Annotated in this window: 106 protein-coding genes and 1 pseudogene (2 of these 107 running past the window's edge); 60 read left to right on the forward strand and 47 right to left on the reverse strand. The window is 71.2% G+C overall.

Annotation, left to right across the window (positions count from 1 at the left end; all coding sequences use genetic code 11):
* Nucleotides 1-12 carry the 3' portion of an amino acid deaminase gene (locus tag LQ326_RS11045; RefSeq protein ID WP_234535158.1) on the forward strand. The gene continues 1,272 nt to the left of window position 1, outside the view, so 12 of the gene's 1,284 nt are visible here — the last part of the coding sequence; its start codon lies off the left edge, out of view; its stop codon occupies nt 10-12.
* A gap of 8 nt (nt 13-20) precedes the next feature.
* Complete coding sequence (locus LQ326_RS11050; protein WP_234535160.1) at nt 21-1,628, forward strand: N-acyl-D-amino-acid deacylase family protein; 1,608 nt, start codon at nt 21-23, stop codon at nt 1,626-1,628.
* A 13-nt stretch (nt 1,629-1,641) separates the two neighbouring features.
* On the opposite strand, the gene LQ326_RS11055 is transcribed toward LQ326_RS11050, so the two are convergent.
* Nucleotides 1,642-2,475: a trypsin-like peptidase domain-containing protein gene (locus LQ326_RS11055; RefSeq protein WP_234535162.1), complete on the reverse strand. Its 834-nt coding sequence runs from the start codon at nt 2,473-2,475 to the stop codon at nt 1,642-1,644.
* Nucleotides 2,476-2,666: 191 nt separating this feature from the next.
* Here LQ326_RS11055 and LQ326_RS11060 point away from each other — a divergent pair, with 191 nt between their 5' ends.
* A complete protein-coding gene (locus tag LQ326_RS11060; protein ID WP_234535164.1) occupies nt 2,667-3,089 on the forward strand; it encodes a hypothetical protein in 423 nt (140 codons plus the stop codon).
* A gap of 299 nt (nt 3,090-3,388) precedes the next feature.
* Here the strand turns inward: LQ326_RS11060 and LQ326_RS11065 are convergent, their stop codons facing one another.
* Nucleotides 3,389-4,009 (reverse strand): hypothetical protein, encoded by a 621-nt coding sequence (locus tag LQ326_RS11065; protein WP_234535166.1) that lies wholly within the window; start codon nt 4,007-4,009, stop codon nt 3,389-3,391.
* Nucleotides 4,010-4,168: 159 nt separating this feature from the next.
* On the opposite strand from LQ326_RS11065, the gene LQ326_RS11070 reads away from it, so the two are divergent.
* The 3 genes from LQ326_RS11070 (at nt 4,169) to LQ326_RS11080 (ending at nt 7,452) form a co-directional block, all read left to right on the forward strand.
* On the forward strand, nt 4,169-5,380 hold the full coding sequence (locus LQ326_RS11070; RefSeq protein ID WP_234535169.1) for a pyridoxal phosphate-dependent aminotransferase: 1,212 nt from the start codon (nt 4,169-4,171) through the stop codon (nt 5,378-5,380).
* Nucleotides 5,381-5,473: 93 nt separating this feature from the next.
* On the forward strand, nt 5,474-5,884 hold the full coding sequence (locus tag LQ326_RS11075) for an SCO4983 family protein (RefSeq protein ID WP_234535171.1): 411 nt from the start codon (nt 5,474-5,476) through the stop codon (nt 5,882-5,884).
* Between the two features lie 293 nt (nt 5,885-6,177).
* Complete coding sequence (locus LQ326_RS11080) at nt 6,178-7,452, forward strand: glycosyltransferase (protein ID WP_234535172.1); 1,275 nt, start codon at nt 6,178-6,180, stop codon at nt 7,450-7,452.
* Between the two features lie 71 nt (nt 7,453-7,523).
* Here the strand turns inward: LQ326_RS11080 and LQ326_RS11085 are convergent, their stop codons facing one another.
* Together LQ326_RS11085 and LQ326_RS11090 are read right to left on the reverse strand one after the other, a co-directional pair.
* Nucleotides 7,524-7,742, reverse strand: a complete 219-nt coding sequence (locus tag LQ326_RS11085) for a hypothetical protein (protein WP_234535175.1) — start codon at nt 7,740-7,742, stop codon at nt 7,524-7,526.
* Between the two features lie 1,346 nt (nt 7,743-9,088).
* Entirely contained in the window at nt 9,089-9,268 is a 180-nt protein-coding gene (locus LQ326_RS11090) for a hypothetical protein (protein WP_234535177.1), read from the reverse strand.
* Between the two features lie 130 nt (nt 9,269-9,398).
* On the opposite strand from LQ326_RS11090, the gene LQ326_RS11095 reads away from it, so the two are divergent.
* Genes LQ326_RS11095 through LQ326_RS11110 form a run of 4 tightly spaced genes read left to right on the forward strand, consistent with a single transcriptional unit; the run spans nt 9,399 to nt 13,829 of the window.
* On the forward strand, nt 9,399-10,475 hold the full coding sequence (locus tag LQ326_RS11095) for a substrate-binding domain-containing protein (protein WP_234535179.1): 1,077 nt from the start codon (nt 9,399-9,401) through the stop codon (nt 10,473-10,475).
* 30 nt (nt 10,476-10,505) lie between these two features.
* Complete coding sequence (locus tag LQ326_RS11100; RefSeq protein ID WP_234535481.1) at nt 10,506-11,705, forward strand: toxic anion resistance protein; 1,200 nt, start codon at nt 10,506-10,508, stop codon at nt 11,703-11,705.
* On the forward strand, nt 11,702-13,240 hold the full coding sequence (locus tag LQ326_RS11105) for a vWA domain-containing protein (protein WP_234535181.1): 1,539 nt from the start codon (nt 11,702-11,704) through the stop codon (nt 13,238-13,240). Before LQ326_RS11100 ends, LQ326_RS11105 begins: the two co-directional genes overlap by 4 nt.
* On the forward strand, nt 13,227-13,829 hold the full coding sequence (locus tag LQ326_RS11110; protein ID WP_234535183.1) for a hypothetical protein: 603 nt from the start codon (nt 13,227-13,229) through the stop codon (nt 13,827-13,829). Before LQ326_RS11105 ends, LQ326_RS11110 begins: the two co-directional genes overlap by 14 nt.
* Nucleotides 13,830-14,100: 271 nt before the next feature.
* Here LQ326_RS11110 and LQ326_RS11115 read toward each other — a convergent pair whose 3' ends face one another.
* Nucleotides 14,101-15,924, reverse strand: a complete 1,824-nt coding sequence (locus tag LQ326_RS11115) for a phosphoenolpyruvate carboxykinase (GTP) (protein ID WP_234535185.1) — start codon at nt 15,922-15,924, stop codon at nt 14,101-14,103.
* Nucleotides 15,925-16,274: 350 nt separating this feature from the next.
* Here LQ326_RS11115 and trhA point away from each other — a divergent pair, with 350 nt between their 5' ends.
* From trhA to LQ326_RS11135, 4 genes are all read left to right on the forward strand, one after another.
* Nucleotides 16,275-16,991, forward strand: a complete 717-nt coding sequence (gene trhA / locus LQ326_RS11120; RefSeq protein WP_234535187.1) for a PAQR family membrane homeostasis protein TrhA — start codon at nt 16,275-16,277, stop codon at nt 16,989-16,991.
* A gap of 127 nt (nt 16,992-17,118) precedes the next feature.
* Nucleotides 17,119-18,687 (forward strand): MFS transporter, encoded by a 1,569-nt coding sequence (locus LQ326_RS11125; protein WP_234535189.1) that lies wholly within the window; start codon nt 17,119-17,121, stop codon nt 18,685-18,687.
* A complete protein-coding gene (locus tag LQ326_RS11130) occupies nt 18,684-19,325 on the forward strand; it encodes a TetR/AcrR family transcriptional regulator (protein WP_234535190.1) in 642 nt (213 codons plus the stop codon). The genes LQ326_RS11125 and LQ326_RS11130 overlap by 4 nt, the downstream gene beginning before the upstream one ends.
* Before the next feature lie 33 nt (nt 19,326-19,358).
* Nucleotides 19,359-20,081, forward strand: coding sequence for a Mut7-C ubiquitin/RNAse domain-containing protein (locus LQ326_RS11135; RefSeq protein WP_234535191.1), 723 nt, complete (start codon nt 19,359-19,361; stop codon nt 20,079-20,081).
* Nucleotides 20,082-20,135: 54 nt separating this feature from the next.
* Here LQ326_RS11135 and LQ326_RS11140 read toward each other — a convergent pair whose 3' ends face one another.
* The 6 genes from LQ326_RS11140 to LQ326_RS11165 form a co-directional block, all read right to left on the reverse strand.
* Nucleotides 20,136-21,506 (reverse strand): UDP-glucose dehydrogenase family protein, encoded by a 1,371-nt coding sequence (locus LQ326_RS11140; RefSeq protein WP_234535193.1) that lies wholly within the window; start codon nt 21,504-21,506, stop codon nt 20,136-20,138.
* A gap of 129 nt (nt 21,507-21,635) precedes the next feature.
* A complete protein-coding gene (locus LQ326_RS11145) occupies nt 21,636-22,940 on the reverse strand; it encodes a right-handed parallel beta-helix repeat-containing protein (protein WP_234535195.1) in 1,305 nt (434 codons plus the stop codon).
* Nucleotides 22,937-24,904 carry a right-handed parallel beta-helix repeat-containing protein gene (locus LQ326_RS11150; RefSeq protein ID WP_234535197.1) on the reverse strand — a complete coding sequence of 656 codons (1,968 nt, stop codon included), beginning with the start codon at nt 24,902-24,904 and terminating at the stop codon, nt 22,937-22,939. Before LQ326_RS11150 ends, LQ326_RS11145 begins: the two co-directional genes overlap by 4 nt.
* Nucleotides 24,905-24,908: 4 nt before the next feature.
* On the reverse strand, nt 24,909-26,204 hold the full coding sequence (locus LQ326_RS11155; protein ID WP_234535198.1) for a glycosyltransferase family 2 protein: 1,296 nt from the start codon (nt 26,202-26,204) through the stop codon (nt 24,909-24,911).
* Between the two features lie 282 nt (nt 26,205-26,486).
* Nucleotides 26,487-28,523 (reverse strand): thioredoxin domain-containing protein, encoded by a 2,037-nt coding sequence (locus tag LQ326_RS11160; RefSeq protein WP_234535200.1) that lies wholly within the window; start codon nt 28,521-28,523, stop codon nt 26,487-26,489.
* Complete coding sequence (locus tag LQ326_RS11165) at nt 28,504-29,151, reverse strand: ArsR/SmtB family transcription factor (RefSeq protein WP_234535202.1); 648 nt, start codon at nt 29,149-29,151, stop codon at nt 28,504-28,506. The genes LQ326_RS11160 and LQ326_RS11165 overlap by 20 nt, the downstream gene beginning before the upstream one ends.
* A 215-nt stretch (nt 29,152-29,366) precedes the next feature.
* Here LQ326_RS11165 and LQ326_RS11170 point away from each other — a divergent pair, with 215 nt between their 5' ends.
* Entirely contained in the window at nt 29,367-29,771 is a 405-nt protein-coding gene (locus LQ326_RS11170) for a hypothetical protein (RefSeq protein ID WP_234535204.1), read from the forward strand.
* 129 nt (nt 29,772-29,900) lie between these two features.
* Nucleotides 29,901-33,101 (forward strand): tetratricopeptide repeat protein, encoded by a 3,201-nt coding sequence (locus LQ326_RS11175; protein WP_234535206.1) that lies wholly within the window; start codon nt 29,901-29,903, stop codon nt 33,099-33,101.
* Nucleotides 33,102-33,107: 6 nt separating this feature from the next.
* Here LQ326_RS11175 and LQ326_RS11180 read toward each other — a convergent pair whose 3' ends face one another.
* On the reverse strand, nt 33,108-33,341 hold the full coding sequence (locus LQ326_RS11180) for a hypothetical protein (protein ID WP_234535209.1): 234 nt from the start codon (nt 33,339-33,341) through the stop codon (nt 33,108-33,110).
* Nucleotides 33,334-34,215: a mycothiol conjugate amidase Mca gene (gene mca / locus LQ326_RS11185; protein ID WP_234535211.1), complete on the reverse strand. Its 882-nt coding sequence runs from the start codon at nt 34,213-34,215 to the stop codon at nt 33,334-33,336. The genes LQ326_RS11180 and mca overlap by 8 nt, the downstream gene beginning before the upstream one ends.
* 193 nt (nt 34,216-34,408) lie before the next feature.
* On the opposite strand from mca, the gene LQ326_RS11190 reads away from it, so the two are divergent.
* Together LQ326_RS11190 and greA are read left to right on the forward strand one after the other, a co-directional pair.
* The gene (locus LQ326_RS11190) at nt 34,409-34,807 is read left to right on the forward strand and encodes a DUF4307 domain-containing protein (RefSeq protein ID WP_234535213.1); all 399 of its coding nucleotides are present in this window, start codon (nt 34,409-34,411) and stop codon (nt 34,805-34,807) included.
* Nucleotides 34,808-34,975: 168 nt separating this feature from the next.
* Nucleotides 34,976-35,476 (forward strand): transcription elongation factor GreA, encoded by a 501-nt coding sequence (greA, locus tag LQ326_RS11195; protein ID WP_234535214.1) that lies wholly within the window; start codon nt 34,976-34,978, stop codon nt 35,474-35,476.
* A 137-nt stretch (nt 35,477-35,613) separates the two neighbouring features.
* On the opposite strand, the gene LQ326_RS11200 is transcribed toward greA, so the two are convergent.
* The 3 genes from LQ326_RS11200 to ilvA all read right to left on the reverse strand — a co-directional run bounded on the left by LQ326_RS11200 (nt 35,614) and on the right by ilvA (nt 38,876).
* A complete protein-coding gene (locus tag LQ326_RS11200; RefSeq protein ID WP_220213926.1) occupies nt 35,614-36,393 on the reverse strand; it encodes an ABC transporter permease in 780 nt (259 codons plus the stop codon).
* Nucleotides 36,394-36,410: 17 nt separating this feature from the next.
* Nucleotides 36,411-37,427: an ATP-binding cassette domain-containing protein gene (locus tag LQ326_RS11205; RefSeq protein ID WP_234535216.1), complete on the reverse strand. Its 1,017-nt coding sequence runs from the start codon at nt 37,425-37,427 to the stop codon at nt 36,411-36,413.
* Between the two features lie 219 nt (nt 37,428-37,646).
* A complete protein-coding gene (gene ilvA, locus LQ326_RS11210; protein ID WP_234535218.1) occupies nt 37,647-38,876 on the reverse strand; it encodes a threonine ammonia-lyase in 1,230 nt (409 codons plus the stop codon).
* Nucleotides 38,877-39,037: 161 nt separating this feature from the next.
* Between ilvA and LQ326_RS11215 the strand changes: the two genes are divergently transcribed.
* The 3 genes from LQ326_RS11215 (at nt 39,038) to LQ326_RS11225 (ending at nt 40,574) form a co-directional block, all read left to right on the forward strand.
* Nucleotides 39,038-39,535 (forward strand): MarR family winged helix-turn-helix transcriptional regulator, encoded by a 498-nt coding sequence (locus tag LQ326_RS11215; protein WP_234535483.1) that lies wholly within the window; start codon nt 39,038-39,040, stop codon nt 39,533-39,535.
* Nucleotides 39,536-39,822: 287 nt separating this feature from the next.
* Entirely contained in the window at nt 39,823-40,329 is a 507-nt protein-coding gene (locus LQ326_RS11220; protein WP_234535220.1) for a sigma factor-like helix-turn-helix DNA-binding protein, read from the forward strand.
* Complete coding sequence (locus LQ326_RS11225) at nt 40,326-40,574, forward strand: hypothetical protein (protein ID WP_234535222.1); 249 nt, start codon at nt 40,326-40,328, stop codon at nt 40,572-40,574. Before LQ326_RS11220 ends, LQ326_RS11225 begins: the two co-directional genes overlap by 4 nt.
* Before the next feature lie 4 nt (nt 40,575-40,578).
* Here the strand turns inward: LQ326_RS11225 and LQ326_RS11230 are convergent, their stop codons facing one another.
* Nucleotides 40,579-41,733, reverse strand: coding sequence for a cystathionine gamma-synthase (locus LQ326_RS11230; protein ID WP_234535224.1), 1,155 nt, complete (start codon nt 41,731-41,733; stop codon nt 40,579-40,581).
* Nucleotides 41,734-41,852: 119 nt separating this feature from the next.
* Between LQ326_RS11230 and LQ326_RS11235 the strand changes: the two genes are divergently transcribed.
* Both LQ326_RS11235 and LQ326_RS11240 read left to right on the forward strand, forming a co-directional pair.
* Nucleotides 41,853-42,971 (forward strand): hypothetical protein, encoded by a 1,119-nt coding sequence (locus tag LQ326_RS11235; RefSeq protein ID WP_234535226.1) that lies wholly within the window; start codon nt 41,853-41,855, stop codon nt 42,969-42,971.
* Nucleotides 42,972-43,158: 187 nt separating this feature from the next.
* Nucleotides 43,159-44,793, forward strand: coding sequence for a M48 family metalloprotease (locus LQ326_RS11240; RefSeq protein ID WP_234535229.1), 1,635 nt, complete (start codon nt 43,159-43,161; stop codon nt 44,791-44,793).
* A gap of 159 nt (nt 44,794-44,952) precedes the next feature.
* On the opposite strand, the gene LQ326_RS11245 is transcribed toward LQ326_RS11240, so the two are convergent.
* On the reverse strand, nt 44,953-46,467 hold the full coding sequence (locus tag LQ326_RS11245) for a lysyl oxidase family protein (RefSeq protein WP_234535231.1): 1,515 nt from the start codon (nt 46,465-46,467) through the stop codon (nt 44,953-44,955).
* 456 nt (nt 46,468-46,923) lie between these two features.
* Here LQ326_RS11245 and LQ326_RS11250 point away from each other — a divergent pair, with 456 nt between their 5' ends.
* Nucleotides 46,924-48,210, forward strand: a complete 1,287-nt coding sequence (locus LQ326_RS11250; RefSeq protein WP_234535233.1) for an ATP-binding protein — start codon at nt 46,924-46,926, stop codon at nt 48,208-48,210.
* 153 nt (nt 48,211-48,363) lie between these two features.
* Complete coding sequence (locus tag LQ326_RS11255) at nt 48,364-49,362, forward strand: threonine ammonia-lyase (RefSeq protein ID WP_234535234.1); 999 nt, start codon at nt 48,364-48,366, stop codon at nt 49,360-49,362.
* A gap of 31 nt (nt 49,363-49,393) precedes the next feature.
* Here the strand turns inward: LQ326_RS11255 and LQ326_RS11260 are convergent, their stop codons facing one another.
* Both LQ326_RS11260 and msrA read right to left on the reverse strand, forming a co-directional pair.
* On the reverse strand, nt 49,394-49,891 hold the full coding sequence (locus LQ326_RS11260) for a hypothetical protein (RefSeq protein WP_234535237.1): 498 nt from the start codon (nt 49,889-49,891) through the stop codon (nt 49,394-49,396).
* 258 nt (nt 49,892-50,149) lie between these two features.
* A complete protein-coding gene (msrA, locus tag LQ326_RS11265; protein ID WP_234535239.1) occupies nt 50,150-50,662 on the reverse strand; it encodes a peptide-methionine (S)-S-oxide reductase MsrA in 513 nt (170 codons plus the stop codon).
* 473 nt (nt 50,663-51,135) lie between these two features.
* Between msrA and LQ326_RS11270 the strand changes: the two genes are divergently transcribed.
* Nucleotides 51,136-52,242, forward strand: coding sequence for a serine hydrolase domain-containing protein (locus LQ326_RS11270; RefSeq protein WP_234535241.1), 1,107 nt, complete (start codon nt 51,136-51,138; stop codon nt 52,240-52,242).
* 34 nt (nt 52,243-52,276) lie between these two features.
* Nucleotides 52,277-53,077, forward strand: coding sequence for a type 1 glutamine amidotransferase family protein (locus tag LQ326_RS11275; RefSeq protein ID WP_234535243.1), 801 nt, complete (start codon nt 52,277-52,279; stop codon nt 53,075-53,077).
* On the opposite strand, the gene LQ326_RS11280 is transcribed toward LQ326_RS11275, so the two are convergent.
* Nucleotides 53,059-53,442 carry a VOC family protein gene (locus LQ326_RS11280; protein ID WP_234535245.1) on the reverse strand — a complete coding sequence of 128 codons (384 nt, stop codon included), beginning with the start codon at nt 53,440-53,442 and terminating at the stop codon, nt 53,059-53,061. The genes LQ326_RS11275 and LQ326_RS11280 overlap by 19 nt on opposite strands.
* Nucleotides 53,443-53,549: 107 nt before the next feature.
* Nucleotides 53,550-54,593: an NAD(P)-dependent alcohol dehydrogenase gene (locus tag LQ326_RS11285; protein ID WP_234535246.1), complete on the reverse strand. Its 1,044-nt coding sequence runs from the start codon at nt 54,591-54,593 to the stop codon at nt 53,550-53,552.
* Between the two features lie 174 nt (nt 54,594-54,767).
* Between LQ326_RS11285 and LQ326_RS11290 the strand changes: the two genes are divergently transcribed.
* Nucleotides 54,768-55,670, forward strand: a complete 903-nt coding sequence (locus tag LQ326_RS11290) for a helix-turn-helix transcriptional regulator (protein WP_234535248.1) — start codon at nt 54,768-54,770, stop codon at nt 55,668-55,670.
* Between the two features lie 78 nt (nt 55,671-55,748).
* Here the strand turns inward: LQ326_RS11290 and LQ326_RS11295 are convergent, their stop codons facing one another.
* From LQ326_RS11295 to LQ326_RS47815, 5 genes are all read right to left on the reverse strand, one after another.
* Entirely contained in the window at nt 55,749-59,057 is a 3,309-nt protein-coding gene (locus LQ326_RS11295) for a S8 family peptidase (RefSeq protein ID WP_234535251.1), read from the reverse strand.
* A 231-nt stretch (nt 59,058-59,288) separates the two neighbouring features.
* Complete coding sequence (locus tag LQ326_RS11300) at nt 59,289-59,972, reverse strand: ABC transporter ATP-binding protein (protein WP_234535253.1); 684 nt, start codon at nt 59,970-59,972, stop codon at nt 59,289-59,291.
* Between the two features lie 279 nt (nt 59,973-60,251).
* A complete protein-coding gene (locus tag LQ326_RS11305) occupies nt 60,252-61,724 on the reverse strand; it encodes an ABC transporter permease (protein ID WP_234535255.1) in 1,473 nt (490 codons plus the stop codon).
* Between the two features lie 276 nt (nt 61,725-62,000).
* On the reverse strand, nt 62,001-63,479 hold the full coding sequence (locus LQ326_RS11310; RefSeq protein WP_234535257.1) for a dihydrolipoyl dehydrogenase family protein: 1,479 nt from the start codon (nt 63,477-63,479) through the stop codon (nt 62,001-62,003).
* A gap of 111 nt (nt 63,480-63,590) precedes the next feature.
* A complete protein-coding gene (locus LQ326_RS47815; protein WP_308401893.1) occupies nt 63,591-63,827 on the reverse strand; it encodes a carboxymuconolactone decarboxylase family protein in 237 nt (78 codons plus the stop codon).
* A gap of 201 nt (nt 63,828-64,028) precedes the next feature.
* Between LQ326_RS47815 and LQ326_RS11315 the strand changes: the two genes are divergently transcribed.
* The gene (locus tag LQ326_RS11315) at nt 64,029-64,898 is read left to right on the forward strand and encodes an alpha/beta fold hydrolase (protein WP_234535260.1); all 870 of its coding nucleotides are present in this window, start codon (nt 64,029-64,031) and stop codon (nt 64,896-64,898) included.
* A gap of 118 nt (nt 64,899-65,016) precedes the next feature.
* Here LQ326_RS11315 and LQ326_RS11320 read toward each other — a convergent pair whose 3' ends face one another.
* Together LQ326_RS11320 and LQ326_RS11325 are read right to left on the reverse strand one after the other, a co-directional pair.
* Nucleotides 65,017-66,261: a L,D-transpeptidase gene (locus tag LQ326_RS11320; protein ID WP_234535263.1), complete on the reverse strand. Its 1,245-nt coding sequence runs from the start codon at nt 66,259-66,261 to the stop codon at nt 65,017-65,019.
* A gap of 223 nt (nt 66,262-66,484) precedes the next feature.
* Complete coding sequence (locus LQ326_RS11325) at nt 66,485-66,838, reverse strand: hypothetical protein (RefSeq protein WP_234535265.1); 354 nt, start codon at nt 66,836-66,838, stop codon at nt 66,485-66,487.
* Nucleotides 66,839-66,947: 109 nt separating this feature from the next.
* On the opposite strand from LQ326_RS11325, the gene LQ326_RS11330 reads away from it, so the two are divergent.
* Nucleotides 66,948-67,274: a hypothetical protein gene (locus LQ326_RS11330; RefSeq protein ID WP_234535267.1), complete on the forward strand. Its 327-nt coding sequence runs from the start codon at nt 66,948-66,950 to the stop codon at nt 67,272-67,274.
* Nucleotides 67,275-67,457: 183 nt separating this feature from the next.
* Here LQ326_RS11330 and hutH read toward each other — a convergent pair whose 3' ends face one another.
* The 3 genes from hutH to LQ326_RS11345 all read right to left on the reverse strand — a co-directional run bounded on the left by hutH (nt 67,458) and on the right by LQ326_RS11345 (nt 71,305).
* The gene (hutH, locus tag LQ326_RS11335) at nt 67,458-68,996 is read right to left on the reverse strand and encodes a histidine ammonia-lyase (protein ID WP_234535485.1); all 1,539 of its coding nucleotides are present in this window, start codon (nt 68,994-68,996) and stop codon (nt 67,458-67,460) included.
* A 90-nt stretch (nt 68,997-69,086) separates the two neighbouring features.
* Nucleotides 69,087-70,232: a GGDEF domain-containing protein gene (locus tag LQ326_RS11340; protein ID WP_234535269.1), complete on the reverse strand. Its 1,146-nt coding sequence runs from the start codon at nt 70,230-70,232 to the stop codon at nt 69,087-69,089.
* 278 nt (nt 70,233-70,510) lie between these two features.
* On the reverse strand, nt 70,511-71,305 hold the full coding sequence (locus LQ326_RS11345) for an enoyl-CoA hydratase/isomerase family protein (RefSeq protein WP_234535270.1): 795 nt from the start codon (nt 71,303-71,305) through the stop codon (nt 70,511-70,513).
* 221 nt (nt 71,306-71,526) lie between these two features.
* Here LQ326_RS11345 and LQ326_RS11350 point away from each other — a divergent pair, with 221 nt between their 5' ends.
* On the forward strand, nt 71,527-72,081 hold the full coding sequence (locus LQ326_RS11350) for a hypothetical protein (protein WP_234535272.1): 555 nt from the start codon (nt 71,527-71,529) through the stop codon (nt 72,079-72,081).
* On the opposite strand, the gene LQ326_RS11355 is transcribed toward LQ326_RS11350, so the two are convergent.
* Nucleotides 72,056-73,162 (reverse strand): adenylate/guanylate cyclase domain-containing protein, encoded by a 1,107-nt coding sequence (locus LQ326_RS11355; RefSeq protein WP_181802452.1) that lies wholly within the window; start codon nt 73,160-73,162, stop codon nt 72,056-72,058. The two genes, LQ326_RS11350 and LQ326_RS11355, sit on opposite strands and share 26 nt — an antisense overlap.
* A 445-nt stretch (nt 73,163-73,607) precedes the next feature.
* On the reverse strand, nt 73,608-74,483 hold the full coding sequence (locus LQ326_RS11360; RefSeq protein WP_234535274.1) for a biotin--[acetyl-CoA-carboxylase] ligase: 876 nt from the start codon (nt 74,481-74,483) through the stop codon (nt 73,608-73,610).
* A 110-nt stretch (nt 74,484-74,593) separates the two neighbouring features.
* Here LQ326_RS11360 and LQ326_RS11365 point away from each other — a divergent pair, with 110 nt between their 5' ends.
* The 4 genes from LQ326_RS11365 (at nt 74,594) to LQ326_RS11375 (ending at nt 77,306) form a co-directional block, all read left to right on the forward strand.
* Nucleotides 74,594-76,186 carry an acyl-CoA carboxylase subunit beta gene (locus LQ326_RS11365; protein WP_234535276.1) on the forward strand — a complete coding sequence of 531 codons (1,593 nt, stop codon included), beginning with the start codon at nt 74,594-74,596 and terminating at the stop codon, nt 76,184-76,186.
* A gap of 9 nt (nt 76,187-76,195) precedes the next feature.
* Complete coding sequence (locus tag LQ326_RS11370) at nt 76,196-76,405, forward strand: acyl-CoA carboxylase epsilon subunit (protein WP_234535278.1); 210 nt, start codon at nt 76,196-76,198, stop codon at nt 76,403-76,405.
* Nucleotides 76,406-76,537: 132 nt separating this feature from the next.
* On the forward strand, nt 76,538-76,666 hold the full coding sequence (mmpB, locus tag LQ326_RS47820) for a morphogenic membrane protein MmpB (RefSeq protein WP_093499434.1): 129 nt from the start codon (nt 76,538-76,540) through the stop codon (nt 76,664-76,666).
* Nucleotides 76,667-76,703: 37 nt separating this feature from the next.
* Nucleotides 76,704-77,306, forward strand: coding sequence for a Maf family protein (locus LQ326_RS11375; RefSeq protein ID WP_234535280.1), 603 nt, complete (start codon nt 76,704-76,706; stop codon nt 77,304-77,306).
* Here LQ326_RS11375 and LQ326_RS11380 read toward each other — a convergent pair.
* Nucleotides 77,278-77,853, reverse strand: coding sequence for a hypothetical protein (locus tag LQ326_RS11380; protein WP_234535282.1), 576 nt, complete (start codon nt 77,851-77,853; stop codon nt 77,278-77,280). The two genes, LQ326_RS11375 and LQ326_RS11380, sit on opposite strands and share 29 nt — an antisense overlap.
* A 428-nt stretch (nt 77,854-78,281) precedes the next feature.
* Between LQ326_RS11380 and LQ326_RS11385 the strand changes: the two genes are divergently transcribed.
* On the forward strand, nt 78,282-80,054 hold the full coding sequence (locus tag LQ326_RS11385) for an acetyl/propionyl/methylcrotonyl-CoA carboxylase subunit alpha (protein WP_234535284.1): 1,773 nt from the start codon (nt 78,282-78,284) through the stop codon (nt 80,052-80,054).
* Between the two features lie 258 nt (nt 80,055-80,312).
* On the opposite strand, the gene LQ326_RS11390 is transcribed toward LQ326_RS11385, so the two are convergent.
* Together LQ326_RS11390 and LQ326_RS11395 are read right to left on the reverse strand one after the other, a co-directional pair.
* Nucleotides 80,313-81,278: a DeoR/GlpR family DNA-binding transcription regulator gene (locus tag LQ326_RS11390; RefSeq protein ID WP_308401895.1), complete on the reverse strand. Its 966-nt coding sequence runs from the start codon at nt 81,276-81,278 to the stop codon at nt 80,313-80,315.
* A gap of 148 nt (nt 81,279-81,426) precedes the next feature.
* Nucleotides 81,427-82,875 carry an NAD(P)H-quinone dehydrogenase gene (locus tag LQ326_RS11395; RefSeq protein ID WP_234535286.1) on the reverse strand — a complete coding sequence of 483 codons (1,449 nt, stop codon included), beginning with the start codon at nt 82,873-82,875 and terminating at the stop codon, nt 81,427-81,429.
* A gap of 96 nt (nt 82,876-82,971) precedes the next feature.
* Between LQ326_RS11395 and LQ326_RS11400 the strand changes: the two genes are divergently transcribed.
* From LQ326_RS11400 to LQ326_RS11420, 5 genes and pseudogenes are all read left to right on the forward strand, one after another.
* Complete coding sequence (locus LQ326_RS11400) at nt 82,972-83,412, forward strand: gamma-glutamylcyclotransferase family protein (protein WP_181802444.1); 441 nt, start codon at nt 82,972-82,974, stop codon at nt 83,410-83,412.
* Between the two features lie 49 nt (nt 83,413-83,461).
* Nucleotides 83,462-83,740 (forward strand): hypothetical protein, encoded by a 279-nt coding sequence (locus LQ326_RS11405; protein ID WP_234535288.1) that lies wholly within the window; start codon nt 83,462-83,464, stop codon nt 83,738-83,740.
* Nucleotides 83,741-83,887: 147 nt separating this feature from the next.
* On the forward strand, nt 83,888-84,712 hold the full coding sequence (locus LQ326_RS11410; protein ID WP_234535290.1) for a purine-nucleoside phosphorylase: 825 nt from the start codon (nt 83,888-83,890) through the stop codon (nt 84,710-84,712).
* A gap of 323 nt (nt 84,713-85,035) precedes the next feature.
* On the forward strand, nt 85,036-86,667 hold the full coding sequence (locus LQ326_RS11415; RefSeq protein WP_234535292.1) for a phospho-sugar mutase: 1,632 nt from the start codon (nt 85,036-85,038) through the stop codon (nt 86,665-86,667).
* A gap of 242 nt (nt 86,668-86,909) precedes the next feature.
* Nucleotides 86,910-87,596: pseudogene (locus LQ326_RS11420) on the forward strand (DUF4158 domain-containing protein); the annotation flags it as partial.
* Between the two features lie 7 nt (nt 87,597-87,603).
* Here LQ326_RS11420 and LQ326_RS11425 read toward each other — a convergent pair.
* Together LQ326_RS11425 and LQ326_RS11430 are read right to left on the reverse strand one after the other, a co-directional pair.
* On the reverse strand, nt 87,604-88,500 hold the full coding sequence (locus LQ326_RS11425) for an SDR family NAD(P)-dependent oxidoreductase (RefSeq protein ID WP_234535296.1): 897 nt from the start codon (nt 88,498-88,500) through the stop codon (nt 87,604-87,606).
* Between the two features lie 37 nt (nt 88,501-88,537).
* Nucleotides 88,538-89,434, reverse strand: coding sequence for a LysR family transcriptional regulator (locus LQ326_RS11430; RefSeq protein WP_234535298.1), 897 nt, complete (start codon nt 89,432-89,434; stop codon nt 88,538-88,540).
* A 90-nt stretch (nt 89,435-89,524) separates the two neighbouring features.
* Between LQ326_RS11430 and LQ326_RS11435 the strand changes: the two genes are divergently transcribed.
* The 4 genes from LQ326_RS11435 to LQ326_RS11450 all read left to right on the forward strand — a co-directional run bounded on the left by LQ326_RS11435 (nt 89,525) and on the right by LQ326_RS11450 (nt 92,504).
* On the forward strand, nt 89,525-90,283 hold the full coding sequence (locus LQ326_RS11435) for an alpha/beta fold hydrolase (protein WP_234535300.1): 759 nt from the start codon (nt 89,525-89,527) through the stop codon (nt 90,281-90,283).
* 458 nt (nt 90,284-90,741) lie between these two features.
* Nucleotides 90,742-90,906 (forward strand): hypothetical protein, encoded by a 165-nt coding sequence (locus LQ326_RS11440; protein WP_234535301.1) that lies wholly within the window; start codon nt 90,742-90,744, stop codon nt 90,904-90,906.
* Nucleotides 90,907-90,965: 59 nt separating this feature from the next.
* The gene (locus LQ326_RS11445) at nt 90,966-91,199 is read left to right on the forward strand and encodes a hypothetical protein (protein WP_234535304.1); all 234 of its coding nucleotides are present in this window, start codon (nt 90,966-90,968) and stop codon (nt 91,197-91,199) included.
* A gap of 120 nt (nt 91,200-91,319) precedes the next feature.
* The gene (locus tag LQ326_RS11450; RefSeq protein ID WP_234535306.1) at nt 91,320-92,504 is read left to right on the forward strand and encodes a hypothetical protein; all 1,185 of its coding nucleotides are present in this window, start codon (nt 91,320-91,322) and stop codon (nt 92,502-92,504) included.
* A 120-nt stretch (nt 92,505-92,624) separates the two neighbouring features.
* Here LQ326_RS11450 and LQ326_RS11455 read toward each other — a convergent pair whose 3' ends face one another.
* Nucleotides 92,625-92,990, reverse strand: coding sequence for an ATP-binding protein (locus LQ326_RS11455; RefSeq protein WP_308401897.1), 366 nt, complete (start codon nt 92,988-92,990; stop codon nt 92,625-92,627).
* Between the two features lie 316 nt (nt 92,991-93,306).
* Between LQ326_RS11455 and LQ326_RS11460 the strand changes: the two genes are divergently transcribed.
* The 3 genes from LQ326_RS11460 (at nt 93,307) to LQ326_RS11470 (ending at nt 95,404) form a co-directional block, all read left to right on the forward strand.
* Nucleotides 93,307-94,158, forward strand: coding sequence for a helix-turn-helix domain-containing protein (locus LQ326_RS11460; RefSeq protein ID WP_234535310.1), 852 nt, complete (start codon nt 93,307-93,309; stop codon nt 94,156-94,158).
* A 10-nt stretch (nt 94,159-94,168) separates the two neighbouring features.
* On the forward strand, nt 94,169-94,357 hold the full coding sequence (locus LQ326_RS11465) for a DUF397 domain-containing protein (RefSeq protein ID WP_234535312.1): 189 nt from the start codon (nt 94,169-94,171) through the stop codon (nt 94,355-94,357).
* A 207-nt stretch (nt 94,358-94,564) separates the two neighbouring features.
* Entirely contained in the window at nt 94,565-95,404 is an 840-nt protein-coding gene (locus LQ326_RS11470; protein WP_234535314.1) for a DUF6461 domain-containing protein, read from the forward strand.
* 120 nt (nt 95,405-95,524) lie between these two features.
* On the opposite strand, the gene LQ326_RS11475 is transcribed toward LQ326_RS11470, so the two are convergent.
* Nucleotides 95,525-96,097 (reverse strand): TetR/AcrR family transcriptional regulator, encoded by a 573-nt coding sequence (locus LQ326_RS11475; protein WP_234535316.1) that lies wholly within the window; start codon nt 96,095-96,097, stop codon nt 95,525-95,527.
* A 151-nt stretch (nt 96,098-96,248) separates the two neighbouring features.
* Between LQ326_RS11475 and LQ326_RS11480 the strand changes: the two genes are divergently transcribed.
* Nucleotides 96,249-96,986 (forward strand): SDR family oxidoreductase, encoded by a 738-nt coding sequence (locus LQ326_RS11480; protein WP_234535317.1) that lies wholly within the window; start codon nt 96,249-96,251, stop codon nt 96,984-96,986.
* 284 nt (nt 96,987-97,270) lie between these two features.
* Here the strand turns inward: LQ326_RS11480 and LQ326_RS11485 are convergent, their stop codons facing one another.
* On the reverse strand, nt 97,271-97,675 hold the full coding sequence (locus LQ326_RS11485; RefSeq protein ID WP_234535319.1) for a VOC family protein: 405 nt from the start codon (nt 97,673-97,675) through the stop codon (nt 97,271-97,273).
* A gap of 401 nt (nt 97,676-98,076) precedes the next feature.
* On the opposite strand from LQ326_RS11485, the gene LQ326_RS11490 reads away from it, so the two are divergent.
* The 4 genes from LQ326_RS11490 to LQ326_RS11505 all read left to right on the forward strand — a co-directional run bounded on the left by LQ326_RS11490 (nt 98,077) and on the right by LQ326_RS11505 (nt 100,832).
* On the forward strand, nt 98,077-98,700 hold the full coding sequence (locus tag LQ326_RS11490; RefSeq protein ID WP_234535321.1) for a hypothetical protein: 624 nt from the start codon (nt 98,077-98,079) through the stop codon (nt 98,698-98,700).
* A 253-nt stretch (nt 98,701-98,953) separates the two neighbouring features.
* Nucleotides 98,954-99,433 (forward strand): hypothetical protein, encoded by a 480-nt coding sequence (locus LQ326_RS11495; protein ID WP_234535322.1) that lies wholly within the window; start codon nt 98,954-98,956, stop codon nt 99,431-99,433.
* Nucleotides 99,430-99,789, forward strand: coding sequence for a hypothetical protein (locus LQ326_RS11500; protein ID WP_234535324.1), 360 nt, complete (start codon nt 99,430-99,432; stop codon nt 99,787-99,789). Before LQ326_RS11495 ends, LQ326_RS11500 begins: the two co-directional genes overlap by 4 nt.
* Before the next feature lie 278 nt (nt 99,790-100,067).
* Nucleotides 100,068-100,832 carry an SDR family NAD(P)-dependent oxidoreductase gene (locus tag LQ326_RS11505; protein ID WP_234535326.1) on the forward strand — a complete coding sequence of 255 codons (765 nt, stop codon included), beginning with the start codon at nt 100,068-100,070 and terminating at the stop codon, nt 100,830-100,832.
* Nucleotides 100,833-101,048: 216 nt separating this feature from the next.
* On the opposite strand, the gene LQ326_RS11510 is transcribed toward LQ326_RS11505, so the two are convergent.
* Nucleotides 101,049-101,678 (reverse strand): TetR/AcrR family transcriptional regulator, encoded by a 630-nt coding sequence (locus LQ326_RS11510; RefSeq protein ID WP_234535328.1) that lies wholly within the window; start codon nt 101,676-101,678, stop codon nt 101,049-101,051.
* A 36-nt stretch (nt 101,679-101,714) separates the two neighbouring features.
* Entirely contained in the window at nt 101,715-102,407 is a 693-nt protein-coding gene (locus LQ326_RS11515; protein WP_234535330.1) for a PH domain-containing protein, read from the reverse strand.
* A gap of 218 nt (nt 102,408-102,625) precedes the next feature.
* Here LQ326_RS11515 and deoC point away from each other — a divergent pair, with 218 nt between their 5' ends.
* The 4 genes from deoC (at nt 102,626) to LQ326_RS11535 (ending at nt 106,973) form a co-directional block, all read left to right on the forward strand.
* Complete coding sequence (gene deoC / locus LQ326_RS11520) at nt 102,626-103,579, forward strand: deoxyribose-phosphate aldolase (RefSeq protein WP_234535488.1); 954 nt, start codon at nt 102,626-102,628, stop codon at nt 103,577-103,579.
* 6 nt (nt 103,580-103,585) lie between these two features.
* Entirely contained in the window at nt 103,586-105,037 is a 1,452-nt protein-coding gene (locus LQ326_RS11525; protein WP_234535332.1) for an aldehyde dehydrogenase family protein, read from the forward strand.
* Nucleotides 105,038-105,931, forward strand: coding sequence for an aldehyde dehydrogenase family protein (locus LQ326_RS11530; protein WP_234535333.1), 894 nt, complete (start codon nt 105,038-105,040; stop codon nt 105,929-105,931).
* A gap of 397 nt (nt 105,932-106,328) precedes the next feature.
* Nucleotides 106,329-106,973: a uridine kinase family protein gene (locus LQ326_RS11535; protein WP_234535335.1), complete on the forward strand. Its 645-nt coding sequence runs from the start codon at nt 106,329-106,331 to the stop codon at nt 106,971-106,973.
* A 21-nt stretch (nt 106,974-106,994) separates the two neighbouring features.
* Here the strand turns inward: LQ326_RS11535 and LQ326_RS11540 are convergent, their stop codons facing one another.
* Complete coding sequence (locus tag LQ326_RS11540) at nt 106,995-107,897, reverse strand: NAD-dependent epimerase/dehydratase family protein (RefSeq protein WP_234535337.1); 903 nt, start codon at nt 107,895-107,897, stop codon at nt 106,995-106,997.
* A gap of 28 nt (nt 107,898-107,925) precedes the next feature.
* A complete protein-coding gene (locus tag LQ326_RS11545; protein WP_234535340.1) occupies nt 107,926-108,330 on the reverse strand; it encodes a Dabb family protein in 405 nt (134 codons plus the stop codon).
* Nucleotides 108,331-108,451: 121 nt separating this feature from the next.
* Here LQ326_RS11545 and LQ326_RS11550 point away from each other — a divergent pair, with 121 nt between their 5' ends.
* A complete protein-coding gene (locus LQ326_RS11550) occupies nt 108,452-109,069 on the forward strand; it encodes a TetR/AcrR family transcriptional regulator (RefSeq protein ID WP_234535342.1) in 618 nt (205 codons plus the stop codon).
* A gap of 359 nt (nt 109,070-109,428) precedes the next feature.
* On the opposite strand, the gene LQ326_RS11555 is transcribed toward LQ326_RS11550, so the two are convergent.
* The gene (locus LQ326_RS11555; protein WP_234535344.1) at nt 109,429-110,166 is read right to left on the reverse strand and encodes a SigE family RNA polymerase sigma factor; all 738 of its coding nucleotides are present in this window, start codon (nt 110,164-110,166) and stop codon (nt 109,429-109,431) included.
* Between the two features lie 253 nt (nt 110,167-110,419).
* Here LQ326_RS11555 and afsQ1 point away from each other — a divergent pair, with 253 nt between their 5' ends.
* Both afsQ1 and LQ326_RS11565 read left to right on the forward strand, forming a co-directional pair.
* Complete coding sequence (gene afsQ1, locus LQ326_RS11560; RefSeq protein ID WP_181805288.1) at nt 110,420-111,097, forward strand: two-component system response regulator AfsQ1; 678 nt, start codon at nt 110,420-110,422, stop codon at nt 111,095-111,097.
* Nucleotides 111,094-112,105, forward strand: partial view of a sensor histidine kinase gene (locus tag LQ326_RS11565; protein ID WP_234535346.1) — the 5' portion only. It continues 608 nt past the right edge of the window; the window shows 1,012 of its 1,620 coding nt (coding positions 1-1,012); the start codon lies at nt 111,094-111,096; its stop codon lies beyond the right edge, outside the window. Before afsQ1 ends, LQ326_RS11565 begins: the two co-directional genes overlap by 4 nt.

Here is a 112,105-nt window from a genome sequence, read left to right on the forward strand (position 1 = left end):
ACGTTCTTCTAGGAGGGGTCGTGGAGCAGCTCGTCATCCGGGACGCGGACGTCGTCGACGGCAGCGGGGATCCCTCCTACCGCGCCGACGTGGTGATCGACGGCGGCCGGATCGTGTCGATCGTCAAGGAGGCCGCGGCGGCGGGCTGCCAGCGCCCGCGCGCGATGCGCGAGCTGGACGCGGAGGGCCTGGTCCTCGCCCCCGGCTTCATCGACATGCACGCCCACAGCGACCTCGCCCTGCTGCGCGACCCCGACCACAGTGCCAAGGCCGCCCAGGGGGTGACCCTGGAAGTGCTGGGCCAGGACGGCCTTTCGTACGCCCCGGTCGACGACCGCACGCTGGCGGAGGTCCGCACGGCGATCGCCGGCTGGAACGGCTTCGGCGAGGACGTCGACTTCGACTGGCGGTCGGTGGGCGAGTACCTGGACCGCCTCGACCGCGGCATCGCCGTCAACGCGGCCTATCTCATTCCGCAGGGCACGGTGCGCGCGCTCGCCGTCGGCTGGGAGGACCGCGAGGCGACCCCGGCCGAACTCGACCACATGCGACGGCTGGTGGCCGAGGGCATGGCACAGGGCGCGGTCGGGCTGTCGTCCGGGCTCACCTACACCCCCGGCATGTACGCGGCGGACGCCGAACTGACCGAGCTGTGCCGGGTGGTGGCGGAGTACGGCGGCTACTACTGCCCGCACCACCGCTCGTACGGCGCCGGCGCCCTGGAGGCGTACGCCGAGATGGTGGCCCTGGCCCGGGAGGCGGACTGCCCCCTCCATCTGGCCCACGCCACCATGAACTTCGGCGTGAACAAGGGCCGGGCCCCCGAGCTGCTGGCCCTCCTCGACGAGGCCCTCGCCGCCGGCGCCGACATCACCCTCGACACCTATCCCTACACCCCCGGCAGCACGACCCTCGCGTCGATGCTCCCGAGCTGGGCGAACGAGGGCGGCCCGGCAGCGGCCCTCGCCCGCCTCGCGGACGACACGACATCCGAACGCGTCCGCCACCACCTGGAGACGGTCGGCTCCGACGGCTGCCACGGCGTTCCCGTCGAATGGCACACGATCGAGATCTCGGGCGTGGGCGACCCCGCCCTTTCGGAGTTCGTCGGCCGTACGGTCCAGGAGGCGGCGGGCGCCCGCAGGGAGTCCCCCTGGACGACGGTCCGCGGGCTCCTGCTCGCCGACCGCCTGGCCACCACGGTCCTCCAGCACGTCGGCCACGAGGAGAACGTCCGCACGATCATGCGCCACCCGGTCCACACGGGCGGCTCGGACGGCATCCTCCAGGGCACGAAACCCCACCCTCGCGCCTACGGCACGTTCCCCCGCTACCTCGGCCACTACGTGAGGGAGCTGGGCGTGCTCTCCCTGGAGGAGTGCGTCACCCACCTCACCGCCCGCCCCGCGGCCCGGCTGCGCCTGCCGGACCGCGGCCTCGTACGCGAGGGCTACCGGGCCGACCTGGTCCTCTTCGACCCCGAGACGGTGGCGGCGGGCTCGACCTTCGAGCACCCCCGCCGCCTGCCGACGGGTATCCCGCACGTCCTGGTCGACGGCCGCTTCGTGATCGAGGACGGCCGCAGGACCGGCGAACTGGCGGGGCGTTCGGTCCGCCGCGAGCCGTGACGCCGGCGGAGCGCTACGGCTTGGGCAGGGTGCAGCCACTCGCGCTCAGGTTCAACACGTTGCCCGTCGTGAAGCAGGCCGGGATGAGGTACGTCTCCTCGGCGTAGTTGATCCCCTGCCGCACCGTGACGTTCCCGTTCTGGTCCACCTCGCACGGGTTGTCGACGGTGCACGTCTCCCCGTTCTCGTTGCCCGTGTTGTTGACGGCGACGACCTGGCCCGTGCTGGTGTCGATCACCGGCGACCCCGACGTCCCCCCGATCGTGTTGCACGCGGAGGTGTAGCGGACCGAGTCCTTCCAGGTCCAGTCGCCCTCCTTCAGCCGGTACACGAAGCCGTCGATGTTGCAGCTGTAGATCGTCTTCCAGTAGCCGGAGACGACCTTGATGGCGGTGCCGGCGACGGGGTGGTCGGCGCTGACGGTCAGCGGGCTGATGCCGTAGGAGCTCTTGATCGCCGCGTACGTCGTGGTGGTGCGGTAGATCGTGATGTCCGTGTCGGTCATCGTCGAGTAGACGACCTGGTTGGCGCGGAGCGTGGCGACCTTGGTGCCGGAGGAGTTCAGCAGGCCGAAGGTACGGCTGGAGGACTGGCCGGTGATGACCTCGCCGGGGTTCGGGAAGCCGGTTTCCAGGCAGTGGCCGTTGGTGAGGACCAGTGCGGGGTCGCTGTCCGCGGAGTTCGGGAAGCGGATGACGGAGCCGGAGCAGTTGCTCAGCGAGACGGTGCCCGCGAAGTTGACGGTCACCGCCGCGGCCTTGGCCGTCTGCGGCGCGGCGACCGCCGGTGCCGCACCCATACCGGTGATGGCCAGGGAGGCGAGCGCGGCGACGAGAGGCTTGTTCATGTGGGGTCCCCTCAATACGACGAGGTGACCGGAGATCTTCCGGCCACCCGTTTTTTGACATGCACATTCTCATCACAAGCATCCGCGCGGGCAAGGCTCTGTTTCCGGACGGCACGCTGGCGCGAACCCGCGCCGGCGGAGTGTGCCGCACACAAAGGGGCTGTCGGGGGCAATGACCGGAACCGCACGACTTGAGCCGCCGGAGCTTCCCGACCCGTCCGACGACGAACTGCCGCGCCCGGCCGGCCGGTTGCTTCGCACCCTCGCCGACCTGGACGTGGCCGGGATGCGGTCGGCCCTCTCCGCCGGCCCCGCCACCGGGTTCGAAGAGCGAGGACCCGGTCGCCACCGGAGCGCTCGCCGCCACAGCCGCCCGTACCGTCCTGCGCCAGGCGCTCCTTCTCACCGGCAGCCGGCTCAGGAACCGCCCCCTGCGCGGCATCCGCGTCGAACTCGACGACCCCGGCATCGAGTTGCACCACGCCACGGCCGCCCCGCAGGAACGGCTCATCGACGCGGTCCTCGCGGACACCGGACGGCCGGACGAGCCCGCTCCCGAACCGCAGCCACAGCCACAGCCACAGCCACAGCCACAGGACCCGAACACCGCATGACCACACCGGGTTCGCCGAGGGCCATCGTGGCGCCCTGCTGATCGGCTCGGGAACCTACGGCCCTCCCGAACTCCTCGCCCTCCGCTCCCCGGCGGCGGACTGGCGCGACCGGCCGAGTGCCGCGCGACACGGCCACGTCCGGCACGTCCGGCACGGCCGACACCGCCCACCGCCGCGCCCGAGGCTCAGCCCCGGTCCCGGGAGGAGTCCGGTGATCGCCGAGGGCGTGCCGTACGCGACGGACAGCAAGGTCGCCCGGCACGCACTGCCCGCGAGGCTCACTCCCGGACGGACCGCTCCTAGTGGGACCGGCCGCCGCCCCTGCCGTGCCCCAGGCCGCGTCCCCCGCCCACGGGAGCCGGGGTCGTGGTGGCGGTCGGTGACGGTGCCGTGCTCGTCCCGCGGGTCGCGGTCGCGGTCGGCGAAGCGCCGGCGGCGGAGCCCGCCGACGCGGTGGACCGGGCCGACGGCGGCGTCGTGGCGGATGCGGCCGACGTCGGCGAGAAGGCGACGGCCGCGGTGCGCGGGCTCTGCTCGGGTGCCGCCGCGGCCGACGACTCGCCGGCCGTGCGCTTCGTGAGGTCCTGCCCGCCCGGTGGGCCGTCGCTCGACGAGGAGGAAGACGAGAAGGGCAGACCGGCGATCAGCGCGAGCGCGGACGCGGCGCCCACCGCCCCCACCGCGGCCACCACGTACTTTCCGCGCCGGCCGCGGGCACCGCGGGCAGCGCGCCGCCGGTCCGCCCGGCCCGGCCCCGGCGCCGCGGGGGCGATCTGGGGAAGTTCGCGCGTCTCGTCGTACGCGTTGAGCCAGCCGTGCGCGGCCGCCGGGTCCGGGTACGCCTCGTAGGCGGGGGCCGGTTCACCCTCAGGTCGGTAGACGCTCGGCGCCGCGGCCTCGTCCTCTTCTCGTCTCGGCATGGACGCGGATTGTATGAAGAGAAGAGGCCTTTGAGACAGCTACCGGCGATAACAGGCTAAATCGACGGACCTCGCCCCGGTCCCGTTTGTCCCCCACACGTGTCTCACGTGGTGGAAAACACGAGCCGACGGGCGTTACCGCACCGTAAGCTCACCGGCATGCAGGTGATCCAGTCGACCAAGCTCGCCAACGTCTGTTACGAGATCCGGGGTCCGGTTCTCGAGGAGGCGATGCGGCTTGAGGCGGCGGGGCACCGCATCCTCAAGCTCAACACCGGAAACCCGGCCGCCTTCGGCTTCGAGTGCCCGCCGGAGATCCTGGAGGACATCCTCCGCAACGTCTCCACGGCGCACGGCTACGGCGACGCCAAGGGTCTGCTGGCCGCCCGGCGCGCGGTCGTCATGCACAACCAGACGATCGGCATCGAGACCGACGTCGAGCACGTCTTCATCGGCAACGGCGCCTCCGAGCTGATCGTGATGGCGATGCAGGGGCTCCTGGACGACGGGGACGAGGTGCTCGTACCGGCCCCGGACTACCCCCTGTGGACGGCCGCGGTCTCGCTCGCCGGCGGTACGGCCGTGCACTACCGCTGCGACGAGCAGTCGGACTGGATGCCCGACCTCGCCGACATCGAGCGCAAGGTCTCCGACCGCACCAAGGCGATCGTCATCATCAACCCGAACAACCCGACGGGCGCGGTGTACGACGAGGCGATGCTGCGCGGGCTGACCGACGTCGCCCGCCGCCACAACCTGCTCGTCTGCTCGGACGAGATCTACGACAAGATCCTCTACGACGGCGCCACGCACACGCCGACCGCCGCCGTCGCCCCGGACCTGCTGACGCTCACCTTCAACGGCATGTCGAAGGCGTACCGGGTGGCCGGCTACCGGGTCGGCTGGATGTCCATCTCCGGGCCCCGGGCGCACGCCGACTCCTACATCGAGGGCCTGACGGTCCTCGCGAACATGCGGCTGTGCGCGAACATGCCCGGTCAGCACGGCGTGGTGGCCGCGCTCAGCGGGCGCCAGACGATCAACGACCTCGTCCTGCCGGGCGGGCGGCTCAAGGAGCAGATGGACCTCGCCCACGACCTGCTCACCCAGATCCCGGGCGTGAGCTGCGTCCGCCCCAAGGGCGCGCTGTACCTCTTCCCGCGGCTCGACCCCCAGGTCTTCAAGATCAAGGACGACCGGCAGATGGTCCTGGACCTGCTGCGACGGGAGAAGATCATGATCGTGCAGGGCAGCGGCTTCAACTGGCCGGAGCCGGACCACTTCCGGGTGGTGACCCTGCCGACGGTCGGGGACCTGCGGGACGCGATCACCCGGATCGGGCGCTTCCTGGACGGGTACGGCCAACCGTAGGCGACGGCCGGACCACCGCCCGCGACCTGGGTCAACTTTAGACGAAATCTAAGCTAGGATGGCTTCCTGTCAGAACACTGGAGGCCATCTCCCATGTACGAACCGATCCGCACCAAGTCGGTGCACAGCACGATGGCCGACGCGCCTTCCGACTTCCCGCACCGGACACGCGAGGAGGAGCTGGACATCCAGCTCGCCGGGCATCTCGCGGCGCTGCTCGCCGTCACCGACGAGTTGCGCGCGCTCACGCCGTCCACCGACCTCGACGCCGCCGCGACCCGGCTGGCCGAGCAGGTGGCCCGGCTGCGGGGCGGACACACGCCGGTCCGCGCGTCGCTGACGGCGGTCCAGGAGCCGGCCGCGCTCCATGAGCGTGCGCACGCGCTCGCCGGCCGCGCCCTGGTGGTCGCGGCGTCCCGCGCGGACACCGCGGCGGCGATCCTCGCGGCGGAGCGCATGGACGCTCACGCGGCGGCCCGGCAACTGAGCGGCGCCGCCCACTGACCCCTTCCGGGGTTCCCGAACGGCCCCGGTCCGCGCGCTCCCGCAGCGACGCGCGGACCGGGCGCCACGACCGCACGACGGCGCCGCCTCCCCGGCGTCCCGCCGCCGCTTGCCTCGGACGCGGGCATTCGGGTGGTCTGCCCACGCCAACCGCCTGCCGAACAACGACGGCACCCGCTGTCACTCGTAGCGTCTACGGAAGTGACGGTGGTTCGGCTCCGGCCCCGTCGGCACGTCCACGGTCTTCTCGGCGCCGGCCTCCCCAGAGCGTTCCAGCGAACAGGGAGCAGCAGATGACGTCGACCGAGACCCCGAGGTTCTCCGTCTTCACCCCCAGCCACCAGGCCCGTTTCCTCGACGGGTGCCTCGCGACCCTGCAGGCGCAGACCTGTCCGGACTGGGAGTGGATCGTCCTGCTCAACAACGGCGCCCGGTGGCGACCGGAGCGCCCGGACGACCGGGTCCGGGTGGTGATCGCCGACGACGCCGTGGGGGTCGGAGCGGCCAAACGCCGGGCCTGTGAACTGGCCCGCGGTGAGATCCTCGTCGAACTCGACCACGACGACCTGCTGGCGAAAGCGTGCCTGGCCGAACTCGGCACGGCGTTCGACGAGCATCCCGAGGCCGTCCTGGTCTACAGCAACACCGCGCAGATCACCGAGGACGGGAAGCGGGACGACAGCCGCTTCAACGAGGCGCACGGCTGGCACTACGAGGACGTGCGGGTCGACGGCCTTGAACTGCTCCAGGTCAGGTCCATGGCCCCGACCCCGCACAACGTCTCGTACATCTGGTACGCGCCGAACCACGTCAGGGCCTTCCGCAAGGACGCCTACGACCGGGCCGGGGGGTACGACGCCACCCGTACCGTGCTGGACGACCAGGACCTGATGTGCCGTCTGTTCCACGTCGGCGACTTCCACCACATCCCCCGCTGCCTCTACCTCCAGCGGATGCACCCCGCGAACACCCAGCGCGATCCGGAGATCAACGCGCACATCCAGCGCGAGACCGTCGCCCTGTACGACAAGTACATCGAGGCCAACGCCCTGGCCTGGACCTACCGCAGGGGGCTGATCGCCCTGGACCTCGGCGCGGCCCGCCGCAAGCCGCCCGGCTACGTGGGCGTGGACAAGCAGCCGGGCGAGGGGGTCGACATCGTGGCGACCCTCCCGGACCGGCTGGACCTGCCCGACGACTCCGTCGGCCTGGTGCGCGCGGTGAACTTCCTGGAGCACGTGCCCGCGAAGGTGCCGCTGATCAACGAGCTGTACCGGCTGCTGGCACCCGGCGGCATGCTCCTCACCACGACTCCCAGCACCGACGGCCGCGGCGCGCACCAGGACCCGAGTCACGTCGCGTACTACAACGAGAACTCGTTCTGGTACTACACCGACGACCAGTACCGCACGTTCGTGCCCGACCTCGAGGCGAGGTTCCAGAGTTCGCGGCTGGTCACCGTCTTCCCGTCCGAGTGGCACAGCGAGAAGAACATCTCCTACGTGATCGCCAACCTCATCGCGGCGAAGGAGGGCGCGGCGCGCTGCGGCGGCCCGCTGCTGGTCTAGCGCCGCCGCCACGCGCCCCCACCGCGGAGGGCGCCCCGGGGCGATGCCTCGGGGCGCCCTCCCTGCTGGGGTTACGCCACGTTGGCGCAGACGACGAAGGCCGTGATCGTCTGACCGGCGGTGGACGTGGCGGTCCACGCAGTGGGCGGTGTACCGGCCGCGGGGAAGTTCTCGGCCGCGGCTCCGCTGGCGGCGACGAGGTATCCGCCACCGGTGGCGAAGTCCCCGGTGTCACACGTCGCGGTCGCCGTGCCGGCAGCGGTGCTGGTCCTGACGTAAGTAGCACTCACGGAACCCTGGGGGCCCTGGGGGCCCGTCGCACCCTGAGCACCCGTCGCGCCCTGCGGGCCCTGGGGACCCGTCGCACCCTGCGCACCCGTCGCACCCTGCGCACCCGTCGCGCCCTGCGGGCCCTGGGGGCCCGTCGCACCCTGAGCACCCGTCGCACCCTGCGGTCCCCTCGCACCTTGGGCACCCTGCGCGCCCTGCGCGCCCTGCGCACCTTGGGCGCCCTGAGCGCCCTGAGCGCCCTGAGCGCCCTGAGCGCCCTGAGCGCCCTGAGCGCCCTGAGCGCCCTGAGCACCTTGGGCACCTTGCGGGCCCTGGGGACCCTGCGGACCCTGATGGCCCTGCGGACCCGTGTGGCCCTGGGGGCCCATAGGACCAGGGCCCTCCACCGGCGCCGTGCCTTCGCGGCTGGCCCTGCGGACCGCGTCCGCGATGGCCGCCTGGGACACGTCGTGCGTGCCCAGCTGCTTCAGGACGACGCCGGCATCGGGCCTGTGCGACGCGTCAGCGACCGCCATGGCGCTCGGGGCGACGCCGAGTACCACCGCGGCTGCGCCGGCCGACACCAGAGTGGCGGACTTCAGGCGCGCTGTTCGACTCGTTCTACGGCTCAAGGTAATTCTCCCGACCGATTGGGAGAGGACATGGGCAGCGGGCGCACACTCCGTGCGTTCGAATCGATCGCTTGCCATATCCCCTCGACAGATGAAGCCAGCGCCAACTCTTACGAAAGAATGATTAACGGTCGACTCGGGCCCTTTCGAGAGTCACCCGGCTGACGGAATCTCCGCCGTTTTTTAGGCCTTTACGGTTATCCCTGTCACCCGTTTCGCCGTCCCTCTGATGAATCGACGGCTTCCTCCCCGGAGAGAAACGGGCCGAGGCCGTCAGGCCTGGTGATGACCGAGTGCAGCTCCGGCAGACAGCGGCCGCACCCGCTCGCGAGCAGCGGCTGAGCCAGTCCCCCAGGCGGTCGTCGTCGATCAGGCCGGCCCACCGGACCGCCTCCCCGGCGCAGCCGCCCCCCGGTCGAGCCGGATGACGCGCCCCGCGCATCGCCGCCGAGGGCCAGTCGAGTGCCCAGGCCGCTTTCGCGGAAGTCACGAAGTCGCCCGGAATCAGCTCGTGAACGTGCGCAATTTCCCTGCGGGCGCTCCTGCGCCGCGTATTCCAGCCGCAGCCCGACGCGGACACCGGCCGCAACCAAGCCGCGGCGCGCGCTCGCCGTTCGCGCCCGCGTCGGGCCGGGTCGGTCTCGTCAGCCGGTCGATGCCGTACCCGGAGCGCGCGAACCGGGGCGGGCCGGCGTCGCCCCCTTCGACACCCACCCGCCGATACCCACCCGTCCTCAGAACCAGAAGATGGCCAGAAGAACCAGGATCACCACCGCCGCCACGAGCCACCAGATCCACACATGCCGATGCCCGGTTGCCGGCCTGTCCTCAGGGCCGCCGCCGCATGGGCGGTCCTCCGCCGGGCTCGGGTTCTCCGGTCGGTCCCGGCCGTAGATGTCGTCGCCTTGCGCCATGCCCTCACTCCTGTCAGGACCACACCACGCACGGAATGTCCGGTTCCGGTTGCATACCGGGATCGCCCGGTCACCACCCGTTCACCCGATCGGCGCAGGAACGTCCCCTTCCGCGAGCACGCTCCTCCGCGTGAGACGTATCGCGGGAATCCTCCTCGCAGTGCTGCTGATCGGTGGCGTGGTGGCTGCCGTCGTCGCAGGCCGGCAGGGGGATGACAAAGGCACGGCAACGAAGACCGTGCGTGGTGTGATCGGTTCGGAGAAGTCGGACTTCTTCGCCGATCCCGATGTGGTGAAGGCCCTCGCCGCCAAGGGCTACACCGTGAAGACGGAGGCGTCCGGATCCTGGGCCATGGAGGATCTGGACCTGAAGGGCTACGACTTCGCCTTTCCGTCCAGTTCGGCGCCCGCCGACACGCTGGCCGGGAAGTACCACGCCCGCCAGCCCCTCCCTCGCCCCTTCTACTCGCCCCTCGTCGTCGTGGCCCACCGCAGCGCGGCCGAGGTGCTGGCGGCGAACGGCCTCGCCGTGCTCGACGGCGGGGGCAAGGGCATCCTGAAGATGGGCGCCTACCTCGACGCGGCCGAGCACGACCGGACCTGGCAGCAGCTCAAGGGGGCCAAGGCGCACGGGGAGTTGACCGGGACGCTGTTCATCACCAGCACCGACCCGGAGACCTCCAACTCCGGCGCTCTCTACCTCGCCGCCGCCTCCTACGTCGCCAACGGCGGCCGGGTGGTGGCCAGTGGCGCCGACGTCGCGAGGACCACGCCGCTGCTGCGCAAGCTGGTCAGCGTGCAGGGGGCCCAACAGCCGAGCAGCGACGCGGTGTTCCGGGACTTCATCAGCGGCGCCGGCAACCCGCTGGTGTGCCTGTACGAGTCGCAGGTCGTGTCGCTGCTCGCGGAACAGCACAGCGCCGACGACCTCGTCGTCCTCTACCCGGACACCACGGTCAACAGCGACCACACCGTCGTGCCGCTCGACGACGCCGGCCGCGCGCTCGGCGAACTCCTCAGCACCGACCCGGCCCTGCGCAAGCTCGCCGTCAGGCACGGCTTCCGGCCCCAGGGCGACTCCGCCGAGTTCGTCCAGGCCACCGCGGACCGCGCAGCCCACCTCAACCAGACACTGACCGGCGTCCGGCAGGCGCCCGTGCCCACCTCCGCGGTGCTGCACGAGATGGCCCGCCGGGCGCGCGGCTGAACGGGGGACCCTGTGAGCAACTTCGACAAGATGGTGCCGAGCGGCGGTGCGCCTACGCCCACGCTCAGCGGCGACGACGTCTTCACGCTGACCCCGCCGGAGGCGGTCGCGCCCGTGCCGCGGGAGCGGGCCGGCGGACTCGTACCGGTCGACGACAGCGTCCGTACGGACATGGCGCAGAAGGCCGCCGCGTACGTCCGGGGGCTGGCCTCGCTGGACGCGCGGTCGCCGGAGTTCGCGAGCAAGGTCGGTGAGATCACCGGCCTCGGCGCCGGCGAGATGCGCACCGCCGCCGCGCAGTCCAACCGCATGCTGGAGCGTGCCGTGCGCAGCCTGCCCGACAAGGGCGCTGACGCCCAGGCCAAGGTGGCCGGCTCCCTGGTCGAACTGCGCAGGGTCGTCGAGGACCTGGACCCGCGCGACCTGCCCGCGGGCCGGGGCCGCAAGTTCCTCTCCCGGCTGCCCGGAGGCAACAGGCTCCGCGACCACGTCGCCAAGTACGCCTCCGCGCAGGGCACGTTGAACAAGATCGTGGGGTCGCTGCGCGGCGGCCAGGACGAACTGCGGCGCGACAACGCGGCGTTGCAGACCGAGCGGGTACGGCTGTGGGAGACCATGGGCAAGCTCCAGGAGTACGTCGTCCTCACCCAGGCCCTGGACACCGCCGTCGAAGAGCACGCCGCCCGGCTGACGGACCCCCAGGAGGCCGACGCGGTACGCGCGGACGTGCTGTTCCCGGTCCGGCAGAAGCACCAGGACCTGCTCACCCAGCTCGCGGTGGCCGCGCAGGGCTACCTCGCGATGGACGTCGTACGGCGCAACAACGACGAGCTGATCAAGGGCGTCGAACGCGCCGCCACCACCACCGTGTCCGCACTGCGCATCTCGGTGATGCTGGCCTCCGCACTGGACACCCAGAAGAAGGTGGTCGAGCAGGTCAACGCGTTGCGCGGGACGACCGAGGAGCTGATCCGGGGCAACGCCGAGATGCTCGCGAGCCAGAGCGGGGAGATCCAGCGGATCGCCGCCGACCCGGCCGTGGGCGCCGAGACGCTGCGGGCCGCGTTCCAGCAGATCTACCGGACCCTCGACGCCATCGACACGTACAAGGCGCAGGCGACCGAGGCGATGGCGAACACCGTGCAGTCCCTCACGGACGAACTCCAGCAGGCGAGCACCTACCTGGAGCGCAGCCGTGCCAAGGGGGCGCTGGAAGGCGGTCTCACGTGACCAGACACCCGCTCCTCGCCCTCCTCGCGGCGGCGGCCGTCGTCCTGACCGGCTGCACCGCGAAGGACCACGACGACGACTCCGCGGCCCCGAGGCCCGGCACCCTCCGCGTCCTCGCCTCCTCCGAACTCAGCGACATGACGGCCGTCTTCGACCGCGTCCGCAAGGACACCGGGGTCACCGTCCGCCCCACCTACATGGGCACCCTGGACGCCGTCGACCTGCTGGCCCGGGGGAAGGCCGACGGCAGGTACGACGCGCTGTGGCTGTCCTCCGACGACTACCTGCGGTTGCGCCCGGAGGCGGCGAAGAAGGTCGTCTCCGAGACCTCGATCATGACCAGCCCGGTCGCGATCGGGGTGCGGACGGCCACCGCCAAGGCCCTGGGCTGGAAGCCGGACGCGGTGACCTGGTCCCGGATCGAACAGGCCGTGGTGGCGGGCCGGCTGTCCTACGGCATGACGGACCCGGCCCGCTCCAACTCCGGCTTCGCCACGCTGATCTCGGTCGCCTCCGCGCTCTCCGGCGCCCAGTCGGCGCTCACCGACGCGGACGTGGCCAAGGCGACCCCGCAGCTGAAGGAGTTCTTCAAGGGCCAGAAGCTGACCTCCGGTTCCTCGGGCTGGCTGGCCTCCGCCTACCAGCGGCGCGGTGACGTCGACGCGCTGCTCAACTACGAGTCCGTCCTCAAGGGCATCCCGGGTCTCACGGTGATCCGGCCCAGCGACGGCGTGGTCACCGCGGACTATCCGTTCTCCTCCCTCGCCGGCACCTCCGCGGCCACCCGCGAAGACGTCCGAGAGGTCACCGAGGACCTGCGCGGCGCGGCCGTGCAGAAGCTCATCACCGACACCACCCGCCGCCGCCCGGTGGTCGCCTCCGTCCCGCCGGCCGCCGGTCTCGACACCACTCGCCGCCGCGAACTCCCGTTCCCCGGCAGCCGGTCGGTGGCCGACGGGCTCATCTCGGCGTACGAGAACGAACTGCGCCGCCCCTCCCGCACGGTCTACGTCCTGGACACCTCGGGCTCCATGGACGGTGACCGGCTGAACCGGCTGAAGAAGGCCCTCACCGACCTCACCGGCGACTTCCGCGACCGCGAGGAGGTCACTCTGATGCCGTTCGGCTCGGCGGTGAAGAGCGTGCGCACCCATGTCGTCGAGCCGGCGGACCCCAAGGCCGGTCTGGCCGCGATCCGCAAGGACACCGAGGCGCTGACCGCCGACGGCAACACGGCGATCTACACCTCGCTGGAGAAGGCGTACGACCAATTGGGAAGCGGCGAGGACACGTTCACCTCGATCGTGCTGATGACGGACGGCGAGAACACCACGGGCGACAAGGCCGGTGACTTCGACGGCTTCTACCGCGAGCTCTCCACCGACCGGCAGCGGATCCCCGTCTTCCCCATCCTCTTCGGCGACTCCTCCCGCGCCGAACTCCAGCACATCGCCACCCTGACCGGTGGCCGTCTCTTCGACGCCCGGCAGGGCTCCCTGGACGGCGCCTTCGAGGAGATCCGTGGCTACCAGTAAGGCGCTCGCCTACCTCGAATCCCGCAAGAACCTCACCGGTTCGGCGGGCGGCCTGCTCGGCCTGGTCCTGACGTTCACGGGTGTGGCAGGCCCGTACTGGCCGGTGGTGGTGGCGGGTCTGTACGGCGCGGGCGCGCTGATCGCCCCACCGGAGCGGCCGCCGCTGCCGGACTTCCCGTCCCCTTCGGCCCAACTGGAGGAGGTACGGGCGGACTTCGCGCAGCTGGGCGCCTATCTGGCGGAGGTGGACCTGCCGGCGGCGGCCGCCGGGCGGCTGGCCGAACTGCGGGACCTGCTCTCCGCGCTGCTGGACCCGGGCTGGGCGGCCGAGCTGCTCGCCCAGGACCCGGAGGGGGTCCATGTCCTCTCCCGGGCGGTGCGCCAGGACATCCCGGAGGCGGTCGACAGCTTCGTACGGACCCGGTGGTGGACGCGTATGACGCCGGGCCAGGAATCCCCGGAACGCCATCTGGAACGGCAGTTGGCGGTCCTGAAGGAGGAGGCCGGGCAGCTGGCGGCGGGCCTCGGGGAGACGGAGGCCCGCCGCCAGGAGACGCACACCCGGTATCTGGAGGAGCGGGGCAACTGAGCCGCCGTGTCGTCGCCCGTCGCGGGGCCGGTCCGGGTGGCCGTGCCCGTGACCGTGGTACCGGTCCGGCGGGCGACCGGGGTCACCACCCGAACAGGCGAAGGCCTGTCGTCACCGAGCTCCCCTCGGGGCGGAGGGGAAAGGCGACGACAGGCCCACAGACCCCGCACCCCGTTGTGCGCGGCCTCGCCGGTTCACACCGCGGCCGGTCGTGACGATCGCTGGTCAGGGCAACATCCCCCAACCGGCCGCGGAGTCTTCGGTACGGGACTCAGCCCAGCCGCTCCACGAGCGCCCGGTACTCGGCCCACAGCTCCTTCGGCGTGTGGTCGCCGAAGGTGTTCAGGTGGTCGGGGACGAGTGCCGCCTCCTCCCGCCAGACCTCCTTGTCGACGGTCAGCAGGAAGTCGAGGTCGCTGTCGTCGAGGTCGAGCCCGTCGGTGTCGAGGGCGTCACGGGTCGGCAGCACACCGATCGGCGTGTCCACACCGTCGGCCTTGCCGTCCAGCCGTTCCACGATCCACTTCAGGACCCGGGAGTTCTCGCCGAAGCCCGGCCAGACGAACTTGCCCTCGTCGTTCTTCCGGAACCAGTTGACGTAGTAGATCTTCGGCAGCTTGGCCTGGTCCTTGTCCTTGGCCACGTCGATCCAGTGGGCCATGTAGTCGCCCATGTTGTAGCCGCAGAACGGCAGCATCGCGAACGGGTCGCGGCGCAGTTCGCCGACCTTGCCCTCGGCGGCGGCGGTCTTCTCGGAGGCCACGTTGGCGCCGAGGAAGACACCGTGGTTCCAGTCGAAGGACTCGGTCACCAGCGGTACGGCGGTGGCGCGGCGGCCGCCGAAGAGGATCGCCGAGATCGGCACGCCCTTCGGGTCCTCCCACTCCGGCGCGATGATCGGGCACTGCGCGGCGGGGACGGTGAAGCGGGCGTTGGGATGGGCTGCCGGGCTCTCGGAGGCCGGCGTCCAGTCGTTGCCCTTCCAGTCGGTGAGGTGGGCGGGGGTCTCCTGCGTCATGCCCTCCCACCAGACGTCGTCGTCGTCGGTCAGCGCCACGTTGGTGAAGACGGAGTTGCCCCACAGCGTCTTCATCGCGTTGGCGTTGGTGTGCTCACCGGTGCCGGGCGCGACGCCGAAGAAGCCGGCCTCGGGGTTGATGGCGTACAGGCGGCCGTCCGCGCCGAACCGCATCCAGGCGATGTCGTCGCCGATGGTCTCGACGGTCCAGCCGGAGACGGTGGGCTCCAGCATGGCGAGGTTCGTCTTGCCGCAGGCGCTCGGGAAGGCGGCGGCGACGTACTTGGACTCGCCCTGCGGGGGCGTGAGTTTGAGGATCAGCATGTGCTCGGCGAGCCAGCCCTCGTCGCGCGCCATGACGGAGGCGATGCGCAGGGCGTAGCACTTCTTGCCGAGCAGGGCGTTGCCGCCGTAGCCGGAGCCGTAGGACCAGATCTCGCGCGACTCGGGGAAGTGCGAGATGTACTTGGTCTGGTTGCACGGCCAGGGCACGTCGGCCTGGCCCGGCTCCAGCGGGGCGCCGAGGGTGTGGACGGCCTTCACGAAGAAGCCGTCGTCGCCGAGTTCGTCGAGGACGGCCTGGCCCATGCGCGTCATGGTGCGCATGGAGACGGCGACGTACGCCGAGTCGGTGATCTCCACGCCGAGGGCGGAGAGCGGCGAGCCGAGGGGGCCCATGCAGAACGGGACGACGTACATCGTCCGGCCCTTCATCGAGCCGCGGAACAGGCCCTTCTCGCCGGCAAAGATCTCCCGCATCTCGGCGGGCGCCTTCCAGTTGTTGGTCGGGCCGGCGTCCTGCTCCCGCTCGGAGCAGATGAACGTGCGGTCCTCGACCCGGGCGACGTCGGTCGGGTCGGAGGCCGCGAGGTAGGAGTGGGGGCGCTTGATCGGGTCGAGCTTCTTGAAGGTGCCCTTCGCCACGAGCTCTTCGCACAGTCGCTCGTACTCGGCCTCGGATCCGTCACACCAGACCACGCTGTCCGGTTGCGTCAGTTCGGCGATCTCGTTGACCCACGAGATCAGTTCCTGATGGTGGGTGGGGATGACGGTGGGAGCCGCGATGTCGCGCGCCACGATCGCTCCTAAATGAGGGATTTTTGATCTTTGGGCCCTTGCAGACCTTGTTGCCCCGTGGGGGCCGCGACCCGGACGCTTCGTAGCCGCTCATCCGGTGTCGACCGCACTCATTTGATACTCCGACTCGATCACCCATCTGTCCAGAGGGAGTCACAGATGAGCGACGTGAGGAAGACCACGGTTTCTGCGTTCACCTGCGTTTCTTTGCGTCCACATTGAGTTCGCCTCAAGGTCTTTTTGCCCGCCCTTGCGGGCACCCCCGAGGCTCCGTGAGACGATGGCCGCCCGCGACGGCTGTCGGGGGGCGACTGATCCGTAACTTACGGTTCCGTAGGTACGATGCCCTCATGACTGCGTCCGCCCCCGACGCGCCCACGGAACCGCCGGCCGCCGGCCGTGGTTCCGCCGCGCTCTCCTCCCTGTCGCAACAGGTCAAGCCCAAGCTGCGCGGCTGGCTGCACCTGGGCATGTTCCCGGCCGTACTCATCGCGGGCCTCGTCCTCACCGCCCTCGCCGACTCACCGCGCGGCCGCATCGCCTGCGGGATCTACGCCCTGACGGCGTGCCTGCTGTTCGGTGTGAGCGCGCTGTACCACCGGGGCGACTGGAGCCCGCGCATGGACGGCGTCCTGCGCAGACTCGACCACGCCAACATCTTCCTGATCATCGCGGGCACCTACACCCCGCTGGCCCTGCTGCTCCTGCCGGGTACCAAGGGCCGGTGGCTGCTCTGGGGCATCTGGGCCGCGGCGGCCGCCGGCATCGCCTTCCGGGTCTTCTGGGTCGGCGCGCCGCGCTGGCTGTACACGCCCTGCTACATCGCGATGGGCTGGGCGGCGGTCTTCTTCCTGCCCGACTTCATGCGCACCGGCGGGATCGCGGTCCTGGTCCTGGTGATCGTGGGCGGCCTCCTCTACAGCGCGGGCGGCGTGATCTACGGCATCAAGCGCCCGAACCCGTCACCGCGCTACTTCGGGTTCCACGAGGTGTTCCACTCCCTCACGCTGGCCGCGTTCGCCGTCCACTACGTCGGCATCTCCCTGGTGGCCTACCAGCACGCATAGCCCCACCACCGCTCCTCCGAGTGGCCACGGCTTTCGAGCCGTGGCCACTTTTTTTCATGCCCTCACGCACATTCCGACACCTACTCGCCATTGACAGTCACTATATTTTGACAGCTACTCTCATTTCATGGCTACTGTCACTCATCTGGAAGAGGCGCACCGGAACCCCCGCCGCTGGTGGGCCCTGGGCGCTCTGGTCGCGAGCATGCTGGTGCTCGGCTTCGACACGACGATCCTCAACGTGGCGCTCCCGACGATGGCCCGGGAACTCGGCGCCACCACCAGCCAGCAGCAGTGGATGGCGGACGCGTACGTCATCGTCTTCGCGTCGCTGATGCTCCCCGCCGGACTTCTCGGCGACCGCTTCGGCCGCCGCCGGATGCTCGTCGCCGGTCTGGCGGTCTTCCTGGCCGGCTCGGTGATGGGCTCGCTGGCCGGCGACGTGCACTGGGTGATCGCCGCCCGCACCGTGATGGGCGTCGGCGCCGCGCTGGTGATGCCGCTCGCGATGTCCGTGCTGCCCTCGCTGTTCGGGCCGGCCGAGCGCACCCGGGCCGTCGGCATCGTCTCGGCCGCCTCGGCACTCGGCCTGCCGCTCGGCCCGATCATCGGCGGCTTCCTGCTCAACCACTTCTGGTGGGGCTCGGTCTTCCTGATCAACGTGCCGATGGCCGCCATCGGCATCGCCGCCTGCGTCTTCCTGCTTCCCGAGACCAGCGACCCCGCCTCCCCCAAGGTCGACGCCCTCTCCACCGCGCTCACCGCGATCGGCCTCGGCGCCCTGGTCTACGCGATCATCGAGGCGCCCGACCGCGGCTGGGGGGATCCGCTGGTGCTGGCCCTGTTCGCGGTCGCCCTCGTGCTCGTCACGGCCCTGGTGCTGCGCGAACGCCGGGCCGGCCGCCCCATGCTCGACATGGCGCTCCTCACCCACCGCGGCTTCCTGCTCAACGCCCTCGCGGCGACGCTCGTGATGTTCGTGCTCTCCGGCCTGCTGTTCGTGCTGCCGCAGTATCTCCAGGCGGTCCTCGGCAACGACGCCCTCGGCACCGGCCTGCGCCTGCTGCCGATGATGGGCGGCCTGATCGTCGCCGCGCGGGCCGGCCAGCCGGTCGTCGCCCGCTTCGGCGCCCGCGCCGTGGTCGCCGCGGGCCTGGTCGTCCTCGCCTTCGCCGCGTTCCTCGGCAGCCGTACGTCGGTGGGCGACGGCTACGGCTTCACCGCGCTGTGGCTGTCCGTCGCCGGCCTCGGCTTCGGCTTCTCGGTGGTCCCGGCCATGGACGGCGCCCTCGCCGCCCTGCCCACGGACCGGGCCGGCAGCGGTTCCGGACTGCTGATGACCCTGCGCCAGGTCGGCGGCGCGATCGGCATCGCCCTGCTCGGCAGCCTGCTGGCGAGCGCCTTCCGCGACCGCCTGGACGTGACCGGCCTGCCCGCTCCGCTCGGCCACACGGCCGGCGAGTCGGTGGTCGCCGCCCACCTGGTCGCCGCGAAGACCGGCTCCGCCCGCCTCGCCGGCTCCGCGAACGCCTCGTACGTCCACGGCATGGGCCTGGTCCTGATGGTGTGCGGCATCGCCGCGCTCGCCACCGCGCTGCTGGCCGCGGCGTTCCTTCCCGACGCGCCCACCGAGCGCCGTACCGAAGGGGGCGAGTCCCCGGCCGTGGCCCCCGCCGCCGCCGATGCCGGACAATGACCGGCATGACGGCACCAGACACCTCCTTCTCCCCCGCCGGCAGTCCCAGGCCCGGCCTGCGCGAGCGGAAGAAGATCAAGACCCGCGAGGCGATCCGCACCGCGACCTACGCGCTGGTCGAGGAGCAGGGGTACGAGGCGACGACGATCGAGCAGATCGCCGAGCGGGCCGAGGTGTCGCCGTCGACGGTCTTCCGGTACTTCCCGACCAAGGAGGACATCGTCCTCACGGACGAGTACGACCCGCTGATCATGGAGGAGCTCCGGGCCCGGCCCGCCGACGAGCCGTGGCCGGACTCCCTCCGCCATGTGATACGCCGGGCGATCTCGCTCGGCATGAAGGACTCCCACGCGGTCTCCCGGCTGCGCACCCGGCTGATGGTCGAGGTCCCCTCGGTGCGCTCCCGGATGATGGAGAGCATGTCGGAGACCGGCCGGATGCTCTGCCAGGCCATCGGTGAACGCACCGGCCGCGACCCCGGCAGCCTGGAGGTCCGGGTCTACGCGATGTCCATCGTCGGCGGGCTGATGGAGACCTCGATGTACTGGGCGGAGCAGGACCACGCGCCCGACTTCGAGGCGCTGGTCGACCGTGCCCTCGACGTCATCGAGCACGGCCTGCCTCAGGAAAACCACTGAGGTCACGGCCGTCACCCGTGCCATCCTGACCGGGTGAACGCTCCCGAGATCCAGGTCGAAGTAGCTCCCGAGCTCGCCCTGTTCGTCCCGCACGCCCGCCGCGTCGGCGCCCACCCGCTCACCGTCGACGGCGTCTCGACACTCGGCCACGTGATCGAATCCCTCGGCGTCCCGCTGACCGAGGTCGGCGCCCTCGTGGTGGACGGCCGGCAGGTCCCCCCGGCCCACGTCCCGGCGCACGGCGAGTCGGTGGCCGTCCGCACCGTGCGGCGCCCGCAGCGGGTCCCCGGTGCTCCGCTCCGCTTCCTGCTCGACGTCCACCTCGGCACCCTCGCCCGCCGCCTCCGCCTCCTCGGCGTGGACACGGCGTACGAGTCGACGGACATCGGCGACCCGGCCCTCGCGGCCCGCTCGGCGGCCGAGAAGCGCGTGCTGCTGAGCCGCGACCGGGGCCTGCTGCACCGCCGCGAACTCTGGGCCGGCGCCTACGTCTACAGCACCAGCCCCGACGACCAACTCCACGACGTCCTCGACCGGTTCGCCCCCGGCCTGCGCCCCTGGACCCGCTGCACGGCCTGCAACGGCCTGCTGAAGGACGCGACGAAGGAAGAGGTGGCGGACCAGCTCAAGGGCGGCACCCAGAAGTCGTACGACGTCTTCGCGCGGTGCGAGGAGTGCGGCCGCGCGTACTGGAAGGGCGCGCACCACCGGCAGCTGGAGGCCATCGTGGCACGCGCCCTCGCCGAGTTCGCCTGAGGAGTTCGCCTGAGGTCGCCCGGACCGGCCCCGGCCGGCCGTCGCCTTCGGCCGTCAGCTTCGGCCCAGTGCCCGGTACTCCCAGCCGGCCGCGCGCCACTGGGCGGGGTCGAGGGCGTGCCGGCCGTCCACGACCCGGCGCCGGTTCACCACGGCGCCCATCACCTGCGGGTCGATCTCCCGGAACTGCGTCCACTCGGTGAGCAGCACCACGACGTCGGCGCCCGCGGCGGCCTGCAGCGCGTCGGTCCCGTACCGCAGCTCGGGGTGGACGCGGCGGGCGTTGTCCATCGCCACCGGGTCGTAGACCGTCACCAGGGCGCCGGCCCGGTGCAGAGTGGCGGCGACGTCCAGCGCGGGCGCGTCCCGGATGTCGTCGGAGTTGGGCTTGAAGGCCGCCCCGAGCGCGGCCACCTTCGTCCCGGCGAGATCGCCGCCGACCAGCTCACGGACCAGGTCCACGGTGCGGGCCCGGCGGCGCTGGTTGATGGCGTCCACCTCACGCAGGAAGGCGACCGCCTGGGCGACGTCCAGTTCCTCGGCACGGTGGATGAACGCCCGGATGTCCTTGGGCAGGCAGCCACCGCCGAAGCCCAGCCCCGGCTTCAGGAAGCGGCCCCCGATCCGGTCGTCGTGGGCCAGCGCCTCCGCCAGCCGGTGCACGTCGGCGCCGGCGGCCTCGCAGACCTCCGCCATGGCGTTGATGTACGAGATCTTCGTGGCGAGGAAGGAGTTGGCGGCGACCTTGACCAGTTCGGCGGTGGGCAGGTCGGCGACCACCACCGGGGTGCCCTGGGCGATGACGGGCGCGAACGCCGCGCGCAGCTGCCGCTCCGCCCACGCGGACTCGGTGCCGAACACCAGCCGGTCGGGGTGCAGGGTGTCCTCGACGGCGAAGCCCTCCCGCAGGAACTCCGGGTTCCAGGCCAGCTCCACGGCGTCCCCGGCCGGGGCGGTGGCGCGGACCAGCTCCGCCAGCCGGGCCGCAGTGCCCACCGGCACCGTCGACTTCCCGACCACCAGGGCCCGGCGGTTCAGGTGCCGGGCCAGCTCGGTCACCGCGCCCTCCACGTAGCGCAGGTCCGCGGCGTAGGAACCGGGCTGCTGCGGAGTGCCCACACAGACGAAGTGGATGTCGCCGAACTCGGCTGCCTCCGCGAGGCTGGTCGTGAAGTGCAGCCGGCCCGACTCCTGGGCCTTGACCAGGAGTTCGGGCAGACCTGGCTCGAAGAACGGTACCTGGCCGGCTCTCAGCAGCTCGATCTTGCCGGGATCCACGTCGACGCCGAGCACCTCGTAGCCGAGGGCCGCCATGCAGACGGCGTGCGTGGCGCCCAGGTAACCGGTGCCTATGACGGTCAGGCGGGGGGCGTCGGTGCCGACAGTGCCGTCGGTGCCGTCGATGCCGCGGGGAAGAGTGTCCATGATGCCTCCGAGGAGATTCCGATATGCGGATGAAAGGTGCATACGGGAACGTGTGTGGCGCAGAGCGGTGGGGGCGGGGGCGTGCGGAGAGGTGCGAGCGGGGCCCGGTGCGGGCCGGGCCCCGTCGCGTCAGGAGGCGCAGGCGATGTTGGCGAGGCCCTTCGCCGCGTCGGCGACCTTGTTGTCGCAGGTGACCTTGTTGTTCTCGGGGGGCGCGAAGTGGAAGCCGTAGCCGGGCCCGTCCACCTGCGCGGTGTTGGCCTGGAACACGTTTCCGGTGCCCCAGCCGTCGAGGATCCGGTGGGTCTGGAAGCCGTCCTCACGGGAGTGGCGGCCCACGTTGCCCTTGATCAGCCAGTCGTTGCCCTTGACGTCGACCCAGGAGTCGTTGTGCCCTCCGCTGAGGCCGGCGCCGTCGAAGGTGTTGCCGGTCAGGGAGCCCCCGGTGGTGCCCTCCTTGATGTCGACGGACTCGGCGGTGGTGTCGCTGATGTGGTTGCCGCGGATCACGTTGTCGTCGCTCTTGTCGGGCTTGCAGCCGGTGACGGTGCACCAGTTGGACTGAGCCGACCCGACGTAGACGCCCTCGCCGAACTGCTCCTTGCGCTTGCCCGTGGCGCGGACGGTGTTGCCCTCGACCACGTTGCCGGAGCTGAAGTCACGCAGGTGGATGCCCTCGTCGCCGATGTCCTCGACGGTCAGGCCCTGGATGACGGTGCCCTGGACGCCGTCGGCCATGACGCCCTTCTGACCGTTGCGCACGGTGAAGCCGATCAGCCGCCAGTGGCTGGCGCCGTCGAGGTGGAAGGCGTAACCGCCGTCGACGCCACCCGCGTCGATCACCGCGCCGGGGCCGCCGCACAGGAAGACCGGCCGGTCCGCCGTACCGGGGGTGGTGGCGGTGAAGCGGTCCGGGTAGACCCCGTCCTGCATCTTGATGACGGTACCGGGCCGGGCCTGGTCCAGCGCCTGCTGAAGGGACTTGGCGTCGCTGACGGTGACGGTGGCGGCCGGGCACGTCACCGGTCCGGCGGCCACGGCCGCGGCCGAGCCGGTCGCGGTGGGCGTGGCCGTCCCGCCGGTGGCCGCCGTGCCGCCCGGTGCCGGGCCGGAGGCCGTGGCACCGGAGCCGTCGGTGTCGTCCCCGTCGTCCGTGGGTTCGGCGACCGGGATGGTGGGACCGGCGGAGGGACCGGCGCCGTACACGACGGGACGGTCGTCGCCGGCGGAGGCCCCCGCCACGATCAGCGCCACCACAGAGATCAGCAGGGCGGCCGAGGCCACCCACAGCGGCGGACCGCCGGAGAGCCAGATCCGGCGCAGCCGCTGCGCGGCGGGCTCGCCCGCCGGAGAGCCGCCGGCGGGCGGGCTGTCGCCCGGCCCGCCGTCGCCGGGTCCGCCGTCGCCGGGCGCTGCGGGGAGGTTGTCGCTCATTCGCTCATCACCGGCTCCCGTCGGCGGCTTGCCACGGCGATCTCCTCCGGCGGCGGGGCGGGCAGCGGTGCCTTGTCGGAGTACGGGTGGAGGATGCCGGCGCCCTGCCCGTTGCCGCGCCGCCGGCGCCGGCCCATGACGGCCGAGAACAGGATCAGCAGCAGGATGCCCGTCCACAGCAGGGTCATCGGGCTCGCGTAGTGCTTGACCTTGACCCAGAAGGAACTGGTGTCGTACCAGGCGAAGGTCTGGTTCTCCTTGATGGAGGCACCGCCGTGGGAACGGCTGGAGTCCAGCGCGCTGGGGCCGACCCCGGCGATGACGTTGAAGGAGACCGTCGTGCCGTCCACGCCACCGACCAGGCTGACGCCGTGGCTGGTGGCGTCCTGGACGGTGTTGCCGCGTATCTCGGCGGCCGAGTCGCGCACGTACACACCGGTCTCCGGCCCGTCGATGATGTTGCCGGTGACCGTGGCACCGGTGACCCCGTCGCGTACCGAGATGCCCTGCCGCTTCTGGCCGGTCAGCCGGTTGCCGGTGATGGACACCTTGTCCGCCGCCAGGCGGGCCACGATGCCCATGTCGCCGCCCTCGATGCGGTTGTTCTGCACCCCGACGTCGAAACCGCCCAGCACCTCGACGCCGTACCGGCCGTTGTCCTTGGCCACGCTGTTGGCGACCGAGTTGGAGCCGTAGCTGTCGACTGCCTGCCCGGAGGCGGAGGGACCGTCGGCGAGCGGCTTGCCGCTGAGCGTGTAGCCGTTGCCGCCGTTGCCCGCGGCCGTGGAGCCGCTGATGCGCACCTGCTGGGTGGCGCGGGAGAGGATGAACCCGTCGCCGCCGTTGTTCCTGGCGACCGTGCGCTGCACGAGCGAGCTGGAGACGAAGCGGTGCAGCACCACCCCGTCCTTCAGGCTGTTTTCCACGGTGGTGTCGCTGATCTCGATCCCGGTCGCGCTGGAGATGAAGATCCCGAAGGCGTTGCCGGTGATGGTCGAGTGGGTGATCGACCCGGAGACGTAGGAGAGCCCGGCGGTGGAGAACCGGGCGTCGGGTGTGGTCAGGGCACCCGAGGGCATGGCCGTGATGTCACCGCTGCTGGTGTTCTGGCCGTCCTGCGCGTCGCGCTGGGCACGGGCCCGCTCGCGCGCGGTCTTGCCGTGCACCTGGCCGGCGTTCTCCAGCGAGCCGGTGTTCGGCCGGTCGGTGCCGGTGAGGCTGAGCCCGCCGGTGCGGCCGCTCCAGAAGCCCAGGTTCGCGAGTTTGGTGTGCGTCATCTCGAACTGGCCGCCGATGGTGCGGATGTAGGCGCGGCCGTCCCCGACGTCGGTGTCGGCCTTGTTGGCCTGCGGGTCCCAGCTGGTGATGGTCAGCGGCGCCTGGGCGGTGCCCTGGAGGGACAGTTCGCCGCCGAAGGAGACGATGGAGACGAAGCCGCTGCGGTTGCTGGCCATCCGCAGGGTGAGGCCGCCCGGGTTGGACAGCTTCAGCTTGGCGCCGACGTTGAGATAGATGTTCTCGGTCAGCACGTACGAGCCGTCCTTGCTCCGCACGAAGGTCTGCGGGGCGAGCTTCAGCAGGTCGGCGACCGTGTAGGCGGCGCTGCGGTCGGTGAGGACCAGGGTGTACCCGTTGTCGGTGTCGAGCCGGTACGGCACGGTCCACTTGGTGCTCTGCAGGGGCGCCACCGAGGTGAACGCCCGGACCTGGTTGAGCCGGTGGTCCTCGTCGGCCACGAGCGCGGCCTGGTTCTCCGCGTCCTCGGCGGCCAGTTTCTGCTTCCTGTCGCCGCCCCCGTCGGCGTGCGCCGTGGCCGAGGTGCCCAGCAGCAGCGCCACGGCCACCGCGAAGGCGCCCAGCACGGCCGCCGCTCCGGCACCGGCCCGGCGCGGCCGGGTGCCGGAGCCGGGTCTTGTCCTCGTCACGAGATCCGTCAGGAGATTCGTCATGAGACGGGTTGCCATGGCGTCAGACCACCTCGGGCTGGAGGGCGGGGTGGCTCTGGCCGCCCGCGGCGGGTCCGGCGAGCGTGGCCGCGCTCTGGCCCTCGCCTCCGATGCTGGTGCTGCTGCGGGTGAGCCAGCCCTGCTTGTTCATGGTGACGAAGGCGTACAGCTTGATCGGCAGCGAGATCATGATGACCACGAGGGCGGTCAGCGGCAGCAGGAATATCTCCTGCGGGTGCCTGCGCAGGTGCGAGTAGCCGCGGACGGCGCGGCCGAGGAGCAGCCAGATCAGGGTGAGGGCGATGCCGCGGGCGGTGAGGTCCAGCCGGCTGGTCAGCAGATAGCCGAGGGCCATGCCCATGGTCACCGGGGTCAGCAGGATCTGCAGCACGGTGATCTTGGTGACCAGCGGGACCCGCCACAGCCAGCCCTTGTACAGCGCGGTCAGGTAGCAGCGGTAGGAGTTGCGGCTCCATCGGACGCGCTGCTTCACGAAGGCCCGGAAGGACGAGGGGAACATGGAGATCGCCCGCGCGGAGGACTGGTGCACGGTCTTGTAGCCCGACGCGAGGACCAGCCAGGTCAGCCTGCCGTCGTCGCCCGCCACACAGCGGCGGCCGAGGAAGAACTCGTTCTCCAGGTTCTCCAGCACGGGCAGGACCGCCGAGCGGCGGTAGGCGGCGGTACGGCCGGACAGACAGGCCACGGCACCGGCCCGGCCCATGGCCGGTACGTAGTCGTAGTACCGGAGGTTGACCAGCCAGTCGGCGATCCGGCGCCACACGCTGGTGGTGCGCTGGTAGACGTTCTGCTGGGTGCCCACGCCGCCGACCGCGGGGTCCGCGAACGGCATCTGGACGGCGTCCAGCAGTCCCGGCTCCCAGCGGGTGTCGGAGTCCACCAGGACGAGGAGTTCGCTGGTGGCGGCCCGTATGCCGACCCCCAGCGCGGAACGCTTCCCGCGGTGCTCGAAGGCGAGCACCCGGACCCGGGGGTCCTCCACCAGCGACAGCCGGTGCAGTACCTCGTGGTCCTCCACGTCGGGGACGATGATGATCTCAGCGGGATCCTGGGCGAGCCAGGTCTCCAGACACTCCAGCAGGATCTCCGGGTCTTCCCGGTAGGCCGGGACCACCACGGAGACGCTGGTACGGAAGTCGTTGACGACCGGCTTGGCGAACCGCGAGAGCACCGCCCGGTACAGCCAGAGCACCCAGACGAACAGTCCGGCAAGCCCCAGCGGCATCAGCTCTCGCCACGAAGTCTCCCCCACAGCCTCGACGATCCACGACCAGACCTGGTCGAAGAACTCGGACAAAGTTGCGCTCTCCCCCCACATGACACGACTGCCACGGCTCGAAATGAGACAGAACCGGGCACTGCTCCAGCGATGCTAGGGGCCCTTGAGTGAACGGCGATCACACAAAGCACAAACTTCACCTACAGAGTCTTCACTCTCATCGCGCCCCAGCCGTGACAATCGGTCACACCTGTCACGGCATGGGGTGGATCTTATGAGGAAAATGTGAAGAGCGTGCACTCAGCCGATAAATGGCATGTTTCAAGACAACGAGCAACACCGCCCCGTAAGGGGCGCCCCTCAGCCGCCGAGTGCCGCCTTCAGCCGTTCCGGGTCGGTGGTCGGGGCGTCGCAGGTGAAGTTGCGGCACACGTACGCGGCCGCCTTCCCGCCGACGAGCGGCCGCCCCGCCAGCAACGGGAAGCCGTCGCCGTCCGGAGTTCCCGTCGCCACGACCGCACCGGGTGCGGTGCCCAGAAGTGCCGTGCGGTGCAGTGCGGCCACGCCGGCGTCCCCGGCGTCCGGTCCGACGACCGCGACCTCGCGCGGCCCGTCGAGCAGCGCCTCGGCGACGGCGAGGCCCCATCCGATGGAGCGCGGCACGCGCGGTCCGAGGGTCCCGACGATCCCCAACGCCCGTTCCGCGGCGGTGCGATGGGGTTCGGAGCCGGTGTGGGCCGCATAGCCGAGCAGGGCGCCGGCCGCGGCGGTCCAGCCGGAGGGGGTGGCGTTGTCGGTCGGGTCCTGCGGCCTGCGGATGAGCCGCTCGGCGTCGGCGGCGGTGTCGTAGAGGGCACCGGACTCCGGGCTGTCCTGGTCGGTGAAGCGGTCCAGGACATGGCCGAGGAGGAGCCCGGCGAACTCCAGCCAGACACCCTCACCGGTCACGGAGGCGAGCGCGAGGAAGCCCTCGGCGACATCGCCGTAGTCCTCCAGCACGCCCGCGTTGGCGCCGGCCCGGCCGTCCCGGCTGGTACGGGCGAGGCGCGCGTGGTCGTCGAGATGGAGCCGCACGAGGAGATCGGCGGCGCCGACGGCGGCGTCGACCAGGTCGGGGCGGTCGAAGTAGGCGCCGGTCTCGGCGAGCGCGGCGACGGCGAGGCCGTTCCAGGCGGCGACGACCTTGTCGTCACGGCCCGGAGCCGGGCGATCGGCCCGTGCGGCGAGCAGGCGGCGCTTGACCGAGGCGATCCGCTCGGCGTCGAACACGCCTTCCTGCTGCGGGAGCTGCAGCACGGACTGGCCCTCCTCGAAGGTGCCGTCCTCGGTGACGCCGAAGTACTGGGCGGCCAGGTCCGCGTCCTCGCCCAGGACCTCGCGGAACTGGGCGGGCGTCCACACGTAGTACGCGCCCTCCACGTGCCGGCCGCTCCCGTCGTCGCTGTCGGCGTCGAGCGCGGAGGCGAACCCGCCGTCGCCGGTGCGCAGTTCACGGACCATGAAGTCGGCCGTCTCCAGGGCGACCCGGCGGGCCAGCTCGGAGCCCGTGGCCCGCCACAGGTGCGCGTACACCCGGCAGAGCAGGGCGTTGTCGTAGAGCATCTTCTCGAAGTGCGGGACGGTCCAGTCGCGGTCGACGGAGTAGCGGGCGAAGCCGCCGCCGAGCTGGTCGTAGAGGCCGCCGCGGGCCATCCGCTCACAGGTGTCCACGGCCATCTGCAGGGCGCCCTCGGCACCGGTGCGGGCGTGGTGGCGCAGCAGGAACTCGATGACCATGGACGGCGGGAACTTGGGGGCGCCGCCGAATCCGCCGCGCTGCGGGTCGTACTCGCGGGTGAGCCCGAGCAGCGCCTGCGCGAGCTCCTGCTCGCCGGGCGGCCGGCCGCCCTGGTGCCCGAGCTCCCGCTGGGCGAGGTCGCGGACGATCTTCCCGGCGACCTCGGCGACCTCGTCGCGCCGGTCGGCCCAGGCGGCCCGGACGCCCTCCAGGACCTGCCGGAAGGAGGGCATGCCGTGGCGCGGGGCGGGCGGGAAGTAGGTGCCGAAGTAGAAGGGTTCGGCGTCGGAGGTGAGGAAGACGGTCATCGGCCAGCCGCCCTGTCCGGTGGCGGCCTGTACGGCCTCCATGTAGACGGCGTCCACGTCCGGCCGCTCCTCGCGGTCGACCTTGATGCTGACGAAGTGCTCGTTGAGGAAGTCGGCGGTGGCCTCGTCCTCGAAGGACTCGTGGGCCATGACATGGCACCAGTGGCAGGAGCTGTACCCGACGCTCAGCAGGACGGGCTTGTTCGCGGTCCGCGCCGCCTCGAAGGCTTCGGCCGACCACGGCCACCAGTCGACGGGGTTGTCGGCGTGCTGGAGGAGGTACGGGGACGTCTCATGGGCCAGTCGGTTCACCCTCCCACTCTCCCACGGGGTCGGGAGCCGCGTAGAAGCGCAGATTCACCCGGCGCGCCCCCTCGGGTACGGCGTCGTCGGGGTGGCCGTAGCGGTCGACGAGCCCGTTGTAGGCGCGGACGAAGTCGTGCAGGTCGCTCTTGGTCATCCAGGTGCCGGTGCGCTGGACCTGGGCCCAGCCCTGTGGGCCCCGGTACTCCTCGTGGGCGCGGCGGAAGAGCCTGGTGTCGACCTCGATCTTCAGGAGGGCGAGGTGCTCGGCCGCCGCGTACTCCTCCGTGGTCATCGTGGCCGGGTCGGGTGCGGTGTGGCTGAAGGGCAGGCTCCGCCACCAGCGCTCGCGGCCGCCCGACTTCTCGGGGATCTCCTCGATCAGCTTCTGCTCGGCGAGTTTTCGCAGGTGGTAGCTGGTGGTGCCGGAACTCTCGCCGAGTTCGCGGGCGAGCACCGTGGAGTTGGCCTCGCCGTGCCGGCCGAGGTAGTCGAGGATCCGGCGGCGCAGGGGATTGCCCAGGGACTTGTAGAGGGCGGTGCGCTCCAGGCTGGTCAGCTCGGCGGGTGCGGCGGGCGTCTCGGCGGAGGTGGCGGGCTCGGGGGCTCCGGCCGTGCGGGGCGTGCCGTCGGTCATGCGGCCACCGTAGCCCTGAGAACCCTGAGACATCCCTGACCTTCCCCCGATGTCCGCCGAATTTCCTTTGCAGAATTTTCTCTGCGTTCTAGCGTGAAGGCAATGGGACGGGAGCCGGCCGATTCACAGGTTCCCCATCCACGGTTCCGGAACAAGGCGAGGGGGAAAACGTGTTGGACCGGTTAACGGCGAGTCGGACCCGAAGGACGAAGCGGATGAGGCGGCTGAAGCGGTGGGCACTGATCCTCCTCGGATCGTCCTCCGTGCTGCTCGTGCCGTGGATGGTGGTGCTGGCGCTGACGCTGCCCACCAGTACCGAGGTGCACAACTGGTCGCTGGCCTGGATCGGGCTGGACGTCCTGATGGCGGCGGGCTGCGCGGCGACGGCGGTGCTCGGCCTGCGGGGTGACGCCCGGGCCCGCCTCACCGCGTCCGCGACGGCCTCGGTCGCGGTCCTGGACGCCTGGTTCGACATAACGACGTCGCCGATGGGCGCGGCCCTGCTGGAAGCGCTGGCGAGCGCCGTGGCGGAGGCGGGTCTGGCGGCGGCCTGCGTGTACCTGGCCCTGTCCAAGGGGTGGGGCCGGATGACCGCCCAGCCCGGCCGAGCCGTCCGGTAGCCGGGATCGCCCGGTGGCCAGGACCGCCACGGAACCCTCACCGATCGCCTGATCGTCGCCCCCTCGCCATCCCGACCCTTCACAAGGACACTTGTACACAACGGAGTTGCCGCTGGAGGGGGACGGGACATGCGGGACGCCCATCGGGCGGAAGCCGATCGGCTGCTGGTGCGGGCCGTGGAGGAGGAGGTCCGCCGTTCGGGCGGCCGTGTCGACAGACAGGTGCTGCTGTCCCGTGCGCGCGACGGGCTGGAGGAGATGGAGCGGACGGCCGCCGAGGAGTACGCGGCCTACACCCACGCCCTCGACGAGACGGAGGCGGGCCGCCCGAGCTTCGGCCGCCGCTACGCCAAGGAGGGCGCCGGAACCCCCCTGCTGGTCGCGGCCGTCGCGGCGGTCGCCGCCACTGTCGCCGACCTCTCCCTGGGCACCGGGGCGGCCACGGCGCTCGGCGCGGGCGTGGCCGTCGGGGCGGCCGGGGCGGCCGCCACGGTCGTCAAGGTCGCCGGTTCCCATCTGCCCGCCGCGCATCACCACGCCGGCGCGGCCGGTCAGCCCGGCGGTCCGGAGCAGTTGCGGCTGCAGTGGCTGACCGCGCTGGAGGTGCGGGGCATCCGGCCGTTCCTCGATCAGCAGCGGGTGCTCAGCGCCTCCACGGGACCGAAGAAGCAGGGCCCCGGGCTGCGCGGCGCGGACAAGAGCGCGGCGGCCCGCAGGCGCACGGTGCTGGAGCAGTCGTTCGGTCAGCTGCCCACCCCTGACGGCCCGTTCGCCGGACGACAGCAGGAGCTGGCGCGGATCCGGCAGTGGGCGCAGGCGGCCCGGGCGGCCACCGAGACCCGGCCGACGGTCGTGGTCCTGCACGGGGAGCCCGGCTCCGGCCGTACCGCCCTCGCGGTCCGGGCCACCCACGAGCTGCGGGACCTCTTCCGCGGTGCGGTCGTCGTGGATCTGCGCGGCGACGCCCAGGACGAGCCTCCGCTGACCACCCGCGACGCCCTGCTGCATCTGCTCAACCGGCTGGGCGCGCCCCGCGAGCAGCTGCTGTTCCGTGAGCGTTCCTCCGCCGACCAGCAGGTCAAGCGGCTGAGCGAGCTGTACCACCAGCACCTGACGGGTCTGCCGGTGACGATCGTGCTGGACGACGCCTCGGATCCGGAGCAGGTGCGCACCCTAGTACCGGAGCGCTCCGACAGCCTGGTCCTGGTCACCGCCCGCGACCAGCTCGACCTTCCCGCCGACCTGCCGGCCTGGGTGCACCGGCTGCCGGTCACCGCGCTGGACGCGGCGGGCGCGGAGGAACTGCTGGACGCCGCTGCCGAGGACGCGTCGGGGCCGTACGACGCGCAGTCCGCGGACCGGATCAGGGAGTTGTGCGGCGGGCTGCCGCTGGCGCTGCGAGTGGCGGGATCGTCGCTGGGCTCGCGTTCACCGCTCCAGCTGGCCACCGACCTGGGCGTGTACGGTCCGGTCGGGCCGGTGGAGCGGGTGCTGTGGCTGCGCTACACCGACCAGTCGGAGACCGGGCGCCGCATGCTGAGAAGGCTCGCGCTGGCGGGCCGGGCCTCGATGGGCGCGGCGGCCGCGGCGGCCCTGCTGGGCGCGGACGAGGCCGAGGCGACCCGCCACCTGGCCACGCTCGCCCGGGCCGGCCTGATCGACCACGTCCGCGGCAGCCGCTACCGCCTGCACGGCCTGGTCCGCTCCTTCGCCCAGGCCCGTCTCCTGGACGAGGAGACCCCGGCCGACCGCACGGCGGCGCAGGAGCGGCTGATCGTGAACTACGCGGAGCTCGCCGACTCCGTGCTGCGCCTGGTCGACGGCAACATGTCGACCCGTTCGGACCGGTTCGGGCCGCACGGCTTCACCTCCCTCGACGAGGCGCTGCGCTGGCTGGACGACGAGTCGAGCTTCATCACGGCGGCCCTGCGGCACGCGGAGGGGGTGGACCAGACGGCCGTGCAGAATCTGCTGGGCGCACTGTGCGACTACTGCCTGCTGCGCGGCGACCTCTACCGGCTCGGTGAGATCAGCGAGCTGGCGCAGGCCGTCGACCAGGGCCTGCTGGTCCGCTCTGTGCAGTGGCGCACCGGTATCGCGGCCCGCCAGCTGGGCGAGCTGGACAAGGCCCGCACCACCCTCGCCTCCGTCGTCGACCTGTACATGGAGGCACATCACGACGCCGGCGCGGCCCGCGCGCTGTGCTCACTCGGGATCACCCTGCACCACCAGGGCAACCTCACCGAGGCGGCGGCCAGGCTGCAGGAGGCCCTGGACCTCCAGGCGGCCCCCGAACTGGCCACCGACCGGGCGTGGACGATGCACGCCCTGGCGGCGGTGCAGCGCGACCGCGCCCGGCTGCCGGAGGCCCTCGACCTGCTCACCGGCTCGCTCGTCCTGCACCGGGAGGGCGGTTCGGTGCACGGCGAGGCCTGGGCGCACTTCCAGCTCGGCCAGCTGGCGCTGCGCATGGGCGACGTACCGCGAGCGGAGCGTGAGCTGCGGGCCGCGCTGGACCGCTACGGCCGTACCCAGGACGCCCGTGGCGAGGCCTGGGCGCTGACCCAGCTGGCGCGGGCCCGGCTGGTGGACGGCGACGCGTCCCCCGCGGTCGACGGACTGCGCGCGGCGGCGGCCCGGCACCGGGAGAACGAGGACGCGCGCGGCGAGGCCTGGACGGTGTACTACCTCGGGCAGGCCCTGGAGGAGGCCGGCACCCTGGACCAGGCGGTCCGCGAGCTGGAGCGCTCGCGCACGATGTTCTCCCGGATGCGGGACGTCTACGGACTGGCCTGTGCCCGCCACCACTCGGCCCGGGTCACCCGCGACCAGCGGGCGGCCCAGACCGGCTCGCTGCGCAACTCCGGCTTCGCCCGCCAGCTCCTGGTCGACGCCCGCGCCGACTTCCAGCGCATCGGCGTGGTCCACGGCGAGGCCTGGACCTGCCTGGAGCTGGCCGTCGTCGACGCCGGCAACACCCGCACCCAGCAGGCCCTGGCCCTGTGCGACGAGGCGGTCACCCTGTTCACGTCCTACGGCGACCGGCGCGGCGAGGACTGGGCCCGCTTCCTGCGCTGCACCCTGCTCCCCTATGCCGCGCCCGGCGGCGTGGAGGTGGGCACCGCTGTCGCCCAGGAGGACCTGGCCCAGCTCGCCCGCGGCATCCACCCGCTGCGCGACGAGAAGCTGACCGAGTACGTCACCGCGTACGGCCTGCTCCTGGAGCGCGGGGTGCAGCTGGAGTCGGGCTGGCAGGCCTGGCGTCTGGGCATGGTGCCCAGCCGGCACTCCCGCGAGGTGATGGGAGTGCCGGTACCGGCCAGGGCGTGACGCCGGTCAGCTCTTGGGTTCGGCGGCCGGCGCCTTGGAGTCCGCCCCGCTCGGGGCGGACTCCTTGAAGTCGACCTTCTGCATGTGCTTGCTCATGGACTTCATCAGGCCCCAGACCGCCACGGCCATCACCGCGAAGACGATGAAGCCGAGGACTCCGGGGGTGACCTTGTTCTCGTCGACCTCCTTGGCGAGGGGGACGAGGTGCGTCAGTGCCAGGCTTGCGCTCATGTCAGGCATTGTCGCGGATGCCCGCAAAGAGGTCGTCCTCGGGGAGGGATGTATCGACGAATGACTTCGCGAGCTCGTACTCCTCGGTGGGCCAGACCTCCTTCTGGAGGTCCATCGGCACCTTGAACCAGCCGCCGTCCGGGTCGATCTGCGTGGCGTGCGCGATCAGCGCCTTGTCACGGATCTCGTAGAAGTCCGCGCACGGCACGTGCGTGGTCAGGGTGCGCTCGGCGCGCTCGAACTCGCTCCACCGCTTCAGCCAGTCCCCGTACGGTGACTCCAGGCCGCGCTCCAGCATGGCGTTGTGCAGCGCCTCGGTGCGCGGGCGGTTGAAGCCCTGGTTGTAGTACAGCTTCTGCGGCTGGAAGACCGGCCCGAACTCGGCCTCGGGGTACTTCTCGGCGTCCGCCGCGCCCTCGAACGCCACCATCGAGATCTTGTGGGTCATGATGTGGTCGGGGTGCGGGTAGCCGCCGTTCTCGTCGTAGGTGGTGATCACCTGCGGGCGGAAGGCGCGGATCCTGCGCACCAGCTCACCGGCCGCCTTGTCGACGTCCTCCAGGGCGAAGCAGCCCTCGGGCAGCGGCGGCAGCGGGTCGCCCTCGGGCAGACCGGAGTCGACGAAGCCGAGCCACTCCTGCTTGACGCCGAGGATCTCGCGGGCCTCGTCCATCTCCCTCTTGCGTACCTCGTGGATGTGTTCCTCGATGTACTTGTCGCCCTGCAGTTTGGGATTGAGGATGGAGCCGCGCTCCCCGCCCGTGCAGGTCACGACCAGCACGTCCACCCCCTCGGACACGTACTTCGCCATGGTCGCCGCGCCCTTGCTCGACTCGTCGTCGGGGTGGGCGTGCACGGCCATCAGTCGCAACTGGTCAGTCAAGACTCAATCCTTGGTAAGTCGGCGCCCCGGTAGCCCGGGGGTGGTTTGAAGGAATTGTCCCGCAGGGACGTCGTTGAGGGGTGGTGGTCGGGCGGCGGGCGGGAGGCTTCTATAGTGACCGAATCGGGGGGCGAATAATTCCGGGATCCGGTTCCTCACGGGTCTCGGGGCGGTTCCTGCCAGGAGGACGATCATGAGTACCGCGAGCACGCGGCTGCCGGAGGGCCGTTACGGCGGCGCCTCGGACGAGCGCGCCGACCGCAAGCTCAAGGTCGCCGGCGCGCTGCTGGGGGCGCTGCTGCTCGTCCTGGTCGGCTACTGGGCCTACCACTACGTGGTGCAGAACAAGATCAGCGCCCAGGTCATCACCTTCGACGCCTCGGACAACGCGGTCAAGGCGCATCTGGAGGTCCACAAGGACGCCGGCGCCTCCGGCTACTGCACGCTGCGTTCCCAGGCGGCGGACGGCTCCGAGGTGGGCCGGGCGGACTTCCGCTTCACCGGTTCCGCGACCGAGATCGACAGGGTGGTCACGCTCCGTACGACAGCCCGGGGCACCACGGCGGAGCTGCTCGGCTGCCACGCCGACTGACATCAGCCGGAATACGTAGGCACTGACCTGCGTTGACGTGATTCTGATGGCTTATGTCCTCCCCCTTCCGGCGTTGAATTGTTAGGCTCGTGGTTTCGCCCTTCTGTGAAGGAACATGCTTCTGGGTAGGGCGATGCTTTGTATTCCCAGTACCGACGAGGAGCACCTGTGACCCAGACCAGCGAGAACGTCACCTGGCTGACCCAGGAGGCGTACAACCAGCTCAAGGCCGAGCTGGAGTACCTGTCTGGTCCTGCGCGCACGGATATCGCCGCCAAGATCGCGGCCGCGCGCGAGGAGGGGGACCTGCGCGAGAACGGCGGGTACCACGCGGCCAAGGAGGAGCAGGGCAAGCAGGAGCTCCGTGTGCGCCAGCTGACCCAGCTTCTGGAGAACGCCAAGGTCGGTGAGGCCCCGGCGTCCGCCGACGGCGCCGTCGCGCCCGGCATGGTCGTCACCATCGCCTTCGACGGCGACGAGGACGACACCATGACCTTCCTTCTGGCCTCGCGCGAATACGCCAGCGCCGACGTCGAGACCTACTCCCCGCAGTCCCCCCTGGGCACGGGTGTGATCGGCCACAAGGTGGGCGAGGACGCGGAGTACGAGCTGCCGAACGGCAAGAAGGCCTCGGTGAGGATCCTGAAGGCCGAGCCCTACTCGGGCTGACCCGAACAGACTCCTGCCCCCGGCGTCCGCAGGGCGCCGGGGGTCTTTGTCTGCGGTGATCCGGGGCGAGCGGTCGAGTGGATCAGCGCGGCTCGCGGCAGGGCCTGCTCCGGCGCACGACCGACGACAGGGGTCCGTCAGCCGGCCGCCCGGCGGTACTTGCGGACCGCGAGGGTGCGGAAAGCCAGGATGATCACGACCGACCAGATCAGCGAGGCCCAGACGGGGTGCTGCATGGGCCAGGCGTCGGACGCGTTGAAGCCCGGCGGAAGGTTGCCGAACAGCTCGCGGCACGCTTGCACGGTGGCGCTGAAGGGGTTCCACTCCGCGATGTGGCGCAGGAAGGCCGGCAGGTGGTTGGCGTCCACGAAGGCGTTCGAGATGAACGTCAGCGGGAACAGCCAGATCAGGCCGCCCGAGGTCGCCGCTTCGGGCGTGCGCACGGACAGTCCGATGAGTGCGCCGATCCACGAGAACGCGTAGCCGAGCAGCAGGAGCAGGCCGAAGCCGGCGAGGACCTTGCCGAAGTTCTCGTGCGTGCGCCAGCCGACTATCACGGCGACGACCGCCAGGACGACGAGCGTGAGCGCCGTCTGGACCAGGTCGGCGAGGGTGCGTCCGGTCAGGACCGCGCCGCGTGCCATGGGCAGGGAGCGGAAGCGGTCGATGAGGCCCTTGTGCATGTCGTCGGCGATGCCGGCGCCGGCGCCCGCCGTGGCGAAGGTGACGGTCTGCGCGAAGATGCCGGCCATCAGGAACTCGCGGTAGGCCTGGGTGGAGCTGGACGAGCCGACCTGGATCGAGCCGCCGAACACGTAGGTGAACAGCACCACGAACATGATCGGCTGAATCAGCCCGAAGATCAGCATCTCGGGAATCCGGCCCATGCGGATCAGGTTTCTGCGGGCCACGACCATGGAGTCGTTCACGGCGCTCACTTCACGGTCTCCTTGCGGCTGTCCTTGCGGGTGGTCTTCTTGTTCCCCTGCTCGCCGGCGCCCTCGGTCTTCTCCTCGGCCACGTGTCCGGTCAGGGACAGGAAGACGTCGTCGAGGGTGGGGCGGCGCAGGGCTATGTCGTCGATCTCGATGCCCCGGGAGTCCAGCTCGCGGATGACCTCGGCGAGCAGCTTGGCACCGCCGGTGACGGGCACGGTGAGCTTGCGGGTGTGCTCCTCGACGGTGGTGTCGCCCTTGCCGAAGCCGCCGAGGACCTCGGCGGCGGTCCGGATGTGCTCGCGCTCGTGCACCACGACCTCGACGCGCTCGCCGCCGGTGCGGGCCTTGAGTTCGTCGGAGGTGCCCTGGGCGATGACCTTGCCGTGGTCGACGACCGCGATGTCGTGGGCGAGGTGGTCGGCCTCCTCCAGGTACTGGGTGGTGAGCAGCAGCGTCGTACCGCCGGAGACCAGTTGCTGGATGACCTCCCACAGCTGCTGGCGGTTGCGGGGGTCGAGGCCGGTGGTCGGCTCGTCCATGAACATCACCGGCGGGGAGACGACGAGCGCGGCGGCCAGGTCGAGGCGGCGGCGCATGCCGCCGGAGTAGGTCTTGGCGGGGCGGTCGGCGGCGTCGGTGAGGTGGAACTGCTCCAGCAGCTCGACCGCTCGGGCCTTGGCCTGCCTGGCCCGCATCTGGTAGAGCTGGCCGACCATCTGGAGGTTCTCCCGGCCGGTGAGGTACTCGTCGACCGCCGCGAACTGTCCGGACAGGCCGATGGAGCGGCGTACGGCGTCCGGCTGCTTGAGCACGTCCAGGCCCGCCACGACCGCCTTGCCGCTGTCGGGGCGGAGCAGGGTCGTCAGGCAGCGGACGGCCGTCGTCTTGCCCGCGCCGTTCGGCCCGAGCAGGCCGAGGACCGTGCCTTCGGGAACGTCGAGGTCGACGCCGTCCAAAGCCCTTACGTCACCGAAGGTCTTGACCAGACCTTCGGCGTAGATGGCGCCTGGCATAGGGATCCTCACGTCGTCGGGGATGCTGCGAAAAAGGCTAGGGATCCGGCCCTCGGTCCGCCTGTGGTTTTCGCCGGCGCGACGGCGGCGGCGGCGAGGGGCAGCGGTGGCCACGCGACCCACCATAACGCGATGTATCGCGTCCGTCGACGCATTTTCCCGAACGAGTGAGGGGAAGCCGCCCGGCCCGGCCGCTTCCCGCCGGGACGGCCGCCGCGCTCAGTCGACGACCGTGTAACCGGCCTCGCGCAGGGAGTGGCCGACCTCCGCGCAGTGCGCGGGACCCTTGGTCTCCAGGTGGAGTTCGACCTCCGCCTCGGTGAGCCCGAGCCGGGGGTCGGTCCGGATGTGGCTCACGTCGAGAACGTTGGCGTCGACCGCCGAGAGCACCCCGAGCAGGGTGGCGAGGGCGCCCGGCCGGTCGGTCAGCCGCAGCCGTACGGCCAGGTAGCGGCCCTGCGCGGCCATGCCGTGCCGCAGCACCCGCTGCATCAGCACCGGGTCGACGTTCCCGCCGGACAGTACGGCGACGACCGGTCCGGCGAAGGCGCCGGGCTCGGCCAGCAGTGCCGCGACCGGACTGGCCCCGGCCGGTTCCACGACCATCTTGGCCCGCTCCAGGCACAGCAGCAGGGCGGCGGACAGCTGGTCCTCGCTGACCGTGCGGACCTCGTCGACCAGCTCCTCGATGATCGCGAACGGCACGTCACCGGGCCGTCCGACCCTGATGCCGTCGGCCATCGTCGCCGGGTTCGCCACCGTGACCGGGTGCCCGGCCGCCAGCGAGGGCGGATACGCGGCCGCGCCCGCCGCCTGGACACCGACGATCCGCACGTCCGGCCTGACCGCCTTCACCGCGACCGCGATCCCGGCCGCCAGCCCGCCGCCGCCCACGCCGACGACGATCGTGCCGACCTCGGGGCACTGGTCCAGGATCTCCAGCCCGACCGTGCCCTGACCGGCGATGACGTCCGGGTGGTCGAAGGGGTGGATGAACACCGCGCCCGTCCGCGCCGCGTACTCCTGGGCGGCGGCCAGCGTCTCGTCCACCACCTGACCGTGCAGCCGCACCTCCGCGCCGTACTCCCGGGTGGCGCTGATCTTGGGCAGCGGGGCGCCGTCGGGCATGAACACCGTCGAGTGCACGCCCAGCAGCGACGAGGCCAGCGCCACCCCCTGCGCATGGTTGCCGGCGCTCGCGGCCACGACCCCGGCGGCGCGCTCCTCCGGGAGCAGCCCGGCGATCCGGACGTAGGCACCGCGCAGCTTGAACGAACCGGTCCGCTGGAGGTTCTCGCACTTGAGGTGCACAGGCGAGCCGGCCAGCTGGGACAGATGCCTGCTGCCCTCCATCGCGGTCACCCGCGCCACGCCCGCGAGCGTCTTCTGGGCGCCGCGCACGTCGTCGAGGGTGACGTGACGAAAGGAGTCAGCCGTGCTGTAGCTCATGACTCAAGTCTCGCAGTTCACAGGCCGAAGGCGCGGGTGTGACCAACCTCCGAGACCGGTTTGCACAGCGCCGGTACGGCTCGCCCCCTGTCCGCGTACTCTGTCCCCCACCACAGCACTCTTCATGAAGTGAGCCCCCGGCCATGCCCACAACACCTGGAATGTCGATGGACATGACGACCGTCGGTGACAGCGGTCTCCTCGACACGCTGCAGCACGAGGTGGCGGTGTTCGCCCGCCGTGCCGAACAGACCCGGCTCGGCGGCGTCGGCCAGGTGCGCAACTCCATGGACCGCGCCGCCTACCTGCTGCTGAACCGCCTCGACAAGGAAGGCCCCATGGGGGTCAAGGCGCTCGCCGCGAGCATGGGGATCGACTCTTCCACGGTCACCCGGCAGGTGGCTCCGCTGGTCGACACCGGGCTCGTCAAGCGCACCTCGCACCCCGAGGACGGCCGGGCCGTGGTGCTCCAGCTGTCCCCGCGCGGGCTGTCGCGGCTGGAGGAAGTGCGGTCGTCGCGGCGCCAGTTGATGGCGGAGCTGACGCAGGACTGGGAGCCGGCGGAACGCGAGACGTTCTGCGCGCTGCTCACCCGCTTCAACTGCGCGCTGTCCGCGCGGATGGCGCCGCCGGCCACGGACACCTCGCCGGCCACCTGAGGCTCCGGGCACGGAACTCCCCCGGCCGCCTGCACGCCCGCACGCCCGCACGCCCGGGGCACGAACTCCCCGAGGCCGCCCGCACGTCCCGGATACGCACACCCCCCAGGCCTCCCGCACGTCCCGGGCACGGACTTCCCCCCGAGCCTCCCGCACGCCCCGAGGCCGCCCGGACATCCGGCACGCGCGTGTGCCGCGCGGCTCTTGACCGTGGGCCCGCCCCTGGCCTCATATGAGACCGGACCCCGCCGTACCCGTGTCGGGGGTCCCACGGTCGGGGAGGCACGGTGCGCGATCGGCAGGCGCTGCGGGACGCCCGCCGGGCCCGGGAGTTCGAGGCGTTCGTCGCGGGCGCGGCAGGGCGGCTGCTGCATGCCGCCACCCTGCTGACCGCCGAGGCTCCGGACGCCAACCCCCGTGCGCGACGGCTGCTGGCCCTCGCGCTCGCGCACACGTACGCGTACTGGGACCGGCTGCGCGGCGAGGACCCGTACGACCGGGCCCGCCAGCACCTCGCCCTGCGCTTCGCGAACTCCGCCTGGCACCAGTACGGCGGCCCGTTCAGCCGCACGCGTCCGCACCCGCGCAGCCCCCTCGCCGGGCTCACCCCCCGGGAGCGTCTGATCCTGGTGCTGCGGCTGTTCGAGGGGGTCGCCGAGGAACAGACGGCGGCGCTGCTCGGGATGCCCGCGGAGCGCGTGCACGCCCTGTGCGACCGGGCGACGGCGACCCTGCTGCATCCGCCGCGGACGACGGTGACCGCGCTGCTGGGGGCGAAGGTGGCTCCGTCGTGAACCGTCTCGAACGCGAGGCCGCCGCCCGGCGGATCATGGAACGGACGCCGCCTCCGGTCCCGCCCGACCTCTACGGCGAGGTCCTGCGCCGGGGCGGCCGCATGCTGCGGCGCAGACAGCGGGCCCGCCGCCTGCTGTGGCTGCTGCTGTGCGCGGCGGCGGTGGCGTTCGCGGTCTGGGCGGCGACGGTGCATCCGTGGGTGGAGCCGCCGTCCACGACGACTCCGCCCATCGTCGGCTGGTGAACGATCAGCCGAGGGCCTGCTGAAGGTCTTCCAGCAGGTCCTCGACGTTCTCGATGCCCACGGACAGGCGCACCAGGTCGGCGGGCACCTCCAGGGCGGAACCGGCCGCCGAGGCGTGCGTCATCCGCCCCGGGTGCTCGATCAGGGACTCGACGCCGCCGAGGGACTCGCCGAGCGTGAACACCTTGGCGCGGTCACAGACCTCGACGGCCGCCTCCTCGCCGCCCGTGACCTGGAAGGACACCATGCCGCCGAACGCCTTCATCTGCTTGGCGGCGGTCTCGTGCCCCGGGTGCTCGGGCAGGCCGGGGTACAGCACCCGCGTCACGCGCGCGTGCCGGCTCAGCATGTCGGCGATCCTGGTGGCGTTCTCGCTGTGCCGGTCCATGCGCACCGCGAGCGTCTTGGTGCCGCGCAGCACCAGCCACGAGTCGAACGGCCCGGCGACCGCGCCCATCGCGTTCTGGTGGTAGGCCAGCTCCTCGCCGAGCGTCTGGTCCGACACGATCAGCGCGCCGCCGACCACGTCCGAGTGACCGCCCATGTACTTCGTCAGCGAGTGCACGACGACGTCCGCGCCGAGCGAGAGCGGCTGCTGGAGGTAGGGCGTGGCGAAGGTGTTGTCGACGACGAGCCGGGCGCCCGCGTCGTGGGCGACCTGGGCGACGGCGGCGATGTCGGTGATGCCGAGCAGCGGGTTGGAGGGGGTCTCCACCCAGACCGCCTTGGTCCGCGGGGTGATCGCGGCCCGCACGGCGGACGGGTCGCTGGTGTCGGCGACGGACCACTCCACGCCCCACCGTGAGACGACCTTCGCGAACAGCCGGAACGTGCCGCCGTAGGCGTCGTTCGGGATGACCACGTGGTCACCGGGGCTGAGCAGGGTGCGCAGCAGGGTGTCCTCGGCCGCCAGCCCGGACGCGAAGGCGAGCCCGCGCCGCCCGCCCTCCAGGGCGGCGAGGTTCTCCTCCAGCGCGGTCCTGGTGGGGTTGGCGCTGCGGCTGTACTCGTAGCCGCCGCGCAGGCCGCCGACGCCGTCCTGCTTGTAGGTCGAGACCTGGTAGATCGGCGGTACGACCGCACCGGTGAGGGGGTCCGCCGTGTTGCCCGCGTGGATGGCGAGCGTCTCGAAGTGCTGACTGATGTGCCTGTCGCTCATGGTTGACGAGACTAGTGCTCCGACGGCCCCGGCGCGTCGTCCACAGCAGAGGCCTTCGGTTGTCCACAGGTCAGGGGACCGGTTGGCCAATTGTCGGCGCCGTCTGGTTCGCTTGACGCATGGCGATTCTCTGGGCCCTGATGGCGGCGCTCCTGCTGAGCTTCGCGCTGCTCCCCGTTCTGCGGCGGCGGCGCGGGATGATCGAGCGGGTCCACCCGAGCCACCCGGACGCCGCCGACCCGGCGGACTACGGTTTCGTGCGCGAGGAGGACCTGGACATCCGCATGCCCGGCCCCGACCAGGACCTGCTGGACGTACTGGACGTCGTGCAGCGCACCCAGGACTACCGCGCGGCCTCGCAGCTGCTCGCGGGCACGGAGATCGCGGGCGAGCTGCGCTGGCAGCGCGTGCAGGCCTTCGCCGGCGCGGCGGCACTGGAGCTCCAGGAGCGGCCGGGCGGGGTCAGCGAGACGCCGGGCGGGCAGTGGCTGCGGGTCTGGCGGGCCGAGCAGCCCAAGGACGCCGGCGGTGCGGCCGTGCACGCGGAGTTCCTGGTCCAGCAGGCGTGGCGGACGTCGACGCCCGGCACCGACGACTTCCGGATCATCATGGAGGAGGCCAGGGACGCCTGCGGGCAGGCGGCGCTGCTCTCCCCCGGGGACCCGGTGCCGTACATCATCGAGCTGTCGGTGGCGCGCGGGCTGAACTACTCGCAGCCGGAGTTCGAGCAGCTGTGGCTGAAGATCCTGGACCGCGCGCCCGCGCACATGGGGGCGCACCTGGCGGCGCTGCACTACTGGTGCGAGAAGTGGCACGGCTCGCGCGAGCTGGCGTACTCCTTCGCCGAGGCCGCCGCCGCCCGTGCCCCGCGTGGCTCGCTGCTGGCCGCGATGCCACTGTTCGCGGTCTTCGAGCACCTTCCCGAGGTCAACCTGGTGGCGAGCTTCTACCAGAGCGAGGTCGTCACCAAGGCCGTCCACGGTGCCCTGCACGCGGTGCACTCGGCCCGCGAGGACGACCCGATGCTCGCGCACGTCCGGCATCTGCTGGTCTTCTTCCTGGTGCGCTCGGAGCGCTGGGCGGAGGCCATGGCCGAGCTGATACACGTCGACGGGCATGTGGGGGCCCTGCCCTGGACGCTGTCGGCGAACCCGGCCGCCGAGTTCGCCCTCTACCGCGCGCTGGCGGTGGCGGGCTACGAGGCGAACGGGGGCAGCCCGGCGACGCTGCACAGCTGAGGGGCCGGCAAGAAGACACGCGCGTGTCGGCTGCGGGCCGGTGGGGGCCGGCCGCGCGGTTCCGCAGGCCCCTTCGGGCGCGGCACACCGAGGGCGCCTGACCGGCTCCGCATCCCCCACGTTCCCGTTCGTTCTCCGTGTCGTTTCCGGTTCCCCGTTCCCGGGGACCTGTGGGGGGATCTGCCCGATGGGCGCAACTCTGCGGGCGCTGCGCGCCCTTGTCCTGCTCTGTGGTTTCTATCTGCTGGGCCTCGTCCTGCTGGCGGTGGCGGCCGTCGTCGACGTGGCGGCGGTGGAGTGGGCGCCCGACGCCTTCGCCGGAAAGATCGTGATCGTCTCCCTGCTGCTGGCGGTCCCGGTCGTCAGGGGCATGTTCATGCTGCGGACCCCCAAGGGCGAGGCTCCGCCCGGCCTCCCGGTCACGGCGGCCGACGAGCCCCGGCTGTGGGCTCTGCTGCGGGAGCTCGCGGCGGCCACGGGCACCCGCGCGCCGGACGCCGTCGTGCTCACCGGGGACGTCAACGCGGCGGTCAGCGAGGAGCCCCGGTTGCTCGGCCTGCGCCCCGGACCCCGCCGCCTCTACCTGGGTGTGCCGTTGCTGACCGGGCTGACCGAGGCCCGGTTGAAGGCCGTACTCGCCCATGAGTACGGCCATTTCACCGGCGGAGACACCCGGCTGTCGGCGCTCGCCGTGCGCGGCCGGGTGCAGATCGGGCGGACCGTGGGGCACTTCCACGCGCGGGCCGACAGCACGGCGGCGGCCGAGCGCGCCCGGCAGGAGAAGGCCGCCGCCAGACGGACCGCGAAGGGCAAGCGGGCCAAGGAGATCGACACCGTCGGCGCCGGGATCACGTACCGGCTGATGGCGACGGTCTACACGGCGTACGCGAAGCTCTACATGCGGGCCACGCTGACGACGGCCCGCGCGCAGGAGTACGCCGCCGACCTGACCGCCGCGCGGGTCGCCGGCCGGGACGCGACCGCCTCGGCGCTCCGCGAGCTCCAGCTCCTCTCCGCCGCTCACGGCTTCTACCTCGACTCGTACGCGACGCTGGGCCTCGCGGCCCGGCGGCTGCCGCCGCGCGGTCAGTACTTCGGCGGTTTCGGGCGGATGCTGACGGCACGCGAGGCGGAGCTGGCGGGACTGCGGGAGGAGCTGCCGACGGAGCCGGCGTCGCCGTACGGCTCGCATCCGCCGATCTCCGACCGGGTGCGGCGGATCGAGGCACTGCCCGCCGACGGGCGCGGCACGCAGGACACCGGCCCGGCCCTCGCGCTGCTCGCCGACCCGGGCCGGACCCTGGCGGCGCTGGAGGACGCGGCGCTGACCGACGACGTACGGCAGTTCGAGCGCGCCGGGGACTGGGAGCAGTTGCTGAGCTCGTCGATGGCGGTGGGGCTGGCCTCGCTCGACACCCCGCTGCACCGGGCGATCGCCCTGCACACCGGGGACCGGCCGACGCTGTCCGCGCTGCTCAGCGTGATCGACGACGGCCGGCTGTGGCAGCTGGCGCGGCGGCTGCCGCTGTCCGAGCAGGCGGCGACGGCACCGGATCCGGCGTTCCGGGAGTCCGTACGGCCGGTGCTGCGGGACTCGCTGCGGAGCATGGTGCTGGCCGAGTTCAGCGCGCAGTCCCTGCTGAACTGGGAGTTCTCCTGGTCGCGGCCGGCGGCGGTACGGCTGCCCGGTTCCGCGTCCGACCTCGACGGCGAGGCGGGCACGGAGGGCGCGTTCCACGCCGCGGTGGCCGCCGCGCTGGCCGACCACCCCGACACCGGCCCGCTGCGAGCCCTGCTGCCACCGAGCCCGCAGCCGGCCTGACCCGCCCGCCGACGCGAACGGGATCCGGGGCCGTCCCCTGGCCGGGCCTCAGCCGCCCGGGGCGGCCGGCTCGGAATCGGCGTCGGGTGCATCGAGCACCGCGCCGCCGTTCCCGTGCTGTTGAGCGGGCGGAGGCGTCCGCCCCCGCCCGCCGGGCGGTCAGGGTGCGTCGATGAGGCCGTACTTCGGGACGGTCACCGTACGGGCCCCCGGCGTGCCGCCGAGGACGACCTTGCGGTACGTGACGTTGTTGGTCTTGCTCTGCTCCTTGAGCCGGTTGTCGGGGTTGGCGATGACCTGGATGTAGTAGGTCCCGTTCGGCAGATTCGTGACGTCGAAGGACTGACCGGGCCGGTACTGGCTGTAGGTGTCGCCGTTTCCGACGTCGAGCACCTCGCGCACCGAGACGGCGGTCTCCTCACCGCAGGCGGTGGCGAGGTCGGTGTTGTACGGGTGCCAGTTGGCGTTCTTCACGGTGTAGTCGATGGCGTCGGTGTTGGCCAGGCAGAACGCCTCCTTGCCACTGCGGACGATCTCCTTCTTGTCCGCGCCGAGCAGCCGGTAGCTGGCGAAGTCGCTGAAGTGCCAGTGCTGGTGGCCCTCCCGCGGGTCCCACTCCATGGTGCCGGTGGGCGTGTACCCGATCTGCTTGCCCTTGCTGTCGTAGAAGTACTGGTACGCGTCCATCTTCTCCGCGCCGGGCTTACGGAACCCGTCCACGACCAGCGGCGACGGGCCGCCGTTCCAGACGGTGGCGCTGAAGGCGAGGTAGTCCTTGCCCGGGGCGGCTCCCTCGCCGCCGCCGTCGGTGATCGCGATGCCGTACGCGGGGAGGGCACGCAGGTCGGGCTTGGGCGCGTCGGCGGGGACGGCCGCCCTGCCGGCCGGGCGGGTGGCGGCCGGCTTCGGGCTCTTCGACACGTTCTTCTGCCCGCGCCTGAGACCGGTGAGCCCTTGGCCCCCGCCAGAGGTCTGCTCGCGGACCGTCACCTTGATGGTCTGGGTTTTGTCCGCCATGCCGAACAGGGTGCGGTACTTCTTCGCCACCGACACCTTCGCGGTGTAGACGCCGGCCGGCAGGTCGATCGGGTTGCTGTCACGGAAGCCCTGGGACGTGGCAGCCGCCCAGCCCTTGTCGACCCCCCACACCCCGCCGAGCGTGAACGGGTTGTCCGAGCAGCCGTCGGGGTACTTCGAGGTGGCCGCGGCGTCCGGCCGGATCCGGCCCGCCCGGTTGTTGGGGCAGAACGACTGCGTGGTGTCGGCCACCTTCGCGCCCGACGCGTCGCTGATGGCGACGTTCAGGAAGCCCGGCAGCCCCGAGAAGTCCGTCACCAGGCCCTTCGGCAGGGTCTTGGTCAGCGTCCGGCCACCGGAGCGGATCACCTGCGACGCGACGACGGGGTCGTTGTAGGACTTGCGCGTCACCCGCAGTTCGAGTGGTCCCCCGTCGACCGTGATGTAGGTGCCGAGGTCCAGGTAGACCCCCGGCTCCCCGTCCCATCGGTCGACTGTCACCGAGGGGGACGCGGCGATCAGCGCGAGCTTCGGCGTACCCGCCTGGGTCGCCGCCCCGGCGCCCGGGGCGGCGAGAGTACCGGTGGCGACGGCGGTCAGGGCGACAGCGGCAGTGATCGCCGAGCGCCGTACGGCATTGGGGTGGTGTCTGGTCATGGGTGCTCTTTCTGCGTCTGGTCGGGACGAGCAGTGCACGTCGTACAGGCACGCGAAGAGGTGCCTGTGTGTCATCTGTGAACAGGGTGAGAAGGCGGCTCAGGTTGCCTGGCAAACAGAAGTCGCCCTGGATTTCGGCTTTTTGGCCCTCTGTCAGCCCCGTCATCGACGGCCGCTCCTCCTCGGCCGCGCCGGAGAGAACCACGGAGACCGGCGCGGGCCCCGGCCTGTGGGTGACGCGGCGGCACAGGCCAGCCGCATCGGCGTGGCCCCGGCAGAAGGCCGATCAGGTGGCGGCCGGACGCTCGTCCAGGCGCGCGGTGGCGTCGGCCGGAGCGGCTGGTGCCGGACCACGCGTCCGGTGCTCGGTCACCGTGGCCGGGGCGGTCACGCGGGGTCGACCGGGTTCGCCACAAAAAGTCGCATAGGGGACAATGGGAATTCCGCGCCCGTGAGGTGGTGGCGATGCCCGCTTGGCATCTGCGTGACTATCACGACGACGATCTCGACCAGGCCGTTCAGATCTGGGACCAGAGCCGCCAGGCCGACGAGCACCGGGTGTTCCCGGTCTCCGAGGTGATGGCCGCGGCGAAGACCGGTCAGACGGCGGTGGTCGCGGTGGTCGGTGACCAGTTGGTGGGCATGGCCGTGGCCCAGGCTCACGACAAGCGGGGATGGATCCTGCTGGTGGCGCTCGCCTCACGATGGCGGGAGCGCGGGATCGGCAGCGCGCTCCTCACCGAGCTGGAACGGCGGCTGCGGGCACTGGGCGTACGCCACGTCAGCGCCCTGCTGCCGCCCGGCGCCGCCGGGGCGAAGGCGCTGGAGAACTCCGGCTACCACTCCCGCGCCGACCTGACCTACTACGAGAAGCTGGAACCGCCCGGAGCCGCCAACGCCGACGTCCTCGCCGCGCTGGGCGGACGTCTGCTGCCCGAGGGGCTCTGGGACGCCATGGCCGGCATGGAGCGGGAGAAGGAGATCGTCGAACGCCGTGTCGTACTGCCGCTGACCGAGCCGGCGCTGGCGGACCGCTACGGCGTCGCCCCGCCCAAGTCGATCATCCTGTTCGGCCCGCCCGGCACCGGAAAGACCAGTTTCGCCAAGGCGGTGGCCTCGCGGCTCGGCTGGCCGTTCGTGGAGCTCTTCCCCTCCCGGCTCGCGGCCGACACGAACGAGGGACTGGCCGTGGCGCTGCGGGAGGCCTTCGCGGACTTGGCGGAACTGGACTCCGTGCTGCTCTTCATCGACGAGGTCGAGGAGATCGCCGGTGTGCGCTCCGGGAAGGCGGTCGACCCCGGGCACGGGGTGACCAACGAACTGCTCAAGCTCATCCCCGTCTTCCGCGAGCACGACGCGCGGCTGCTGGCCTGCGCCACCAACTCGGTGCGCTCCCTGGACGCGGCGTTCCTGCGACCGGGCCGGTTCGACTACGTCATCCCCATCGGCCCGCCGGACCCCACCGCCCGCGCGGCGATCTGGGCCCGCTATCTCAGGGCCCCGGCCGACTCGGTGGATCTCGGCCAACTGGTCGAGGCCAGCGAGCTGTTCACGCCCGCCGACATCGAGTTCGCCGCCCGCAAGGGCGCCCAGGCGGCGTTCGAATACGAGGTCACGCACCGCCAGGGGCGAGCGGCCACCACCGAGGACTACATGACCGCCATCGGTGACACCCGGCCGACCCTCACCCCGCACACGATCGAGGAGTTCACCGAGGACATCGACAAGTACAGCCGGCTCTGACCTGTGCCGGCCGGCCATGGGACGACGTGAAGCCACGGGCGGGGAGACGGCCACGGTGGCACCCCGCAGCCCCTCGTTCAGGTCCTCGTCGCACGTGACCGCCGGCGGCGTTCTCAGCCGGGCGCCGCGCCGGCGGCGCTACGCTGGCGTGTCATGCGGGAGACGCGCCTCGACACCGCCCGGATCCGGGCGGCTCGCCGGATGATCGACCCGGTCTTTCTGGACACTCCGCTGTACCGCTGCGAGGCGCTGGAACCCGTCCTCGGGTGCGCGGTGAGCATCAAGCTCGAAACGGCGAATCCGGTCCGCAGCTTCAAGGCGCGCGGCACCGAGGTGGTCGCGAGCCTGCTCGCCGAGCACGGGTCGCCGGCCGTGGTGTGCGCGAGTTCGGGCAACCTCGGCCAGGCCCTCGCCTGGTCCGGTCGCCGCCGCGGACTCGACGTGACCATCGTGGCCTCCCGCTTCGCGACCGCGGCCAAGCTCGACCGTATCCGCGCGCTGGGGGCCACGCTGGAACTCGTGGACGGCGACCACGAGACGGCTCGTGACCGGGCGGCGGCCATCGCGCACCGCGACGGCATCCGGCTGGTCGAGGACAGCCTGGACATCGAGACCTGCGAGGGCGCGGCGACCATCGGCCTGGAACTGGTGGACGCCGCGCCCTCTTTCGACGCCGTTCTGGTCGCTCTCGGCGGTGGGGCGCTGGCCACCGGTGTGGGGCATGTGGTGAAGGAGTCGGCGCCCGATGCCGAGGTGATCTGCGTCCAGCCGCTGGGCGCACCGGCGATGGCGCATTCGTGGCGCGAGCGGCGCGTCGTCACCACCGGCCCGGTCGACACCATCGCCGACGCCGTGGCCGGCCGGCGTCCCATCCCGGCCGTCCTGGACGACCTCCTCCTGGTCGCCGACGACGCCGTCCTGGTGCGGGAGGCGTCGATCGTCACCGGCATGCGGATGCTCCTCGACCACGCCGGCCTCGTCGTCGAACCGTCGGCCGCACTCGGTCTCGCGGCGATCCTCGAAGACCGCGAACGCTTCGCCGGCCGGCACGTGGTCACCATCGTGTGCGGCAGCAACGTCGACGTGGACACCTACCATCGGTGGGTCGGTGCGGCCTTCGCAGACGAGAGCCGGCGCTGTCGCGACGACTAGGCGCAGAGCTCGTCGCCCCGGGGGGTGTCGTTCACAGGGCCGGACGCTGCTTCCGGACAGCCTGCATGAGGTCCTCCATGGCGGAGCGGGTCCGGTGGCCGTCCCGGTCGTCGATCGCTTCGAGGGCGGCGGCCGCGGCCTCGCGGATCTGGTGGGGGAGGCCGTCGGCGGCGGTCAGGCGGTAGGCGGCCTTGCGGCGCGCCACGCGCTCGGCCGCGTCCACCGCGTCGGGGCCGGACAGCGGGAAGACGGCGGCCCTGTATGCCGATATCCCGAGCACCATCATGTCCGCGACGGCGTCGGCGTATCCGAGCGCGGCGGCCTTGCCCTGGCCCTCCTGGACGGCCGTCATGATCCGGCGGCGGGACAGGACGGTGCCGACCGCACCGCCGCCCGCCAGGGAAAGGGCACAGGTGACGGCCAGGAACGGGCCGTCCCACGCGTAGCCGGTGAATCCTCCGAGGACCGCCAGCGCGACCGTCCAGGCGGCCGCTGTCCGGGCGCTGATCTGCTCGGGTGTGGTGTCCATGACGACAGTGTCCCAAGCGGGCACCGCCGGGACCCGCGCCGGGTCGGCCCACGGCCCAGTGTCACGAAACCACCGCCCAGTCGCCGAGCCACAGCCCGTCCCGGAACCACTGCCCGTCCCGGAACCACAGCCCGTCCCGGAACCACGGCCCGTCCCAGAGCGACGCCCCAGTCACGAAGCCACCGCCCGTTTCGGAGTCGTGGCCCGGTCGCGGAGCCGCGGCCGTGGGGCTCCGCCGTTCGCCGGGCCGTCTCGCGGTCAGCCCTCCGCGCGTGCGGGCAGCTTCCAGCCCGGGCGGGGGAAGTGGCAGGTGTAGCCGTCCGGGTAGCGCTCCAGGTAGTCCTGGTGCTCCGGCTCCGCCTCCCAGAAGGGGCCGACCGGCTCCACCTCGGTGACCACCTTGCCCGGCCACAGCCCCGAGGCGTCCACGTCCGCGATGGTGTCCTCGGCGATCCGCTTCTGCTCGTCGTCCACGTAGTAGATCGCCGACCGGTAGCTGAGGCCGATGTCGTTGCCCTGGCGGTTCCTGGTGCTCGGGTCGTGGATCTGGAAGAAGAACTCCAGGAGCGCGCGGTAGTCGGTCTTCTCGGGGTCGAAAAGGATCTCGATGGCCTCCGCGTGCGTGCCGTGGTTACGGTACGTCGCGTTCGGCACGTCTCCCCCGGTGTAACCCACCCGGGTCGCCGTCACGCCCGGGAGCCGGCGGATCAGGTCCTGCATCCCCCAGAAACATCCGCCCGCCAGCACGGCCCGCTGCGTCTGCGCAGTCATCGCGGCCCCTCCAATACTCGTCGGCCCATACTCTCGGCCTGGTGACTCGGGCTTCTCGGCCCGCACACCGTCGTCTTCCGGTGCCACCCCCCTCAACGCGTGCGGACCCCTGGCGATTCCGCGCCCCGTGCCTGTTCAGCCGGGCACTGCCCGGATCAAGGGGCGGCTGCGGGTCCGGCTCTCCGGCGGACCTTCGGCTGACCTCCGACGGACCTTCGAAGGGGGCCCGGGAGCTCGTCCGGATGCCGCACGCGCGGGCCGTCGAGCGGCTCGCTGCGCCGCGGCCCGCGGCAGGTGCTCCAGCTCGGCCCGCGGCGCCCGCGGCAGGTGCTCCGACTCGGCGCCCGCGCGAAGCGCGCCGCCGGCCACCGACCGCCGGCCACCGACCGGAGACCCCGTACCGGACCATGCCCGCCGCCTTCCGGGCCGATATTCGGTTGCCGCGGCCCGCCCCCGCGGGCTCAATGGCGTGCATGGCCGACATCCATGGCTCTTACGACGAGTTGTTCACCGCCGTGCCCACCGCCCTGGCCGCGCTGCTCGACGACGGCGACGTGGGAGGTGCCGTGTCCGTCTTCGTCGACGGGGAGCCGGTGGTGGACGTGTGGGGCGGGTTCGCCGACGCCGGGCGGGAGCGGGCCTGGGAGCGGGACACGATCGTCAACGTGTTCTCCGTGACCAAGACGATGACCGCGCTGTGCGCGCTCGTCCTGATCGACCGGGGCCGGCTGGACCCGGACGCGCCGGTCGCCCGGTACTGGCCCGAGTTCGCCGCGGCCGGCAAGCGGAACGTGCTGGTACGGCATCTGCTGTCGCACACCGCCGGCCTGCCCGACTGGGAGGGGCCGGTCGAAGAGCTGTACGACTGGGGGACCGCCACCACCCGGCTCGCCGGGCAGGCCCCGCGGTGGGAGCCGGGGACCGCGGCCGGATACCACTCGCTCACCCAGGGTTTTCTGGTCGGTGAGGTGCTGCGCCGGATCACCGGGCGGAGTGTGGGCGAGTTCTTCGCCGCGGAGGTGGCCGGGCCGCTGGGCGCGGACTTCCACATCGGCCTCGGCCCCGAGGACGACCGGCGGGTGGCGCCGGCCGTGCCGCCGCCCGGCAAGGACGAGGATTACACGGCCGGCGCGTCGGGCCGGGACGCGGCCCCCACCCGTGCGACCGCCCTCCGGGTCCGGGACGGCAACAGCCTCGCCTGGCGCCGCGCGCAGATCCCCGCCGCGAGCGGCTACGGCAACGCCCGCTCGGTCGCCCTCGTCCAGTCCCTGCTGGCCTGCGGCGGGACCGTCGGCGGGGTACGGGTGCTGTCCCCCGAGGGGTGTGAGCGGGCACGGCAGGTGCAGTTCGAGGGCGAGGACCGCGTCCTCGGCATGCCGGCCCGCTACGGCCTCGGCTACGGCCTCTTCGGCAGCGCCCTCGGCTGGGGCGGCTGGGGCGGCGCGCTCGTCTGGGTCGACCCCGACGAGCGGCTGGCGATGGCGTACGTGACGAACCAGATGCGCGAGCCGGCCGCCGACAACCGGGGCATCGAGCTGGTCATGGCCGCCCAGGACGGCATCAAGGGACTGCGGGCCTGAGCGGCCCGGAGACCGAGGAGAAGGAGGAGAGGGAATGAACGGTGGGGTCTTCCTCATCGGTGGGGGCTGGGACGCGCCCGAGGTGTACGGGCCGTTCCTGCGGGCCGTGGGTGAGGGCCGCCGTATCGGATGTGTGCTCGTCGACGAGGGGGACGGCGAGAAGCAGTTCGCCCGGTACGCGGAGGCGTTGCGGAGCGCGGGGGCCGGGGCGGGTGTGCCGGTGCCGTTGCTGGTGCCGCTCGGCGGGCGGTTCGAGCCGGACGACCTGCTGAAGAACGCCCCGTCGGCGGACGGCGTGGGCGGGCTGCTGGTGTGCGGCGGGCTCACGCCCGCGTACCAGGACGCGTTCGCGGCGGATGCCGAGCGGCTGACCGGGCTGCTCGCCGAGCGCGGCATCCCGTACGCCGGGTTCTCCGCCGGTGCCGTGCTCGCCGCGCGGCGGGCCGTGGTCGGCGGCTGGCTGACGGACGGGGTCCCGGTCTGCCCGCCGGACACCGCCGAGGACCTGGAAGAGGTCGAGGTCCGGCCGGGCCTCGGTCTGGTCCCGTTCGCGGTGGACGTGCACGCGGCCCAGTGGGGCACGCTGGGGCGGCTGGTCGCGGCCGTGGCCCGCGGGTCGGTGCCGTACGGCGTGGCGATCGACGAGAACACCGTGCTGGAGGTGGCGGACGGGCGGGGCCGGGTCGGCGGCCGCGGGCGCGTCCATGTCGTACGGCCGGCGGACGACGGCGACGTGCGCACAGGTGACGCGCGTAGCGGTGGCGGGGCGGGTGCGGTCGTACGGTCGTACGCGCCCGGTGAGTCCGTCCCGTTGGGTCAGCCGCCGCTGCCGTAGGGGCGGGTGAGGATCTCCAGGCGGTGGCCGTCGGGGTCGTCGAAGTAGGCACCGCGGCCGCCGTCGTTGGTGTTGATCTCCCCGGGACGGCTGTGGGACGGGTCGGCCCAGTAGCTGAGGCCGGCCTCCCGGACCCGGGTGAAGATCTCGTCGAAGTCGTCCTCGGAGACCAGGAAGGCGTAGTGCTGCGACGGGATCTTCCCGGGGGTGTCCATGTAGTCGAGGGTGACGCCGTTCGGCACCGCGACCGGGACGAACGGGCCGTATTCAGGGCTCACCTGAAGGCCGAGGATGTCGGCGAGGAACCTGGCCGACGCGTGCTTGTCGTGTGCGGCGACGATGGTGTGGTTCAGATTCACGGTCATCGTGGCACCTCCTCCTGTCCAACCTACCCCCGGCACCAGCCGAGGTAAGGCTGACCTCGGCTGGTGCTCGCCGGAGTCCCCGCATCCGCTCCGCGGACCCGAGTGACTCAGATCGTCGCCGTGTCGATCACGAAGCGGTAGTGGACGTCGCTGCGCACGACCCGGTCGTACGCCTCGTTGATCTGGTCGGCGTTGATGAGTTCGATCTCGGCGCCCAGGTTGTGCGCGGCGCAGAAGTCGAGCATCTCCTGGGTCTCCGGGATGCCGCCGATGTTGGAGCTGCTCAGGACGCGGCGGTGGCCGAAGACGGAGGAGAGGAGGATACGGACCGGCTCCTCCGGGATGCCCACGTTCACCATCGCGCCGTCGGTGCGCAGCAGCGACAGGTAGCCGTCGAAGTCGAGCGGCGCCGACACTGTGTTGAGGATGATGTCGAAGGTGCCCTTGAGGTCCTGGAAGGTCTTCGGGTCGCTGGTCGCGTGGTAGTGCGTCGCGCCCAGCTTCAGGCCGTCGTCCTTCTTGCGGAGCGTCTGGGACAGGACGGTGACCTCCGCGCCCAGGGCGGCGGCGATCTTCACGCCCATGTGGCCCAGGCCGCCGAGACCGACGACCGCGACCTTCTTGCCGGGACCGGCGTTCCAGTGCTTCAGCGGGGAGTAGGTGGTGATGCCGGCGCACAGCAGGGGGGCGGCGACGTCGAGGGGAAGGCCGTCCGGGATGCGGACGACGTAGTTCTCGTCAACGACGATCTTCCGCGCGTAGCCGCCGTAGGTGGGCTGCCCGTCCTTGCCGACGGCGTTGTACGTCCAGGTGGGGCCACCGCCGGTGCAGTACTGCTGGAGACCGGCCTTGCAGTTGTCGCACGTGCGGCAGGAGTCGACCATGCAGCCGACGCCCACCCGGTCCCCCACCGCGTACTTCGTGACACCCGGGCCGACCTCCGAGACGACGCCGGCGATCTCGTGACCGGGCACCATCGGGAAGATCGCCGTACCCCAGCCCTCACGGGCCTGGTGGATGTCGGAGTGACAGATACCGGCGAACTCGATGTCGATGAGGACGTCGGACTCGCCGACCGCGCGCCGCTCGATCGTGGTCCGCTCCAGCGGGGCCTTCGCGGCGGGCGCGGCAAAAGCAGCAACAGTGGTCATGAGGGGGCTCTCCTAGGGATGTCCTTCGCGCCCGGTCGCCTTCTTCCGTCCCGGGTGCCCTTCCAGAGTCCTCCACGCTACGTCCGTCACCCAGCCCCCGCCTCTGCGTACGTCTGCCGTGCCTACCACTGGCGGGGTCAGGTTCCGGTGCGTACGACCGTGAATACTGGAGGTATGGAAGACCGGCCCCTGCCCCCCGCCTCCCCCACCGTGCCCCTGGACCGGCGTGCCGAGCTCAGTGAGTTCCTGCGCACCCGGCGGGCCCGGCTGCGCCCGTCGGACGTGGGGCTGCCGGACTTCGGGCGGCACCGCAGGGTGCCGGGGCTGCGGCGCGAGGAGCTGGCTCAGCTGGCCGGGGTGTCGGTGGCGTACTACACGCGCCTGGAGCAGGGCAACGGGCAGAACGTGTCGGCGGAGGTGCTGGACTCGATCGCCCGCGCGCTGCGGCTCACCGACGCGGAGCACGCGCATCTCACGCATCTCGCCAAGGGCAAGCAGCACAAGAAGAAGGCGTCGGCGCGGCCCCAGCAGGTGCGGGCGTCGCTCGGACAGCTGCTGGACTCGCTGGAGAGCGTGCCGGCGTACATCGTAGGGCGGCGCTCGGAGATCCTGGCGTGGAACCGGATGGCGGCGGCGGTCTTCGGCGACTGGGGGGAGCTGCCGGCGGCGGAGCGCAACTGGGCCCGGCTGACGTTTCTGCGGCCCGACTACCGCGAGCTGTTCGTGGAGTGGGAGCAGAAGGCGATCGACATCGTGTGCCAGCTGCGGATGGACGCGGGCTGCTATCCCGACGACCCCCGGCTGTCCGCGCTGGTCGGCGAGCTCTCGGTCAAGAGCGAGGAGTTCCGCCGGCTCTGGGCGACCCACGACGTCAAGGAGAAGTCGTACGGGATGAAGCGGATGCAGCACCCGCTGGTGGGTGAGCTGTTCCTGAACTACGAGTCGTTCCGCATGGCCGGTGACCAGGACCAGGCCCTGATCACGTACCACGCGGAGCCGGGCTCGGCGTCCGCCGAGGCGCTGCGTCTGCTGGCCAGCTGGGGCACCGACGCCAGCCGGGCGACCCCGGCGCCCTGAGCGCGGGCATGGAGAACGGCCCGCCGGAAGCCGCGCTTCCGGCGGGCCGCTCGCTGGGTGCTACTCAGCGGCTACGGCTCACTTGGCGTAGTACGCGTTGTAGATGGAGATCGTCGACTTGTTGCCCTTCTTGTCGGCGATCTTGGCGTGGAACGAGATGGCCTTGCCCTTGGCCGGGTTCTTGACGGTGATCTTGCCGTGGCTCACCGTCAGCTTCTTCCAGGTCTGGCCGTAGTCGTAGGACACGTAGACCGTGAGGGACTTGAGGTTGCGGCCCGCGGCCGCGCCCTCGACGGTGACCGGGAAGGTGACGGTCTTGCCCGCCGCGACGCGGCTGTCCAGGCCGGTCTGGGCGCCGAAGTGGACCGTGGAGGCCGGGAGCTGGGCCAGCGGGCTGCTGCTCCCGGGCTTCTTCGAGTGGAAGGTCCAGCTCGCGTCGATCCGGGTGGAGGCGGCGGCGACCTTGACCGAGCGGATGACCGAGGTGGTCAGCTTGTACTCGGCGTCACCGGAGGGCACCGTGAACACGCCGTCGCCGAAGAGCGGGTCGTGGTTGGAGGCCACCTTGGTGCCGTTGCGGTACAGGGTGGTGTTCACCGAGAGGAAGGCGGACGACCCGGGGTGCTTGGCGCTGTCGGAGAACAGCGGGACGATGCCGAAGATCTGGTTGTCGGTCCGGAACAGACCGTACTGGCTGCCCAGGTGCGGACCGAAGACCGCCGTGTTGAAGGTGTTCCGGTAGGACTGGCCGGCCTTGTACGCCTTCACGTCGTCCACCGTGTAGAAGGCGTCGGCGATCGGCAGGCCCTGGGCGTCGTGGCCGGTGTACTGGGTGAAGTCGAAGGCCCACTGGGCGCCGTCGGTGGTGGAGAGGTGGAAGGTGCGGGTGCCGGGCAGCTTCTGCTCCACCGCGTCGCCCATGACGAGGTCGTCGCCGATGACGCCCCACGGGGCGACCGAGCCGGTCTTGTTGGCGGCCGAGGCGCCCACGGAGTTCCTGACCGTGGCGAGCTCGCTCGTCTTGAAGTGCCGGACCTTGTCACCCTGGAGCTTCTTGACCTGGGCGCTGGTGGCGACGTCGTACTCCTCGTCGGCGCCCTTGGTGAACTGGGCGCTCCAGGTCTGGGTCAGACCGCTCGCGACCTCGCCGCCCAGCGGTGCGACCCGGATCTTGTCGAAGGTGTCGAAGCCGATGCCGAACCCGACGCCGGCCGGCTCGTACATGTAGTCGACGGTCGCCGAGTGCGGGGTGGCCTGGGTGTCCGGCACGGTGATGTCGGCGGACTTGGCGGTGCGGGCGTCGATGGTGAGCGTGAGGTCCTTGGTGACGCTCAGCTTCGGGTTGACCAGCCAGTCGATGCCGCCGTCGAAGGTGGTGAAGTCCTTGGCGATCCAGGCGTCGAGCAGGTACGTGCCCTTGGGCACCCGGAATGTGGCGGTCCCGGTGCCGGAGACCGGCACGGTGTAGTCGCGGCCGTTGCCGAGGCCCGAGTAGCCCGCCAGGTCGGTGCTGTAGACACCGGTCGGGTTCCCGTCGCGTCCGATGTGCTTGACGGTGACGCTGTACGACTGCACCTCACGCTGGACCGCGGCCGCCGTGCGGACGCTCTGGCCGCCGCCGGTCGCCGTCACGTACGCCGAGTAGGCGCCGTCCAGGGTGCCGCCCAGCTTGGTGTTGACGGTGAGGCCGACCGTGGCCTGGCCGCCCGCCGGTACGGTCACCTTGGTCGCGCCCAGCGTGAAGAAGCCGGCCGGGGCCGCCGCGCCCTTGGGGTCGGTGCCCGTCGCCGCGAGGCTGAGGGTGACGTCCTTGGTGCCGAGGTTGCGGTACGTCAGCTGCTTGGTGACCGGGGTGTCGTCGGTGTGCGGCCACTGCTGCACACCGAAGTTCACCGATGACGGGTCGGCGATGACGGTCTGCTTGATGGCCTTGTCGACGGCGATCCGGCCCGTGCCCTGCTGGAACGGCGTGTACTTGCCGGCCTTCGCGGATCCGGTGAGGGCCGCCTTCAGCTCCTGGAAGCCCCAGTCGGGGTGTTCCTGCTTGAGGATGGCGGCGGCGCCCGCGACATGCGGGGTGGCCATCGACGTACCGGAGATGGTCAGGTAGCCGGGCGGGTTCTCGCCGACCTCCTGGTCGATGACGCTGCCCTTGGCCGCGGCCGCGGTGATGTCGACGCCGGGCGCGGTGACGTCCGGCTTGATGGAGCCGTCGGCGGCGGGGCCGGTGGAGGAGAAGTCGGCCAGCTTGTCGTTGCCGTCGACGGCGCCGACGGTGAGCGCGTCGGCGGCGCTGCCCGGCGAACCGATCGACTCGGGACCCTCGTTGCCCGCGGCGATCGCGAACAGGATGCCCTTCTGCTCGGAGAGCTTGTTGACCTCCGCTTCCAGCGGGTCGATCTCCGGGGTGTCGTACCCGCCGAGGCTGAGGTTGACGACGGAGGCGCCCTCGGCCGCCGCCCACTCCATGCCGGCGAGGATGCCGGAGTCGTCACCGGAGCCGGTGTCGTCCAGGACCTTGCCGTTGAGGATCTTCGCGCCGGGCGCGACACCCGTGTACTTGCCGTGCGACTTGGCGCCGGTGCCGGCCGCGATGGACGCGACGTGCGTGCCGTGGCCGAAGTGGTCCGAGGCGTCGGCGGCCGAGGTGAAGTTCTTGGACTCGATCACCTGGTCCTTGAGGTCCGGGTGGGTGGTGTCCACACCGGTGTCCAGGACGGCTATCTTCACGCCCTTGCCGTTGTAACCGGCGGCCCACGCCGTGGGGGCGCCGATCTGCGGCACGGACTTGTCCAGGCTGGCCTTGCGGACGCCGTCGAGCCAGACGTGCGCGATACCGGAGGCCGCCCTGTCCCCGTTGGTGACGGCGTCCCACAGCTCCGGCGTGTCCTTGACCGGGGTCTGCACGGCGTCCGCGTTCAGCGCCTTCAGGCTGTGCCGCAGGGTGCCCGCGTCCCGGACGTCGGCCTTGGTCGCGGTGGCGGCACCGCTGTAGCCGACGATGACCTTCAGGCCGTTCTTCTGCGCCCTGCGGGTCGCGGCCTTGTTCAACTCGGTGACGTCGAAGAGCCGTCGGTCCAGCTTGCCGGAGGCCACCAGCTGGACGGCGTCACCCGGGACGACGAGGGTGTGCCCGTCGACCTTGCTGATCCGGAACGGTATGTGCTGGCGTCCCTCGGCCCGCTCCAGGCCGACGACGCGCCCCTTGGCGTCGAGGGCGACCCGGTCGCCGGTGATCAGGGTGACATGGTGCTTGGCCGTGAGCGACGCGGCGGCCGCGGCCGTGGCGGCGCGCGGTTCCGGCTTCGCCGAGGCCGGGCTGGTCATGCCCGCGGCGAGCGCGACGGCCGCCGCCGCGGCCACTGTGGCCGCGGCGGCTCTTTTCACTTGTCTGCGCAAGACTCCCCCTGGGAGACGGTGTCCCGGGCGAATTCCCCGTTCACCCGGCCGGGGCAAGCCTCGTACGCACATGCGTCAACCCCCCGGAACACGGAGTATGCCGGGGGGTGATCAGCGAGCTCAATAGATGAGAGACCGGTGAGAGGAGTACGTGAGAACTGTTACCCGCCGGGGCGAACACCGTTACACAACCGCGCGGTCGCACGGGCCGCACCGGTGTTATGCGCCCGCGTTCTCCTTGACGGTGATCCTGCCCTTGCGGATGGTCGCCAGGCGCGGGGCCTTCTTCGCGATCGCGGAGTCGTGCGTGACCATGATGAAGGTCAGCCCGTGCTCCTTCCACATGCGGTCCAGTACGTCCATGATCTCGTCGCGCATGCCCTCGTCGAGGTTGCCGGTGGGCTCGTCGGCGAGCAGCACCTTGGGCTGCTTGACCAGGGCCCGGGCGATGGCGACGCGCTGCTGCTGGCCGCCGGACATCTCACCGGGCAGGTGGCCGAGGCGCTCCCCGAGACCGACCGACGTCAGCGCCTCGGCGGCGCGTTCACGCCGTTCCTTGGTCTTGACGCCGAGCGGGACGAGGGCGGTCTCGACGTTCTCCTGGGCGGTGAGCGTCGGGATCAGGTTGAACGACTGGAAGACGAAGCCGATGCCGGCGCTGCGGACCGACGTGAGTTTCGCCTCGGAGAGCTTGGCCAGGTCGGTGCCGTCGAGGACGACCTCGCCGGAGGTCGGGCGGTCCAGTCCGCCGAGCATCTGCAGGAGCGTGGACTTGCCGCCGCCGGTGGGGCCCTGGATGACCAGGCGGTCGCCGTCGGCGATGGTGAGGTCGACGCCGTCGAGGGCCCGGACGATGTCCTTGCCGCGTGCGTAGAGCTTGGTGACGTTTCTGAGTTCGTACATGGTGGCTCCTGGAGGTATTGGGGGGCGGTCGGTTGTCGGCTGCGGGCCGGTGGGGGTTGTTCGCGCAGTTCCCCGCGCCCCTGAAGGGGCGCGCTGTCCAGCCGTGTCTCATAAGCCGCGGGCAGTCGTGCCGCTGGGCGATGGGGGTCCCCCCGCGCGAGCGAAGCCGAGCGTGGGGGAGGGTGGGCGCTGGGGGTCCCCCCGGCCGAAGGCTGGGGGAGGCACCCTGCCGGCGCCGGTGAGCGTCCCCACCCCCGCCCCAGCCACAGCCGACGTCGGCTACTCGACCCGCCGCAGCGCGTCCGCAGGCCGCAGCCTCGACGCGCGCCAGCCGCCGAACGCGCCCGCGATCAGGCCGCCGGCCACCGCGAGGCCCACCGCCAGGACGATCGTCGTGACGCTGACCGGGGCCGTGAGGGCGACCTCCAGGGTCTTGGCGGCCTGCCGGCCGGGACCGCCGCCGAAGCCGCCGCCACCACCGCCGCCGAACCCGCCACCACCGGCGCCACCACCACCGCCGCCGAGGGACGCCTCCAGCGTGGGGCTGATCGAGGTGACGACGTACGCGCCGGCCAGGCCGAGCGCGATACCGAGCGCACCGCCGACCAGACCGTTGACCATGGCCTCGCCGACGACCTGCCGGGTGACCCGGCCGGACTTCCAGCCCAGCGCCTTCAGCGTGCCGAACTCACGGACGCGGCGGGAGACCGCCGAGGACGTGAGCAGGCCGGCGACCAGGAACGCCGCCACGAGCACCGCGATGGACAGCCACTTGCCGACGTTGGTGGCGAGCGAGGACGCCGTGGACAGCGAGCCGGAGACCGTGTCCGCGAGGTCGGCGGAGGTGGTGACCGTAGTGCCGGAGACGTTGCTCTGGATGGTCTTCTTCACCGAGGAGATCTGCTTGGAGTCGGTCGCCTTGACGTAGATCGTGGTGACCTTGTTCTTCTCGTCGGCGAGCGTCTGCGCCTGCTTCAGCGGCATGTACAGGTTGGCGGCCGCGTCACCGCTGTCGGCCGTCGCGATGCCGATGATCGTGAACTTGACCTTGTTGATGGTGACGGTCGAACCGACCTTGTACTTCTTCTGCTTGGCGTACGCCGAGTCGGCGACCAGCACCTTGGCGTTCGTCTCGGTGGTCTTGAAGGTACGGCCGCTGGTGATCTTCGACGAGGTCAGCGGGCCGATGCCGGTCCGGGTGACGTCGGTGCCGTAGACCGTGTACGAGTTGACGTCGAAGTTGGCGCCGCCGCCCCTGACCTCACCCTGCGGCTGGCCTTCGCCACCGCGGCCGAAGCCGCCGCCGTTTCCGCCGGACCCCGGGTTCTGCTGGAACTGACCCCGGGTGAACTGGCCGCTGATCTTGACCACGTTGAGGTTCAGCCCGCCGACCGCGGTCGCGACGCCCTTCTGGTCGCCGACCTTGGTGACGGTGGTGGCGGCGAGGGTGGTGAAGCCCTGCACCACGACGCGGTCACTGCTCTGCGTGCTCGACGAGCCGTTGTTCTGCGCGTCGAAGTTGAAGCGGGGACGCTGGGAGGCGCCCGTGGACGCCGACGCGGCCTTGGTGACCGTCATGTCCGTACCCAGGCCGTACAGCGACTGGAGGACCTTGTCCTGCGCCTTGCCCATGCCGTTGGACACGGAGTTGACCACGATGACCAGTGCGATGCCCAGCGCGAGGCCGGAGGCGACGACGAGAGCCGCCTTTCTGCGGCGGCGCAGTTCGCGCCTCAGGTAGGTGAAGAACATGACCGCAAGGTAGGGACGCACCGTGATGGCTCGATAAGGCCCAAATAAGAGATGCATGAGAAGGCTGTACGCGGGCCAGGAACAGCCCCGCACCGGGCTGTCAGCACACTCCGCCACGCGGACACCCGGTCGGGCCCGGGCAGCCGACGCTCCGTCACCTCGGGGGTGCAGGCACCGGTTGACCGGACGCGGAGGACGGCCGTCCCGGTGCTTCCGGATGGCAGCGGTTCCGGGCCGAGCAGGTCGTCGTCACCGCCCGCACGGCCTCCGTACCCCTCACGTGCCGGAGGTCCGCGACCTCTCGTCGTCGTGCCGGCAGGCGGCGAGGAGGAAGAGCCAGATCTCGCTGACGGTAGGGAAGCAGGCGATCGCGTGCCTGAGCCGTTTGAGCGGGACCTCGCCGGCGACCGCGATGGTGGCCGAGTGCAGGAGCTCGCTGACGCCCGGGCCGACGAAGGTGACTCCGAGGAGGACTTCCCTGTCGAGGTCGACGACCAGCCGGGCGTGGCCCTGGTAACCGTCGGCGTAGAGGTTGGCGCCTTGGGCCGCGTTGAAGTCGAGGTCGACGGTCCTGACGTGGTGGCCCGCGTCGACGGCCTGCTGGGCGGTCAGGCCCACCGCGCCCGCCTCCGGGTCGCTGAAGAAGACCTGGGGTACGGCGTGCTGGTCGGCGGTGGTGGCGTGGTCGCCCCAGGGCGCGTCGTCCAGCGGACGGCCGGCTGCGCGAGCACCGATGGCGTCGCCCGCTGTGCGGGCCTGGTACTTGCCCTGGTGGGTGAGCAGGGCGCGGTGGTTGACGTCGCCGAGGGCGTACAGCCAGTCGCCGTCGACTCCGGTGACCAGGCAGGTGGTGTCCACGTCCAGCCAGGAGCCGGGGGTGAGGCCGACCGTGTCCAGGCCGAGATCGTCCGTGGCCGGCGTCCGGCCGGTGGCGAACATGACCTCGTCGGCCTCCAGCCGGCTGCCGTCGTCGAGGGTGAGGGTGACCGGCCCCGCGGGGTCAGGGCGGTGCAGAGCGGCCACCCGCGCACCGATCCGGACGTCCACGCCCGCCTCGGTCAGGCCCTGGGCGACCAGTTCGCCGGCGAAGGGTTCCATGCGAGGGATCAGGCGGCGGCGCGCGAGCAGGGTGACATGTGAGCCGAGGCCCTGCCAGAGGGTGGCCATCTCGATGGCGACGCCGCCGCCCCCGACGATGACGAGGCGGGCGGGCACGGTGCTGGAGTCGGTGCCGTGCCGGTTGGTCCAGGGTCGGGCCTCCGCGATGCCCGGGATGTCGGGCAGCGCCGGTCGGCTGCCGGTGGCGACGGCCACCGCATGCCGGGCCACGAGGGACTGCCGGGTGCCGTCGTCCCGGGTGACGGTGACACGGCGGGGGCCGTCGAGGCGGCCGTGACCACGGAAGAGGTCGGCGCCGATGGACTTGACGAACAGGGCCTGGCCGGAGTCGTCCCAGTCGGTGACGTAGCGGTCGCGGCGGGCGAAGACCCCGTCGGTGTCGATCCGGCCGGTGACGGCCTGCCGCGCACCGTCCACACGCCGGGCATCGGCGACCGCGATGACCGGCCGTAGCAGCGCCTTGCTGGGCACGCACGCCCAGTAGGAGCATTCGCCGCCCACGAGTTCCCTTTCCACGACGGCTACGGAGAGACCGGCGGCGCGGGCACGGTCGGCGACGTTCTGGCCGACCGGCCCGGCGCCCAGCACGATCACGTCATAAGGGGTGTCCGCGTGGCTTTCGTGCGGTGCGCTCATGGTCTTCCTCGCATTCCTGGGAGTACCTGACGACGGTCGACGTCGTGCTGGTCACGGTGGTACCGATGCCGCTCGTCGGGCCTGGCCGGAGAAGCCGGCCCGTCGGGCGGGTCAGGGGGCGCGGCGCTCGGTCGTGGATGTGCGGGGTGACGCCGGCCGTTCGCTGCCGCTGTCGGCGTGCGGCCGTGCGCGGGTGGGCGGACTCGGCGTGCCGGACACGCTCCAGCCCCTCGGCGTCGGCCTCGGCGGCGTGTGCCCTGTGCAGGTGTGGCCGGAGAGGCAGTAGGTGCAATTGTCGTACTGGGCGGTAGCGATCGCCAGCCGCTCCCGCACGACAGAGGGGATCACGCCCCCGCCGAGGGGCTGGGGGTGGGCGCTGCGCTGGCTGACAGCCCTTCACGGACGGAAGCTTGAAGGGGGCCGACTTCCGTCGCCGGGTGCGGCGGCACCCCACCCACGACACGACCTAACCGATTAAAGCTCCTTGACAGGTTAGCTGAGCCATGCTCGACTGAATCTAACCGGCAAAACTTCATTGAGAGGTTAGATATGTCTTCAGCAGTCCATCACCGCACCGCCACAGTCAAGGGCCTCGAGGTCTTCTACCGGGAGGCCGGCGACCCCCAGGCACCCGTAGTCGTGCTGCTGCACGGCTTCCCGACCAGCTCGCACATGTTCCGCCACCTGATCCCGGCGCTCGCAGACCGTTACCGTGTGATCGCCCCCGACCACGTCGGATTCGGGCAGTCCGCGATGCCCGCCCCGCAGGACTTCCCCTACACCTTCGACGCCCTCACCGACGTCACCTCCGGCCTGCTCCGGCAGTTGCGCATCGACCGGTTCGCGATGTACGTGCAGGACTACGGCGCCCCCATCGGCTGGCGACTCGCCCTCCAGGCGCCCGACCGCATCACCGCGATCATCACCCAGAACGGCAACGCCTACGAAGAGGGCTTCGTCAAGCCCTTCTGGGACGGCGTGTTCGCCTACGCCAAGGACCCGGGACCGGACACCGAAGCCCCCATGCGGGGTGCCCTGACCCCCGAGATCACCCGCTGGCAGTACGTGAACGGTGTCGCCGACCCCAGCCTGGTCAGCCCCGACAACTGGATCCACGACCAGGCGCTGCTGGACCGCCCCGGCAACGACGAGATCCAGCTCAAGCTCTTCGGCGACTATCCCACCAACGTGGACCTCTACCCGCAGGTCCACGAGTACTTCCGCGACTCACAGGTCCCGCTGCTGGCGGCCTGGGGGGCAGGCGACGAGATCTTCGGCCCGGCGGGCGCGGAGGCATTCCGCCAGGACCTCCCCGATGCCGAGATCCACCTGATCGAGTCCGGGCACTTCGCCCTGGAGAGCCACCTTGAGACCATCACCGAGCACATCCGGGACTTCCTCGCCCGCGTCCTCGTCTGACGCGCAGGACGCCCGGCCGGCTGCGACCACATGGCCGCCTCCCACCGAGGACGCGGAAGGCGGCCGTCCCCCGGGGGGCGGCCGCCTTCCGTGTGGTGTGCGGACGGTGTGCGGTGGCTCAGACGGCCGAACCGGCCTTCCACTCGGCCCAGCTCATGTTCCAGCCGTTGAGGCCGTTGTCGGGGGCCACGGTCTTGTCGCCCGTGTGGGAGACGACCACGACATCGCCGACGATCGAGTGCGTGTACATCCAGTAGGCCGGCGTGGTGGTGTCGTTGGCGCCCTTGGTGTCGGACAGGCCCACACAGCCGTGGCTGGTGTTCACGGAACCGAAGACGGACTTGGCGCCCCAGTAGTTGCCGTGCAGGAAGGTGCCGGAGCTGGTGAGGCGGATGGCGTGCGGCACGTCCTTGATGTCGTACTCGGCCTTGCCGTCGTTGTCGGTGAAGCCGACGGTCGTGCCGTTCATGCGCGTCTGCTTGTACTTCTCGGACATCACCATGATGCCCTCGTACGTCGTGTGCTCCGGCGAACCGGCCGAGATCGGTATGGTCTTGACGGTCTTGCCGTCCTCGGTGACCTTCATCTCCTTGGTCTTGGCGTCGACGTAGGAGATCTGGTTGCGCCCGATGTGGAAGGTGACCGTCTTCTGCTGGACGCCGTAGACCCCGGAGGCGCCCTCGACACCGTCGAGCGCGAGCTTCAGCGTGACGGTGGAGTTCTCCTTCCAGTAGGTCTCGGGACGGCAGTCCATGCGCTGGGTGGAGAACCAGTGGCAGGCGACCTCCTGGCCGCTGCTGGAGGTGACCGTGACGCCCTTCTGGACGGCGGCCTTGTCGGTGATCTGCTTGTCGAAGTTGATCGACACGGGCATGCCGACGCCGACGGTCGAACCGTCCTCGGGGGTGAAGGTGCCTATGAAGCTGTTGGCCGGGGAGACCGTGGTGAAGGTCGCGTTCTCGTGCGCGACCAGACCGGCGGAGTCCTTGGCCTCGGCGGCCACCTTGTAGGTGGTCGACCGCTCCAGCTGGGCGTCGGGCTTCCAGCTCGTCTTGTCCGCGGACAGGGTGCCGGGGACCGCCTTGCCGTCGGCGGTGGTCATCGTCACACCGGTGAGGGAGCCCTTGCTGACGGTGACGGCGGCGGAGTTGTTGATGGACGCGCTGTCCGAGCCGTCCTTGGGTGTGATCCTGATGTCGGCCTGGGACGACTTCCTGGCCGCCGCCGCGTCCGCCTGGGACTGCGAGTTCTCACCGCTGCCGGACGACTTGTCGTCGCCGCCGGAACACGCCGTGAGCACCAGTACACCGCCGAGCAGTGCGGACGCGGCCATCAGACCCTTGCGCCGCTTACTGTCCGTCATCACACGCTTCTCCATCGTTGCCGAGTCCGCGAACACACGAGAGTCCCCCGTCAAGAGACCTGAACGCCGCGGCCGTGTCGTCCCGTTCCACATTCTTCGGATCTGTGGGGCACACCACGTCCGCAGGGGCGGCCGGCGCGGAAGGGGCCGGGCCGCGCACCCTCTGAGACGACGAGACCCCGGACGGCGGTTGCCGCCCGGGGTCACCGGTTCCCCGGATCGCTCAGCCGATGCCGTCGTCGTCGCCGTCGTAGCCCTCGCCGTCGTCATCATCCTCGTCGAGATCCCAGTCCGGCGAATCCGGATCGTAGGAAATCCGCTCGCTGGACCAGGAGGCCTGCTGGAGTTCGACGCCGGGCACCTCGCTGACCAGGTCGAACGGGTCGACGAGATAGGCGAGCGCCTCGGCGGTGTCTTCCGTCACAGCGGTCTCGGCCCGCGTCCGCTCCTCGCCGGGCAGCTCGGGATCCTCGGCGATCCGCCGCAACGCGGCCTGGGTGACCTTGTCGTCGTCCTCCACCTCAAGGACCAGCTCCACCCGAAGCCGTACAAAACGTGATGTCTCTGGAGTGCTCATGGCGGGAGCGTACGGCCGAAACGTCCCGTGACTTTCCCGTGACCCTCGATTTTCACTAACATCGGCCCACACGGCCAATTCGCCAGCGTCACAAGGGGATCGATATTCCGTGTCATCCGCTCGCCGCCCGTTGCTGACCGCCACCGCCGCAGGCACGCTCCTGTGCGCGCTGTGGTTCGTCCCGTCCGCCCACGCCTCCCAGGACGCCCCGGCGAGAACCGGCACGTCGGAGAGAGCGGCGAGTACGGCGACCCGCGTCACGCAGCAGGCCAGGGCGCTGTCCGAGGCCACCTCCGAGGCTGCCGGCGACGCCACCCAACTCGCCGACACCGGCAGCCCGGACACCACGCCCTACGTCATCGGCGGCACCCTTTTCCTCGCGGTCGGCGCCGGCTTCGTGGTCTACTCGGTCCGCCGGGAACGCCTGGAGTTCTAGGCGCGTCGGCCCCCCTTTGACCGGCGGGCCGACCAGCGACCCACGAGCACGACCGGCGCCCGCCACGAGAGGCCCGGGAAAGCAACCAGGGGCGCGGGGCTGTGCCGACATGCGGCTCCGCCGCGCGGGCGCGAGCAGCCCCCACGCGCCCGCGGCCGAGCAACCGCCCCACCCGCGGCCGAGCTAGCGCAGCGCCCCGGTCACCTTCTCCGCCGCCGCCACGACTCCCCCGCCCCGCACGAACTCCTCCGCCGCGGCGAGGTCGGGAGCCAAGTACCGGTCAGGTCCGGGCCCCTGCACTCCCGCGGCGCGCACCGCATCGATCACGGCCCGGGACGCCGGCGCCGGCGTCAGCCCCTCCCGCAGCTCGATCGCACGGGTCGCCGCGTACAGCTCGACGGCGATGACCCGCACCAGGTTCCCCACCGCCGTCCGCAGTTTGCGCGCGGCCGACCACCCCATCGACACGTGGTCCTCCTGCATCGCCGAGGACGGGATGGAGTCGGCCGACGCCGGAACGGCAAGCCGCTTCAGCTCGCTGACCAGCGCCGCCTGCGTGTACTGGGCGATCATCAGGCCGGAGTCGACCCCCGCGTCGTCCGCCAGGAACGGCGGGAGCCCGTGGCTGCGGTTCTTGTCCAGCAGCCGGTCCGTCCGCCGCTCGGCGATGGACCCGAGGTCGGCCACCGCGATGGCGAGGAAGTCGAGGACGTAGGCGACCGGCGCCCCGTGGAAGTTGCCGTTGGACTCGACCCTGCCGTCGGGCAGCACCACGGGGTTGTCGACGGCCGACGCCAGCTCCCGCTCGGCGACCAGCCGCGCGTGCGCGAGCGTGTCCCGGCCGGCACCGGCGACCTGCGGAGCACACCGCACCGAGTACGCGTCCTGGACGCGCGGCGCGTCGTCCTGGTGATGCCCGGTCAGCTGGGAGCCCTGCAGCACCGCGAGCATGTTGGCGGCGCTGTCGCCCTGCCCCGGATGCGGCCGGATGGCGTGCAGTTCGGGCGCGAGGACCTTGTCCGTGCCGAGCAGCGCCTCAAGGCTCAACGCGGCCGTGACGTCGGCGGACTTGTACAGCATGTCCAGGTCGGCGAGGGCCATGACCAGCATCCCCAGCATGCCGTCGGTGCCGTTGAGGAGCGCGAGCCCCTCCTTCTCGCGCAGTTCGACGGGGGCGATCCCGTGCGCGGCGAGCAGCTCACCGGCGGGCCGCAGGACCCCGTCGGGGCCCTCGGCCTCGCCCTCCCCCATGAGCGTGAGGGCGCAGTGCGACAGCGGGGCCAGGTCCCCGGAGCAGCCCAGGGAGCCGTACTCGTGCACGACCGGGGTGATGCCGGCGTTCAGCACGTCGGCCATGGTCCGGGCGACCTCGGGACGCACACCGGTGTGCCCGGAGCAGACGGTCTTCAGCCGCAGGAACATCAGGGCCCGTACGACCTCCCGCTCCACCCGCGGCCCCATCCCGGCCGCGTGCGAGCGGACGATGTTGCGCTGCAGCTGGGCGCGCAGCTCCTGGCTGATGTGCCGGGTCGCCAGGGCACCGAAGCCGGTGCTGACGCCGTAGACCGGTTCCGGTTTGGCCGCCAGCGCGTCCACGATCTCGCGGGCCGCCGCGAGGGCCGCGACCGCCTCCGCGGACAGTTCGATCCGGGCGCCGCCGCGCGCCACGGCGAGAACGTCGGACGTGGTGACACCGGACGTCCCCACCACCACAGTGTGCATATCCATATTCAGGAGCGTACGCATTGAATGCAGCCGCTGTCACTACTGGGACACGGGGTTGCCCCTTACTCGTACGTCACAGCCCGGGGGTCACAGCCCCCGGCGCCCCCGGAAACTCCGCCGCTCGGCCCGCTCCGGCGGCGGCGCGTCCGCGAGCCGTACGACGGGATCGTCCGGACCCTCCCGCCCCGCCACCACCGGCCGCCGCGCGCGCAGCGCCTTGGCACGGTACTGGGCCGCGTCGGCGAGCCGGAACAGCCGGCGTCCCGAGCGCACCGGCCCGATCGGGTCCGCGGTCGAGGCGACCCCGCACGCGACCCCCTCCCCCAGCTCCAGCTCCCCGGCCCGGCGGCAGAGTTCGTCGGCCACCCGGACCACGTCGTCGGCCGGCGGGCCGAGGGCCAGCAGACAGAACTCGTCCCCGCCGAGCCGCGCGGCGAGCGCGCCCGGGAGCATCGCCCCGCACAGCGACAGCACCGAGCCGAACCGTTCCAGGAGACGGTCCCCCACGGCGTGCCCGCAGGTGTCGTTCACCTTCTTCAGCCCGTTGAGGTCGCAGACGACGAGGCTGACCACGGCCCCGTCCTCGCGGTGCCGCTCGATCGCCTCGTCGAGGCGCACGTCGACGGCCCGGCGGTTGGCGAGCCCGGTCAGCGCGTCGGTGTACGCGAGCCGGCGCGCCTCCTCGAGACGTTCGGTCTGCGCGATCCCGGCGGCGACGACGGAGGCGAGGACGGTGGCGAAGTCGGCGTCGGCCCGGCCGAAGACAGGGGCGCGGGAGGCGCGGGCCACGTACAACTCGCCCCAGGCCCTGCCGTGCAGCACGATCGGGGCGACCAGGCAGCAGCCGCGGCCCCGGCGGCGCAGGGCGGCGACGCGCTGGTGCGAGTAACCGGGGCGGCCGGCGGCGGGGCCCTCGGCCGTCTCGACCCAGGCGTTGGGGCCGCCGCCGCCCGCCCAGCGTTCGTGGAGGAACTCGGCGATCTCCGGGAACTGGTGCACCGGATAGGCCTCGGCCTCCGGGAACTCCTCCTCGTCCGGGGCACGCTCGCCGACGTTCACAAGGACCCGGAGCCGGCCTAGCTCGCGCTCCCAGACGGAGAGCGCGGCGAAACCGCCGTCCAGCGCACGGCAGGCACCGGCCGCGGCGGCGTGCCAGCACTCACGTGGGGTGTGAGCCGCTGCCATGCCCTGGGCCAGCGCCACGACGGCGGCGAGCCGGTTGTCCTCACCCATCACTCCAGGTTAGGGACGTTTTACCTTATTCGGGGCATTGGTGTGGCGAACAGGTGTGGCGACGACCTGTATCGTCGCCGGCCGCGGCCCGGTGGGGGCCGGCCGCGCCCACGCGGCGGAGCCGCACATCGACTCAGCCCCGCGCCCCTTACAGGGCGCTTCCTAGCTCCGGGCAGGCGTGCCGCTGGGGCGATGGGGGTCCCCCGGCCGAAGGCTGGGGGAGGCACCCCGCGAGCGCCGGTAAGCGTCCCCACCCCCGGCGCCCACTCACCCGCGCCTCACTCCCCCGGCCACTCCGGCCGGCGCTTCTCGTTGAACGCCGCCACCCCCTCCGCCCGGTCCCCCGAGAACGCCACCGTCCGCCACGCCGCGTCCTCGACCTCCAGTCCCGCCCGCAGATCCAGCCCCTGCCCCAGCCGCAGCGCCCGCTTCGCCGCCCGCAGCCCCACCGGCGAGTTCGCCGCCATCCGCGCCGCCAGCGCCAGCGCCGCCTCCCGGTCCTGCCCCGCCGCCACCAGCTCGTCGACCAGACCCAGTTCACGCGCCTGAGCCGCCTCCACCCGGCGCGCCGAGAAGACCAGCTCGGCCGCCCTGGCCGCCCCCACCCGGCGCGGCAGCAGCTGCGTACCGCCACCGCCGGGAATCACGCCCACCGACACCTCCGGCAGGCCCACCACGGCCGTGTCGTCGGCCACGATCACATCGCAGGACAGGGCCAGTTCGAACCCCCCGCCGAGCGCGTAGCCGTGCACGGCGGCGATCGTCGGCATCGGCAGCTCCAGCACGCCGGTGTACGCCCCGCGTGACAGCGGCCGCGACCGGAGCAGCTCCGCGTCGGTCATCGCGTTGCGCTCCTTCAGGTCGGCGCCGACGCAGAACGCCCGCTCGTGCGACGAGGTCACCACCACCACGCGCGCGTCCCGGTCACCGCCGAGCGCGGCGCACGCGGCGACGATCGAGCGGGCCATCGCCATCGACACCGCGTTCATCGCCTTGGGCCGGTCCAGCACGAGCTCCGCGACGTGCCCGTGCCGCCGCACCAGCACGAACTCCCCGAACCGCTCCTCGCTCATGTCCGTCACCCTCCGCTCGACCCGCCTACGAGTTAACGCCTGTTAACTCCCTCGATCATCGCAGCCGGGACGGCCGAGGGAAAGGGGCACCGACCGGTCCTGACACCCTCGTTCGAGTGACATCCCGGGAGACTCCCGGCGCACCCCCCAGGGGAACGCATAACGTGCGCTCGCCACGGCGCATCGGGGGCGCGCGCCAGGGGGAACGGGGAGGGAACGCGATGACAGGAACGCCGGCCGCCGGCCGCCGGGGACGGCACCGCAAGCCCCGGCCCCGCAAACTGCTGTTCACGGCCGGAGGGCTCGCGCTCGCCGCCGGGGCGCTCAGCCTCGTACAGCTGACTCCGCACGGCGGTGGAGCCGGCGCACCCGGCACCGCGGAGGCGGAGCCCCACCCCGGCCCGACCGCGGACGCCACGGACCGTTCGGCCCACGCGTCCGAAACCGTCGGTACGGTCCTCAGGGCGACGCCCTCGGCGGCCACCGTCATGGGCGGCGAGCGCCCGGCACCGACGGCCAGCGCCGCCCGTACGGCGTCCACCTCCCCGTCCACCCCGGCTGCTGCACCGCCCGGCCCCGGCACGGCCCCGACCACCATCCCGACGGCCCCGACCCGCCCGACCAGGACTCCGGCGCCGCCGGAGACGGCCCCCGCACCGCCGCCCACCCCGACGCCTGCACCCAGCACACGTCAGCCGGGCGGCGGGGTCTGTCTGCCGGTCGTCGGACTATGTGTGGACGCGTCGGCCGCTAAGGCTCCCCGTCCCGGCGGGTGAGCAGCCAGGGTTCCACGACACCCAGGCCGCGCACCGGCCGCTGCCACATCGGCTGGAGCGCGAAGCGGTACGTCGGGGGCTCCTCGCCCTCCTTCTCGGCGGTCGCCGCCGCCTCCGCGGCGGCCGCCTCCGAGGCCGGTGCCTCGCCCACCCGGATCAGCTCCTCCGCGAACGCGCTGTCGACGAGCACGGCGTCGCGCGGGGCTATCGAGGTGAGGCGGGAGGCGAGGTTCACGGTCGTACCGAAGACATCGCCCATCCGGGTGGTGACCGTGCCGAAGGCCATGCCGACCCGCAGCTCCGGCATCGTCTCGTCGTTCGCCATGGTCTCGACCAGGCGCAGCGCGATGTCGGCGGCGGTACCGGCGTCGTCGGCGACGTACAGGACCTCGTCGCCGAGGGTCTTGATGAGCCGACCGCCGCGGGCCGCCACCAGGTCGGCGGCGGTGGTCTCGAAGGCCTCGACCAGCTCGCCGAGTTCCTCCTCCTCCATCCGCCGGGTCAGCCGGGTGAACCCGACGAGGTCGGCGAAGCCGACGGCGAGGCGGCGGTCGACCATCTCCTCGTCGTCGGTGGCCTGCACGACCCGGCCGGCCGAGGCGGCGAGCTGGCGGCGCCAGACGTAGACGAGGAACTCCTCCAGCTCGGGCAGGAGCAGTTCGACGATCGGGTACGTGACCTCGGTGCGGGTCATACCCGGTTCGGGCGGCTCGGTCAGGCCCTCCAGGAAGGAATCCATCTGCCACTCGGCCAGACGGGCGGTGGTCTGCCCCGTCGACCGCGCCACCTGCACGGCCATGGCCTCGCTCAGCAGCCCCGCCTCGACGAGGCCGGCGAGCCGGCGCAGGGCCAGCACGTCGGCCTCCGTCAGCGCCCTGGCCTGCCCGATGTCGGCGAAGCCCATGGCACGCCAGAACCGCGACGCCAGCTCCATGGAGACGCCGGCGCTGCGGGCCGCCTGGAACGGGGTGTAGCGGCGCTCGGCCCCGAGGATCAGGCCTTCCAGACGCAGCGCGAGGGGGTCCTCGCCGGAGTCGGCGGCGTCCGCGCCCGCGCCGGAGCCCGTGTCGTCGACGGTCACGCCTGCTGCCCTTCCGATCTACCGCGGTCGCATACCGACCGGCCTCAACTCTACGGCAGCTGTGCGGTAGCTCACTTCGTGAGGTGGGCCGACTTCGGGAGTGCGGGGCGGTCAGGGGGCCGGGGCCGGGGCGGGCGTCCACCTGGGGGCTGCCGCCCCCAGACCCCCGCGTGCCAGGTCCGTCCCCGGCCGCGGGCCGGTGGGGGTTCCTCGCGCAGTTCCCCGCGCCCCTTACGGGGCGCTGCAGTCGCGCCAGCCTCCCAGCCGCGGGCAGTCGTGCCGCTGCAGTCGCGTCAGGCTCCCAGCCGCGGGCAGTCGTGCCGCTGGGGCGGCACGGGTGGGCGCTGGGGGTCCCCCCGGCCGAAGGCTGGGGGAGGCACCCGGCAGGCGCCGGTAAGCGTCCCCACCCCGGCCCCAGCCCACCGCACCGCACCCGCACGCCCCCTCACGCAGGCCGCAGATGGACGATGTCTCCCGCCCCCACCGGCTCCTGGACGCCCTCCCCCGTGGCGATCACCAGTCTCCCGTCGCCGTCGATCGCCACCGCCTCTCCGACCAGCGAGCGGTCCCCGGGCAGTTCCGCCCGCACCGACCGCCCCAGCGTCGCGCACCCCGCCGCGTACGCCTCCTGGAGGCCGCTCTCGCCCGGATCGCCGCCCGCCGCGATCCAGCGCCCGTACCAGTCCTCCAGGGACCGCAGAACCGCCCTCAGCAGGGTCTCCCGGTCCGTGCTGACGGCTCCGGCCAGCGCCAGCGACCCGGCCTGCGGCACCGGGAGCTCCGCCGCACGGAGCGTGACGTTGATGCCGACGCCGACCACCACCGCGTCCTCGCCGGCGCGCTCCGCGAGAATGCCCCCGGCCTTGCGCTCCTCGCCACCGACGGTGACGAGGAGGTCGTTCGGCCACTTCAGCGCCGTGTCGACGCCCGCCGAACGCGCCAGCCCCGTCGCCACCGCCACCCCCGCGAGCAGCGGCAGCCAGCCCCACCGGGCCACCGGTACCCCGGCCGGCTTCAGCAGCACCGAGAAGAACAGGCCCGAGCGCGCCGGCGCCGTCCACTGCCGGTCCAGCCGGCCCCGCCCCGCCGTCTGCTCCTCGGCGACCAGCACCGCGCCCTCGTCGGCGCCCCCCGCGACGGCCCGCGCCACGAGGTCGGAATTGGTGGAGCCGGTCCGGCCCACGATCTCGACGCCGGAGTACAGGCCCCCGTGGCCGCCGTCCCGCACCAGGGCCCTGCGCAACCCGGCCCCGTTCAGCGGTGGACGGTCCAGGTCGGACCAACGATTGTTGTTCTCATCTGCTGCATCTCGCGGCGTCATGCAAGCCACCCTAGGTGTGTTGTACGCCGCACTGCCGTTTGGTAGGTGCCCCACTACGCTACGGATGAGTAACCGTCCCCCCTTTTGAGCAGGCAGGGAGCCGCATCCCGATGTCCGAGCCGGAAGAGATCGACATTCACACGACCGCGGGGAAGCTCGCGGATCTCCAGCGCCGTGTCCACGAAGCGACACACGCCGGTTCGGAGCGCGCCGTCGAGAAGCAGCACGCCAAGGGCAAGCTGACGGCCCGTGAGCGGATCGAGCTGCTTCTCGACGAGGGCTCCTTCATCGAGCTGGACGAGTTCGCCCGGCACCGGTCCACCAACTTCGGCCTGGAGAAGAACCGGCCCTACGGAGACGGCGTCGTCACCGGGTACGGAACCGTCGACGGCCGGCCCGTCGCCGTCTTCTCGCAGGACTTCACCGTCTTCGGCGGCGCCCTCGGCGAGGTCTACGGCCAGAAGATCGTGAAGGTCATGGACTTCGCCCTGAAGACCGGCTGCCCGGTCATCGGCATCAACGACTCCGGCGGGGCCAGGATCCAGGAGGGCGTCGCCTCCCTCGGCGCGTACGGCGAGATCTTCCGCCGCAACACCCACGCGAGCGGTGTGATCCCGCAGATCTCGCTCGTCGTCGGCCCCTGCGCGGGCGGCGCGGTCTACTCGCCGGCCATCACCGACTTCACGGTCATGGTCGACCAGACGTCCCACATGTTCATCACCGGCCCGGACGTCATCAAGACGGTCACCGGCGAGGACGTCGGCTTCGAGGAGCTGGGCGGCGCCCGGACCCACAACTCCGTCTCCGGCGTCGCGCACCACATGGCCGGCGACGAGAAGGACGCCATCGAGTACGTCAAGCAGCTGCTGTCGTACCTGCCGTCCAACAACCTCTCCGAGCCCCCGGTCTTCGCCGAGGAGGCCGACCTCGCCGTCACCGACGAGGACCGCGAGCTGGACACCCTGGTCCCGGACAGTGCGAACCAGCCGTACGACATCCACACGGTGATCGAACACGTCCTCGACGACGGTGAGTTCTTCGAGACGCAGGCCCTGTTCGCGCCGAACATCGTCACCGGCTTCGGCCGCGTGGAGGGCCACCCGGTCGGCATCGTCGCCAACCAGCCCATGCAGTTCGCCGGCTGCCTCGACATCAAGGCGAGCGAGAAGGCCTCCCGCTTCGTCCGCACCTGCGACGCCTTCAACGTCCCGGTCATCACCTTCGTCGACGTCCCCGGCTTCCTGCCCGGCGTCGGCCAGGAGCACGACGGCATCATCCGCCGCGGCGCCAAGCTGATCTACGCCTACGCCGAGGCCACCGTCCCCCTCATCACCGTCATCACCCGCAAGGCCTTCGGCGGTGCCTACGACGTCATGGGCTCCAAGCACCTGGGCGCCGACCTCAACCTCGCCTGGCCCACCGCCCAGATCGCCGTCATGGGCGCCCAGGGCGCCGTCAACATCCTGCACCGCCGCACGATCGCCGAGGCCGAGGGCTCAGGACGCGGTGAGGCGACCCGGGCGCAGCTCATCCAGGAGTACGAGGACACCCTCCTCAACCCCTACACGGCGGCCGAGCGCGGCTACATCGACGCCGTGATCATGCCGTCGGACACCCGCCGCCACGTCGTACGGGGCCTGCGCCAGCTCCGCACCAAGCGCGAGACCCTGCCCCCGAAGAAGCACGGCAACATCCCCCTGTAAGGAGCCGCTGTGACGATCAAGGTCATACGGGGCAACCCGACCCCGGAGGAGCTGGCCGCCGCCCTGGCGGTCGTAAGGGCCCGCGCGGCTGCCCTGGCGGCCGCGCCGTCCGACGCCCCGGAGCCGACGAGCGCATGGTCCGACCCGGGCCGCATCGCCCAGCACCGGGTCCCGGCACCGAGCCCGAGTGCATGGACCCGCACGTACTGGCCGAGCTGAGCCACCCTCAGGGGCGCGAGGCTGTGTCGACATGCGGCTCCGCCGCGTGGGCGCACGCCAGTAGAACTCCGGGCGCCGAATTGAGTACCCCTACTCAGGCGCCCCGCCTCGGCCAGGCCGCACGCTGGTGACATGCTGTGGTCGGACCCCGAAGACGAGCCGCCGAAGGACCTGCAGGACATGCAGAACACCCTCCGGCGGCTCGGCGTCTTCCTGGCTCTGGTCATGGTCGTGCTGATGATCGTGCTCGGCGTGAGGTGAGCGGCCCCCTGCCGGCCCCCACCGATACGCTGCCCCCATGCGCAGACTCGTCCTCGCCTCCCAGTCCCCCGCCAGGCTGAACCTCCTGCGGCAGGCGGGGCTCGCCCCCGAGGTGATCGTCAGCGGCGTCGACGAGGACGCCGTCACCGCCCCCACCCCGGCCGACCTGGCCCTCGCCCTCGCGGAGGCGAAGGCGTCCGTCGTCGCCGCCCGCCCCGACGTCCAGGGCGCCATCGTCATCGGCTGCGACTCGGTGCTGGACCTCGACGGCGAGGCCCTCGGCAAGCCCGCGGACGCCGAGGAGGCCACCGCCCGCTGGAAGTCGATGCGCGGCCGGGCCGGCACCCTGCAGACCGGGCACTGCGTCTGGGACACGGCGAGCAAGCGCTGGGCGTCGGCGACCGCGTCCACGGTCGTCCGGTTCGGCGAACCCACCGACCAGGAGATCGCCGCGTACGTCGCCTCGGGCGAACCTCTCTACGTGGCGGGAGCGTTCACCCTGGACGGCCGCAGTGCACCGTTCGTCGAAGGCATCGACGGCGACCACGGCAACGTGATCGGTATCAGCATGCCCCTGGTCCGCCGGCTGCTGGCGGAGCTCGGGGTCGGGATCACGGAGTTGTGGACGCCGGCGGAGTGAGCTGTTCCGCGGGCGGCGTGTCGTTCTTCACCGGCTCCTGCTCACGTTCGGGTTCCGGCTCCGGTTCCGGCCCCAGTTCCGGTTCCGGGGCGTGCTCGGGGCCGGAACCGCCCGCGCCCCCGCCGTCGGTCTCCGCACCGGCGTCACCCGCCCCGTCCACCCGGTCGTACGTCATCAGCAGCAGTACGACGAGCGCGAGGACGACCACCATGAACAGGAACGCCCTCCACCCGACCAGCCCCCATGCCACGGCCCCCAGGAGGGCGTGCACGACCGCGACGCTGATCAGCAGCACGCGGCCGAGGCCCGCGGGCTGCCGGTCGCGTACGGCGACCAGCAGGGCCACCAGGCCGCACAGCGCGAAGTAGAGACCGAAGACCACGGCGCCCGCCTTCGCGGACATCGACATCCGGTCCGGGTCGAGGCCGGCCAGGGACATGTCCTGGCGGTCGACGACCACTCCCATGAACCAATTGAGTGCCGCGATGCCGAACGCCTCGCCGAAGAGTACGACCGCCACGATCCACGCCACCGGTCTGCGCACCACCGGACCCCACCCACTTTCGATCACGGCCCGACCGAGCCGGTGTTACTTGAAGGACGCCCACCCGCCGCCCGGCCACACGTCTCAAAGAGGTCCTTCGGGTCGCGGCGCCTTCTTCGGCATCGCGAACGCTACTAACGGGTAAACCGCGGGACAAGGGTCCGGTCGGCAGCAAAGAATCGTTGGGCCATTCGTAGGGACTCGACAAAGAAACGGAGTGGGGCGCGGCACGCTCTCACAGAGACCTTGGCCACATGACGGGGCTAGGGTTTCCCGAAGGAGTCCTGCGTACCGAGGTGCGACAAGGGATTTCGCGGGTCGGGTGAGCCTCGCATCACGTTCCGTGTGGGCAAGGTCACCAGTGGGGACGGGTCGAAGTGCCGTGTCGGCAGTCCCTAAACTCGGCTTGTTTCAAGGAGGGAGCCTCAATCGTGCGCAAGGTGCTCATCGCCAACCGTGGCGAAATCGCTGTCCGCGTGGCCCGGGCCTGCCGGGACGCCGGGATCGCGAGCGTGGCCGTCTACGCGGACCCGGACCGGGACGCTCTGCATGTCCGCGCCGCGGATGAGGCGTTCGCCCTGGGCGGTGACACCCCGGCCACCAGCTACCTGGACATCCAGAAGGTCCTGAACGCGGCGCGCGAAGCCGGTGCGGACGCCGTCCATCCGGGCTACGGCTTCCTCTCCGAGAACGCGGAGTTCGCGCAGGCGGTCCTGGACGCGGGCCTGACCTGGATCGGCCCGCCGCCGCAGGCGATCCGCGACCTGGGCGACAAGGTGGCGGCCCGCCACATCGCCCAGCGCGCCGGTGCCCCGCTGGTGGCCGGCACCCCGGACCCGGTCTCCGGGGCGGACGAGGTCGTGGCGTTCGCCGAGCAGCACGGCCTGCCGATCGCCATCAAGGCGGCCTTCGGCGGCGGCGGGCGCGGCCTGAAGGTCGCCCGGACCCTCGAAGAGGTCCCCGAGCTGTACGACTCCGCGGTCCGTGAGGCGGTGGCCGCCTTCGGCCGCGGCGAGTGCTTCGTGGAGCGCTACCTGGACCGCCCCCGGCACGTGGAGACCCAGTGCCTGGCCGACACCCACGGCAACGTGGTGGTCGTCTCCACCCGTGACTGCTCGCTCCAGCGCCGCCACCAGAAGCTGGTCGAGGAGGCGCCCGCGCCGTTCCTCTCCGACGCCCAGGTCGCCGAGCTGTACCGCGCCTCCAAGGCCATCCTCAAGGAGGCCGGCTACGTCGGCGCGGGCACCTGCGAGTTCCTGGTCGGCCAGGACGGCACGATCTCCTTCCTTGAGGTCAACACCCGCCTCCAGGTCGAGCACCCGGTCACCGAGGAGGTCGCCGGCATCGACCTGGTCCGCGAGATGTTCCGGATCGCCGACGGCGAGGCGCTCGGCTACGACGACCCGGAGCTGCGCGGCCATTCCTTCGAGTTCCGCATCAACGGCGAGGACCCGGGCCGCAACTTCCTGCCCGCCCCCGGCACGGTCACCCGCTTCGACGCCCCCGCCGGTCCCGGTGTCCGCCTGGACGCCGGCGTCGAGGCCGGCAGCGTCATCGGCCCCGCCTGGGACTCCCTGCTCGCCAAGCTGATCGTCACCGGCCGCACCCGTGCCGAGGCCCTGCAGCGGGCGGCCCGTGCCCTGGACGAGTTCCAGGTCGAGGGCATGGCCACGGCCGTCCCCTTCCACCGCGTCGTCGTCCGTGACCCGGCCTTCGCCCCCGAGCTCACCGGCTCCGAGGACCCCTTCACGGTCCACACCCGCTGGATCGAGACCGAGTTCGTCAACGAGATCAAGCCCTTCGCCGCTCCCGCCGACGCGGACGCGGACGAGGACGCCGGCCGCGAGACCGTCGTCGTCGAGGTCGGCGGCAAGCGTCTTGAGGTCTCCCTGCCCGCCTCGCTGGGCATGACCCTGGCCCGCACCGGCCTCGCCGCCGGTGCCAAGCCCAAGCGCCGCGCCGCCAAGAAGTCCGGCCCGGTCGCCTCCGGTGACACCCTCGCCTCGCCCATGCAGGGCACGATCGTCAAGGTCGCGGTCGAGGAGGGCCAGGAGGTCAAGGAGGGCGACCTGATCGTCGTACTCGAGGCGATGAAGATGGAGCAGCCCCTCAACGCCCACAAGACCGGCACCGTCAAGGGCCTCGCCGCCGAGGTCGGCGCGTCCCTCACCTCCGGCGCCGTGATCTGCGAGATCAAGGACTGACCCACCCGGGACACCACCGCCCGGCGAACGCCACCCGTTCGCCGGGCGCCCGGCTTTCCCCGCCTCCCCCACGCCGTCGCCCCGGCAGCGCAGGAGTCACCGGGAGACCCGACGTCGGCGGACCGCTTGCCGGCCCTGAATCCGCACGGACCGGAACAACGACCCCCCTAGGGCCTGGGGAACGGCGCGAGCAACCCGTACCACCCGCACCCCCCACTCATCCCCAGGGACCCCAGGGCGCCTGGGCACTCAGCCCCCTCACCGGCGCCGCATGTCAGCGACCCGCCCCCGCTCGGCGCCGGTCGGCGGCTCTGCCCCCAGCATCGACGCCGACCGCAACCCCGCCCCCGGCCCCTGACTCCGCCGCGGCCCCGGCAGGGCGACGTCCCGACGCTGTTGGTGCTGCTGTCGCGCCGGGACCTGATCACCCCCCGGGTTTCCCGACGCCCCGGCCACGGCGATCTGCACCCCCTGATCGGCAAGGGCCTGCAGTTCGGTGAGCGCACGGTCGTCGTGGCCCGGCGGCTCGTCCGTGACCAGCCGGGTGATGAGATCGGTCGGCACGGTCTGGAACATCGTGTCCGTGCCGAGCTTGGTGTGGTCGGCGAGGATCACGACCTCCGCGGCGGCCTGCACCAGCGCCCGGTCGACGGACGCCGACAGCATGTTGGACGTGGACAGCCCCCGCTCGGCCGTCAGGCCGCTCCCGGACAGGAAGGCCTTCGACACGCGCAGCCCCTGGAGGGACTGCTCCGCACCGGAGCCGACGAGCGCGTAGTTGGAGCCCCGCAGGGTGCCGCCGGTCATCACGACCTCGACCCGGTTGGCATGGGCCAACGCCTGGGCCACCAGCAGTGAGTTGGTGACGACGGTCAGGCCGGGTACGCGCGCCAGCCGGCGCGCGAGCTCCTGCGTGGTGGTACCCGCACCGACCACGATGGCCTCGCCTTCTCCGACGAGCCCCGCGGCGAGATCGGCGATGGCCGTCTTCTCGGCGGTCGCGAGATGAGACTTCTGCGGAAAGCCGGACTCCCGCGTGAACCCGCCCGGCAGTACCGCACCGCCGTGCCGGCGGTCGAGGAGTCCTTCTGCCTCCAGTGCGCGCACGTCCCGCCGTACGGTCACTTCTGAGGTCTGGACGACGCGGGCGAGCTCACGGAGCGACACGGCCCCGTTCGCTCGCACCATTTCGAGGATCAATTGGCGACGTTCTGCAGCGAACACGAAACTGACAGTAACCCCAACGACCGTCTGCTTTCAGCAGTTTGCGCCGAATAGCAGAAGTTGTTCGCACAGCAGAGGCGGAAGTGGTATACGGCCCACCCTGCCCGACCGCACGATCGGCAACTCCCCGTGACCCGTGGGGATTCGGTCAGATTTCGCTGCCGGTCTTCCGGGTGTGCAACTGCCGCGCCACCTCGGCGATCGACCCCGAAAGGGAGGGATACACGGTGAACGCGTTCGCGATCTGTTCGACGGTCAGATTGTTGTCGACCGCGATCGAGATCGGATGGATCAGCTCCGAGGCCCGCGGCGCGACCACCACACCGCCCACCACGATCCCGGTCCCGGGCCGGCAGAACATCTTCACGAAGCCGTCCCGGATGCCCTGCATCTTCGCTCGCGGGTTGCGCAGCAGCGGCAGCTTCACCACCCGGGCGTCGATCTTCCCGGCGTCCACGTCCGCCTGCGTGTACCCCACCGTCGCGATCTCCGGGTCGGTGAAGACGTTCGACGACACGGTCTTCAGATTCAGCGGAGCCACCGCGTCGCCCAGGAAGTGGTACATCGCGATACGCCCCTGCATGGCGGCCACCGACGCCAGCGCGAAGACACCGGTCACGTCACCGGCGGCGTACACGCCCGGAGCCGTCGTCCGCGACACCTTGTCGGTCCAGATGTGCCCGGAGTCGCGCAGCTTGACGCCGGCCTCCTCCAGTCCCAGACCCGCGCTGTTCGGGATCGCGCCGACGGCCATCAGACAGTGCGAACCGCTGATGACCCGGCCGTCCGAGAGCGTCACCTCGACCCGGTCCCCGACCCGCTTGGCGGCGGCCGCCCGCGACCGCGCCATGACGTTCATGCCCCGGCGCCGGAAGACGTCCTCCAGGACGGCGGCGGCGTCCGGGTCCTCACCCGGCAGCACCCGGTCCCGCGACGAGACCAGCGTGACCCTCGACCCCAGCGCCTGGTAGGCACCCGCGAACTCGGCACCGGTCACACCCGACCCGACCACGATGAGCTCCTCCGGGAGCTCGGTGAGGTCGTAGACCTGGGTCCAGTTCAGGATGCGCTCGCCGTCCGGCTGCGCGTCCGGCACCTCACGAGGACGGCCGCCGGTGGCGATCAGCACCGCGTCCGCCGTGAGGGTCTCCTCGCTCCCGTCCGCGGCCGAGACGACGACCTTCCGCGACCCGTCCAGGGCCTGCATGCCCTCCAGCCGCCCGCGCCCCCGCATGACCCGCGCACCGGCCCGCGTCACCGAGGCGGTGATGTCGTGCGACTGGGCCAGCGCGAGCCGCTTCACACGCCGGTTGACCTTCCCCAGATCGACCCCCACCACGCGGGCGGCCCGCTCCAGGGGCGGGGTGTCGTCGGCGACGATGATCCCCAGCTCCTCGTACGACGAGTCAAAGGTCGTCATGACCTCGGCCGTAGCGATAAGAGTCTTCGACGGCACGCAGTCGGTCAGTACCGACGCTCCGCCCAGACCGTCGCAGTCGACGACGGTCACCTCCGCGCCGAGCTGCGCGGCCACCAGCGCCGCTTCATAGCCGCCGGGTCCGCCACCGATGATCACGATCCGAGTCACGTACTCCATTGTCCCAAACGCCTGAAGGTGCCACTGCCCGGGGGCGACGCCCTGCGCTTTCGGGGACGCGAGTGACACACGGGACGGCTGCCGTACCCTCTCTCCATGTCGTCGCTCTACGCCGCGTACGCCGGCAATCTCGACGCACGGCTGATGTCCCGCCGCGCTCCGCACTCGCCCCTGCGTGCCACCGGCTGGCTGAACGGATGGCGGCTGACCTTCGGCGGCGAGCAGATCGGCTGGGAGGGCGCCCTGGCGACGATCGTCGAAGACCCCCTCTGCCAGGTCTTCGTCGGCCTGTACGACATCGCCCCGATGGACGAGGAGGCCATGGACCGCTGGGAGGGTGTCGGCATGGGCATCTACCGCCGCGCCCGGGTCCGCGTGCACACCCTGGAGGGCGAGGAGAACGCCTGGCTCTATGTCCTCGACGGCTACGAGGGCGGCCTGCCCTCCGCCCGATACCTCGGCGAGATCGCCGACGCGGCGGAGTCGGCGGGCGCACCACACGATTACGTGATGGAGCTGCGCAAGCGGCCCTGCTGAGGCCCCGCGTCCCTACACTGGCGGAACCGACGCGCCAACGGGAGAGCGAATGCCCCCCACCACGTACGACGTCTACTACACCGTGCAGGCCGCGGCCGCCCGCGACCGGCTGGAGGACCGTCAGCGGGTGGCGTTCGACAAGGGCATCGCCCTGCTCGCCCGCGACCCCTTCCTCTCGGTTTCCCGCCCCATAAGCTCCACGGGGGACGACCGCACCATCCGCCTCACCCAGAACGTCCTCGTGGAGTACACGGTCAGCCGTGGCCGCCTGCTGATCTTCATCGTCGAGACCTTCAACGACAAGGACGTCCTCGTCCCCGACGAGTGACCGCGGCCCGGAACCGGCACAGACCCCGCACAGCCGACACAAAGTTACCTGCGTCACACCGCTCATCGGAAACGACAAGACAACGATCGCAATCCCATGAGCTCCGTCATCTACGCGCGTAGGCCCAGACCGGCTACTCTCATCCGCGTGAACGCATCTCTTCTTCCGGACGACATCCAGGGCGACCCCCACGCCGCCGCCGACGCGGCCGCCGCTCGCCTGCGCGAGCTCACGGACGCCGAGACCCACGACGTCGCCCTCGTGATGGGCTCCGGCTGGGCGCCGGCCGTCGACGCCCTGGGCGCTCCCGACGCCGAGTTCCAGGTCACCGAGCTGCCCGGCTTCCCGCCGCCGGCCGTGGCGGGGCACGGCGGCAAGGTCCGTTCGTACGCCTTCGGTGACAAGCGCGCGCTGGTCTTCCTGGGCCGCACGCACTACTACGAGGGCCGCGGCGTCGCGGCCGTCGCCCACGGCGTCCGCACCGCCGTGGCCGCCGGCTGCAAGACGATCATCCTCACCAACGGCTGCGGCGGCCTGCGCGAGGGGATGCGCCCCGGCCAGCCGGTCCTCATCAGCGACCACATCAACCTGACGGCGACCTCCCCCATCATCGGCGCCAACTTCGTCGACCTCACCGACCTCTACTCGCCGCGCCTGCGCGCCCTGTGCAAGGAGGTCGACCCCACCCTCGAAGAGGGCGTCTACGCGCAGTTCCCCGGCCCGCACTACGAGACGCCGGCCGAGATCCGGATGGCCCGCGTGATCGGCGCGGACCTGGTGGGCATGTCGACGGTCCTCGAAGCGATCGCCGCGCGCGAGGCGGGCGCCGAGGTCCTGGGCATCTCCCTGGTGACGAACCTCGCCGCGGGCATGACCGGAGAGCCCCTCAACCACGAGGAGGTCCTCCAGGCGGGCCGCGACTCGGCGGCACGGATGGGCGAGCTGCTGGCGCAGGTGCTGGGCAGGCTCTAGGCCCGTCGTGGCCGGCCGCGCGGTTCCTCCCCCAGCCTTCGGCCGGGGGTACCCCCAGCGCCCCTGACGGGGCACTGCAGTCACCCCCCGACAACGGGATGGGATTCTGGAGCCGCCCACGGCGGGAAGGGGACGGGGCGGGGAGTTTCCGCCGGGGCGGTCGGCGTTCCACCCCCGCGCAGCCCAAGAGACAGCACCGCCGGCCCGAGGACGGAGACTCCGCGCCCCGGCCCCGACTCACCCACCGCCCGCAGGCGCTACGCGCACCCCCACCGAAGCCGCGGATGCGCCGCAGGCACACCACGAGAGGTTGGACGACGACCGTGCACGACGATCTCATCGCCCGGGCCCGAACCTGGCAGGCCGAGGACCCCGACCCCGAGACCCGCGACGAGCTCGCCAAGCTCATCGACGCCGGTGACCTCACCGAACTGTCCGCCCGCTTCAGCGGCACCCTCCAGTTCGGCACCGCGGGCCTGCGCGGCGAACTCGGCGCCGGCCCCATGCGCATGAACCGCTCCGTCGTCATCCGCGCCGCCGCCGGCCTCGCCGCGTACCTGAAGAACCACGGCCACGGCACCGGCACCGTCGTCATCGGCTACGACGCCCGCCACAAGTCCGCCGACTTCGCCCACGACACCGCGGCCGTCATGACCGGCGCCGGCCTGACCGCCGTCGTGCTCCCCCGCCCGCTGCCCACCCCCGTCCTGGCGTTCGCCGTACGGCACCTGGGCGCGGTGGCCGGCGTGGAGGTCACCGCCAGCCACAACCCGCCCCGTGACAACGGCTACAAGGTCTACCTGGGCGACGGCTCCCAGATCGTCCCGCCCGCCGACGCGGAGATCGCCGCCGAGATCCAGGCAGTCACCACCCTCCACGACGTTCCCCGCCCCGACACCGGCTGGGAGACCCTCGACGACACGGTCCTGGAGGCCTACCTGGCCCGTACGGACGCCGTCCTCGCCCCCGGCTCCCCCCGCACCGCCCGTACGGTCTACACCGCCATGCACGGCGTCGGCAGGGACACCCTCCTCGCCGCCTTCGCCCGCGCCGGCTTCCCCACCCCCGCCCTGGTCGCCGAGCAGGCCGACCCGGACCCGGACTTCCCGACCGTCGCCTTCCCCAACCCGGAAGAGCCCGGCGCGATGGACCTCGCCTTCGCGAAGGCCCGCGAGACCGACCCCGACCTGATCATCGCCAACGACCCCGACGCCGACCGCTGCGCCGCGGCCGTCAAGGACAACGGCGCATGGCGCATGCTCCGCGGCGACGAGGTCGGCTCCCTCCTCGCCGCCCACCTGGTCCGCCGCGGCGCCACCGGCGTCTTCGCCGAGTCGATCGTCTCCTCCTCCCTCCTCGGCCGCATCGCCGAGCAGGCGGGCCTCCCCTACGAGGAGACCCTCACCGGCTTCAAGTGGATCGCCCGCGTGGACGGCCTGCGCTACGGCTACGAGGAGGCCCTCGGCTACTGCGTCGACCCCGACGGCGTCCGCGACAAGGACGGCATCACCGCGGCCCTCCTCATCACCGAGCTGGCCTCGGTCCTCAAGGAGGAGGGCCGCACCCTCCTCGACCTCCTCGACGACCTCGCCGTGGAGCACGGCCTGCACGCCACCGACCAGCTCGCGGTCCGCGTCCAGGATCTCTCCGTCATCGCGCGGGCCATGCGGAAACTGCGCGAGCACCCCCCGGCCGAACTCGCGGGCCTCCCCGTCACCAAGGCCGAGGACCTGACCCAGGGCACGGACAGACTGCCCCCCACCGACGGCCTCCGCTACACCCTCACCGGCGCCCGCGTCATCGTCCGCCCCAGCGGCACCGAGCCCAAACTGAAGTGCTACCTGGAGCTGGTGGTCCCCGTGGCCGACCACACCGCCCTCCCCGCGGCCCGCGCCACCGCGGCCGGCCTGCTCACGGCCATCAAGCACGACCTGTCCGCAGCGGCCGGCATCTGACCACCCCCACCCCCCATCCCTCCCACAACCCGCAGCCGACCCCCGAGGGGCGCCCCGCTCAGGAGGCGCCCCTCTTGGTCGTGGTCACCCCACGTACGAGCACCCATACGGCCTCGGGGAAACATCGGTACAGCGGTTAACGCCAAGCCGGTGATCATGGCGTTCAGCACAGGTGACAGGACCGGCGGTGATGTTCGGTGGAAGATCCTTGAGCGGCTCCGGGCGCCGATAGCTTCACGCTCATGCCAGTGGAGCTCCTGACCTACGAGCAAGCGGCGTCGTACGGCAAGTTCAGCGAGGAACCGATCCGGCCGGAGCTGGAGCGGTTCTTCTTCCTGGACGACGAGGACCGCAAGCTGATCGCGAAGCGGCGCGGGGACCACAGTCGACTCGGGTCTGCTCTCCGGATGTGCACCGTGTGCTATATCGGACGGTTCCTCCCAGACGACCCGCCAGACGTGCCGTGGGTGGTGATCGAGCACCTGGCCGCGCAGCTCGGCGTCGGGGACGTTTCGTGCGTGAAGCGGTACACCGAGCGCAAGCCGACGGCGTACGAGCACGCGTGGGAGATCCGGGACGCCTACGAGTACCGCGAGTATGAGGATGCGGAGTGGTCTCGGCGGTTCCGTACCTTCCTGCCCGGGCGGGCGTGGACGCACGCCGAGGGGCCGGTGGCGCTGTTCAACCAGGCGGTGGGATGGCTGCGCCGTCACCGGGTGTTGCTGCCTGGGGTGTCGGTGCTGGCCCGGCAAGGTTGCGGAGGCGCGGAAGGTTGCGGAGAAGCGGCTGCACGCGACGGTCGCGCGGCCGCGCGGCGGGCGGACCCGGCGCTGCCCGGGGATCTGGTGGCGACGCTGAAGACGCCTGAGGGCTCGCGGTTCTCGGAGCCGGAGCGGCTGCGCCGGCCGCCGACGCGAGCCGCCAGCACGGGATGAGTCACCTGGTGGGCTGCGAAGGAGACCGACGGTCGGGGTCGAAGACGCGCGCCATCATCAGGGCGTTCCGGCGTCGACTCATGAACCGGCTCATAAATACGCTGAGCTGGTTGAAGTGCCCGTCGATGACGGTCGGGCCGGGGCTGCGGCGCTCGAGGTGGCGCAGCGTGGTGGTGACGACATCCTCGGGCGTGCGCAGCTTCCCGGCGGTCAGCACCCCGGCGTCCGGCCCCATCCCGGCGGTGAAGTCGGTGGCGGTGGCGCCGGGCGCGACGGCGAACACGGTAAGGCCGGTACCTCGCAGCTCCGTCCACAGTGATTCGGTGAAGCTGAGCACGAATGCCTTGGTGGCGCTGTAGACGGCCATCCGGGGAGACGGAAGGTAGGCGGTGACGCTGGCGAGGTTGATGACGAAGCCGTTGCCGGCGTTCATCATCTGAGGCAGGAACGCCGCGGTCAGCTGCACCGGCGCCATCGCGTGAACGGCGATCTCGGCGGTGAGCTGTCCAGGATCCGCGCCGGGGAACATTGCGAACGAGCCGAACCCGGCACTGTTGATCAGGCTCGTGACTTGGATGCCCCGATCGGCGACCGCCTGGTGAAGTTCGTGTGCGGCGGTCGGGTGAGAGAGGTCAGCCGGGATCGCCTCGATATGGGCATCGGTGGTGCGGCGCAGCTCGTCCGCCATCGATTCCAGCCGCTCGGCGCGCCGGGCGACGACTACGAGGTTGGAACCGCGGGCGGCCAGGGCTTTGGCGAAGGCGGCTCCGATCCCGGAGCTGGCCCCGGTGAGCAGAACGGTCTGTGCGGGGTAGTCGACGGTCATGTGACCAGCAAACGGGTCTGGCGGCGGCCGCGTCCAAGACCTGTTTCGCAACCGGTCATGCAGGAGCTGCATGACGGACGTGGCCTACGAGGGCCGGCTGGGCCAGTGGTCAGGTGCGGCGGACGAGGAGTTTCTTCGCGGACTCGACAAACTCCGCAACAAGGAGGCTGGTGTCCGCAGCGCGGGTGGCGACGACGACCTGACAGGGCTCGATCTCGTCGACTGGAACGGCGACGAGGCCGGGGCGGAGGGTGTGACGCAGGTCGCCGGCCGGGACGACAGCGACGGCATTCCCCTCGGCGATGGCCTCAAGCTTGTCGTCGTAGGTGTCGGCGAGGGTGGGGCCGAGGGGGGCGGGGTCATTGTCCGGCCGGGGTTCGAGCCGCCAGAAGGCGGTCCAGTCGGCACCCGCGCCGGTGCAGCCGACGAGTGGTTCCGCGGAGATGTCAGCAGTGGTGACCGACTCCTTTCCTGCGAGGCGGTGAGACGCGGGCACAAGCAGGACCCGAGGCTCGGCGTAGAGGACCGCCAGGGCGAGGCCGTCGGCCGGGATCGGCAGTGGTGTGCGGATGACCAGGGCGTCGACCTGCCGGTCGGGTAGGGCACCGGCGTCCTGCGAGCCGAGGTGGCGGGTGCGGACGTGGGCGTCGGGACGCCGGCGGCGCAGATCGCGTACGGCGGGCGTGACGATCAGATCGTCGGCGTACCCGATGGTGACAGTGCGCGCCGGCGCGGCGGCGCGTGCGGTGAGCACCGCCTGCTGGGCGCCGTGCACCAGTTGTTGCGCCTGTGGAAGGAACGCCGCGCCGGCGGCGGTGAGCCGGCTGCCCTGGGTGGTGCGCTCCAGCAGGCGTACGCCGAGCGTGTTCTCCAGCCGCTGGATCTGACGGCTCAGGGAGGGCTGGGCGACCCGCAGCTCCTCGGCCGCACGGGCGAAGTTCAACTGCTCGGCGATGACCGTGAAGTACCGGACAAGTCGCAGATCCAGATCGGGAAGGATGCCCATGCCCACAGCCTACGCGTTATGCAATCACCGCATAACGAGGTGCGAAACGGGTCTTGGACGGCCTGCTCCGACCGTTGTTGTCATTCACCTATGACCATTGTCTTCGTCAACGGCGTTCCCGTGACCTCCGCGGTGTGGATGCCGCTGATCAACGAGTTGTCCAAGTCTCAGCAGCGGGAGACGGTCCTGCTCTCACCTCCGGGCTTCGGCGCGCCGCTTCCCTCGAACTTCGGGGCCACGTTCGTCGACTACCGGGACTGGCTCATCGACGAGCTGTCCCGATTCGAGGCGCCCGTCGACATCGTCGGCCACGACTTCGGCGGAGGGTACGCCCTGGAGGTGGCGATGGCCCGTCCCGACCTGCTCCGCAGCTGGGTCAGCGACACCATCGGCGGTTACGAGCCGGACTTCACCTGGCATGAGACCGCGAAGCTATGGCAGACGCCTGGCGACGGGGAGCGCCACGTCGAGGAGATCTTCTCGGGAGACGTCGAGGAGCGGGCAGCGCGCATGGTCGACTGGGGCATTCCCGAGCCGGCGGCATGCGAGGTGGCGCTCGGTCAGGGCCCGCAGATGGGCAAGGCCATTCTCGCTCTGTACCGGTCCGTGCCCCAGGCAGTGCTGATCGAACGCGGCCTCGACCTGCCCGCGGCTGCTGCCAGGCCGGGTTTGGTTCCCGTCGCCACCGAGGACCACACGGCTGGCAGCGTCGCCCTCCGCCACCGCCACCGCGCTGCCCAGCGTGCTGGCGCTCGCGCCGTCGACCTCAACGGACTCGGTCACTGGTGGATGCTTCAGGAGCCGACGCAGACGGCCCGCATGCTGTCAGATTTCTGGAACAGCCTGTAGCGGACCACGACGCTCGCCACCCTTGCGGCGCTGGTTACCAGACAAGCGCTGAGCGGGCTGGCCCGCCGGTGCCCCGCGGATGCAAAGGGGCGGCCCCGCCACACCCGGACAGTTCACGCCCCGTACGCCGCAGCGGCCTTCAGCGGATGCTGCTCTCGCCTCGCCGTGGGGGTTCACGGCGGCCCGAATCCAATCAGATCCGATGGTGATTGCTGACAGGGTTTGACGACAGATAGCGTCCGACCCTCCGTACGGAAGGGGCCCCGAGTGGCGAACCTGGTCTACAAGCGGGTCTCGACCGACCAGCAGTCCGCCGCCCGGCAGAACCTCGTCCTGGCCGAGGCCGGGATCGAGGACCCTGTCGTCTTCGAGGAGGACGGCGGTACCTCCAGCCGCCTCCACCCGCTCCAGCGCCCGGGTTCCGCGAACTGCTCATCTACGCGCGGCCGGGCGACACCGTGCACGTCTCCGAGATGTTCCGCCTCGTACGCGGCACCGGGCACGTCCTCGGCGTGCTCGACGTCCTCCACCGCGACCGCCTCGCCCTGCGCATCCACGACGGCGCGTTCTCCGCGATGGACCTCACCGTCGGCGACCTCCGCGCGACCTCCAGCGTGAGCTGAGCTACGACGGGCTGCGCGCCGCCGAGGCCAAGGGCAGCAAGGGCGGGCGCCGCCCCGCCGTGGCTGCCTCGAAGACCGACCACGTACGTACCGCGTACCTGGAAGGCCGCTCCATCGCCGCCCTCGCCCGCAACCACGGCGTCAGCTGCGGCACCATCCGCACGGCCGTCGCCGACCTCCTGCCCGACCACACCACCAGCGAGGAGGACGCCCCCGCCCCGGAGCTGCCGGTCACCCTCGACATGCCGGGCAGGGTCGCCGACTTCCTCCGATGTTCCCAGAGGCCGCCATAGCACCCCATCGGGTGATTTCCCGACGGCAGTTGACGCGGGCTCCGCGCACCGCCCCGGCGGCCGGGAAACGGTGAACGGGTAACCCCCCGCCGCAACAGCCGTCGTACTGGAGCCGCCGCCGTGTCCCCCACCGCCCCCGACACCACCCCGCGCGGGCACATCCCGGGCACCCGACGACCCCACCTCCCCACGGCGGCCGCCCCCCGGCACGCCCTGCGCCGGGCGGCTCCCGCACTCGCCGCGTATCTCGCCGTACGCCTCGCCGGTCTTGCCTTCCTCGCCGTCTGGGCGCACCGGCGCCACCACGGCGTGTGGCCGATGCTGGCGACGCAGTGGGACTCCCGCTGGTACCTCGGCATCGCCGACCACGGCTACGCACACGCCCTGGGCACCGCGTACGACCACAACAACCTGGCGTTCTTCCCGCTGTACCCGCTCCTGGTGAAGGCCGTCGCGGTGCTGACCCCGGGCACCCGGGCCAGCACCGGACTGGCCCTCGCGTGGCTGGCGTCGCTCATCGCGGCCTGGGGCGTGTTCGCGGTGGGCGACCGGCTGGCCGGCCGCCGGGTCGGCGTCCTGCTCACCGTGCTGTGGGCGGCGTACCCGGTGGGCCTGGTCCAGTGGATGGGCTACACCGAGTCGCTCTTCACGGCGTTCGCCGCGTGGACGCTGTACGCGGTGCTGACCGAGCGCTGGCTGTACGCGGCGGCGGGCTCGGTACTCGCCGGGCTGACCCGGCCGACCGGGATCGCGGTGGCCGCCGCCGTGACGGTCACCGCGCTGCTCTCGCTCCGCACCCACTTCTCGGCCCGCGCCCTGACGGCGGCCCTGGTGGCCCCGCTCGGCTGGTGCACGTACGTCGGCTGGGTGGGCCTCAGGCTGGGCCGCTGGGACGGCTACTTCGCCGTACAGCGGATGTGGCACAACGAACTGGACGGCGGCGCGGAGACCCTGCGCTGGCTGCGGCACCTGTTCGGGCAGGTCTCGCGGCCGGAGCTGTTCCTGGTCGTCGTCAGCCTGACGATGCTGGTCTCCGTCGTCCTGTTCGCGCTCTCGGTGGCGGACCGGCAACCGCTGCCGCTGCTGGTGTTCAGCGCGGTCCTGCTGCTGATCGTGGCGGCCAGCGGCGGCGTCTACTTCCCGCGCGCCCGCTTCCTCCTCCCCGGCTTCCCGCTGCTGCTGCCGGTCGCCGGGCATCTCGCCCGTGCCTCGACGCGGCTGCGGGTGCTCGCGCTGACGACGGCCGTGGCGGGTTCGGCGTACTGCGGGGCGTACATGCTGCTGGTGTGGCCGAGTGCGCCCTGAGACCGTCAGGACGGTCTCCTCGATGCGCCGGGTGGAGGTGGGGCCGAGGGCCGAGCAGGGTTCGTCCCTCAGCAGCACCCTGGGCCACGGCCCGGGACAACGTTGCCGTTCGGGGCAGCCCTACAAACCGCCCACCTCGAACCAGAGCAGCTTCCCGGTCCCGCGGTCCAGCGGGCCGTCCCCGAGCGGCCAGCCGCCCCAGCGGTCGGCGTACTCCTGCACGAGACGCAGCCCGCGCCCGCCCTCGACGTCCACCGGTGCGAGGGGGACGCGGTCCTGGGGCGGCTCGCCGAAGGGAGCGGGGATGCGTGGATGGCTGTCCCAGACGCCGACCCGCAGGCGTCCGTCCGCGAGCGCGGTGATCCGCAGGGAGGCGGGGCCCGTCGTGTGCCGATAGGCGTTGGTGACCAGCTCGGACGTCAGCAACGCGACGGTGTCGCGCACTTCGCCTCTCCCGTGGCTGTCCAGCACGGACCGTACGGTCATACGTGCGACACGTGCGGCGCGCGGGTCATGAGGCAGGCGGAGGGCGTAAGCCCAGGTGTCGCATGGGGCTACGGTGACCATGAACGGCTCCTACGTCGGAGGGACTCGGCGCGCTCGACGACCCGACCCGGCGGTGGCAATGCCGCGCGCAGGGAGGACGGCGCGGTGCGCTTCCGGCTTGTGGGGCGGGAGTTGAGCGGCCCGGTTTCACCGTACCGACAGCCGTAGAATGGTTTCTACGAAATCTGCGGATGCATCCGACGTTGCACTCATGTGGGTGACCCCTGTACGAAGCAAGGCAAAGGAGCCGAACACCATGCCGCCACGGCAGACACCCACGGCACGGCAGCTGCGCCTCGGCGCCGAACTGCGCAAGCTCCGCGAGAATATGGGCCTCACCGCGCGAGAGGCCGGCGAGATGATCGGCGCGAATCAGGCACGCATCAGCAACATCGAGACGGGCCGCTTCGGCCTCAGCGAACAGCGTGTCCGCACACTCGCCCACAACTACGAGTGCACGGACTCGGCTCTGATCGACGCACTCGTGGCCATGGCGGCATATCGGAACCGCGGCTGGTGGGAGGAGTACCGGGGCACCCTGCCCTCCCACTCCCTGGACCTCGCCGAGATGGAGTACCACGCCGTCACCCTGCGCGTGGCTCAGGTCATCAACATTCCCGGCCTGCTCCAGACCCCTGAGCACGCCCGGACCCTGTTCCGCCAGGTGGTCCCGGAGTTGCGGCCGCACGAGATCGAGTACCGCATCTCCCATCGCATCAAGCGCCAGGCCATCCTCCACCGCGAAAAACCGACCCCGTACACGGCGATCATTCACGAGGCGGCCCTGCGCATGCGGTTCGGCGGCCGGGAAGTGGCCCGTGCCCAGTTGGACCACCTGGCCAAGATGAGCGAACTCCCGCACGTCACCGTCCGGGTGATCCCGTTCGACGGCACCGTCTTCCCGACCGTCGGCCACGGGCTGGACTACGCGTACGGGCCCGTCCCCGCCCTGGACACAGCGCAGCTCGACGCCGCGCACGGCAGCGAACTCGTCGATTCTGCCGCACAGTTGGCCAAGTACCGACTCATCCTCGACCGCATACAGGAGGCCACCCTGGAGCCCGAGGATTCCCGCGACCTCATCCACCGCATCGCACAGGACACTTGAGGACCGAGCAATGACCGAACTCAACTGGCAGAAGTCCACGTACAGCGAGGAAGCATCCTCGTGCGTCGAAATAGCCCCCACCCCGACCACCATCCGCATACGCGACTCCAAACACCCCTCCGGCCCTCACCTCACCCTCCGGCCCACCGCCTGGGCGGACTTCGTCTCCTACGCGGCGGAACCGGGACGCCGGGCGTGAGGCGACCGGCCCTCGTCACCGCATCGCCAGTCCGGCCAGCCAGGGATGGCCGGGATGAACGCGGGTCAGCCACCCGCCGAGGGCCTCACGCGGCGTCCGGCTCAGCAGCGGCAGCACCCCGTCGAAGCCGCGACTTGCGGGAGGGCTCCGGACGTCACGGCCAGCGTGCGCCGGGCGTTGTCAGCGGCATCGGGCACACTGCGCTGTATGAACTCGGCGACCGCGCACGACTACGCCTGGATCCGCACCTCGCCGCTCTTCCGCCACGCGATGGAGAGCGGATACACCCTGACACTGATACGGGGGCGGAGCCCGCACGAGGTGCTGCGCGCGATGGAGGCGGAACCGCGCGGCACCGGGGAGGGCTCGGCCGGGCTGATCGAGGCGGACGACGCTCATCGCGCCGAGGTGGATGACTACTGGGACGAGTCTTACGTCGCGGGTGCCTTCAGCACCCTGGGCGAGAGCGGCGACTGGACACTCGTCCTGGGCTTCGACGGCGGTCTGGGGATCGCGGGCGCGTGCATGGAGACGCTGTCCAAGGGGGGCCGGGTCGTGGCGCACTCGACCAACGGCGGCAAGCCCATCCACCTCTTCCACTGGTTCGAGGACGGCGAACTCCGTACGACGTTCGAGGGCCCCTCGTGGCGCGACGGCAGCACCCCCGATGAACTGGTCCCCCTGCTGCGGGACGTCGGCTTCCCCCTCACCCCTGGGGGAGAGCACGATGAGAGCGCGCCGGACGTCGACAGGAAGGCGGGGGTCTTCGCCCTGTCCGAAAGACTCACCGGCATACGTGTCACCGAATCCCTCCTCCAGGACGCCACGTACGAACTCGGACTCGTCCCCGAACAGCCCGCCGAGGAATGGACCGGCGTGGTCATCGACATCACCGATGCCCACGGGGAGCGCCTCTACAGGGAATGGACCTACGAGGAGATCGCGACGGCGTCGGACCGTGCGCGGGCGCAGGCCGACGCGCCGGTCGTGATCACCTACAACGAGTCTCCGGCCGTGGGTCGTTCGGAGCACCGGACGGGTGAGTAGCGAGCGAGCCCGTGGTGGGTGCCGTGGCCCGAGAAGCTCACACTGCCCGCCGGTCCGCGCTGAGCCTGCCGCGTCGAAGAACCGTCCGGCGCGGGACGCGGCTTCGTTTCATGACGACCCTCATGGACGGGTCTTCAGGCCGTCCAGGGTCAGGTCGAGCAGACGTTCTGCCTGCTGCCGCTGCTCCGGCCGCGCCGAGGTGAGGGCGATGCCTTCGAGGGCGGCGGCGATATCGGTGGCGGTGATGTCGGTACGGATCGCCCCGGCGGCCACGCACGCGCCCATGAGGGCGCTCAGGGCGACCTGGATCATCTCCCGGCTGTTGCCGTACGGATTGTTCCCCGCGGCGGCAATGGCGCGCAGGGCCTCGATCATGCCGTACTTGGCAGTCGCGTAGTCCAGGAAGAGACGCGTCCAGGCACGCAGGGCCTCAAAGGCCGGCGCCTTCGCCAGCAACGTGGGTACCGCGTCGCACAGTTGGGCCACCTCATGGCGGTAGACGGCCTCGACCAGCGCTTCGCGGGTGGGGAAGTTGCGGTACAGCGTGGCACTGCCCACGCCCGCCTCTTTGGCGATGCGCTCCAAGTGGGCGTCGAGCCCCTCCGCCGCGAAAACGCGCACCGCGGCCGCGAGGATCTTCTCCCGGTTACGCCGCGCGTCAGCCCGCAACGGCCGTTGCGCTCCCTCGGTCATCAGCGCTTGCCACCCCTTCTCAGGCTCTGGGGCCAGACTCTCCCGCCACCTAAACGGAGGCGCGCCCAGTTAGTCTGGTTAACTGGGGGCTCCCCCAGTTCCACTGTAGGGGAACGTACCCACCTGCACGCACCTCGCGAAAGGACTCGCCATGTCCGGCATCAAGGGCAAGGTCGTCGCGCTCACAGGCGCCAGCAGCGGCATCGGAGAGGCGACGGCGATCCATCTCGCCGGGCAAGGGGCCCGCCTGGTGCTCGGAGCCCGGCGGGAGGGCCGGCTGAACGCAGTGGTCGATCGCATCACAGCCCAGGGCGGCTCGGCCGTCGGGGTCGTCGTCGACGTCACGCGCCGCGACGACCTCAAACGCCTGACCGATGCGGCACTCGACCGCTTCGGCCGACTGGACGTCCTGGTCTCCAACGCCGGCACGATGGCGGTATCGCCGTTCGACGACCTGCGCCAGGACGACTGGGACGCCATGGTCGCCACCCACATCACGGGCCTGCTGAACGGCATCGGGGCCGCGCTGCCCATCTTCCGGAAGCAGCGCTCCGGGCAGTTCGTCAATGTCGCCTCCACCGCCGCCTATGTCGTGAAGTCCCCCCAGGCCGTATACGCGGCCACCAAGACCGCGGTGAAGGTACTGACCGAAGGGCTGCGCCAGGAGTCCGGCCCCGACCTGCGCGTCACCCTCGTCTCACCGGGCTTCACCAACACGGAGGGCGTCGGCAAGGGAGGGAGCCCCGAGGCAGCGGCGGCGCTCGCCCGGCAGCGCGACGAGATCGCCATGCCGCCCTCCGCCGTCGCCTCCGCCATCGGTTACGCGATCGGGCAGCCTGACGGCATCGACGTCAGCGAGATTGTCGTCCGCCCCACCGTGCAGGCCTGACGACCGGCCCGGCACGGCTACGGATCCCCCTGCCAGGCAGACGACGAGAACCGGTCGCCGCCCTGTCGGACGCCGGCACCGCCGAGAGCGTCCGCCATGACGGGGGCGGGAACGCACCACGGCAAGACCACCACCTGGCTCCGCAACGGGACCGGCGGCGCCTGGAGCCGGTACGCCCTGGCAACCGCGTGACGGTCACCAGCAGGCTGGACCCCAGGGAAATCACGGCAGTTGAACCCAGCCACGGAGTGGCAGGCCAGGGGGTGCCCTGGCCTGCCCGTGCCTCACGATGCCGTGGGCTGCTCCTGGTGGCTGCCGTAGGGCCGGGTGATGATCTCCATGCCGTGCCCGGCCGGATCCATGAAGTACAGTCCGCGCCCACCGTGATGGTGGTTGATCTCTCCAGGCTGCTTCAGGTGCGGATCGGCGTAGTACATGATCCCGGCCTTCCGGATACGCGCGAAGGCCGCGTCGAACTCCTCGTCGGAAACGAGGAACGCGTAGTGCTGCATGACGATCGACTCCGCCGGAATGGCGGCGAAGTCCAGGGTGACCCCGTTGCTTGTGGCCACCGGAACGAACGGGCCCCACTCGGTCCCGACCTCAAGCCCCAGGATGTGCGCCAGGAACTCGGCCGACTCCCGGTTGTCCCGGGCATGGACGATGGTGTGATTCAACTCGACTGACATGTGTGGAATGCCTCCGCAAGGCACCTCACGGCACCTCCATGCCTCACCCAGCCGGTGACCGGCACGCGATGCGTGCGCATGATCCTAAACAGCGGCGCCCACGCCGTCGACGCGCCTTCCGAGGAGGCAGACCTTTTCGGCCACGGAGCGGCACCCGCACGACAGGAAAGGTACGGTACGGGGGCGGGAAGTGACAGCGCCCGGGCTACCGGCCCTGCCGGCAGCAGACACCTTCCCTGTTCCCCGTTTACTTGTTCATGTCGCCCACATCCGGAAGAACGCGGATATTTTTCTCGGTTTGCACCCCATAGTCAAACCGGAAAAGATTCGTTAACATTCCCGCCGCACAGGCGCTGTTTCCGCAGGACGGTTAGCCGCCGTGGCGGGGAGGGAACGGGGACATGGGTACGGTTGCAGTGATCGACTTAGTGGTCGGAATGATTTCCTCCGCCTATGCATTTTTCAAGGAGATCGGCCGCGACGTCAACGGGATTCGCAACCGGGTCAAGATCGGGAAAATCGTCGCGGTTTTCCTTTCGGCCGTCCTGATCTCGACGATTCTCCTGGTGGCAGGCCATGTGATACAGCTGCCGTTGTGGATGACGGGAGAGACCGAGCAGGACCTGGGCGGAGTGGATCTCGCCGCCTACTGCAACTCCTACGGGTTCGGCGCGGCCACCGATCAGGGATGCGAGTCCGGCATCAATCTGGGGAGCGCCTGCGACTGGTCCCACAACGCAAAAGGCTCCCACATCAAGTTCTCCTCACCGAGCCCGAAGAGCGGACTGTGCTACACGGCGAACGGCCACTTGCTCGGCGGCATATCCGACATGGACGGATACTGCAAATACCGATTCAAATTCATTGTGACGGTCACGAGCACTTCCCAGCCACCGCACACCTGGAACTGTGAAACCAGCGTGAACCCGGATCTCGTGTGCGGCTGGCAGTACCAGAAGCGCGCCGTCGCCGCCCGCCTCAACGACGCCGGCCACTTGCGGTGCTACGAAAGAAAGCACATCTGACACGTCAGCTGCAGTTCTTGATCACGGTTGGTTGCAGCGGTGATGTCGTTTCTGCTGGCAGGCTGCCGCAACGGCTTGGCGGTGGCGGCGCCAGGCGGTCCAGCGCAGGACGTGATCGCGGTCGCGGACCGGTACGGGCAGCGTGAGGGCCCGCAGGAGACGATGAGCTCGGGGCGGCTCAGCACCGCGGCGGAGGCGCGATCACCCTGACGGGCGATGGGACCGGAGCGACTTTCGAAGTAGTTTCAATGTCATGAGTGCCGAAAGCGCAGCCGTGAACTTCTCCGAGCTGGTGAACAAGAACAAGCAGACGCTGGCCCGGCTCCAGGAATCCCCCAGACTGCTCCTGCACCGCAGAGACGGCGAGGACCTGGTCCTCACCACCGCCGCGCGCGCCGAGCAGGACCAGACCGTGGTGTCGGCGGCCACCCGAATGCTGGCCGCGATGGCACGCCGGGAACCCGGCAGCATGGAGTTGCTCCTCGACATACTGCCGGACGCCTTCCCCTGGGTCCGGTTCCTGCCCGAGTCCGATCTGCACGCCTTCGCCGTCGAACTGGTCGACACCATGCGCGCCGCGGACTCAGTCGGCAACAGCGCCTCCGTCGCCCAGCTGCTCATCGCCTGGCAGCACACCGCCGAGGTCTACTCCGACCCCGAGTTGCTGGCCTCGCTGACCAGGGATCACGGCGAGGACTACGGCCCGGTAGCCGACCCTCGGGACACAGCATGACGGCAGGCCGCGGCGACCGCGCCGCACCACCGGCACCAGAGGGCCACTGGGAAGTCCGCTTCGCCGACGCCGCCTCGGCCAAGGGCTGGGAGAACCTCGCCCAGCAGGCCCGCGAGAACACCTACCGCGCCTGGCTCACCTTGCGCACCGCCCCCAGACCGGCCGCTGAGACATCTCGGCACCACCGCCTCAAGGGCAGCCTCGCGCATGGCACCCATCGCGGGCAGATCTGTGAGCAATGGCAGATCGAGGCGACCGGCGGCGGCCGCATCTGGTATCTGCTCGACACCGCCAGGAAGACCTGCTGGATCACCTTCGCAGGCACGGGCCACCCGCGCGCCACGGATCGCCGCTGACAGTCAGGTTGACGGCGACGTCTGCCCAGCGGCGGCCGCTTCGTCAGCCTCAGGAACGGCGCCCTCAGGCGGCAGGGGCTCGGCCACCGGAGCAACCCGCCGCCGCGAGCCCGGAGACGCCCGGCACCGCAGCCGGAGCCACAGACACAGGCACCGGCACAGACACAGGCACCGGCACCGGCACCGGCACCGGCACCCAGCCTTGGACTTGCTGGTCCATTTTTCCGGACGCACAGTGGTCCGCACCTGACGGGGACCGAGCAGACGGAGAGTTGATCATGGGCATGCGACTGGCAGGGAAGACCGCGCTGGTGACCGGTGCGACCAGCAACATCGGGCGGGCGATCGCGGAGGCGTTCGGCGCGGAGGGGGCGCATGTCGTCGTCTCGGGGCGGAGCGCCGAGCGCGGGGCGGAGGTGGTCGAGGGGATCCGGGCCCACGGCGGCCGGGCCGACTTCGTGCGGGCCGACCTGGACGGCAGCGCCGCCGCGTCACGGGCGCTGGCGGCGGAGGCGACCCGGGTGCTGGGCGGCCGTATCGACGTCCTCGTCAACAACGCGGGCATCTACCCGGCTGACAGCACCGCCGCCACCGACGAGAAGACCTTCGACCAGGTCTACGCGGTCAACGTCAAGGCCCCGTTCTTCCTGACGGCGGCCGTCGCACCGGCCATGGTCGAGGCGGGCGGCGGCGCCATCATCAATCTGAGCTCGTGGATCGCCCGCCTGGGCGTCTCCGCCGGCGCCCTGTACAGCTCGACCAAGGGAGCGGTGGAGACCCTGACCCGGGCCTGGGCGGCGGAGTTCGGGCCGCAGCGGGTGCGGGTGAACGCGATCTCCCCCGGCGTGGTGCTGCCGTCGGACGCCGAGGTGGCCGACCTCGCCGGGGCCATGATGAAGGGAACGCCGGCGGGCGAGATGGGCACACCGGAGGCGATCGCGAGCGCGGCGGTGTATCTGGCCGCCGACGAGTCGTCGTTCGTGCACGGGATCGTGCTGGACGTGGACGGCGGCCGTACGGGCGTCGCGGTCGTCGCCGCGTGACGGCCCGACGATGCCCCCCGTCGCGGCGTGACGGACCGACGATGACCGCCATGGCGGCGTGACGGACCGACGATGACCCCCCGTCGCGGCGTGACGGACCGAACGACGGTTACCGCTACCGCGGCGCGGAAGACCGTACGACGGTCGAGCCCTTCCCGCGTGACGCACCGTACGCGGTCGAGGTCTCCCGGCGTGACGCACCGTACGACGTCGAGGTCATCGCGGCGCGACAGACCCGGCCGGCATCAGGTCGCGCCGCAGGTCCGCGAGCCCCTGGTCGAGGGCGGCGCGCAGGTGGGTGGAGTCCCCCGTCGACATCAGGATGGACACGCCTCCCTGGATCGCGGCCAGCAGGGCGGCGGCCCGCGCGTCGACATCGAACTCGGCGGACGGGCTCTCGGCCGCCCGCAACGCACGGATGCCGGCCGCCAGGCTCTGCTGCCAGCGCCGCATCAGCCCGGTCACGATCGCCCGCGCCCCCGGCGTCGCACGCCCGACCTGAAGAAACAGCGACCCGAGCGGACACGTGTCCCCCTGGATCTCGTAGCGGGCGACCACCACGTCCCGCCACCGCTGCCAGCTCTCCCAGGAGTCGAGGCGGCCCAGATACGGCTGCTGGTCCTCGATCACCTGGTCCGCCTCGAACTCCGCGACGGCCAGCAGCAGTTCGTCCTTGCCGTCCGGGAAGTAGTGGAAGAGCTGGCTCTTGCTGGTGCGGGTCCGCGCCATGACGTCGTCGAGGGTGACGGTGTTGACCCCCTGCTCCCGCAGCACCTCGGCAGCGCCCTCGACGATCCGCCGCCGGGTGGCCTGGCCCTTGGCCGTCAGCTCCTTGTGCCGCGTCATCCCGACCTCCGCGAAGTGGACCGTAAGGTCCAATCCTTACCCCACCGCCAGCAGCACCGCCAGCAGCACCGCCCCGGCCACCGCCGGCGCGGCCACCTCGTAGGCCCACCGCACCGTGATCTCGCTCTGGGCCGACTCGGCCGACCCCCTGCTCTCCAGCATCTCCCGGAGGTCGTCCATGACCTTGTCGGTCTCCGTGCGCAACGGCCCGGCCTCGTGATCGAGCTCGCCCCGCCCCCCGGCACCACCGAAGCCGCCGAACCCGTCGAAACCACCGAGCCCGCGCCCGGCGCCGAAGCGCGTCCCGCCCCCCGTCTGCCCGCGCCGCGCGTCCGACTCCGCCTTCGCCTGCCGGCGAGCCACCTTCTTGCGGCCCCGCAGGGACACGGGGACCGCCCACAGCTGGTACTTCGCGCCGGACTTCACGATCACCTCGTTCGAGTAACCGGAGCGCAGCGAGGCGATCTCCCCCCAGGGCAGCGTGATCACCCGGAACGGGTTGCGGACGCGCAGCCGGTCCTCGTTCGCGAACACCGCGGGACGCAGCGTGAAGGCGGCGACCAGCGGCACGATGAGGATGAGCGCGGCGAGGGCGAGCCAGGGGGTGCGGCCCTGCCCCCGGAACAGCGCGTCGATGCCGAGCCAGCCGACGATGACGAGGAGCAGTACGCCGCCGATCAGCGCCTGGGGCGAGCGGTAGATGCGGTCCTTGACGAGGGGCGTGGTCATGCGCCGATTCTGCCTCAGCCGTGCGCCCGCGCGCCGCGGGGGCATCATCGCCGTATGCGAGCACCGGTGCGCTGTGGTTGCTCGCGCAGTTCCTCCCCCAGCCTCCGGCCGGGGGGACCCCCAGCGCCCCTTGACGTAGGACAGCTCCCCGGCACCGAGAAGAACCGCCCCTCGGGGTGTACAGCCGCTACGCGCGTAGATATGCTCGGCTGGTGACCATGCCCACCACCGCACCCCACGCACTTGCTGACGTCACCGCGTCCGACAGCACGCTGCGCCGCTTCCTCCACGGGCTGCCCGGCGTCGACGCGGTCGGCCTGGAGGCGCGTGCCGCCTCTCTCGGCACCCGTTCCATCAAGACCACCGCGAAGGCGTACGCCATCGACCTCGCCATCTCGATGGTCGACCTGACGACGCTGGAAGGCGCGGACACCCCGGGCAAGGTCCGGGCGCTCGGCGCCAAGGCGGTCCACCCGGACCCGACGGACCGGACGACCCCCGCCACGGCGGCCGTCTGCGTCTACCCGGACATGGTGGCCACCGCCAAGGAGGCCGTCGCCGGCTCGTCCGTCAAGGTCGCCTCGGTCGCCACCGCCTTCCCGGCCGGCCGTGCCGCGCTCGACGTCAAGCTCGCCGACGTACGCGACGCCATGAGCGCCGGCGCCGACGAGATCGACATGGTCATCGACCGCGGCGCGTTCCTCGCGGGGAACTACCTGAAGGTGTACGACGAGATCACCGCCGTACGCGAAGCCTGCGGAACCTCGGCCCGGCTCAAGGTCATCTTCGAGACCGGCGAGCTGTCGACGTACGACAACATCCGCCGGGCGTCCTGGCTGGGCATGCTCGCGGGCGCCGACTTCATCAAGACGTCGACCGGCAAGGTCGCGGTCAACGCCACCCCGGCGAACACCCTCCTCATGCTGGAGGCGGTGCGCGACTTCCGCGCGCAGACCGGCGTCCAGGTCGGGGTCAAGCCCGCCGGCGGGATCCGGACCAGCAAGGACGCGATCAAGTTCCTCGTCATCGTCAACGAGACCGTGGGAGAGGACTGGCTGGACAACCACTGGTTCCGCTTCGGCGCCTCCTCACTCCTGAACGACCTGCTGATGCAGCGGCAGAAGCTGGCCACCGGCCGCTACTCCGGCCCCGACTACGTGACGGTGGACTGATCGATCATGACTTTCGAGTACGCACCGGCGCCCGAGTCCCGCTCCGTCGTCGACATCGCCCCCTCCTACGGCCTCTTCATCGACGGCGAGTTCACGGACGCGGCGAACGGCAAGGTCTTCAAGACGGTCAGCCCGTCGACCGAGGAGGTCCTCTCCGAGGTCGCCCGCGCCGGCGCCGAGGACGTCGACCGGGCCGTGCAGGCCGCCCGGAAGGCCTTCGGGAAGTGGTCCGCGCTGCCGGGCTCCGAGCGCGCCAAGTACCTGTTCCGCATCGCCCGGATCATCCAGGAGCGCTCGCGCGAGCTCGCCGTCCTGGAAACCCTCGACAACGGCAAGCCGATCAAGGAGACGAGGGACGCGGACCTCCCCCTCGTGGCCGCGCACTTCTTCTACTACGCGGGCTGGGCGGACAAGCTCGACCACGCCGGCTTCGGCGCGAACCCGCGGCCGCTCGGCGTGGCCGGCCAGGTCATCCCCTGGAACTTCCCCCTCCTGATGCTGGCCTGGAAGATCGCCCCGGCGCTCGCCACCGGCAACACGGTGGTCCTCAAGCCCGCCGAGACGACCCCGCTCTCCGCCCTCTTCTTCGCGGACATCTGCCGTCAGGCGGGCCTGCCCAAGGGTGTCGTCAACATCCTCCCCGGGTACGGCGACGCGGGCGCCGCGCTCGTCGCCCACCCCGACGTGAACAAGGTCGCCTTCACCGGCTCCACCGCCGTCGGCAAGGAGATCGCGCGCACGGTCGCGGGCACGCGGAAGAAGCTCACCCTCGAACTGGGCGGCAAGGGCGCCAACATCGTCTTCGACGACGCCCCTGTCGACCAGGCCGTCGAGGGCATCGTCACCGGGATCTTCTTCAACCAGGGCCAGGTCTGCTGCGCCGGAAGCCGGCTGCTCGTCCAGGAGTCGATCCACGACGAGCTGCTCGACTCCCTCAAGCGCCGCCTGTCCACCCTTCGCCTCGGCGACCCGCTGGACAAGAACACGGACATCGGCGCGATCAACTCCGCCGAGCAGCTCGCCCGCATCACCGCCCTCGCCGACCAGGGCGAGGCGGAGGGCGCCGAGCGCTGGTCCCCGGCCTGTGAACTGCCCTCCGCCGGCTACTGGTTCGCCCCGACGCTCTTCACGAACGTCACCCAGGCCCACACCATCGCCCGCGACGAGATCTTCGGCCCTGTCCTGTCGGTCCTGACCTTCCGTACGCCCGAGGAGGCGGTCGCGAAGGCCAACAACACCCAGTACGGCCTCTCGGCGGGCATCTGGACCGAGAAGGGTTCGCGGATCCTGGCGGTCGCGGGCAAGCTGCGCGCCGGCGTCGTCTGGTCCAACACGTTCAACAAGTTCGACCCGACCTCGCCGTTCGGCGGGTACAAGGAGTCGGGCTACGGCCGCGAGGGCGGTCGTCACGGCCTGGAGGCGTACCTCGCCCCGTCGAGCCCGGAGGGCGAGCGATAAATGAATGCAGTTGAGCGACTCAGTGTCTTCAAGACCTACAAGCTGTACGTCGGCGGGAAGTTCCCGCGTTCCGAGAGCGGCCGGGTGTACGAGGTGACTGACTCGAAGAACAAGTGGCTGGCCAACGCGCCGCTCGCCAGCCGCAAGGACGCCCGGGACGCGGTCGTCGCCGCGCGCAAGGCGTTCGGCGGCTGGGCCGGGGCCACGGCCTACAACCGGGGCCAGGTCCTCTACCGTGTCGCGGAGATGCTGGAGGGCCGCCGGGACCAGTTCGTGCGCGAGGTCGCCGACGCGGAGGGCCTGGGCAAGTCCAAGGCGGCCGCGGTCGTGGACGCGACGATCGACCGCTGGGTCTGGTACGCGGGCTGGACCGACAAGATCGCCCAGGTGGCCGGCGGCGGCAACCCGGTCGCGGGCCCCTTCTTCAACCTCTCCTCACCCGAGCCGACGGGCGTCGTCGCCGTCCTGGCCCCGCAGGAGTCGTCGTTCCTCGGCCTGGTGTCGGTCGTCGCCCCGGTGATCGCCACCGGCAACACGGCCGTCGTCGTCGCCAGCGAGAGGGCGCCGCTCCCGGCCCTCTCCCTCGCCGAGGTGCTCGCCACCTCCGACGTCCCCGGCGGTGTCGTCAACGTCCTCTCCGGCCGTACGGCGGAGATCGCCGCACCGCTGGCCGCACACCAGGACGTCAACGCGATCGACCTCGCGGGCGCGGACGAGGTGCTGGCGAAGGAGCTGGAGATCGCGGCGGCCGACAACCTCAAGCGCGTCCTTCGTCCACAGCCTGTGGACGACTGGACGGCGACGCCGGGCACCGAGCGCCTGACGGCGTTCCTGGAGACGAAGACGGTGTGGCACCCGACGGGGTCGCTGGGAGCGTCGGGTTCCTCGTACTGAGGCGAACCGCGGCGCCCCGCGAACGGCGCGGAGCCGTATCGACATGCGGCTCCGCCGCGCGGGCGCGACCAGCCGGAACGGGCCCGCGTTTTCCGCCCACCCCCACCGCCCTCGCACTCCCCAGAAGCCGCCCCGCCAGCGGAATCGCCCCGGTCGCCGGCGCCCGCGCCGCGTGCCGGGCCGGCCGTGACGAGGCCGGCCAGGGCACGCCCGGCGGCCGGGATCGGAGAGGACGGACAGGGGACGCGGAGAGGATGCGCGCCGGGACCTCTCCGGCGGCATGTTCCGGCGCTCAGGGTAATGAGTGCGACACGAGGGGTAGTTGAGGTGTGACTCGCGCGCCAAAGCCGGCCCGCGGGGTCGGCAGGAGGCTCCCCATACGTCAAACTGGTGTTCCGTGAGCATTCATCCCCCGTCCCCCGCCCGCGTCGTGCTGCTGTGCGGCCCCTCGGGCTCTGGCAAGTCACTCGTCGCCGCCCGTTCCGGGCTCCCCGTCCTGCGCCTCGACGACTTCTACAAGGAGGGCGACGACCCGACCCTCCCGCTGGTGGCGGGGAGTTCGGACATCGACTGGGACCACCCCGAGTCCTGGGACGCGGAGGTCGCGGTCGAGGCGATCGGCCGGCTGTGCGCCACGGGGTCGGCGCCCGTACCGGTGTACGACATCGCACTGAGTGCCCGCACCGGCGCCGAGACGCTCGACATCGGCCGCACCCCGCTCTTCATCGCCGAGGGCATCTTCGCCGCCGAGATCGTGGAACGCTGCCGTGAACTGGGTCTGCTGGCCGACGCGCTGTGCCTGAGCCGGGGCCCGGTGAAGACGTTCCGGCGCCGGTTCCTGCGCGATCTGAAGGAGGGCCGCAAGTCGGCGCTGTTCCTGCTGCGGCGCGGCTGGCGGCTGATGCGGGCGGAACGCGCGATCGTGGCCCGTCAGGTGTCACTGGGCGCCCATCCCTGCGAGCGGGACGAGGCGCTGAGCCGGATGGCGACGGCGGCTGTCAGGCGCCACGGGACAGCGAAGGCCACCACAAACATCGCTTGAGCCGAGCCGCACGGTGGGAATTCAGCTGGCCTCGTCGCGGACGGCGGTGTCGAGGTCGGTGGCGGTCAGGCCGAAGGTGCCGGCCGTCTCCGTCGCGTCCATGTGGAACGGCGCGTACCACTGGTAGTCCATCTCGGCCATCTCCCGGGCGATCGGCACGATCAGCCCGGCCGTACGCATCACGAAGCGCGGCATCTGGATCAGTCTGACCGGTGGCCGGCCCGCCGCGACGGCGTAGCGCCGCGCCAGCTCGCGGATGGTGACGGCCGGCGGAGACGGCACGTGCCAGGGCCGGCCCCACGCGCGTTCTTCCGAGGCCAGCGTGACGAGGGCCTGTGCCATGTCGCCGTTGAAGGTGAAGGTGTGCGGCATGTCCAGGTGGCCGGGGAACCAGGCCGCTCTGCCCTTCTTCAGGGCCGGCTCGATGAGCAGGGAATAGATGCCGTTGGCGTCCTTGCCAATGTAGTCGGCGCCGCGGACCTCGACGGTGCGGATGCCCGCGGCGAGGGTTTGTTCCCACATGCGTCTGCGCAGGCGGCCCTTGCGCCCGACGGCAGCCATGGGGGTGTGTTCGTTCATCCGGCCACCGGGCTGCGGGCCGTAGGCGTACAGGCTGCCGGTCAGCGCGAGGACGGCGTCGTTCGCCCGGGCGGCGGCGATGGCCGCCTCCTGCAGGGGCGGCAACAGGCGCTCCCACGTCGTGTACGAGGGCGGATTGGCGCAGTGGTAGATCACTTCCGCACCGCGGGACAACTCGGTCAGGCGGGACGGGTCGGACGCGTCCGCGGCGACCCGGTCGATCAGCCGGTGCTCGGGGCCGGAACCGCTGCGCGTGACGATCCGGACGCTCTGGCCGCGCTCGGCGAGCCGGCGGGCGACGTTGGTACCGATGGAACCGGCGCCGATGACGACGTGCTTGCCCATGGCAGTTTCTCCTTCCGCGGAGTCTCGGTCAGTCGTCCACACCGGCGCCGGTGTAGCTGGGCACGTCGGCGAGCATCCGGGCGACCTGCGGGTTGAGCTCGTTGCGGCGCCGGTGCAGGTCCTGGATCTTGGCGTTCAGTTCGGGGTCGTCGTCGTCACTGACGTCGAAGATCTCCAGCCGTTCGCCCAGGTTCAGCCCCAGGTGGTCGGTCTCGTAGGTGGACGGGTGCGTCAGGTAGGCGAAGAGCCCGTCGAGATCGTCGACGACGAACACCGCGCTGTACGTGTAGTCGCCGCCGTGCTCGCGGCCGACGACGAAGGACTTCACGGCGGGGTTCGACCGGCCCTGGTTGCGCCAGCTCTCCAGCACCGCCTCGATCTGCTCGGGCGTCGCAGTGGCCTTCACCGTGGCCCGGTTGATGTGGTAAATCATGATCTGCTCCGCTCCTAACGACGTTAGATTTCCTAACGGCGTTAAATATGACATGCGCTGTCAGCGCGGTCAAGGCGGTGACTAGTGTTTTGAGGACACCATCGAAGCGAAGTGACGGACCATGCCGACCAGCACGAGACGGGCCCGCGAACGGGCGAACACCCGGGAGCGGATCATCGAGGCCGCGCTGCACGTCCTCGAGACCGAGGGCGTAGCGGCCCTGACGATCCGGCGCATCGCCACCGACGTCGAATATTCCGCGCCCGTCGTCTACCAGCACTTCGCCAACAAGGACGCGCTCGTACTGGAGTTGGTCGCGCACGGCCATCGCCTGATGCTGACCGAGATGCGCGAGGCCACGCAGGAGCCGGACACGGACCGGCGCATGATGCGCATCGCGTCGGAGTACGTCCGGTTCGCCGGCGAGCACCCTCACCTCTACCAGGTCATGAACGCCCCGGTGGTCGACGCGGACGAACGCCGGCGCGTCGCGGAACCGGCCATCGTCGTCCTCAAGGAGTTGCTCACCGCCTGGTCGGCCGCACACGACGTGGTCCTGGCCGACATGGACCAGGCCTGCGAGATCCTCTGGGGCACGCTGTACGGCATCGCGTCGCTCGGTTACCTCGGCAACGTAGGCAACGACCGCGCCCGCCGCCTGGCCGAACAGGCGCTCCGCGCGATCCTTCTCGGCTGGCGAACCGAGGCGCCGGTGAACCACCGGCCGACGAGCAGCTAACGCTCTGCCCATGGACGTTCGAGGTGTCGGGGTCAGGCTGTCCGGGTGACGGGGTGGCCCCAGCGTCGTTGTCGTTCGCTGCGGATACCACGACGGCGGGCAACCACGTCCGCGAGAGCGGCACCGGTTCGGACGCAGAAGAGCGCGGGGCTGGACGGACCCCCCGGCCCTCCAGCCCCGCTTCCCCTGTCGCTCCGCCGAACACCCCCGTGTCCCCCGTGGCGGAGCTCCCCCGTGCTTCCCCCCGGGTCCCCCCGGACCCGTTTTCCCCCGTGTTCCCCGTGGGTCCCCCGGACCTTCCCCAGGCCCCCGGTTTCCCCTGGTTTCCCCCGTCAGGATCCCCCCGGATCCCCTCACCTTCAGGCGACAAGCTCCCCGAAGGCGTTCTCCTCGTCACGGCCGAAGCTGAGGACCTCGTCCTCGCGCAGCCGGCGGAGCGACCGCCAGATGCTGGACTTCACCGTGCCGACACTGATGTCGAGGATCTCCGCGATCTCCGGGTCCGTGCGGCCCTCGTAGTAGCGCAGGACCAGCATGGTGCGCTGGAGTTCGGGGAGCCGGGACAGCGCCTGCCACAGGACCGCGCGCAGCTCGGTGCCGCTCATCGCGTCCGTGTCGCCGGGCGTCTCCGGCAGTTCCTCGGTCGGGTACTCGTTGAGCTTGCGGCGCCGCCAGGCGCTGATGTGCAGGTTGGTCATGGTGCGGCGGAGGTAACCGCCGACCGCCGCCTTGTCACTGATCCGGTCCCACGCCCGGTACGTCGAGAACAGCGCGCTCTGCAGCAGGTCCTCGGCCTCGAAGCGGTCACCGGTGAGGTGGTAGGCGGTCGCGTACAGGGAGGCGCGGCGCTCCTGGACGTAGGCGGTGAACTCCGCCTCGGTCAGCGAGTGGCGCTCCCCCGTGTCCTCCCTGTAGGCGGATCCCCCGTGCGTCTCCCCCGTGAAACCGTCAACCACCGTCATGTAGGCGGTGTGCTGACGCCCGGTGCCGCGAGCGCACCCCCGCCCGCTCACGGCACCGGACTTCTCGGAACCCCGGTTCACGTCGTGCAGACGCGTGATCACTGCGCTGGTGCTGTGGCTGATCAGCGTGTTCATCTCGCGCCCCCCGTCGTGGACTTCCGGTAGTTCGGCTTGCTCGGGCCGCTCGCCGCGTTCCGCTCGCTTGCCCGTGCCGAAAAGACTGCCGGGCCACCTTCACGGCCGTATCCGCCGTCTGTCACAGACCTGTCACAGGGGTCCGGTACAGAGTGTCCACAGAGCGTGCACAGGTGGTGGCGCTATCGAGGTTTACCGGGGCTGCTCGCCACACCGGTCGTACGACAGGGCCCGCATGGGCCAGAATGAGCCCGTGCCTTCCCTGTTGCTGATCGAGGACGACGACGCCATCCGAACGGCCCTGGAGCTCTCACTGACGCGCCAGGGACACCGGGTGGCCACCGCTGCGACCGGTGAGGACGGTCTGAAGCTGTTGCGTGAGCAGCGGCCCGATCTGATCGTCCTCGATGTCATGCTGCCCGGCATCGACGGGTTCGAGGTGTGCCGGCGGATCCGGCGCACGGACCAGTTGCCGATCATTCTGCTGACCGCGCGCAGCGACGACATCGACGTGGTGGTCGGGCTGGAGTCCGGGGCCGACGACTATGTCGTCAAGCCGGTCCAGGGACGGGTGCTCGACGCCCGGATCCGGGCCGTGCTGCGGCGCGGGGAGCGGGAGTCCAGCGACTCGGCGACGTTCGGAAACGTCGTCATCGACCGCAACGCGATGACCGTGACGAAGAACGGCGAGGATCTGCAGCTGACGCCGACCGAGCTGCGGCTGCTGCTCGAACTGAGCCGCAGGCCGGGGCAGGCGCTGTCCCGGCAGCAACTGCTGCGGCTGGTCTGGGAGCACGACTATCTCGGTGACTCCCGGCTCGTGGACGCGTGTGTGCAGCGGCTGCGCGCCAAGGTGGAGGACGTGCCCTCGTCCCCGACCCTGATCCGTACCGTGCGCGGTGTCGGTTACCGCCTGGACGCCCCTCAGTGACGGACGTCCAGGGAGGTCTCCGCGGCTGGGCCGCGGATCGCAAGGGGGCCCTGTCCCGGCTGCGTTTCACCAGTCTGCGGCTGCGGCTCGTCGTCGTCTTCGGGCTGGTCGCGCTGACCGCCGCCGTGTCCGCGTCCGGCATCGCGTACTGGCTCAACCGCGAGGCCGTCCTCACCCGTACCCAGGACGCGGTGCTGCGCGACTTCCAGCAGGAGATGCAGAACCGGGCCGGCGCGCTGCCGGTGCACCCGACCCAGGACGAACTGCAGCGCACGGCCGGGCAGATGGCCGGCAGCAGCCAGCGGTTCAGCGTGCTGCTGGTCGGCGAGGACACCGACGGCAAGACGGTGTACGGCAGTTCGGACGGGCTCAGCGCGTTCGCGCTGGACGACGTGCCGGCGTCGCTGCGCAAGGCCGTCGTCAGGCAGCAGACGGTGACCGACTCCAACAAGTCGGCGTACCACCTGTACTGGCAGCGGGTCGTGGACCACGGCACGCCGTATCTGGTCGCCGGGACGCGGCTGATCGGCGGCGGACCGACCGGTTACATGATGAAGTCGCTGGAGCCGGAGGCGAAGGACCTCAACTCGCTGGCGTGGTCGCTGGGCATCGCCACGGGGCTCGCTCTCATCGGTTCGGCGCTGCTGGCGCAGGCCGCCGCCACGACCGTGCTCAAGCCCGTGCACCGGCTCGGGGTCGCCGCGCGGCGGCTCGGCGAGGGCAGGCTGGACACCCGGCTGCGGGTCTCGGGGACGGACGAACTCGCGGATCTCTCCCGGACGTTCAACGACGCGGCCGAGGCGCTGGAGAAGCGGGTCGACGACATGGCCGCGCGGGACGACGCGTCGCGCCGGTTCGTCGCGGACATGAGCCATGAGCTGCGCACCCCGCTCACCGCGATCACCGCCGTGACGGAGATCCTGGAGGAGGAGCTGGAGGCGGAGTCGGGGTCGATCGACCCGATGATCGAACCCGCCGTCCGGCTGGTCGTCAGCGAGACGCGCCGCC

The sequence above is a fragment of the Streptomyces shenzhenensis genome, assembly GCF_021462265.1.
GTDB classification, from domain to species: Bacteria; Actinomycetota; Actinomycetes; order Streptomycetales; family Streptomycetaceae; genus Streptomyces; species Streptomyces shenzhenensis.

Coding starts and splice junctions, on each gene's coding strand:
- LQ326_RS11495 (WP_234535322.1), top strand. CDS start 98,954: ATGAGTGCCGAAAGCGCAGCCGTGAACTTCTCCGAGCTGGTGAACAAG.
- LQ326_RS11180 (WP_234535209.1), bottom strand. CDS start 33,341: ATGCCTGACATGAGCGCAAGCCTGGCACTGACGCACCTCGTCCCCCTC.
- LQ326_RS11405 (WP_234535288.1), top strand. CDS start 83,462: ATGCCCCCCACCACGTACGACGTCTACTACACCGTGCAGGCCGCGGCC.
- LQ326_RS11175 (WP_234535206.1), top strand. CDS start 29,901: ATGCGGGACGCCCATCGGGCGGAAGCCGATCGGCTGCTGGTGCGGGCC.
- LQ326_RS11540 (WP_234535337.1), bottom strand. CDS start 107,897: ATGGGCAAGCACGTCGTCATCGGCGCCGGTTCCATCGGTACCAACGTC.
- LQ326_RS11205 (WP_234535216.1), bottom strand. CDS start 37,427: ATGCCAGGCGCCATCTACGCCGAAGGTCTGGTCAAGACCTTCGGTGAC.
- LQ326_RS11090 (WP_234535177.1), bottom strand. CDS start 9,268: ATGGCGCAAGGCGACGACATCTACGGCCGGGACCGACCGGAGAACCCG.
- LQ326_RS11145 (WP_234535195.1), bottom strand. CDS start 22,940: ATGAGCGACAACCTCCCCGCAGCGCCCGGCGACGGCGGACCCGGCGAC.
- LQ326_RS11310 (WP_234535257.1), bottom strand. CDS start 63,479: ATGAGCGCACCGCACGAAAGCCACGCGGACACCCCTTATGACGTGATC.
- LQ326_RS11475 (WP_234535316.1), bottom strand. CDS start 96,097: ATGACCGAGGGAGCGCAACGGCCGTTGCGGGCTGACGCGCGGCGTAAC.
- LQ326_RS11550 (WP_234535342.1), top strand. CDS start 108,452: ATGCCGACCAGCACGAGACGGGCCCGCGAACGGGCGAACACCCGGGAG.
- LQ326_RS11395 (WP_234535286.1), bottom strand. CDS start 82,875: ATGGAGTACGTGACTCGGATCGTGATCATCGGTGGCGGACCCGGCGGC.
- LQ326_RS11425 (WP_234535296.1), bottom strand. CDS start 88,500: ATGCAGCTCCTGCATGACCGGTTGCGAAACAGGTCTTGGACGCGGCCG.
- LQ326_RS11360 (WP_234535274.1), bottom strand. CDS start 74,483: ATGACGCCGCGAGATGCAGCAGATGAGAACAACAATCGTTGGTCCGAC.
- LQ326_RS11285 (WP_234535246.1), bottom strand. CDS start 54,593: ATGACCACTGTTGCTGCTTTTGCCGCGCCCGCCGCGAAGGCCCCGCTG.
- LQ326_RS11465 (WP_234535312.1), top strand. CDS start 94,169: ATGACCGAACTCAACTGGCAGAAGTCCACGTACAGCGAGGAAGCATCC.
- LQ326_RS11065 (WP_234535166.1), bottom strand. CDS start 4,009: ATGCCGAGACGAGAAGAGGACGAGGCCGCGGCGCCGAGCGTCTACCGA.
- LQ326_RS11305 (WP_234535255.1), bottom strand. CDS start 61,724: ATGTTCTTCACCTACCTGAGGCGCGAACTGCGCCGCCGCAGAAAGGCG.
- LQ326_RS11375 (WP_234535280.1), top strand. CDS start 76,704: ATGCGCAGACTCGTCCTCGCCTCCCAGTCCCCCGCCAGGCTGAACCTC.
- LQ326_RS11140 (WP_234535193.1), bottom strand. CDS start 21,506: ATGGACACTCTTCCCCGCGGCATCGACGGCACCGACGGCACTGTCGGC.
- LQ326_RS11525 (WP_234535332.1), top strand. CDS start 103,586: ATGACTTTCGAGTACGCACCGGCGCCCGAGTCCCGCTCCGTCGTCGAC.
- trhA (WP_234535187.1), top strand. CDS start 16,275: ATGACTGCGTCCGCCCCCGACGCGCCCACGGAACCGCCGGCCGCCGGC.
- LQ326_RS11235 (WP_234535226.1), top strand. CDS start 41,853: ATGGCGATTCTCTGGGCCCTGATGGCGGCGCTCCTGCTGAGCTTCGCG.
- LQ326_RS11055 (WP_234535162.1), bottom strand. CDS start 2,475: ATGAACAAGCCTCTCGTCGCCGCGCTCGCCTCCCTGGCCATCACCGGT.
- LQ326_RS11260 (WP_234535237.1), bottom strand. CDS start 49,891: ATGGACACCACACCCGAGCAGATCAGCGCCCGGACAGCGGCCGCCTGG.
- LQ326_RS11345 (WP_234535270.1), bottom strand. CDS start 71,305: ATGAGCGAGGAGCGGTTCGGGGAGTTCGTGCTGGTGCGGCGGCACGGG.
- LQ326_RS11500 (WP_234535324.1), top strand. CDS start 99,430: ATGACGGCAGGCCGCGGCGACCGCGCCGCACCACCGGCACCAGAGGGC.
- LQ326_RS11365 (WP_234535276.1), top strand. CDS start 74,594: ATGTCCGAGCCGGAAGAGATCGACATTCACACGACCGCGGGGAAGCTC.
- LQ326_RS11400 (WP_181802444.1), top strand. CDS start 82,972: ATGTCGTCGCTCTACGCCGCGTACGCCGGCAATCTCGACGCACGGCTG.
- LQ326_RS11490 (WP_234535321.1), top strand. CDS start 98,077: ATGGGTACGGTTGCAGTGATCGACTTAGTGGTCGGAATGATTTCCTCC.
- LQ326_RS11325 (WP_234535265.1), bottom strand. CDS start 66,838: ATGAGCACTCCAGAGACATCACGTTTTGTACGGCTTCGGGTGGAGCTG.
- LQ326_RS11515 (WP_234535330.1), bottom strand. CDS start 102,407: ATGACCACGCCCCTCGTCAAGGACCGCATCTACCGCTCGCCCCAGGCG.
- LQ326_RS11505 (WP_234535326.1), top strand. CDS start 100,068: ATGGGCATGCGACTGGCAGGGAAGACCGCGCTGGTGACCGGTGCGACC.
- LQ326_RS11300 (WP_234535253.1), bottom strand. CDS start 59,972: ATGTACGAACTCAGAAACGTCACCAAGCTCTACGCACGCGGCAAGGAC.
- LQ326_RS11080 (WP_234535172.1), top strand. CDS start 6,178: ATGACGTCGACCGAGACCCCGAGGTTCTCCGTCTTCACCCCCAGCCAC.
- LQ326_RS11240 (WP_234535229.1), top strand. CDS start 43,159: ATGGGCGCAACTCTGCGGGCGCTGCGCGCCCTTGTCCTGCTCTGTGGT.
- LQ326_RS11280 (WP_234535245.1), bottom strand. CDS start 53,442: ATGACCGTGAATCTGAACCACACCATCGTCGCCGCACACGACAAGCAC.
- LQ326_RS11255 (WP_234535234.1), top strand. CDS start 48,364: ATGCGGGAGACGCGCCTCGACACCGCCCGGATCCGGGCGGCTCGCCGG.
- LQ326_RS11245 (WP_234535231.1), bottom strand. CDS start 46,467: ATGACCAGACACCACCCCAATGCCGTACGGCGCTCGGCGATCACTGCC.
- LQ326_RS11125 (WP_234535189.1), top strand. CDS start 17,119: ATGGCTACTGTCACTCATCTGGAAGAGGCGCACCGGAACCCCCGCCGC.
- ilvA (WP_234535218.1), bottom strand. CDS start 38,876: ATGAGCTACAGCACGGCTGACTCCTTTCGTCACGTCACCCTCGACGAC.
- LQ326_RS11320 (WP_234535263.1), bottom strand. CDS start 66,261: ATGACGGACAGTAAGCGGCGCAAGGGTCTGATGGCCGCGTCCGCACTG.
- LQ326_RS11270 (WP_234535241.1), top strand. CDS start 51,136: ATGGCCGACATCCATGGCTCTTACGACGAGTTGTTCACCGCCGTGCCC.
- LQ326_RS11485 (WP_234535319.1), bottom strand. CDS start 97,675: ATGTCAGTCGAGTTGAATCACACCATCGTCCATGCCCGGGACAACCGG.
- LQ326_RS11200 (WP_220213926.1), bottom strand. CDS start 36,393: ATGGTCGTGGCCCGCAGAAACCTGATCCGCATGGGCCGGATTCCCGAG.
- LQ326_RS11190 (WP_234535213.1), top strand. CDS start 34,409: ATGAGTACCGCGAGCACGCGGCTGCCGGAGGGCCGTTACGGCGGCGCC.
- LQ326_RS11510 (WP_234535328.1), bottom strand. CDS start 101,678: ATGACGCGGCACAAGGAGCTGACGGCCAAGGGCCAGGCCACCCGGCGG.
- LQ326_RS11460 (WP_234535310.1), top strand. CDS start 93,307: ATGCCGCCACGGCAGACACCCACGGCACGGCAGCTGCGCCTCGGCGCC.
- LQ326_RS11165 (WP_234535202.1), bottom strand. CDS start 29,151: ATGACCGACGGCACGCCCCGCACGGCCGGAGCCCCCGAGCCCGCCACC.
- LQ326_RS11070 (WP_234535169.1), top strand. CDS start 4,169: ATGCAGGTGATCCAGTCGACCAAGCTCGCCAACGTCTGTTACGAGATC.
- LQ326_RS11170 (WP_234535204.1), top strand. CDS start 29,367: ATGAGGCGGCTGAAGCGGTGGGCACTGATCCTCCTCGGATCGTCCTCC.
- LQ326_RS11555 (WP_234535344.1), bottom strand. CDS start 110,166: ATGAACACGCTGATCAGCCACAGCACCAGCGCAGTGATCACGCGTCTG.
- LQ326_RS11100 (WP_234535481.1), top strand. CDS start 10,506: ATGGTGCCGAGCGGCGGTGCGCCTACGCCCACGCTCAGCGGCGACGAC.
- LQ326_RS11150 (WP_234535197.1), bottom strand. CDS start 24,904: ATGGCAACCCGTCTCATGACGAATCTCCTGACGGATCTCGTGACGAGG.
- LQ326_RS11230 (WP_234535224.1), bottom strand. CDS start 41,733: ATGAGCGACAGGCACATCAGTCAGCACTTCGAGACGCTCGCCATCCAC.
- LQ326_RS11435 (WP_234535300.1), top strand. CDS start 89,525: ATGACCATTGTCTTCGTCAACGGCGTTCCCGTGACCTCCGCGGTGTGG.
- LQ326_RS11470 (WP_234535314.1), top strand. CDS start 94,565: ATGAACTCGGCGACCGCGCACGACTACGCCTGGATCCGCACCTCGCCG.
- LQ326_RS11350 (WP_234535272.1), top strand. CDS start 71,527: ATGACAGGAACGCCGGCCGCCGGCCGCCGGGGACGGCACCGCAAGCCC.
- hutH (WP_234535485.1), bottom strand. CDS start 68,996: ATGCACACTGTGGTGGTGGGGACGTCCGGTGTCACCACGTCCGACGTT.
- LQ326_RS11480 (WP_234535317.1), top strand. CDS start 96,249: ATGTCCGGCATCAAGGGCAAGGTCGTCGCGCTCACAGGCGCCAGCAGC.
- LQ326_RS11315 (WP_234535260.1), top strand. CDS start 64,029: ATGTCTTCAGCAGTCCATCACCGCACCGCCACAGTCAAGGGCCTCGAG.
- msrA (WP_234535239.1), bottom strand. CDS start 50,662: ATGACTGCGCAGACGCAGCGGGCCGTGCTGGCGGGCGGATGTTTCTGG.
- LQ326_RS11215 (WP_234535483.1), top strand. CDS start 39,038: ATGTCGATGGACATGACGACCGTCGGTGACAGCGGTCTCCTCGACACG.
- LQ326_RS11130 (WP_234535190.1), top strand. CDS start 18,684: ATGACCGGCATGACGGCACCAGACACCTCCTTCTCCCCCGCCGGCAGT.
- deoC (WP_234535488.1), top strand. CDS start 102,626: ATGCCCACCACCGCACCCCACGCACTTGCTGACGTCACCGCGTCCGAC.
- LQ326_RS11340 (WP_234535269.1), bottom strand. CDS start 70,232: ATGGGTGAGGACAACCGGCTCGCCGCCGTCGTGGCGCTGGCCCAGGGC.
- LQ326_RS11455 (WP_308401897.1), bottom strand. CDS start 92,990: ATGACCGTACGGTCCGTGCTGGACAGCCACGGGAGAGGCGAAGTGCGC.
- LQ326_RS11430 (WP_234535298.1), bottom strand. CDS start 89,434: ATGGGCATCCTTCCCGATCTGGATCTGCGACTTGTCCGGTACTTCACG.
- LQ326_RS11275 (WP_234535243.1), top strand. CDS start 52,277: ATGAACGGTGGGGTCTTCCTCATCGGTGGGGGCTGGGACGCGCCCGAG.
- mmpB (WP_093499434.1), top strand. CDS start 76,538: ATGCTGTGGTCGGACCCCGAAGACGAGCCGCCGAAGGACCTGCAGGAC.
- LQ326_RS11290 (WP_234535248.1), top strand. CDS start 54,768: ATGGAAGACCGGCCCCTGCCCCCCGCCTCCCCCACCGTGCCCCTGGAC.
- LQ326_RS11545 (WP_234535340.1), bottom strand. CDS start 108,330: ATGATTTACCACATCAACCGGGCCACGGTGAAGGCCACTGCGACGCCC.
- LQ326_RS11075 (WP_234535171.1), top strand. CDS start 5,474: ATGTACGAACCGATCCGCACCAAGTCGGTGCACAGCACGATGGCCGAC.
- LQ326_RS11530 (WP_234535333.1), top strand. CDS start 105,038: ATGAATGCAGTTGAGCGACTCAGTGTCTTCAAGACCTACAAGCTGTAC.